Annotated in this window: 107 protein-coding genes, 8 tRNA genes and 6 pseudogenes (2 of these 121 only partly in view); 78 read left to right on the top strand and 43 right to left on the bottom strand. The window is 54.2% G+C overall.

Annotation, left to right across the window (positions count from 1 at the left end):
* Positions 1-1,091 carry the 5' portion of an exodeoxyribonuclease I gene (gene sbcB / locus SCU88_RS16710; RefSeq protein ID WP_138098221.1) on the bottom strand. It extends 337 nt beyond the left edge of the window, so the window shows 1,091 of its 1,428 coding nt (coding positions 1-1,091); it begins with the start codon at positions 1,089-1,091; its stop codon lies off the left edge, out of view.
* A 214-nt stretch (positions 1,092-1,305) separates the two neighbouring features.
* Here sbcB and SCU88_RS16705 point away from each other — a divergent pair, with 214 nt between their 5' ends.
* Positions 1,306-2,310 (top strand): acyltransferase family protein, encoded by a 1,005-nt coding sequence (locus SCU88_RS16705; protein WP_175341076.1) that lies wholly within the window; start codon positions 1,306-1,308, stop codon positions 2,308-2,310.
* 2 nt (positions 2,311-2,312) lie between these two features.
* Here SCU88_RS16705 and SCU88_RS16700 read toward each other — a convergent pair whose 3' ends face one another.
* Positions 2,313-2,588, bottom strand: a complete 276-nt coding sequence (locus SCU88_RS16700) for a hypothetical protein (protein ID WP_175341075.1) — start codon at positions 2,586-2,588, stop codon at positions 2,313-2,315.
* Positions 2,589-2,966: 378 nt separating this feature from the next.
* Here SCU88_RS16700 and dacD point away from each other — a divergent pair, with 378 nt between their 5' ends.
* Both dacD and sbmC read left to right on the top strand, forming a co-directional pair.
* Complete coding sequence (gene dacD, locus SCU88_RS16695) at positions 2,967-4,139, top strand: serine-type D-Ala-D-Ala carboxypeptidase DacD (RefSeq protein ID WP_175341074.1); 1,173 nt, start codon at positions 2,967-2,969, stop codon at positions 4,137-4,139.
* Positions 4,140-4,323: 184 nt separating this feature from the next.
* A complete protein-coding gene (gene sbmC / locus SCU88_RS16690) occupies positions 4,324-4,797 on the top strand; it encodes a DNA gyrase inhibitor SbmC (protein WP_175341073.1) in 474 nt (157 codons plus the stop codon).
* Positions 4,798-4,828: 31 nt separating this feature from the next.
* Here the strand turns inward: sbmC and SCU88_RS16685 are convergent, their stop codons facing one another.
* Genes SCU88_RS16685 through SCU88_RS16675 form a run of 3 tightly spaced genes read right to left on the bottom strand, consistent with a single transcriptional unit; the run spans position 4,829 to position 8,565 of the window.
* The gene (locus tag SCU88_RS16685) at positions 4,829-6,049 is read right to left on the bottom strand and encodes a c-type cytochrome (RefSeq protein WP_175341072.1); all 1,221 of its coding nucleotides are present in this window, start codon (positions 6,047-6,049) and stop codon (positions 4,829-4,831) included.
* Positions 6,046-7,806, bottom strand: a complete 1,761-nt coding sequence (locus SCU88_RS16680) for a GMC oxidoreductase (protein WP_175341071.1) — start codon at positions 7,804-7,806, stop codon at positions 6,046-6,048. Before SCU88_RS16680 ends, SCU88_RS16685 begins: the two co-directional genes overlap by 4 nt.
* A gap of 6 nt (positions 7,807-7,812) precedes the next feature.
* A complete protein-coding gene (locus tag SCU88_RS16675) occupies positions 7,813-8,565 on the bottom strand; it encodes a gluconate 2-dehydrogenase subunit 3 family protein (protein WP_175341070.1) in 753 nt (250 codons plus the stop codon).
* 268 nt (positions 8,566-8,833) lie between these two features.
* On the opposite strand from SCU88_RS16675, the gene SCU88_RS16670 reads away from it, so the two are divergent.
* On the top strand, positions 8,834-9,892 hold the full coding sequence (locus SCU88_RS16670; protein ID WP_138098207.1) for an FUSC family protein: 1,059 nt from the start codon (positions 8,834-8,836) through the stop codon (positions 9,890-9,892).
* A gap of 188 nt (positions 9,893-10,080) precedes the next feature.
* The gene (locus SCU88_RS16665) at positions 10,081-10,416 is read left to right on the top strand and encodes a DUF496 family protein (protein ID WP_138098205.1); all 336 of its coding nucleotides are present in this window, start codon (positions 10,081-10,083) and stop codon (positions 10,414-10,416) included.
* A 41-nt stretch (positions 10,417-10,457) separates the two neighbouring features.
* Here SCU88_RS16665 and SCU88_RS16660 read toward each other — a convergent pair whose 3' ends face one another.
* A complete protein-coding gene (locus SCU88_RS16660; protein WP_175341069.1) occupies positions 10,458-11,177 on the bottom strand; it encodes a 4'-phosphopantetheinyl transferase superfamily protein in 720 nt (239 codons plus the stop codon).
* Between the two features lie 63 nt (positions 11,178-11,240).
* Positions 11,241-11,690, bottom strand: coding sequence for a carboxypeptidase regulatory-like domain-containing protein (locus tag SCU88_RS16655; RefSeq protein ID WP_175341068.1), 450 nt, complete (start codon positions 11,688-11,690; stop codon positions 11,241-11,243).
* A 125-nt stretch (positions 11,691-11,815) separates the two neighbouring features.
* Here SCU88_RS16655 and SCU88_RS16650 point away from each other — a divergent pair.
* A pseudogene (locus SCU88_RS16650) lies at positions 11,816-12,117 on the top strand (transcriptional regulator).
* A 67-nt stretch (positions 12,118-12,184) separates the two neighbouring features.
* Here the strand turns inward: SCU88_RS16650 and SCU88_RS16645 are convergent.
* Positions 12,185-12,260 (bottom strand) — tRNA-Asn (locus SCU88_RS16645).
* Between the two features lie 191 nt (positions 12,261-12,451).
* Here SCU88_RS16645 and SCU88_RS16640 point away from each other — a divergent pair.
* On the top strand, positions 12,452-13,900 hold the full coding sequence (locus SCU88_RS16640) for an EmmdR/YeeO family multidrug/toxin efflux MATE transporter (RefSeq protein ID WP_138098199.1): 1,449 nt from the start codon (positions 12,452-12,454) through the stop codon (positions 13,898-13,900).
* Positions 13,901-13,904: 4 nt separating this feature from the next.
* Here the strand turns inward: SCU88_RS16640 and SCU88_RS16635 are convergent, their stop codons facing one another.
* The 4 genes from SCU88_RS16635 to shiA form a co-directional block, all read right to left on the bottom strand.
* Positions 13,905-14,840 carry an aliphatic sulfonate ABC transporter substrate-binding protein gene (locus SCU88_RS16635; protein ID WP_175341067.1) on the bottom strand — a complete coding sequence of 312 codons (936 nt, stop codon included), beginning with the start codon at positions 14,838-14,840 and terminating at the stop codon, positions 13,905-13,907.
* 150 nt (positions 14,841-14,990) lie between these two features.
* Positions 14,991-15,066 (bottom strand) — tRNA-Asn (locus SCU88_RS16630).
* Between the two features lie 125 nt (positions 15,067-15,191).
* Positions 15,192-16,649 carry an AMP nucleosidase gene (locus tag SCU88_RS16625; protein WP_175341066.1) on the bottom strand — a complete coding sequence of 486 codons (1,458 nt, stop codon included), beginning with the start codon at positions 16,647-16,649 and terminating at the stop codon, positions 15,192-15,194.
* A gap of 140 nt (positions 16,650-16,789) precedes the next feature.
* Positions 16,790-18,109 (bottom strand): shikimate transporter, encoded by a 1,320-nt coding sequence (gene shiA / locus SCU88_RS16620; protein WP_175341065.1) that lies wholly within the window; start codon positions 18,107-18,109, stop codon positions 16,790-16,792.
* A gap of 360 nt (positions 18,110-18,469) precedes the next feature.
* Here shiA and SCU88_RS16615 point away from each other — a divergent pair, with 360 nt between their 5' ends.
* From SCU88_RS16615 to SCU88_RS16600, 4 genes are all read left to right on the top strand, one after another.
* Positions 18,470-19,438, top strand: a complete 969-nt coding sequence (locus tag SCU88_RS16615; RefSeq protein WP_138098191.1) for a hypothetical protein — start codon at positions 18,470-18,472, stop codon at positions 19,436-19,438.
* Positions 19,439-20,264: 826 nt separating this feature from the next.
* Positions 20,265-21,380, top strand: a complete 1,116-nt coding sequence (locus tag SCU88_RS16610) for a glycosyltransferase (protein ID WP_138098189.1) — start codon at positions 20,265-20,267, stop codon at positions 21,378-21,380.
* Positions 21,381-21,412: 32 nt separating this feature from the next.
* On the top strand, positions 21,413-25,078 hold the full coding sequence (gene iroC / locus SCU88_RS16605; protein WP_175341064.1) for a salmochelin/enterobactin export ABC transporter IroC: 3,666 nt from the start codon (positions 21,413-21,415) through the stop codon (positions 25,076-25,078).
* Positions 25,079-25,149: 71 nt separating this feature from the next.
* Positions 25,150-26,391: an alpha/beta hydrolase-fold protein gene (locus SCU88_RS16600; protein WP_175341063.1), complete on the top strand. Its 1,242-nt coding sequence runs from the start codon at positions 25,150-25,152 to the stop codon at positions 26,389-26,391.
* A gap of 110 nt (positions 26,392-26,501) precedes the next feature.
* Here the strand turns inward: SCU88_RS16600 and tnpA are convergent, their stop codons facing one another.
* The gene (tnpA, locus tag SCU88_RS16595; RefSeq protein ID WP_175342350.1) at positions 26,502-26,960 is read right to left on the bottom strand and encodes an IS200/IS605 family transposase; all 459 of its coding nucleotides are present in this window, start codon (positions 26,958-26,960) and stop codon (positions 26,502-26,504) included.
* Between the two features lie 180 nt (positions 26,961-27,140).
* A complete protein-coding gene (locus tag SCU88_RS16590; protein WP_175342223.1) occupies positions 27,141-29,321 on the bottom strand; it encodes a FepA family TonB-dependent siderophore receptor in 2,181 nt (726 codons plus the stop codon).
* 483 nt (positions 29,322-29,804) lie between these two features.
* On the opposite strand from SCU88_RS16590, the pseudogene SCU88_RS16585 reads away from it, so the two are divergent.
* A pseudogene (locus SCU88_RS16585) lies at positions 29,805-30,152 on the top strand (type II toxin-antitoxin system RelE/ParE family toxin); the annotation flags it as partial.
* Between the two features lie 11 nt (positions 30,153-30,163).
* Complete coding sequence (locus SCU88_RS16580; protein WP_175342224.1) at positions 30,164-30,472, top strand: helix-turn-helix domain-containing protein; 309 nt, start codon at positions 30,164-30,166, stop codon at positions 30,470-30,472.
* Positions 30,473-30,539: 67 nt separating this feature from the next.
* Here SCU88_RS16580 and SCU88_RS16575 read toward each other — a convergent pair.
* Positions 30,540-30,615, bottom strand: a tRNA-Asn gene (locus SCU88_RS16575).
* Positions 30,616-30,917: 302 nt separating this feature from the next.
* On the opposite strand from SCU88_RS16575, the gene nac reads away from it, so the two are divergent.
* A complete protein-coding gene (nac, locus tag SCU88_RS16570) occupies positions 30,918-31,835 on the top strand; it encodes a nitrogen assimilation transcriptional regulator NAC (protein ID WP_138098182.1) in 918 nt (305 codons plus the stop codon).
* Between the two features lie 47 nt (positions 31,836-31,882).
* On the opposite strand, the gene inaA is transcribed toward nac, so the two are convergent.
* Entirely contained in the window at positions 31,883-32,533 is a 651-nt protein-coding gene (gene inaA, locus SCU88_RS16565) for a lipopolysaccharide kinase InaA (protein WP_175342225.1), read from the bottom strand.
* Positions 32,534-32,785: 252 nt separating this feature from the next.
* On the opposite strand from inaA, the gene cbl reads away from it, so the two are divergent.
* Together cbl and SCU88_RS16555 are read left to right on the top strand one after the other, a co-directional pair.
* The gene (cbl, locus tag SCU88_RS16560; protein ID WP_138098179.1) at positions 32,786-33,736 is read left to right on the top strand and encodes an HTH-type transcriptional regulator Cbl; all 951 of its coding nucleotides are present in this window, start codon (positions 32,786-32,788) and stop codon (positions 33,734-33,736) included.
* A gap of 134 nt (positions 33,737-33,870) precedes the next feature.
* Entirely contained in the window at positions 33,871-34,227 is a 357-nt protein-coding gene (locus SCU88_RS16555) for a hypothetical protein (protein ID WP_175342226.1), read from the top strand.
* A 48-nt stretch (positions 34,228-34,275) separates the two neighbouring features.
* Here SCU88_RS16555 and SCU88_RS16550 read toward each other — a convergent pair whose 3' ends face one another.
* The 12 genes from SCU88_RS16550 to SCU88_RS16495 form a co-directional block, all read right to left on the bottom strand.
* Positions 34,276-35,214, bottom strand: a complete 939-nt coding sequence (locus tag SCU88_RS16550) for a LysR family transcriptional regulator (protein ID WP_175342227.1) — start codon at positions 35,212-35,214, stop codon at positions 34,276-34,278.
* Between the two features lie 59 nt (positions 35,215-35,273).
* Positions 35,274-36,353, bottom strand: a complete 1,080-nt coding sequence (locus SCU88_RS16545) for a BatD family protein (RefSeq protein ID WP_175342228.1) — start codon at positions 36,351-36,353, stop codon at positions 35,274-35,276.
* Positions 36,350-37,873: a VWA domain-containing protein gene (locus SCU88_RS16540; RefSeq protein WP_175342229.1), complete on the bottom strand. Its 1,524-nt coding sequence runs from the start codon at positions 37,871-37,873 to the stop codon at positions 36,350-36,352. The genes SCU88_RS16545 and SCU88_RS16540 overlap by 4 nt, the downstream gene beginning before the upstream one ends.
* Positions 37,870-38,865, bottom strand: a complete 996-nt coding sequence (locus tag SCU88_RS16535; protein WP_175342230.1) for a VWA domain-containing protein — start codon at positions 38,863-38,865, stop codon at positions 37,870-37,872. Before SCU88_RS16535 ends, SCU88_RS16540 begins: the two co-directional genes overlap by 4 nt.
* On the bottom strand, positions 38,858-39,298 hold the full coding sequence (locus SCU88_RS16530) for a DUF4381 family protein (RefSeq protein WP_138098168.1): 441 nt from the start codon (positions 39,296-39,298) through the stop codon (positions 38,858-38,860). The genes SCU88_RS16535 and SCU88_RS16530 overlap by 8 nt, the downstream gene beginning before the upstream one ends.
* Positions 39,291-40,205 carry a DUF58 domain-containing protein gene (locus tag SCU88_RS16525; protein WP_175342231.1) on the bottom strand — a complete coding sequence of 305 codons (915 nt, stop codon included), beginning with the start codon at positions 40,203-40,205 and terminating at the stop codon, positions 39,291-39,293. Before SCU88_RS16525 ends, SCU88_RS16530 begins: the two co-directional genes overlap by 8 nt.
* Entirely contained in the window at positions 40,205-41,188 is a 984-nt protein-coding gene (locus SCU88_RS16520; protein WP_175342232.1) for an AAA family ATPase, read from the bottom strand. The genes SCU88_RS16525 and SCU88_RS16520 overlap by 1 nt, the downstream gene beginning before the upstream one ends.
* Positions 41,185-42,480, bottom strand: coding sequence for an anaerobic sulfatase maturase (locus SCU88_RS16515; protein WP_175342233.1), 1,296 nt, complete (start codon positions 42,478-42,480; stop codon positions 41,185-41,187). Before SCU88_RS16515 ends, SCU88_RS16520 begins: the two co-directional genes overlap by 4 nt.
* Positions 42,481-42,535: 55 nt before the next feature.
* Entirely contained in the window at positions 42,536-44,110 is a 1,575-nt protein-coding gene (locus SCU88_RS16510; protein ID WP_175342234.1) for a sulfatase-like hydrolase/transferase, read from the bottom strand.
* Between the two features lie 279 nt (positions 44,111-44,389).
* Entirely contained in the window at positions 44,390-45,157 is a 768-nt protein-coding gene (locus tag SCU88_RS16505) for a molybdopterin-dependent oxidoreductase (RefSeq protein ID WP_138098158.1), read from the bottom strand.
* Positions 45,147-45,755, bottom strand: coding sequence for a cytochrome b/b6 domain-containing protein (locus SCU88_RS16500; protein WP_175342235.1), 609 nt, complete (start codon positions 45,753-45,755; stop codon positions 45,147-45,149). The genes SCU88_RS16505 and SCU88_RS16500 overlap by 11 nt, the downstream gene beginning before the upstream one ends.
* Before the next feature lie 14 nt (positions 45,756-45,769).
* Positions 45,770-46,396, bottom strand: coding sequence for a hypothetical protein (locus tag SCU88_RS16495; protein WP_138098154.1), 627 nt, complete (start codon positions 46,394-46,396; stop codon positions 45,770-45,772).
* Positions 46,397-46,534: 138 nt separating this feature from the next.
* Between SCU88_RS16495 and SCU88_RS16490 the strand changes: the two genes are divergently transcribed.
* From SCU88_RS16490 to SCU88_RS16470, 5 genes and pseudogenes are all read left to right on the top strand, one after another.
* The gene (locus SCU88_RS16490; protein ID WP_138098152.1) at positions 46,535-47,206 is read left to right on the top strand and encodes a heavy metal response regulator transcription factor; all 672 of its coding nucleotides are present in this window, start codon (positions 46,535-46,537) and stop codon (positions 47,204-47,206) included.
* Positions 47,203-48,633: a heavy metal sensor histidine kinase gene (locus SCU88_RS16485; RefSeq protein WP_175342236.1), complete on the top strand. Its 1,431-nt coding sequence runs from the start codon at positions 47,203-47,205 to the stop codon at positions 48,631-48,633. The genes SCU88_RS16490 and SCU88_RS16485 overlap by 4 nt, the downstream gene beginning before the upstream one ends.
* 66 nt (positions 48,634-48,699) lie before the next feature.
* Positions 48,700-48,896: pseudogene (locus SCU88_RS16480) on the top strand (helix-turn-helix domain-containing protein).
* A 347-nt stretch (positions 48,897-49,243) separates the two neighbouring features.
* Positions 49,244-49,501 (top strand): AbrB/MazE/SpoVT family DNA-binding domain-containing protein, encoded by a 258-nt coding sequence (locus SCU88_RS16475; RefSeq protein WP_138098144.1) that lies wholly within the window; start codon positions 49,244-49,246, stop codon positions 49,499-49,501.
* Positions 49,502-49,834, top strand: a complete 333-nt coding sequence (locus SCU88_RS16470; protein ID WP_175342237.1) for a type II toxin-antitoxin system PemK/MazF family toxin — start codon at positions 49,502-49,504, stop codon at positions 49,832-49,834.
* A gap of 54 nt (positions 49,835-49,888) precedes the next feature.
* Here SCU88_RS16470 and SCU88_RS16465 read toward each other — a convergent pair.
* Together SCU88_RS16465 and mtfA are read right to left on the bottom strand one after the other, a co-directional pair.
* A tRNA-Asn gene (locus SCU88_RS16465) sits at positions 49,889-49,964 on the bottom strand.
* 100 nt (positions 49,965-50,064) lie between these two features.
* Positions 50,065-50,850, bottom strand: a complete 786-nt coding sequence (gene mtfA, locus SCU88_RS16460; RefSeq protein ID WP_138098140.1) for a DgsA anti-repressor MtfA — start codon at positions 50,848-50,850, stop codon at positions 50,065-50,067.
* Between the two features lie 91 nt (positions 50,851-50,941).
* On the opposite strand from mtfA, the gene SCU88_RS16455 reads away from it, so the two are divergent.
* The 11 genes from SCU88_RS16455 to dgcQ all read left to right on the top strand — a co-directional run bounded on the left by SCU88_RS16455 (position 50,942) and on the right by dgcQ (position 59,639).
* Positions 50,942-51,031: transfer RNA gene (locus SCU88_RS16455), tRNA-Ser, on the top strand.
* 474 nt (positions 51,032-51,505) lie between these two features.
* A complete protein-coding gene (gene yiaA / locus SCU88_RS16450; RefSeq protein WP_138098138.1) occupies positions 51,506-51,955 on the top strand; it encodes an inner membrane protein YiaA in 450 nt (149 codons plus the stop codon).
* Positions 51,956-52,017: 62 nt separating this feature from the next.
* On the top strand, positions 52,018-52,857 hold the full coding sequence (locus tag SCU88_RS16445) for a DUF817 family protein (protein ID WP_175342238.1): 840 nt from the start codon (positions 52,018-52,020) through the stop codon (positions 52,855-52,857).
* Positions 52,858-53,383: 526 nt separating this feature from the next.
* A complete protein-coding gene (locus tag SCU88_RS16440) occupies positions 53,384-53,572 on the top strand; it encodes a YdiH family protein (RefSeq protein WP_138098134.1) in 189 nt (62 codons plus the stop codon).
* Between the two features lie 299 nt (positions 53,573-53,871).
* Positions 53,872-54,045: a GhoT/OrtT family toxin gene (locus SCU88_RS16435; protein ID WP_175342239.1), complete on the top strand. Its 174-nt coding sequence runs from the start codon at positions 53,872-53,874 to the stop codon at positions 54,043-54,045.
* Positions 54,046-54,188: 143 nt separating this feature from the next.
* Complete coding sequence (gene drpB, locus SCU88_RS16430; protein ID WP_138098130.1) at positions 54,189-54,452, top strand: cell division protein DrpB; 264 nt, start codon at positions 54,189-54,191, stop codon at positions 54,450-54,452.
* Positions 54,453-54,556: 104 nt separating this feature from the next.
* Positions 54,557-55,996 (top strand): DNA cytosine methyltransferase, encoded by a 1,440-nt coding sequence (locus SCU88_RS16425; RefSeq protein ID WP_138099287.1) that lies wholly within the window; start codon positions 54,557-54,559, stop codon positions 55,994-55,996.
* A complete protein-coding gene (locus SCU88_RS16420) occupies positions 55,974-56,456 on the top strand; it encodes a very short patch repair endonuclease (protein ID WP_138098128.1) in 483 nt (160 codons plus the stop codon). Before SCU88_RS16425 ends, SCU88_RS16420 begins: the two co-directional genes overlap by 23 nt.
* Before the next feature lie 95 nt (positions 56,457-56,551).
* A complete protein-coding gene (locus tag SCU88_RS16415; protein WP_175342240.1) occupies positions 56,552-57,466 on the top strand; it encodes a DUF808 family protein in 915 nt (304 codons plus the stop codon).
* A gap of 89 nt (positions 57,467-57,555) precedes the next feature.
* Complete coding sequence (locus SCU88_RS16410) at positions 57,556-57,741, top strand: YodC family protein (RefSeq protein WP_138098124.1); 186 nt, start codon at positions 57,556-57,558, stop codon at positions 57,739-57,741.
* A gap of 233 nt (positions 57,742-57,974) precedes the next feature.
* Entirely contained in the window at positions 57,975-59,639 is a 1,665-nt protein-coding gene (gene dgcQ / locus SCU88_RS16405) for a cellulose biosynthesis regulator diguanylate cyclase DgcQ (protein ID WP_175342241.1), read from the top strand.
* Between the two features lie 406 nt (positions 59,640-60,045).
* Here dgcQ and SCU88_RS16400 read toward each other — a convergent pair whose 3' ends face one another.
* Positions 60,046-60,258 carry a DUF2525 domain-containing protein gene (locus tag SCU88_RS16400; protein ID WP_138098120.1) on the bottom strand — a complete coding sequence of 71 codons (213 nt, stop codon included), beginning with the start codon at positions 60,256-60,258 and terminating at the stop codon, positions 60,046-60,048.
* Positions 60,259-60,444: 186 nt separating this feature from the next.
* On the opposite strand from SCU88_RS16400, the gene dsrB reads away from it, so the two are divergent.
* Positions 60,445-60,633, top strand: a complete 189-nt coding sequence (gene dsrB, locus SCU88_RS16395) for a protein DsrB (protein WP_175342250.1) — start codon at positions 60,445-60,447, stop codon at positions 60,631-60,633.
* A gap of 176 nt (positions 60,634-60,809) precedes the next feature.
* Here dsrB and rcsA read toward each other — a convergent pair whose 3' ends face one another.
* Positions 60,810-61,433, bottom strand: coding sequence for a transcriptional regulator RcsA (gene rcsA / locus SCU88_RS16390; RefSeq protein ID WP_138098116.1), 624 nt, complete (start codon positions 61,431-61,433; stop codon positions 60,810-60,812).
* Between the two features lie 609 nt (positions 61,434-62,042).
* Here rcsA and SCU88_RS16385 point away from each other — a divergent pair.
* From SCU88_RS16385 to SCU88_RS16370, 4 genes are all read left to right on the top strand, one after another.
* The gene (locus SCU88_RS16385) at positions 62,043-62,912 is read left to right on the top strand and encodes a MurR/RpiR family transcriptional regulator (RefSeq protein ID WP_138099286.1); all 870 of its coding nucleotides are present in this window, start codon (positions 62,043-62,045) and stop codon (positions 62,910-62,912) included.
* A gap of 144 nt (positions 62,913-63,056) precedes the next feature.
* On the top strand, positions 63,057-64,397 hold the full coding sequence (locus SCU88_RS16380) for an aspartate aminotransferase family protein (RefSeq protein ID WP_175342242.1): 1,341 nt from the start codon (positions 63,057-63,059) through the stop codon (positions 64,395-64,397).
* The gene (locus tag SCU88_RS16375) at positions 64,394-64,966 is read left to right on the top strand and encodes a carboxymuconolactone decarboxylase family protein (protein ID WP_431810031.1); all 573 of its coding nucleotides are present in this window, start codon (positions 64,394-64,396) and stop codon (positions 64,964-64,966) included. Before SCU88_RS16380 ends, SCU88_RS16375 begins: the two co-directional genes overlap by 4 nt.
* Positions 64,963-66,003 (top strand): C45 family autoproteolytic acyltransferase/hydolase, encoded by a 1,041-nt coding sequence (locus tag SCU88_RS16370; RefSeq protein WP_175342243.1) that lies wholly within the window; start codon positions 64,963-64,965, stop codon positions 66,001-66,003. The genes SCU88_RS16375 and SCU88_RS16370 overlap by 4 nt, the downstream gene beginning before the upstream one ends.
* Here the strand turns inward: SCU88_RS16370 and yedF are convergent.
* Positions 66,000-66,200: a sulfurtransferase-like selenium metabolism protein YedF gene (gene yedF, locus SCU88_RS16365; protein ID WP_154776040.1), complete on the bottom strand. Its 201-nt coding sequence runs from the start codon at positions 66,198-66,200 to the stop codon at positions 66,000-66,002. The two genes, SCU88_RS16370 and yedF, sit on opposite strands and share 4 nt — an antisense overlap.
* 32 nt (positions 66,201-66,232) lie before the next feature.
* Positions 66,233-67,444, bottom strand: a complete 1,212-nt coding sequence (gene yedE, locus SCU88_RS16360; RefSeq protein WP_175342244.1) for a selenium metabolism membrane protein YedE/FdhT — start codon at positions 67,442-67,444, stop codon at positions 66,233-66,235.
* A gap of 184 nt (positions 67,445-67,628) precedes the next feature.
* Here yedE and yedD point away from each other — a divergent pair.
* The 5 genes and pseudogenes from yedD to tcyN all read left to right on the top strand — a co-directional run.
* A pseudogene (gene yedD / locus SCU88_RS16355) lies at positions 67,629-68,036 on the top strand (lipoprotein YedD); the annotation flags it as partial.
* Positions 68,037-68,293: 257 nt separating this feature from the next.
* The gene (gene tcyJ / locus SCU88_RS16350) at positions 68,294-69,094 is read left to right on the top strand and encodes a cystine ABC transporter substrate-binding protein (RefSeq protein WP_138098104.1); all 801 of its coding nucleotides are present in this window, start codon (positions 68,294-68,296) and stop codon (positions 69,092-69,094) included.
* 184 nt (positions 69,095-69,278) lie between these two features.
* Complete coding sequence (gene dcyD / locus SCU88_RS16345; protein ID WP_175342246.1) at positions 69,279-70,265, top strand: D-cysteine desulfhydrase; 987 nt, start codon at positions 69,279-69,281, stop codon at positions 70,263-70,265.
* Positions 70,266-70,286: 21 nt separating this feature from the next.
* Positions 70,287-70,955, top strand: coding sequence for a cystine ABC transporter permease (tcyL, locus tag SCU88_RS16340; RefSeq protein WP_138098102.1), 669 nt, complete (start codon positions 70,287-70,289; stop codon positions 70,953-70,955).
* Positions 70,952-71,704: an L-cystine ABC transporter ATP-binding protein TcyN gene (gene tcyN / locus SCU88_RS16335; protein ID WP_175342247.1), complete on the top strand. Its 753-nt coding sequence runs from the start codon at positions 70,952-70,954 to the stop codon at positions 71,702-71,704. The genes tcyL and tcyN overlap by 4 nt, the downstream gene beginning before the upstream one ends.
* A 167-nt stretch (positions 71,705-71,871) precedes the next feature.
* Here tcyN and SCU88_RS16330 read toward each other — a convergent pair whose 3' ends face one another.
* Positions 71,872-72,096 (bottom strand): DUF2594 family protein, encoded by a 225-nt coding sequence (locus SCU88_RS16330; RefSeq protein ID WP_138098100.1) that lies wholly within the window; start codon positions 72,094-72,096, stop codon positions 71,872-71,874.
* Between the two features lie 453 nt (positions 72,097-72,549).
* On the opposite strand from SCU88_RS16330, the gene uvrY reads away from it, so the two are divergent.
* From uvrY to SCU88_RS16285, 9 genes are all read left to right on the top strand, one after another.
* Positions 72,550-73,203, top strand: a complete 654-nt coding sequence (gene uvrY, locus SCU88_RS16325; protein ID WP_138098099.1) for a UvrY/SirA/GacA family response regulator transcription factor — start codon at positions 72,550-72,552, stop codon at positions 73,201-73,203.
* A gap of 1 nt (position 73,204) precedes the next feature.
* Positions 73,205-75,037: an excinuclease ABC subunit UvrC gene (gene uvrC, locus SCU88_RS16320; RefSeq protein ID WP_138098098.1), complete on the top strand. Its 1,833-nt coding sequence runs from the start codon at positions 73,205-73,207 to the stop codon at positions 75,035-75,037.
* Positions 75,038-75,095: 58 nt separating this feature from the next.
* Entirely contained in the window at positions 75,096-75,644 is a 549-nt protein-coding gene (gene pgsA, locus SCU88_RS16315; RefSeq protein ID WP_138098097.1) for a CDP-diacylglycerol--glycerol-3-phosphate 3-phosphatidyltransferase, read from the top strand.
* Positions 75,645-75,800: 156 nt separating this feature from the next.
* Positions 75,801-75,876, top strand: a tRNA-Gly gene (locus SCU88_RS16310).
* A gap of 40 nt (positions 75,877-75,916) precedes the next feature.
* A tRNA-Cys gene (locus SCU88_RS16305) sits at positions 75,917-75,990 on the top strand.
* Positions 75,991-76,002: 12 nt separating this feature from the next.
* Positions 76,003-76,088: transfer RNA gene (locus SCU88_RS16300), tRNA-Leu, on the top strand.
* Between the two features lie 118 nt (positions 76,089-76,206).
* On the top strand, positions 76,207-77,130 hold the full coding sequence (locus tag SCU88_RS16295) for a ParA family protein (RefSeq protein ID WP_431810030.1): 924 nt from the start codon (positions 76,207-76,209) through the stop codon (positions 77,128-77,130).
* On the top strand, positions 77,123-79,216 hold the full coding sequence (traD, locus tag SCU88_RS16290; protein ID WP_175342248.1) for a type IV conjugative transfer system coupling protein TraD: 2,094 nt from the start codon (positions 77,123-77,125) through the stop codon (positions 79,214-79,216). Before SCU88_RS16295 ends, traD begins: the two co-directional genes overlap by 8 nt.
* Positions 79,209-79,973, top strand: a complete 765-nt coding sequence (locus SCU88_RS16285) for a TIGR03747 family integrating conjugative element membrane protein (protein ID WP_175342249.1) — start codon at positions 79,209-79,211, stop codon at positions 79,971-79,973. The genes traD and SCU88_RS16285 overlap by 8 nt, the downstream gene beginning before the upstream one ends.
* 78 nt (positions 79,974-80,051) lie before the next feature.
* Here the strand turns inward: SCU88_RS16285 and SCU88_RS16280 are convergent, their stop codons facing one another.
* From SCU88_RS16280 to SCU88_RS16270, 3 genes are read right to left on the bottom strand one after another with little or no spacing between them, the layout of a single operon-like run.
* The gene (locus SCU88_RS16280; protein ID WP_431810029.1) at positions 80,052-80,360 is read right to left on the bottom strand and encodes a contact-dependent growth inhibition system immunity protein; all 309 of its coding nucleotides are present in this window, start codon (positions 80,358-80,360) and stop codon (positions 80,052-80,054) included.
* Positions 80,347-80,664, bottom strand: a complete 318-nt coding sequence (locus tag SCU88_RS16275) for a contact-dependent growth inhibition system immunity protein (protein ID WP_175342298.1) — start codon at positions 80,662-80,664, stop codon at positions 80,347-80,349. Before SCU88_RS16275 ends, SCU88_RS16280 begins: the two co-directional genes overlap by 14 nt.
* 3 nt (positions 80,665-80,667) lie before the next feature.
* Positions 80,668-81,501 carry an RNase A-like domain-containing protein gene (locus SCU88_RS16270; protein ID WP_175342297.1) on the bottom strand — a complete coding sequence of 278 codons (834 nt, stop codon included), beginning with the start codon at positions 81,499-81,501 and terminating at the stop codon, positions 80,668-80,670.
* A 153-nt stretch (positions 81,502-81,654) separates the two neighbouring features.
* Here SCU88_RS16270 and SCU88_RS16265 point away from each other — a divergent pair, with 153 nt between their 5' ends.
* The 16 genes and pseudogenes from SCU88_RS16265 to SCU88_RS16190 all read left to right on the top strand — a co-directional run bounded on the left by SCU88_RS16265 (position 81,655) and on the right by SCU88_RS16190 (position 94,826).
* A complete protein-coding gene (locus tag SCU88_RS16265) occupies positions 81,655-82,002 on the top strand; it encodes an RAQPRD family integrative conjugative element protein (protein WP_175342296.1) in 348 nt (115 codons plus the stop codon).
* The gene (locus SCU88_RS16260; protein WP_175342295.1) at positions 82,002-82,115 is read left to right on the top strand and encodes a DUF3262 family protein; all 114 of its coding nucleotides are present in this window, start codon (positions 82,002-82,004) and stop codon (positions 82,113-82,115) included. The genes SCU88_RS16265 and SCU88_RS16260 overlap by 1 nt, the downstream gene beginning before the upstream one ends.
* Positions 82,106-82,264: pseudogene (locus SCU88_RS16255) on the top strand (TIGR03745 family integrating conjugative element membrane protein); the annotation flags it as partial. The gene SCU88_RS16260 and the pseudogene SCU88_RS16255, both read left to right, overlap by 10 nt.
* Positions 82,265-82,273: 9 nt before the next feature.
* Positions 82,274-82,630: a TIGR03750 family conjugal transfer protein gene (locus SCU88_RS16250; protein ID WP_175342294.1), complete on the top strand. Its 357-nt coding sequence runs from the start codon at positions 82,274-82,276 to the stop codon at positions 82,628-82,630.
* On the top strand, positions 82,627-83,286 hold the full coding sequence (locus SCU88_RS16245) for a PFL_4703 family integrating conjugative element protein (RefSeq protein ID WP_175342293.1): 660 nt from the start codon (positions 82,627-82,629) through the stop codon (positions 83,284-83,286). Before SCU88_RS16250 ends, SCU88_RS16245 begins: the two co-directional genes overlap by 4 nt.
* Complete coding sequence (locus tag SCU88_RS16240; RefSeq protein WP_431810028.1) at positions 83,286-84,206, top strand: TIGR03749 family integrating conjugative element protein; 921 nt, start codon at positions 83,286-83,288, stop codon at positions 84,204-84,206. The genes SCU88_RS16245 and SCU88_RS16240 overlap by 1 nt, the downstream gene beginning before the upstream one ends.
* Positions 84,196-87,801, top strand: coding sequence for a conjugative transfer ATPase (locus SCU88_RS16235; RefSeq protein WP_431810027.1), 3,606 nt, complete (start codon positions 84,196-84,198; stop codon positions 87,799-87,801). The genes SCU88_RS16240 and SCU88_RS16235 overlap by 11 nt, the downstream gene beginning before the upstream one ends.
* Complete coding sequence (locus SCU88_RS16230) at positions 87,798-88,187, top strand: acetyltransferase (protein WP_175342292.1); 390 nt, start codon at positions 87,798-87,800, stop codon at positions 88,185-88,187. Before SCU88_RS16235 ends, SCU88_RS16230 begins: the two co-directional genes overlap by 4 nt.
* Before the next feature lie 205 nt (positions 88,188-88,392).
* Positions 88,393-88,896, top strand: coding sequence for a type VI secretion system tube protein TssD (gene tssD / locus SCU88_RS16225; RefSeq protein ID WP_175342291.1), 504 nt, complete (start codon positions 88,393-88,395; stop codon positions 88,894-88,896).
* Entirely contained in the window at positions 88,880-89,242 is a 363-nt protein-coding gene (locus tag SCU88_RS16220; protein WP_175342290.1) for a tlde1 domain-containing protein, read from the top strand. The genes tssD and SCU88_RS16220 overlap by 17 nt, the downstream gene beginning before the upstream one ends.
* Positions 89,239-89,823 carry a hypothetical protein gene (locus SCU88_RS16215; RefSeq protein WP_175342289.1) on the top strand — a complete coding sequence of 195 codons (585 nt, stop codon included), beginning with the start codon at positions 89,239-89,241 and terminating at the stop codon, positions 89,821-89,823. The genes SCU88_RS16220 and SCU88_RS16215 overlap by 4 nt, the downstream gene beginning before the upstream one ends.
* A 246-nt stretch (positions 89,824-90,069) precedes the next feature.
* A complete protein-coding gene (locus tag SCU88_RS16210) occupies positions 90,070-90,471 on the top strand; it encodes a TIGR03757 family integrating conjugative element protein (protein ID WP_175342288.1) in 402 nt (133 codons plus the stop codon).
* Between the two features lie 53 nt (positions 90,472-90,524).
* Positions 90,525-91,460, top strand: a complete 936-nt coding sequence (locus SCU88_RS16205) for a TIGR03756 family integrating conjugative element protein (protein ID WP_175342300.1) — start codon at positions 90,525-90,527, stop codon at positions 91,458-91,460.
* A 53-nt stretch (positions 91,461-91,513) separates the two neighbouring features.
* Positions 91,514-92,908 (top strand): integrating conjugative element protein, encoded by a 1,395-nt coding sequence (locus SCU88_RS16200; protein WP_431810173.1) that lies wholly within the window; start codon positions 91,514-91,516, stop codon positions 92,906-92,908.
* Between the two features lie 13 nt (positions 92,909-92,921).
* Positions 92,922-93,275: a hypothetical protein gene (locus SCU88_RS16195; RefSeq protein ID WP_175342286.1), complete on the top strand. Its 354-nt coding sequence runs from the start codon at positions 92,922-92,924 to the stop codon at positions 93,273-93,275.
* Positions 93,276-93,281: 6 nt separating this feature from the next.
* Positions 93,282-94,826 carry a conjugal transfer protein TraG N-terminal domain-containing protein gene (locus tag SCU88_RS16190; RefSeq protein ID WP_175342285.1) on the top strand — a complete coding sequence of 515 codons (1,545 nt, stop codon included), beginning with the start codon at positions 93,282-93,284 and terminating at the stop codon, positions 94,824-94,826.
* A gap of 36 nt (positions 94,827-94,862) precedes the next feature.
* Here SCU88_RS16190 and SCU88_RS16185 read toward each other — a convergent pair whose 3' ends face one another.
* Positions 94,863-95,051, bottom strand: coding sequence for a hypothetical protein (locus SCU88_RS16185; RefSeq protein WP_175342284.1), 189 nt, complete (start codon positions 95,049-95,051; stop codon positions 94,863-94,865).
* Positions 95,052-95,196: 145 nt separating this feature from the next.
* On the opposite strand from SCU88_RS16185, the gene SCU88_RS16180 reads away from it, so the two are divergent.
* From SCU88_RS16180 to SCU88_RS16170, 3 genes are all read left to right on the top strand, one after another.
* Positions 95,197-95,760 (top strand): hypothetical protein, encoded by a 564-nt coding sequence (locus tag SCU88_RS16180; protein ID WP_175342283.1) that lies wholly within the window; start codon positions 95,197-95,199, stop codon positions 95,758-95,760.
* A gap of 769 nt (positions 95,761-96,529) precedes the next feature.
* Positions 96,530-98,077, top strand: coding sequence for a phospholipase effector Tle1 domain-containing protein (locus tag SCU88_RS16175; RefSeq protein ID WP_175342282.1), 1,548 nt, complete (start codon positions 96,530-96,532; stop codon positions 98,075-98,077).
* A gap of 129 nt (positions 98,078-98,206) precedes the next feature.
* Positions 98,207-98,671 carry an NlpC/P60 family protein gene (locus SCU88_RS16170; RefSeq protein WP_431810026.1) on the top strand — a complete coding sequence of 155 codons (465 nt, stop codon included), beginning with the start codon at positions 98,207-98,209 and terminating at the stop codon, positions 98,669-98,671.
* Between the two features lie 62 nt (positions 98,672-98,733).
* On the opposite strand, the gene SCU88_RS16165 is transcribed toward SCU88_RS16170, so the two are convergent.
* Entirely contained in the window at positions 98,734-98,955 is a 222-nt protein-coding gene (locus tag SCU88_RS16165) for an ANR family transcriptional regulator (RefSeq protein ID WP_175342280.1), read from the bottom strand.
* Positions 98,956-100,551: 1,596 nt separating this feature from the next.
* Here SCU88_RS16165 and SCU88_RS16160 point away from each other — a divergent pair.
* The 3 genes from SCU88_RS16160 to SCU88_RS16150 all read left to right on the top strand — a co-directional run bounded on the left by SCU88_RS16160 (position 100,552) and on the right by SCU88_RS16150 (position 103,425).
* Positions 100,552-101,946, top strand: a complete 1,395-nt coding sequence (locus SCU88_RS16160) for an EAL domain-containing protein (protein ID WP_175342279.1) — start codon at positions 100,552-100,554, stop codon at positions 101,944-101,946.
* Between the two features lie 36 nt (positions 101,947-101,982).
* The gene (locus SCU88_RS16155; protein ID WP_175342278.1) at positions 101,983-102,885 is read left to right on the top strand and encodes a LysR substrate-binding domain-containing protein; all 903 of its coding nucleotides are present in this window, start codon (positions 101,983-101,985) and stop codon (positions 102,883-102,885) included.
* An 87-nt stretch (positions 102,886-102,972) separates the two neighbouring features.
* A complete protein-coding gene (locus SCU88_RS16150; RefSeq protein WP_175342277.1) occupies positions 102,973-103,425 on the top strand; it encodes a glycoside hydrolase family protein in 453 nt (150 codons plus the stop codon).
* Positions 103,426-103,834: 409 nt separating this feature from the next.
* Here SCU88_RS16150 and SCU88_RS16145 read toward each other — a convergent pair whose 3' ends face one another.
* Entirely contained in the window at positions 103,835-104,032 is a 198-nt protein-coding gene (locus tag SCU88_RS16145; RefSeq protein WP_175342276.1) for a hypothetical protein, read from the bottom strand.
* Between the two features lie 359 nt (positions 104,033-104,391).
* Here SCU88_RS16145 and SCU88_RS16140 point away from each other — a divergent pair, with 359 nt between their 5' ends.
* Positions 104,392-105,195, top strand: a complete 804-nt coding sequence (locus SCU88_RS16140) for a helix-turn-helix domain-containing protein (protein ID WP_175342275.1) — start codon at positions 104,392-104,394, stop codon at positions 105,193-105,195.
* Positions 105,196-105,222: 27 nt separating this feature from the next.
* Here SCU88_RS16140 and SCU88_RS16135 read toward each other — a convergent pair whose 3' ends face one another.
* Both SCU88_RS16135 and SCU88_RS16130 read right to left on the bottom strand, forming a co-directional pair.
* The gene (locus SCU88_RS16135) at positions 105,223-106,104 is read right to left on the bottom strand and encodes an EamA family transporter (protein WP_175342274.1); all 882 of its coding nucleotides are present in this window, start codon (positions 106,102-106,104) and stop codon (positions 105,223-105,225) included.
* A 511-nt stretch (positions 106,105-106,615) separates the two neighbouring features.
* Positions 106,616-107,287, bottom strand: a pseudogene (locus tag SCU88_RS16130) (hypothetical protein); the annotation flags it as partial.
* 662 nt (positions 107,288-107,949) lie between these two features.
* On the opposite strand from SCU88_RS16130, the gene SCU88_RS16125 reads away from it, so the two are divergent.
* The 4 genes from SCU88_RS16125 to SCU88_RS16110 all read left to right on the top strand — a co-directional run.
* Complete coding sequence (locus SCU88_RS16125; protein ID WP_175342272.1) at positions 107,950-108,270, top strand: putative holin; 321 nt, start codon at positions 107,950-107,952, stop codon at positions 108,268-108,270.
* A gap of 193 nt (positions 108,271-108,463) precedes the next feature.
* Positions 108,464-110,068, top strand: coding sequence for a hypothetical protein (locus SCU88_RS16120; RefSeq protein WP_175342271.1), 1,605 nt, complete (start codon positions 108,464-108,466; stop codon positions 110,066-110,068).
* A gap of 90 nt (positions 110,069-110,158) precedes the next feature.
* Positions 110,159-112,135, top strand: a complete 1,977-nt coding sequence (locus SCU88_RS16115) for a hypothetical protein (protein ID WP_175342270.1) — start codon at positions 110,159-110,161, stop codon at positions 112,133-112,135.
* Positions 112,136-112,299: 164 nt separating this feature from the next.
* Positions 112,300-113,691, top strand: partial view of a hypothetical protein gene (locus SCU88_RS16110; protein ID WP_175342269.1) — the 5' portion only. Its footprint extends 684 nt past the window's final position; the window shows 1,392 of its 2,076 coding nt (coding positions 1-1,392); the start codon lies at positions 112,300-112,302; its stop codon lies off the right edge, out of view.

Genomic DNA, 113,691 nt, shown 5'->3' with positions numbered 1-113,691 from the left:
GCATCCACATTGCTGTGGGGCGGAAAGGGCGGCGCTTCGGCAAACAGGGCCACCAGCTTTTCACGTACCTGCGGCGAGGCGCGCAGGGTCTTCAGGTTATCCAGACACTGCTGACGGTTAATGCCCAGACGCTCCGCATCTTCCGGACGCAGGGTGCTCCCCGGCGCCAGCACCGGGCACTTATTCAGATGTACCAGCTTCACCGGCACCGGTGAGTCATCGCCCAGTTCGGCCTTCGGGGTATAGAGGCGTTCGCGCAGGGTATCAGCGTCTAATTCCAGCAGTGGTGCGATATCACCCGCCAGATCCACCATAATCACCGCATTGCGATTGTCGGGGTGCCAGGCCAGCGGGGCTATCCAACTGGTATTACCGCGCCAGGCACCGAACATCCCGGAGACGTGAACCAGCGGCTTCATTTGGGGAATATCGATAAGGGTCGCCAGCTTGCGCTTATTGCGGTGGCTGTACAGGTAATCGAACAGCCGCGGCTGACGACTTTTCACCAGTTGCGCCATGGCGATGGTGGCATAGACATCCGCCATCGCATCGTGGGCGTTGGCATGTTCCACGCCGTTGGCGGCGGTCAGATGCTCAAGCCGGAAGCTCGGCAGCCCGTCATCGTTTTCCGGCCAGACGATACCATCCGGACGCAGGGCATAGCAGGCGCGCATCACATCCAGCAAATCCCAGCGCGAATTATTGTGCTGCCAGCTCCAGGCGTAGGGATCGAAAAAGTTGCGATAGAAGATATTGCGCGTGACCTCATCGTCGAAGCGCACGTTGTTATAGCCCAGCACGCAGGTATTGGGCACGGTAAACAGATCGTGGATGCGCTCAGCAAAGCGCGCTTCGTTATCGCCACGTGAGCGCGCCTGTTGGGGAGTAATACCGGTGATCAGCACCGCTTCCGGGGTCGGCAGATAGTCGTCTGCCGGTTTGCAGTAAAAAACCTCCGGCTCGCCGATAATATTGAACTGTGCATCGGTACGGATGGCGGCGAACTGCGCCGGGCGATCCAGCGCCGGATGGGTGCCGAAGGTTTCATAGTCATGAAAGAGGAAGGTCGGCTGCTCGGCTTTTTTATCCACGGTATCGCTGTGCTCCTGGGGTTGTGCGCGGCTGAAATCAGACAGGCTATGGTAAACCAGAACTCCCCCCGGCTGAAACTGCCACGGCGCTTATCGGTGTCAGAACCGCAGGGCAGACCAGGAATCGACGGATAATGCCCCTGTTACCGTGAAATTGTGAAATGGCTGTGCCAGGATAGGGGCTGTGTTAAATCGGGCCAGCGCGGGGAGCGTTATGCGGGATTACCGACTGGATAGCATTAAAGCGTCCCTTATTTTTTTAGTGGTTTTTGGTCATATTATCGAAGCCGCAGTTCCGGGGTCACCGATGCTGTCCCGCATTTATGATTTTCTGTATCTGTTCCATATGCCCGCCTTTATTTTCCTGAATGGCTATGTGGTTAAAGAGCGCTTTACGGTTAATTATCAGACGATTTTCTATAAGCTGATAATTCCGTTTGTGGCCCTCAGTCTGCTGTATGAACTGGCCGAATTGATTATTTACCGTGACCTGTCCAGCTATATTAAGAACGGGGCCCCTAACTGGATATTATGGTATCTGTATAGCCTTATTTTCTGGAAGCTGTTAACGCCTCTGTTTATGCGGCTGCGGTTCGCGCTGGGCATCTCCATTGCCGTGTCGGTGGCAGTCTCTTTTGTCGACTTTGACGGTTACGCCTTCGGCATTATGCGTACTTTGGTCTTCTTCCCGTTCTACATCGCCGGGGTTCAGGCCGCCTCTTCGAATCGCCTGCGACTGGAGAACGTCTTTAACCCCAAAGCCGCCTGCGTGGGGGCGGTGATATTGCTGCTGAGCTACCTGTTCGGCGACCAGTTTGGCACGGCGCTGCTGTACGGCAGTAGCACCTTCCCGGCGCTGGATGAAGGGCTTCGTGAAGCGGCGCTAATGCGTTTGGGGCACTACCTGCTGGCAGTGCTCTGCATCTACGCCTTCTGCGCCCTGACGTGGTGGTGGCGTGGCCTGGCGAAAATCGGTACCCGCACGCTGTTTATCTATGCCCTGCACGGGCTGGTGGTGAAATATCTGCTGTGGGATGCGTTGCAGAAACTTAATGCGCCATGGCAGGTTGCTGTGGCGGCACTGGCGGCGGCAACGGGGTTGACCTGGCTACTGTCACGCGATGGCGTAAAGCGGCTGATGGATGGCTGGATAGCGCTGGTTGGCCTGGTTCTGGCTCCGCGGGAAAACCGGCGCAGCCAGAAGCAAGCGAAAGGGTAGGATTATTTGCTCAGTTTGCTGGTGGGCGTAATTTCGGCGGTGGTATCGTTAATCAGAACCACCTGATAATCTTCGCGATCGAAGCTAAAGGTTTTCGGCTTACGATTTAAATAAGTCAGCACTTCCAGCTCATTTTTGGAATAAGATTTATCGGGATTCCCGAGCTTCGATATAATTTGCTGTTTTGACATTCCGGTATCAATGTCAGAAATTTTACCGGCAGAGGAACATGCACAAAGCACCAAAGCGCAGGCCGAAATGGCAATTTTTTTAATCATTGGTATTCCTGTCTTTATCGCTACTTCTAAAACGAACATCAATATACAGCAAACAACCGGTTATTTTGTGGCCGTTTGTGCAACATTGCGGCCGCTATTATGCCATTTTATGTAACACCCCGCTTGTTATTTTATGGCAGTAAACATTCTTAAAATAACAGTGATTGTAGGGTCTAATTAATGGCAGACGGCTAAGTAAGCCGTAATGGCGGGCTCCTGAGCGATCGCGTGGTTCAGACGTCTCTTCTTTGGCATCACCGGCGGATAAACGACAATCGGCGCATTTCTGTGTGGCTGTCATACTTTCTTGCAATTTGCCGCAGCACCGTAATAAGAAGTTCCGTAAAACAGGCGACGTTTTTTGTAGTCATTGAGGACATGCCGTTGAAATTCCGCTTTATTCTTGCTGTTTCTTTTCTTTCCTGCTGCGTTCAGTCCGCCACGGCAGCGGAGGCACCGGTACAGCCGTTGCCGCAGCCACCGCAAATCCAGGCCGGTTCATGGGTATTGATGGATTACACTACCGGCCAGGTACTGACTTCTGGTCATCCCCATCAACAGCGTAATCCCGCCAGCCTGACCAAACTGATGACCGGCTACGTGGTGGATCGCGCTATCGATAGCCAGCGTATTTCTCCCGACGACGTAGTGACCGTCGGTAAAGATGCCTGGGCTCAGGGGAATCCGGTGTTTAATGGCTCCTCTTTGATGTTTCTCAAGCCTGGCGACAAAGTAACGGTGCGCGACCTGAGCCGTGGCCTGATTGTAGATTCCGGCAACGACGCCTGCGTGGCGCTGGCCGACCATGTGGCGGGCGGTGAGCCGCAGTTTGTGCGGATGATGAACGACTATGTGCAGAAGTTGGGGCTGAACGATACCCACTTCGAAACCGTACACGGCCTGGATGCGCCGGGTCAGCACAGTTCGGCGTGGGATCTGGCACTGCTGTCGCGGGCCATTATCCACGGCGAGCCCGAGTTTTATCATATGTACAGCGAGAAGAGCCTGACCTGGAATGGCATCACGCAGTACAACCGTAACGGCCTGCTGTGGGATAAAACGCTGAATGTCGATGGGCTGAAAACCGGCCATACCTCTGGGGCGGGCTTTAATATTATCGCTTCCAGCGTGGATGGTCATCGCCGCCTGATTGCCGTTGTGATGGGGGCAGACAGTTCGAAAGGGCGTGAAGAGCAGGCTCGCAAACTGCTGCACTGGGGCCAGGATAATTTCGATACGGTTCGGGTTATGCACAGTGGTAAACAGGTGGGCCAGGAACGAGTCTGGTACGGCGATAAAGAGAAGATTAGTGTGGGCCCTGAACGCGACTTCTGGATGGCGCTGCCGAAGAGTCAGGTTTCTGGCATTAAGGCGAAGTACGTGCTGGATACGCCCAACCTGGAAGCTCCGCTCAAGGCTCACCAGCAAATTGGTGATATCGAGCTGTATAACGGTGACAAAGAAGTTGCCAGAATGCCACTGGTGACGCTGGAAGCCGTAAACAAAGGTGGTTTGTTCTCACGGATTAGCGACTGGTTCAGCAAACCCTGAGTTTGATCGACTACGCCGGGCGGGACTCTTTCCCGCCTTTTTTGTCTTCGCCTTTCTTTCTGCTCTTTTTTTCACCACCATTATGGAATCCGTATCACAGGATGGCGTTAGGGTATCTTGCAGGCTATTTCTGACTTTGATATTAAGCTGTATAAATATACAGTTATTGTCTCCGGAGGAGAATATGCACTATCAGATTCAACGGGTTGCAGAACGTACGCTGGCGGGGTTTCACCTTGTGGGGCCCTGGGAAAAAACGGTGCCGAAAGGGTTTGAGCAGCTTCAGGCCTGGGTCACCACCAAACAGCTGGTTCCCAGAGAGTGGATCGCCGTCTACTTTGGTAACCCGGAACTGACGCCGCCGGAGGCGCTACGCTGCGATACCATGATATCGGTCGATCCGGCGTTTGAGATACCGCCCAATAGTGAAGGGGTGACCAAAACCCGGCTGGCGGCAGGTCTGTTTGCCGTGGCCCGGGTACAGGTGGCGGATGGCGATTTCACCGCGCCCTGGCTTAGCTTCTTCACGGCCGTTTCTGGCGATGGGGCGCATCAGCTCAGGGAAGGGCCGGTATTTGAAATCTATCTTAGCGACGGGAGCAACGGCGTGTGGGATATCGAGATGTATATTCCGGTCGTGCTAAAGCAGGCTGAATAAAAACGGGGAGCCGAAGCTCCCCGGGTCACGATTACTCTTTGAGCTTTTCGCGCATCTTCTGAACGTCGCTGGCGCTGACGGCGGGTGCTGCGTTGCCCCAACTGTTGCGAACGTAAGTCAGCACGTCGGCAATTTGGCTGTCGGTCATGGTGGCTGCAAAAGCGGGCATAGCTGGTGCGGTCGGGCGCTCTGGCGTATCCACGCCGCGGCTGCCGGCCAGCACAACGCGCATCAAAGAGACCGGCTCTTTGGCGTTGAGAAGCGGGCTGTCCGCCAGTTGCGGGAAGATATGCTGCACGCCTTTACCGGAAGAGGTGTGGCAGGCGGAGCAGCGATCAAAATAGATCGCTTTACCGGTGACCATTTGTGCCTCTTCAGGCTTCAGCGGTGCTGGCGGCTGTTCGTTATCCTGTTTCAGGGATTTCAGATAGACCGCCACGGCCTGCAGATCGCCATCGTTCCAGTGCTGTGAGGAGTTTTTCACCTCTTCGGCCATCGGCCCGGAGGCGATGTCGTAGCGGTTCATCCCGGTACGCAGGTAGTCTTTAATATCCTGAACGCTCCAGCGGCCAATGCCGTCGTGGTTAGCGGCAGTGATATTAGGCGCCCACCAGTTTTCAACTTCGGCGCCCTGCAGGAACCGGTCGTTCTTGTCACCGCCCAGAATATTTTTGGGGGTATGGCAGGTGCCACAGTGGCCAAGACCCTGCACGATGTAAGCACCGCGATTCCATTCCGCGGACTTCGACATATCGGGTTGATATTGCCCTTTGTCGAAGTTCAGCCAGTTCCAGCCAATCAGACTGGTACGTACGCTGAACGGGAAGGGTAACTGGTTGGTTTCAACGTGCTGCTTCACCGGTGCCAGGGTCTGCAGATATGCCCAGATGGCGCGGTTGTCCTCATCCGAAACTTTGGTGTAGGCGGTAAAGGGCATGGCGCCATACAGTCGCTTGCCGCCGTGGCCGATGCCTTCCGACATGGTGCGGCGGAAGTCGTCATAGGTCCAGTTACCGAGGCCGGTCTCTTTATCCGGCGTAATATTGGCGCCGACCAGGCTACCGAATGGCGTTTTAAGCTCTACGCCGCCAGCGAACGGTTTGCTGGGTTCGGCCGTGTGGCAGGCGGCGCAGTCACCCAGGGTCGCCAGGTAGCGCCCTTTTTCTACCTGGTCGAATTCCGGCTGAGCCAGCGCCTGGGCGGAGGCCGCCAGGCAGGAGACGGCGAGCAACGACAGTGCTAAACGTTTCATACGTTAATCATCTCCCCCGGATTCTTCAGGTAGAAATTACGGATGGAGAACGCGGCCTTATAGGCCAGCGCCCCTACGGTGCCGGTTGGGTTATAGCCCGGGTTCTGCGGGAAGGCGGATGCCCCCACCACGAACAGGTTCGGCACGTCCCAGACCTGGAGATGCTTGTTAACGGAACTGATGGAAGGATCGGCACCCATAATGAATCCGCCCACAACGTGGGAAGACTGGTACGGCATGCTGTTCCAGTGGCCGGTCATCGGTTTAGAGACTATCTCGCGCGGGTTCATCGCTTTGGCGATCTCCGCCACTTTGTTGGTGCAGTACTGCGCCATCTTCAGATCGTTTTCCGGGAAGTCGAAGGTAATGCGCAGCAATGGTCGACCCAGGCGATCCTTATAGTTGGGATCGAGCGAGAGGTAGTTGGTACGAGTGGTGTAGCTACTTGCCTCACAGCCAATGGACATGGTGCTCTGGTAGTTATCCACCATCGCTTTCTTCCAGCCCTTGCCCCATTTCGGGGAGCCCGGCGGGGTGGGGTGGTAGCCGATAGGCGCACCGCCGATGGGGGTAACGCGAATACTGCCGCCGCCAAAGAAGCCCAGGCCGCTGTGGTCGAAGTTATCGTTGTTAAAGTCGTCGATGCCCATACCGACAGCGCCAGCCCCGATGAACGGGTTGAACTTCTTGTCGTCGAAGAACAGGGTCACGCCATTGGCGGTCTGGTAGGCATAGTTACGCCCGGTGGTGCCGCTGTTGGTGACAGGATCATAGGCTTTGCCAATGCCGGAAAGCAGCATCAGGCGCACGTTTTCAAAAGTAAAGGCGGCAACGATCACCAGTGACGCAGGCTGTTCCCACTCGTCGCCGGAAGAGTCGATATAGGTGACTCCGGTGGCGCGCTTGCCGCTGCTGTCGGTATTCACCTTCAGCACTTCGCAGAAGGTGCGGGCTTCGAAGTTGGGCTGGCGCATCAGGGCTGGCAGTACGGTGGTGATGGCGCTGGCCTTGGAATAGTTAGCACAGCCGTAGTTGGTGCAGAAGCCGCAGAAAGTACAGGGGCCCATGACCACGCCGTAGGGGTTGGTATAGCCTTCGGAAACCAGCGAGGACGGAACCGGGAAAGGGGAGTAGCCCTGATTCTTCGCGGCTTGTGCAAACAGCGTCGGGCCATAAGGCTGCTTCAGCGGCGGGGTGGGGTATTCGCCGGAGCGAGTGCCCTCGAAGGGGTTGCCGCCTTCCTGTTTTTCGCCATTGACGACGCCTGCTTTTCCGGATGTGCCCGCGACCCGTTCGAAGGCCATATAGTGCGGTTCCATCTCTTCCCAGGTAGTGCCCCAGTCCTGCAACACCAGTTCATCGGGAATGCTGCCATAGCGTTCCAGCAGGTGGCTTTTCAGGCGGAACTCTTCCGGCTGAAAACGGAAGGTGATGCCTGCCCAGTGGTTACCGGCACCGCCGGTGCCGTTACCCGGGTGGAAGGAGCCCCAGCTACGCATGGGAAGCGCGGTCTCGGATGGGTTGTTACGCATGGTGCAGGTGTTCTGTCGGGTGCGCAGCATCAGCTCCTGGCGCTGCACATAGCGCAGTTCGTCCGGTACCGTGGCTACGTTGAAATCGCGGGCGGTATCGCGCCACGGACCGCGTTCAATACCGACCACCCGCAGGCCTTCGTCGGCCAGCTCTTTGGCGATGATGGAGCCAGCCCAGCCCAGGCCGATCACCACCACGTCGGTTTCAGGAAGTTTTTTTGCCATGATTGATTATCCTTTCTTCATCCAGTCCGCGCTGCCGGTGATGCTGACGGGGGTAAATTTCAGCTCTTCGTTATGACGCTCGATGAAATCGCGGTAGTCATAGCGTGCGCCGGGGAACCCGATCATCTTCCAGGAGACCATATCGCGGTTACCGCCGTAGACGGGATCGGCAAAAAAGCCTTCGGTGGTGTTGCTCAGCACCTGCGCAAAGAAGTCCGCGCTCTTGATGCCTTCCAGGGCGATCTCACCCTTTTCCAGCGCAGTCAGGACATTATCCTGATCGTCGCCGCTCAGTTCGTGAAAACCTTTGTTGTGCTGATTCCGGCACCATTTATCCAGCGCTGCCAGCCCGATGCGGTAGCGCTGACGTGGAGTCAGCGGAGACTGATCGCCCTGCTCGGGCGTCCCCTCATGGAAAGGGCCTTCCATGTACAGGCGTTCAAAATTGCCGTAAAAGCCGTGGAGCTGTCGGTCGATAAAGACAGCGCAGCCTGCGGCTTTCCCGCCCACGCTGAGTTCATCTTCGGGAATCAGACGATCCACAATGGCTTCGAGGGTGGCGACTTCGGCGTCGTTGAAAAACAGCCAGCCTTTGCCGTCAAATGTTTCAGGGGGGTTATCGGCGAATGGCTCCCAGCCCGGAGCACCGGTTAACGTTGCCGCTTTCGCGGAACCAGTACCCAGGGCGAGTGCCGCGCCAGACCATGCAAGAACCTGCCGACGGGTGACCCCGGGCAGTGTTTTTTGTGGTTTGCGCATGTTGCTTCCTTAAAAATGCAGAAAATGCTGCGCTGAATGGATTACGCAGCGAATAGTGTGTGCTAAGGGTAGTTGCCTTTCTTTTGTAAAGATAAGGGTATTTAGTGCGATTTTGAAATGCAAATGTTAGAAAATATTAATGAATGTGATCTATTTTTAATCAAGAAATGTTACAAATCATCGAGCAAGCGGCGTTTTTACTGGTTTTTTGGGACAACTCCGGCGCCATGTTAAAATAATCTTTTATTACGTTACGCGGAGTGCAGGCGTGCGTCCTGACAAATCATTAACCTCCTTTGATATTCGCCTTTACCGCCACTACCGAATCGTTCACGGAGTGCGAATTGCGCTGGCGTTTGTACTGACCTTCCTGGTGGTGCGTCTGCTCGATGTGCCAGAAGGGAGCTGGCCGCTGATCACCATGGTGGTGGTCATGGGGCCGCTCTCGTTTCTGGGCAACGTCCTGCCGCGCGCGGTGGACCGTATCGGCGGCACCATTCTGGGGGCGGCGTTGGGGCTGGTAGCCCTTCAGCTCGAACTCTGGTCACTACCGCTGATGCTGCTGTGGTGCGCTGTCTCGATGTTCCTGTGCGGCTGGCTGACGCTGGGCAAGAAGCCCTATCAGGCGCTGCTGATTGGCATTACCCTGTCGGTGGTGGTTGGCGCGCCGACCGGCGAGATGGGCACGGCGCTGTGGCGGGCAGGGGATGTTATCTTCGGCTCTCTGCTGGCTATGCTGTTTACCATTATCCTGCCCCAGCGCGCGTTTCTGCTGTGGCGCATTCATATGGCAGACTTTTTCACCGGCTTCGATCGGTTGCAGCAGGCGGGGCTTTCCCCCAATCTGGTGGAGCGCCCGCGGCTCGACAAGCCGCTGCAGAAACTGCTGAACGACGTGGTGAAACTGCGGGCACTGATTGGCCCTTCCAGCAAGGAAACCCATATCAACAAGGGGATCCTGGAGGCGATTCAGACCGTCAGCCGCAATATCGTCTGCACTCTGGAGCTGCAGATTAATGCCTGGTGGGCGTCGCGCGAGAGCCATTTTGTCATGCTTAACGCGCATACGCTGCGGGAAACCCAGCAGATGACGCATAACACGCTTCAGGCGCTGAGCCGGGCGCTGTATGAAGGCAGTCCGGTACCGGTTAAGCGCAATAGCGAAGCGCTGGCGGAGATTGTCGATGAGCTGAGCGGGCTTCTGAAAGATCGCGAACCGGGTAATCGCTACGAGGCGCACATCTATGGCTACGTCTGGCTCAGTCTGGAGCTGGCGCGCCAGCTGGAGATGCTGTCGCAGCTTATCGCCCGGGCATTGCGCAAATAATCCGCGACCAGGGCGCCGAATGGCACGGGTTGTTTCGATTCAGCTGGTTTTAAGGGTATGATAGCCACACTATTTTCGGCCAGAATGAATGGCGAAAACCATTGTTATCAATGACCGCTATCATTAGTGTTGGGTCTGAAGCGGTTGTCTGAACGAATCCGAGTCTTACAATTAGCAGGGGTATAAAAATGGAAAATAGCAAGCCTTCTTTTCAGGATGTACTGGAGTTCGTCCGTCTGTTCCGTCGTAAGAACAAACTGAAGCGTGAAATTCAGGACGTTGAGAAAAAAATCCGTGACAACCAGAAGCGTGTACTGCTGCTGGACAACCTGAGCGAGTACATCAAGCCGGGCATGAGCGTGGAAGCCATTCAGGGCATTATCGCCAGCATGAAGAGCGATTATGAAGACCGTGTGGATGACTACATCATCAAGAATGCCGATCTTTCTAAAGAGCGCCGAGATATCTCCGACAAGTTGAAGACCATGGGTGAGCCGAAAGTGAACGGTGACCACAAAGCCTGATTCTGAGCTTTTTTCTCCCCGCTCTGGCGGGGAGATGCCGGTCACTTCGCGGGCTGACAAACCAGCGTGGTGATCCAGGGTGCTTCATAGCGCCATTCGCCGTAAAAACGCTGACCCGCCTTTAAATCCGCCGTCAGGCTCTCTCTGAGCTCCAGCACAAAGCTTCCCTCGTCGGCCGCGACCAGGGCCGCGGCATGAAAGCCAAAATAGCGCCGTACTTCCGGCCATAGCGCCTTATACAGGCTCTCTTTGGCGGAAAAGGCCAGCAGTATGCCCCATTCATCGCCGTAACCGGCCGCGCCCAGCCGCATCACCTCGGCATCGTTGATAATCTCCGGCCCGCAGTTGCGCATCACTTCGGCATCAAAGCGTTCCAGATCGACCCCCACCCGCCAGGGTATGGCGTCGGCCACCATCAGCGCCAGCGCCCGATCGCCGGAATGGCTGATGGCCCCCATGGCACCCGCAGGCCAGTGCGGCGCGCGATTCTCTGCCCGTAATACATGGCCGTGAATATCTGCCGCATCCAGTAGCTGCTGGCTGCACCAGCGCCCGGCCAGGTATTCGGCCCGCCGTTTCGTGACGGCGCCGGCCAGCGAATCAGGAAAGGGGACAGCCAGTTGCTGCCACAGCGTCTCCTGATACTGTTCACGATCGAAGGTCGCCTCACAGAAAAGCGCCTCAGGTTGGCTGGCCAACCGGCCGCAACGGGTTTGGGGCAGAAAGGGGGAGTGAAAGCGCTCTTTATCAATAATCAGCACGGCGTGGTTTCCAGAAAAAAAAGGCAGTCACTCCTGTTGCGCTCGCTGCTCCCGTCAGTGCGGCTAGCATAGGGGAACCTTCTCAGTCGGAGAGGCGTTATCGCTTTTCGGTGACAGCTCGCAAATTAAGCGAATACGGTCGCGTCCTGAATATCCGGAGAATACACCGCCGAAGCGGGACTCTGTATATCCGGTAAGCGTTTTCTGACCTTGCTCTATTATAACGGCCCACCGGGACAGCCTGTCCTGCGGGCCGATGGGAATCAACAGATGCCACTCTCCCGGTGGCGCCAGCGTAAAGCGCCCCAGGCTATCGGTAGTGGTGATGCGAACCTGTTTATCCACATTGGTTAATATCACTGGTACGTCGGCGACAGGCTGCCCCTGGTTGAGGATAACGCCTTCGATATGCGGGCTGTTATAGTCATGAAAGACGCATCCGGATAATGAAACCGTCAGAAGCAGGGCTGCTATGGTTGATAGCGCCCCGTTACGCAGGGCGGTGTGATGCATGGTCAGATCGCTCGACAGAGTGCGGGTGGCATTTATGTTAACACTATCACGCCATGCTGCGGGAGAGGATGTTGTCCTCTGGTCGTTACCAGCAAAAATCCCTGAATGCGTCTTCAGCTTTCGCGATGGGCAGAACGCTCGAACAGCTTATAGCGGATGAAAAACCGGAAGTCGTGGACGAAGCTCAGGTAATGGCCACTGATATTCTGCTTAACATCCACCCTGGCGGGCTGCGTGAGAAAGTACAGTAAACGCAGGTCAAAATGGCCCGGGCGCTGGGCATCCGGCAGCCTGGTGTGGCAGGAGTGGAAAAATCGGGCCGCGATCTGAAACTTCCCCCCTCAAACGTTACGTCGAGGCGGCAGGGGGCAAACTGCGCCTGGATGTTGAACGGGCGGATGGTTCTCACTACGAATTTGTACTGTAGAGGCTGTAGCCAGAGCGTAAAAAGCAAGAAGCCCGCTTAAGTTTCCTTAAGCGGGCTTCTTTAAATCTGGCTCCTCTGACTGGACTCGAACCAGTGACATACGGATTAACAGTCCGCCGTTCTACCGACTGAACTACAGAGGAATCGTGTGGAGGCTTATCATAGCGGCGAAAAAAAATTTGTCAAACCTCCGCAAGCTACCGCTGCATCGTTTGCTGAAAAGTTCGACATCCCGGCATAAAGCGTAACGATTTTTCATCAAAAAACCTTTGCAGGGCAGGGGATTGTGGCTCATGATTGAAATGTTGTTTCAACTTTCAGATGCAGGTCCACCTTGAGACTCTATGCTGCATTGCGCCAGGCGGTGGAGCGCACTCCCTGGTATTCCCGTCGTAAAAGCTACAAGACGCTGTTCTGGCGCGAGATTACTCCGCTGGCGGTGCCTATTTTTCTGGAAAACACCTGCGTTCTGCTGATGGGGGTGCTCAGCACCTTCCTGGTCAGTTGGATCGGCAAAGAGGCGATGGCAGGCGTCGGGCTTGCCGACAGCTTTAATATGGTGATTATGGCCTTCTTCGCCGCCGTGGATCTGGGTACCACGGTGGTGGTGGCCTTTAGTCTGGGTAAGCGCCAGGGGAAACGGGCCCGGGCGGCGACTCGCCAGTCGTTGGTATTGATGACGCTCATCGCCATCGGGCTGGCGCTGCTGATTCACGTGGTGGGCCAGCAGATTATCGACATTATCGCCGGTGCCGCCAGCGCGGAAGTAAAAGCCCTGGCACTGACCTATCTGGAGCTGACCGCCTGGAGCTATCCGGCGGCGGCTATTGCGCTTATCGGCAGCGGCGCGCTGCGTGGGGCGGGCAATACCCGTATTCCGCTGTTGGTGAACGGCGGCATGAATATCCTCAATATCATTATCAGTAGTGTGCTGATTTACGGTCTTTTTTCCTGGCCGGGGCTGGGCTTTATCGGTGCCGGACTGGGATTGACCATCTCGCGCTACATCGGTGCGCTGGGGATTCTCTGGGTGTTGATGAAGGGCTATAAATCGCTGCGGGTGTCGCTACGCAGTTACTTCCGGCCACTCAACGTGGGGATTTTATGGGAAGTCCTGGCGATTGGCCTGCCCGCCAGCGTGGAGTCAGTGTTGTTCAACGGCGGTAAGCTGTTGACTCAGATGTTTGTGGCTGGAATGGGCACCAGCGTGATTGCCGGTAATTTTATCGCCTTCTCCATTGCCGGGCTGATTAACCTGCCCGGTAACGCCCTGGGGTCGGCTTCGACCATCATCGTGGGGCGGCGGCTGGGTAAAGGACAGCGCGCCCAGGCCGAACGTCAGCTACGTCACGTGTTCTGGCTTGCCACCCTTGGGCTTACCGCCATCGCCTGGCTGAGCGCGCCTTTTGCCGGGGTGATGGCCGCATTCTATACCCGCGATCCCGAAGTGAAAGAGGTGGTGAAACATTTGATCTGGCTTAACGCGCTGTTTATGCCGATCTGGTCCGCCTCCTGGGTGCTGCCTGCGGGCATTAAGGGGGCTCGCGACGCCCGTTTTACCATGTGGGTGACGATGCTGGGTATGTGGGGCTGCCGGGTGATTGCTGGTTACATCCTGGGCATTGAGCTTGGTATGGGCGTGGTCGGGGTCTGGCTGGGGATGTTCCTGGACTGGGCGGTGCGCGCCGCCTTCTTCTACTGGCGTATGATAAGCGGCCGCTGGCTGTGGAAGTATCCGCGCCACCCCGAACGGACGCAGGAGGCGCGCAGGGAAGGCGGGTGAATGATTATGGCGACGCGGCCGACCAGGCTGCGTCGCGCACTTTTACGCTTACCGGCAACAGGCCGCTACGGGTAAAGCTGTCCGCCAGCGTCTGCTGCTGGTCAAAAATCTCCTCTGTCATGGGGGCCGCGCCGAAGGGCATGCGCGCCAGCGCTTTTTGCCAGATGGCTGGCGGCAGTCCGGTGGATGCCCCCAGAATATGTGCCGCCTCGGTCTGATGGGTATTGGCCCACTGACTTAACGCCTGTAATTCGGTCAGCACCCGTCTGGCAATCTGCGGCGAGCCTTCGGCAAAGCGGCGGCTGGCCAGATAGAAGGTGTAGTGGGGAACCAGCCCTTCGGCACTGGTTATCTGGCGGGCCTGGAGGCGCGTCTCTACTTCGGCCAGGTAAGGATCCCAGATGGCCCAGGCATCTACTGCACCGCGCTGGAAGGCGGCCCGGGCATCGGCCGGGGGGAGCCATACCGGCGTAATATCGCGAATGGTGAGCCCCGCTTTCTCCAGCGCGCGCAATAGCAGCCAGTTGACGTCGGAGCCTTTATTGAGCGCCACCCGCTTGCCTTTCAGATCCGCCACGCCCTGAATCGCTGAATCTGGCGGCACGACGATCGCTTCGGTCTGCGGGCTGGCTGGCGAGTGGCCCAGATAGACCAGATCGGCTCTGGCAGCCTGGGCGAACACCGGCGGTGCATCGCCGGTAGCGGCAAGATCGATACTGCCAACGTTTAATCCTTCCAACATCTGCGGCCCGGCCGGAAACTCCACCCAGCGAACCTGAACCCCGGATTTCTCCAGCGCCTGTTCAAGGCTACCGCGTGACTTCATCAGTGCGAAAATATTGGCCTTCTGATAGCCGATGGTGACCGTTTGCGCCTGGCTGTCGGGGGGGAACAGTACGCTTAGCGCAAGCGTTAGCAGGAGTGCGGTTATTCCTTTCATCTTATTATTCCGGATTGTACAGGTGGCGCCAGGATAGCAAACGCGCAACAGCGGGTTGAAATAACAAGATTGACGAAGGTATTGCGAAAATTGGGATAAGGCAGGAAAGAGAAACAAAAACCGCCCGGCAAGCGGGCGGTTTTCTAAATCTGGCTCCTCCGACTGGACTCGAACCAGTGACATACGGATTAACAGTCCGCCGTTCTACCGACTGAACTACGGAGGAATTGGGGTAACGGGGCGCATATTAGCGGCGGGTCATGGGCTTGTCAAAGCCTGTTTTCATGAAAAGCGCGCGTTTGCCGATAATTTCTGCAAACGCGCGAAATAAGGCCTTTTTTTGCGGTATTTCTAACGGAACGGCGGCTCGTTAAAGGTGCGTAACTTGCGGGAATGCAGGCGTTCGCCTTCGGCCCGCAGCAGGTCGATGGCGCGAATTCCGATCTGCAAATGTTCCGAGATAGCCCCCTCATAAAAGCGGTTCGCCTGACCCGGTAGCTTAATTTCGCCGTGCAACGGCTTGTCGGAAACGCACAGCAGCGTACCGTAAGGCACCCGGAAACGATAACCCTGGGCCGCGATAGTGGCGCTTTCCATATCGATAGCCACGGCGCGGCTCTGGTTAAAGCGCAGCGCCGAGGCTGAATAGCGCAGCTCCCAGTTGCGATCGTCGGTGGTCACCACGGTGCCGGTGCGTAGCCGCTGTTTCACCTCTTCGCCCGGCATGCCGCTAACCTGTTTGGTGGCGTCATACAGGGCGCGCTGTACCTCGGCGATGCTGGGAATGGGGATATCCGGCGGCAGCACCGCGTCCAGCACGTGGTCGTCGCGCAGATAGGCGTGGGCCAGCACGTAGTCGCCAATGGCCTGGCTTTCACGCAGGCCGCCGCAGTGGCCGATCATCAGCCAGGCGTCCGGGCGCAGCACTGCCAGGTGATCGCAGATGGTTTTAGCATTGGAAGGACCGACGCCGATATTGATCAATGTAATTCCCTGACCGTCGGCGGTGACCAGGTGCCAGGCGGGCATCTGATGCTTCTTCCAGGCCAGATCGGAGATCTCCTGCTCCGGCGTTTCGGTATCGGCGGTGATCCAGTTGCCGCCCGCGCAGGAGAGGGCGACATAAGGGCTGTTTGGATCGAGGATCTGCGCGCAGCCCCAGCTGATAAATTCATCCACGTAGCGGGTGTAGTTGGTAAACAGCACAAACGGCTGGAAGTGCTCCGGTGGCGTGCCGGTGTAGTGGCGCAGGCGCGCCAGCGAAAAGTCGACCCGTCGGGCGTCAAAGTGCGACAGCGGGTAATGTTCGGTGGGGTGCCAGAGACCGTCCGCCGTCTCATCGCCAATCAGCGCCAGTTCGGTATTGGGGAAGTGGCGCGCCAGGCCTGCGCTCATCGAACGATCCAGCCCCAGTTCGGCGCCGTCGATCACATAAGGCCAGGGAATCTCATGCTGCGAAGGGGCAATGCTAATCTGCGCGCCGTAGTCGTTATACAGCAGGGTAAGCTGCTCTTCCAGATAGCCGCGAAAAAGCTGAGGTTGGGTGATGGTGGTGGCATAGCTGCCGGGGTGGGTGAAGCGCCCCCAGGCCCGGCTGCGCGGGGCGCTGCGTGACTCGCCGTCCCAGCTTACCCGCAGTTCGGGATAGACAAAAAGTCCGGCGCGACGCGCCTGTTCGGACGGCAGCTCGCCGGTGTCGGTGTAGCGGGCGATGGCATCGCGCAAGGCCGCTACGGCGTTCTGGTACAGCTGTTCCAGTTTATCCAGCGCCTGGATGGGAGTCAGGCTGGCTGCGTTGTCCTGGGTCATGGTCTCTCCTTGCGGTAGTACAGGAAGCATTGCCGATAGTATGTCACAGCATCGCCAGAACAGAAGGCGTCGTCGGAATGAATTCGGTGCGCGAAAAGGGAAGGCGCGGGCGGAGATCCGGCCGTCTCCGCCGCTTATTGTTAGTGCTGCTCCGGCGCTTTCATCAGCAGCGCCGTTGCGCCGGAAAGCAGGCAGCCTGCCAGCAGATAAATCGCCACGCTGTGCCAGTCGCCGCCGGAAAAAGTGACCAGCGCCGCGGCGATAAAGGGCGTAAAGCCGCCGCCGACCACGCTCGCCACCTGATAGCCAACCCCGGCGCCGCTATAGCGGTAGCTGGCGCCGAACATCTCCGTAAACATTGGCTGCTGAACGCAGACCACCATATCGTGGGCGACATTCGCCAGCATGATCGAGAAGAAGACAATCCAGAATAGCGACTGCGCCTCCAGCGCCATAAAGAACGGAAAAGCGCAGACAGTGCCCACCAGCGCGCCAGAGATATAGACCCGGCGGCGACCAAAGCGGTCTGCCAGCCAGGCGAAGCAGGGGATGGTCAGGCAGCTCAGGCCGCCCACCAGCAGGCCGATATTCAGAAACAGTTCGCGCGGCAGCCCAAGATTCTGAGTCGAATAGTTCAATGCGAAGGCGGTGACGATATACATGGTCAGCAGTTCGCACAGCCGCAGCGCGATAATCTTCAGGAAGGCGCCGGGGTGGCGAATCAGCGCTTCGACAACCGGCAGACGCGGCTTAACGCGGGGAATCTGGTTCTGGCGCTGCTGTTCAAATTCGGCGGACTCTTCCATACCGTTACGCACCCACAGCGCTGCCAGCACCAGCACAATGCTGAACAGGAACGGAATACGCCAGCCCCAGTTCAGGAACTGCGCGTCGGTAGTCAGGTGGCTGATAAGCGAGACCAGACCGGTGGAAAGCAGCAGGCCGACGCCGTAGCCCACCTGCACGCCGCTGCTGTAGAAGGCTTTCTTTTTACTGGGGGCGCTCTCTACCGACAGCAGCGCCGCGCCGCCCCATTCTCCACCGACCGCGAAGCCCTGGATAGCCCGCAGGGTCACCAGCAGCACCGGCGCCCACCAGCCGATGGTGGCGAAAGAGGGCAGAATGCCGATAAGCGCAGTGGCGGCGCCCATCATCCAGACGGTCATCATCAGCATTCGTTTACGGCCCAGCCGGTCACCGAAGTGGCCGAAGATAACGCCGCCCAGCGGACGAAACAGAAAGCCGACCCCAAAGGTGGCGAAGGCCGCCAGGGTGCCCATGGCGGGATCAATCTGCGGGAAAAATTCGCTGTTAAAGACCAGTGCGGCGGTAATGCCATAGAGCAGAAAGTCATACCAGTCTACGACGGCGCCAGCGAAGCTACCCCAGGCGGCGCGACGGGCGCGGTGAATAGAAGGCGTCTCCTTATCAGAGGAAGCGGAGATGAGCGTGGAGTCCATAATTGTCCTGTCTGTTGATTTGGTTTTTTTTATTAGTATCGGGTGCGGGGCACTCACATTACAGCCGCCACCGTTGATGATGGCAGCAGTGAGACTACCGCGATGGACGGCGCGAGAAAACGATTTTATCAACCTCATTTGGGGGAAAGGTAAAAATAAGAGCAATGCGAGGGATAATCCGCCTTAAGCCCATCATTAATGTGTGGAAGCGTTCATTACTGGCAGAAAATCCTGGTGCGATGCACCTTATTTTTTAGTGGTTATAAAACAGGCAGAAACGGAATAATGAATTATGATTAGGTTTCACTGGGTAATTGATCTTCAGCCCTGAAGGCGACGATAAAATAATGGCGGATAAAGATGATGGGTAATCGTTCTCTGATATTATCGGGTATGCTGTTATGGGCAGGGAATGGGATAGCTGTGGCGGAGCCGCTGCCGATAGAGCTGGAGCCGATACGCAACTCGATGCGCGATAACGCAGGCGATCTGGCCAGACTCTACCAGGAGTTATCCATTATTAGCATTACGCCGGGCATCAGCGCGGCAAATTTTCGCGCCGATCATAACGCCAGCGATCCTCTGGATATTGATTCATGGAAATTAGCACCGAGTTACGCGTTCGATATCGGCGTTGATGGTTTCCGGCCCTATATTGAAGGCACCTTCGGTTATGTAAGAAGCGATCAGAACCTGGATTTAGGCGACAGTGATTATCTGAGGCTGGATACCAAAACGCTCTCTGCTTTGGGCGGCGTGGGGGCCGAGTTTGATATCGCCAGCAATACCATTTTACGCCCGATGGTGCTGGTTGGTTATTCGCACACTTCGAACGACGCTTCTTCCGCCGGATTTCTGGGAGATACCCTTTATAGTGCGGGGCGCGGCGTTATAGCCGATTTTAAAATGCGTAGCATGCTATACGGCGGTGCGCTGGAGCTGGAGCAGCGCCATCGCTGGGAAAATGATGTGAAGCTCACCGCTAACCTGCGCTATGACTACCTGGTGGATGATATCTACAGCGCCAGCGATTCGTCGCTGGAAGAGCGCAACGAATTTAATGTATTAACGGGGGCTACCGAGCTGAATGGCCCGACCGATCTCGCGCCGTTTGGCCTACCGTTGCGCTGGATTGGTTTTATTACCGGTACTTATATGCCTGACACCCGGGGAGATATTGGTTTTGACTACTTCGTGGAGATCGGCGGAGGTATTGAACTGGTGGATAACGGGGTAATTCCGGGGATCGAGGGTGTCAGCCTGCGCGGTTCCGGCATTGTCGGGGATGGGGTAGAAGGCTGGAGCGTTGGGCTGAGTGCGGAATTTTAACCGTCCAGACAGTGATATAATCGATTAGCTCTTTTAATGAGGATTCTCTGAATCCGTACACAAGGGAGATAAAAGAGAATAATTATTTAATTTGTTGATAATTAACTGATATTTATGTGATTCCTGGTAAAGCTCTCACGATAACCTCAATGATTTGGTGGATATGCGTGCATATGCATATTACAGCCTTATTTTCCTGAATGCTGTCGCTAACAGTCCTTATTCGCTCCGATCTAAGCAAAATTTCTCTCCACGATCTGATTAGCCTGTTAATCATCAGCAATATTGATGATTAACAACCAACTTGCAAACGCTAATGATATTGGTAATTATTATCATTAGCGTTTTGTGGGGTGTTCTGTAACGATAAATACGGAGACCCGGGGGGGAGAGATGGCAAGGTTTTCTCTGAAAAACGCTCCCTCCACAGGTTAATGGATGCCGTAGCAAAGGGCCTTATGCGCCCTTTCTTTAAGGAAGAACCGATAGAGCAAAATTCCGTTTATCGTGCAATTGCTGACCCACCAACGCCCGCAATACCAGGACGGAGCCTGGCAACATGGCAATGTCTCTGGCCGTTTATTCAGGAAATAACGCCTCATGCGTTATTGGCAGTCGGGAAAGGGATTTCCCTCTCCGATCAGGGCATTGCTGCGTGGGTAAAACATGATTTGTCTTGCCTGCAACTTCTTATTTGCAAGCCCCGGCGGAATTCCACATTGGCGCAGCGTAATGAGTCGAACGATATCGAAAGTCGGCTCAAAGCGCGTGGCGTGGTTGCGTTTATTTTCAGTTTTAAGTTCAAAGAGCAGAGAGGGATTTTGTTATGCGTATTCTGTTTGTGGGGCCACCCCTGTATGGCTTGCTGTATCCGGTATTATCGCTTGCCCAGGCGTTTCGCGTTAACGGGCATGAAGTGGTGGTCGCCAGCGCAGGGAAATTTGCGTATAAGGCCGCAGAGGCTGGCCTGGTGGTATTTGATGCGCTACCCGGATTCGATTCAGAAGCCGGTTATCGCCGCCAGGAAGCAATACGAAAGAGCAGCCATTTAGGCACCCGAATGGGCCGTTTCTCTTTCTTTAGTGAGGAGATGGCCGATTCGCTGATTGAATTTGCCGGGCACTGGCAACCTGACCTGATTATTTATCCGCCCCTGGGCGTGGTGGGGCCCTTAATTGCGGCGAAATACGGTATTCCCGCCGTGATGCAATCCGTGGGTTTTGGGCATACTCCCTGGCACATTCAGGGCGTGACGCGCGCGCTGGAAGAAGCCTACCGCCGACATGGTGTTGATGCGCCGCCGCGCGACATGGCGTGGATAGACGTCACGCCGCCGAGCATGAGCATTCTGGAAAATAACGGCGAGCCGGTGATCGCCATGCAGTATGTGCCCTACAACGGCGGGGATGTCTGGGAAAGCTGGTGGCAGAGGGAACCTGGCCGGAAACGTTTACTGGTCAGCCTTGGCACCGTAAAGCCGATGGTCGACGGTCTGGATCTTATCTCATGGGTCATGGATTCGGCCGACGATGTGGACGCCGAAATCATCCTGCAGCTATCCACCAATGCCCGCTCCGATTTGCGAAAACTTCCACCCAACGTACGGCTCGTCGACTGGATCCCAATGGGCCTGTTCCTGAATGGTGCCGACGGCTTTATTCACCACGGGGGAGCAGGCAATACCCTGACGGCGCTGCACGCCGGAATACCGCAAATCGTCTTTGGCCAGGGGGCAGATCGTCCCGTTAATGCCCGGGCGGTGGTGGAGCGGGGGTGCGGGATTGTGCCCGACGATGGTGGATTAACCAGCGAGATGATCAATACCTTCCTGGCGAATCCCGCCTTCCGTCACGCCTCTTTGCAGGTGGCCGCCGAAATGGCGGCCCAGGCCAGCCCGTCGGCGGTGGCTGAAAACCTTATCGCGATGCTGAAACACGGCTGACCCACTCATTTTTTATACATAAAGGAGGCTTAATGCCTGCCGCTCAATCTTCCACGCCAGCGCTGTCGTGGATTGTCCGCCTTGCTGGCGTGTGTTGGGAACGTAAGACGTTAAGCATGATTGTCATCGTGGCGTCGGTCTCGACCATTGTTCTGGCCGCTCTGGCGCCGTTATTGACCCGACAGGCGGTTAACGACGCGCTGGCGGGCGACGCCTCGCAGTTGCCGTGGCTCGCCAGCGGTCTGATTTTCATTGCGCTGTTCGATTTCATCGGTAACTACGTGCGTCGCGGCTATGCCGGTGAGCTTTCGCTGTGGGTTCAGCATACCCTGCGGAGCAGGGCGTTCGACAGCATTCAGAAACTGGATGGCGCAGGACAGGATGCCCTGCGCACCGGACAGGTGATTTCACGCACCAACAGCGACCTGCAGCAGATGCATACCCTGTTACAGATGTGCCCGGTGCCGCTGGCGGTGCTGACCTACTACGTGGCGGGTCTGGCCGTGATGCTATGGATGTCGCCATCGATGACGCTGATTGTGGTGGCGGTACTGTCCAGTTTAGCCGTCACGGCGCTGCGCGCCCGGCGTCGGGTGTTTGCCCAGACCGGACAGGCATCGGACAAACTGGCGCATATGACGGAGCATATGCGTGAGGTGCTGACGCAAATTGCCATCGTTAAATCGTGTGTCGCGGAGCTGCGCGAACTGAACTGGCTGGATAGCCAGTCGCGGCAGATGGTGCGGGCGCGTATTAGCGCGGCGATAGCTCAGGCGATGCCGGGGGCCACCATGCTGGCGCTACCGGTACTGGGGCAGATAGTCCTGTTGTGTTATGGCGGCTGGTCGGTGATGACCGGGCGCATCGATCTGGGTACCTTCGTGGCTTTCGCCAGTTTCCTGGCGATGCTAACGGGGCCGACCCGGGTGCTGGCGACCTTTCTGGTGATTGGCCAGCGGACCCGGGCTCCGGTGGAACGGGTGTTTTCACTGATCGATACCCGCCCGCAAATGCAGGATGGCACGCAGTCGGTTGCCGGTAAGGTGGTTGGGCTCCGGCTTGAACAGGTGGGATTTACCTACAGCAGCGGCACCCGGGTATTGCGTGATATCTCCTTTTCTCTGGAAGCTGGTGAGACCATGGCGGTGGTCGGCGCATCGGGATCGGGGAAGTCCACGCTGCTGATGCTGCTGGCGCGGTTTTACGATCCTTCTTCCGGCGCTCTGTGGCTTGAAACGGAGCGGGGCAGACAGAATATTCGCGATCTCAGGCTGGATGAACTGCGGCGCACGGTGGGCGTGGTCTTTGAAGACGCGCTGCTGTTTGCCGGAAGCGTGGCGGAAAATATTGCCTACGGTCACCCGCAAGCCTCGGAACAGGATATCCGGCGCGCGGCCGCGGCGGCCGGGGCGATGGACTTTATCCAGGCGTTACCCCAGGGGTTCGACACCCGGCTGAGTGAGCGGGGCACCAATCTTTCCGGCGGGCAGCGACAGCGCATTGCGCTGGCCCGGGCGCTGATTACCGCGCCCGGCCTGCTGGTGCTTGACGACACCACCTCGGCGGTGGATGCCGGTACTGAAGCCGGGATCAATGATGCACTGGCACGTTATGCCGACCAGGATCATATGCTGCTGGCGATCGCCCGTCGCCGTTCAACCCTGGCGCTGGCCAGCCGGATTGTAGTACTGGATGAAGGGCAGATTGTGGATATCGGCACTCAGGCTGAACTGGAAGCGCGCTGCCCGGCGTTTCGCGCGCTGATGTCGGGCACGGGCGATCGGCTGGAAAAAATACGGGCCGCAGACGCAGATCTATGGCCGGAGCCAGACGCCGCGCCGCAAGCCGTTGTGGATGAGGAGAGCGGCCACGGTTTCGCTGAACGCATGTGCCGCGTGCCGGAAAGCGCGATGCAGCGGGTTCAGGCAGGCAAGGAGCGGCGGCTGAGCTCGCTACTGGCGCCGGTGGCGTGGATGTTTGCGCTGGCGGCGTTGCTGATTGCGCTGGATTCGGCGTCAGGCGTTGGCGTACTGGTGCTGCTACAGCGCGGTATTGATGCAGGCGTGGCCCAGGGAAGTCTGCAAACCATCGGCATCTGTGCGCTACTGGCGCTGGGGCTGGTGATGGTCAGTTGGTGCTGCTATGCACTGCAGACCGTGGTTGCAGCGCGGGCGGCAGAAACTGTGCAGCACAGGGTGCGGCTGCGTAGCTTTGGCCATCTGCTGCGTCTGGGCCTGCCCTATCATGAACAGAACATGGATAGCCGACTGACCCGCATGACTGTGGATGTGGATGCGCTGGCGCGCTTTCTGCAAAACGGTCTGGCCGGGGCGGCGACCAGCCTGATCGCGATGCTGGCTATTGCGCTAACCATGTTCTGGCTCGATCCGGTGCTTGCCATGGTGGCGCTGGGCGCGGTTCCGGTAGTGATTTTGGCTACGTGGCTCTACCGCCGTCTGAGCTCCCCGGCTTATGCTCAGGCGCGTATTGAGATTGGCAAAGTGAACAGTAGGTTGCAGGAGAAAGTCTCGGGGCTTCGGGTGGTGCAGTCCCACGGCCAGCAGGACCAGGAAGCGTCAAAGCTGCGTGCGCTGTCGGACCGGTTCCGGGCCACCCGCGTGCGGGCGCAAAAATATCTGGCCGTTTACTTCCCGTTCCTGACCTTTTGCACCGAAGCCTCTTACGCCGCAGTGCTGCTGGTGGGGGCATCCCGGGTGGCCGGCGGGGAGATGTCGCCGGGGATTCTGGCGGCCTTTTTCCTGTTACTGGGGCAGTTTTACGGCCCGGTGCAGCAGCTTTCCGGCATTGTCGATTCCTGGCAACAGGCTTCGGCCAGCGGTAAGCATATTGATGAACTGTTAGCCACCGAAGGCGCGGAGGAGGTCACGGCGTCGGAACGCTCTGCGGTGACATCGGTAACGGGAGCGCTGGCGCTGGATGAGGTTACCTTCCGGTATCCTGGTAGCAGCAAAGCCGCGCTGGAGCGGCTTAACCTGACGATACCGCAGGGATCGGTGGTGGCCGTGGTCGGGCGCAGCGGGGCCGGGAAATCAACGCTGGTTAAGCTGATTGCCGGACTCTACTCGCCTGACGGTGGCCGGATCCGTATCGGCGAGCAGGACATTACCGCCATGTCGCTGGCCGATTATCGCACCCGGGTAGGGCTGGTGGATCAGGATGTGGCGCTGTTCAGCGGTGATATCGCAGAAAATATCCGCTATGCACGCCCCTGGAGCAGCCGTGCCGAAGTGGAAGAGGCGGCGCGTCAGGCGGGGCTGCTGGAGACCATTCGTGCACTGCCGCGCGGATTCCACACGCCGGTGAACAACGGCGGGGCGGATTTCTCCGCTGGTCAGCGCCAGTTGATCGCGCTGGCGCGAGCGCTGCTTGCCGGGGCCGATATACTGCTGCTGGACGAAGCCACCTCGCGGCTGGATCGCTATTCGGAAGAGGCGCTCATGACCTCGCTGGCGAACGTTGCCCGCAGCCAGGGACGGACGGCGCTGGTGGTCGCCCATCGGTTGACCACCGCCTGCCGCTGTGATGCCATTGCCGTGATGGATGGCGGGCGCCTCGTTGAGTATGGCTCCCATAAAGCGCTGCTGGCGGCGGATGGCCTCTACGCGCATTTATGGCGCGACAGCGTGGGCGACCACGCCGCTCAACCTGTGGCATCGCCGGAAGAGATCGCGGGATAACGATACCGCCATCGGCGCGCCGGTTCGGGGAATCGTCGCGCCGGTTTATCAGCTTTTATGGAAGGCCAATAATGAGACAGTCCACTCCCGCCGTTCCCGACACCATTACCGCTGCCGCCCGAATTCTTGAACAGTTGGCGGCGGGCGGCGTATCGGACAGCGCACAGTTCTGGCACGACGTTGAATCCGTCACTCTTCCCCTGGTGATCGGTGTTGCCGGTCAGCCCGACCAGCGCGACGTCACCTTTGTGTGGCGTTCGGCGGCGTCGCTTCAGGGCGTATACCTGCGCTTAAATCGCATCACGGATAAAGAGCGGGTCGGACAGGGGCTGATGAACCGCCTGCCATCCAGCGATATTTGGTGGCTGACTCTTCGTTTGCCGGCAAGCTACTGCGGATCCTACACCATGACCGAAATCCCTCCCGATACCGCGCCTGAAGCGTTATCGCAGTTGGGCACCCGGTTTACCCCCTTTACTGGTCAGCCCGACTCGCTAAATCGCCAGCCGGGGATCAGGGTGCGGGGAGGCGGGCGGGAGTCGGTGCTGGCGCTGGATCTGGCGCCTGCTCAGGAAGAATGGCGCGGTGATACGCAGTGTGGGCGCGGTGAACTCGTCACCTGGCACCCGGTTATTGCCGGTCAGACGCGCCGCGTGCGTCTCTATCTTCCCGACGTTCCTGACTCTGTGCCTTTGGGGCTACTGGTGCTGCCCGATGCCGAAACCTGGTTTGATTATCTCGGCGTTAGCGGCGCCATTGATGCCGCCATCGACAGCGGGCGTATCGCGCCGCTGGCGGTGCTTGGCATTGATAACGTTGATGAGACCGAACGTAGCGCTATTCTGGGTGGCCGCAGCGAACTGGTGCAGGATATTGCCGAACGCCTTATCCCTGGTGTTCGGGCAAAATATCCGGACAGGGCCTGGGCGGGGCGCGCCCATACCGTGCTGGCCGGGCAGAGTCTGGGGGGCGTAACGGCGCTGATGGCCGCCCGCCATGCGCCAGAAACCTTTGGTGCCGTGCTTTGTCATTCGCCTTCAATGTGGTGGACGCCGGACGGCAGCAGCCGACCCTCGCTGTTCAGCGAACGTGACGACTGCTGGGTAAGCGAGCATCTTCTCTCTTCACCGCCGGACAGCGTGCGGATTCGGCTGTGCGTGGGCTCACTGGAAGGCTCCACGGTTCCCCATGTACGGCAACTGCATCAGCGGCTCTGTGCCGCTGGCGTAGAGAGTCATTGCGTGGTCTATACCGGCGGCCACGATTATGCCTGGTGGCGCGGCGCGCTGATTGATGGCATTGCCTGGCTATAAGAATAAATATCCTCCGGCATAGCCGGAGGTTTTTCAGATGCGCCTATAAGGCTCTCTTACCTGCCGCGCCCTAACAGGCGCATACGATCTGACATTTGCATCAAACTTCGTTACTTACGGCCCGTAAACGGGCTACCTGGATACGGAATCGATAACTGTTCTCCCAGCTTGTCCTGCTCCAGTTGGTGCTTTATGTATTCCTGTATCCTTGCCGTGTTCTTGCCCACCGTGTCTACATAATACCCACGACACCAGAACTCCCTGTTCCTGTATTTGAACTTCAGATCTCCAAACTGCTCGTACAGCATCAGACTGCTTTTCCCTTTCAGATAACCCATGAAGCTCGACACGCTTATCTTCGGCGGGATCTCCACAAGCATATGGATATGATCTGCACAGCATTCCGCTTCCAGTATCTTCACACTTTTCCATTCACACAGCTTTCTTAAGATCTTACCTATCGCCCTGCGCTTCCCTCCATAGAACACCTGTCTCCGGTATTTCGGCGCAAAAACTATGTGATATTTACAGTTCCATCGGGTATGCGCTAAGCTCTTTTCGTCCCCCATTGGGACCCCCTTTTGATTTCTTGTTTAACCCTTGCAGTTGCCAGACCGCAAGGTGTTTTAACAAATCAAAAGGGGTTTATATAACTGATTTATAGCTGAAAGCTTCACGGAACCCCCAGCCTAGCTGGGGGTTTTCTGTATACAACAAAAAAGCCCGCGGAGTTCCGCGGGCATCTGAGGTCAGAACGAGGCAGTTACCCCGGCATAATAAGCCCGCCCCGGCTCGTTATAGGTATTTGCCCCTTCCGAAGAGCGATAAATCCGCTTATCGAGCAGGTTACTGATACCGACATTGAGCCGCAGATTTTTATTAATGTCATAATTCACACTGGTGCCGACCAGCGAGTAGGCGCCCAGCTCTTTTCCTGACAGCCCGTTAGTGGCTTCGCTATTGGTTTCTGCATGCGTTCTGGGCTTCTGCCTGCCATACAGCGTCCAGTTGATATTGGCCGATAGCGCATCGGTAATCGTCCAGTCCAGCGCGGTGTTCACGGTATATTTGGGGATAATCGACAGGGGATTACCGGTCTCTTTCTGTTCAGAGGTGAGCATCCAGGTGGCATTGGTATTCCAGTCCAGAGTCTCTTTCACTAATGGAATCGCCATACTGGCTTCGATACCGTCGATAAGCGCCTTGCCGCCATTTTCCCACTGCAGAATATAAGAGCCGGATGAAGTGCGGCCGAGAATTTCATCACCGGCCACTATCTTGTTTTTATAGTCGTTGCGGAAATAAGTGATGCTGGCGTGATAATCTTCCCAGGCAAATTCTAATCCGATCTCTTTATTCACGCTGATTTCCGGATCCAGATCCTTATTCCCCAGCAGGTAGCAGGAGCCTGATGTGATATCGGAAGGGCAGCCATTGCCTTTGGAGTAAAGCAGGTAGCCTTCGCTGGACTGATACAGATTAGGAGCCTTAAAAGTGCGGGCGATCCCGGCTTTCAGCTTAACGTAGTCGCCCAACTCCTGAGAGATATTCAGGCTGGGGCTCAGATTACCGCCACTTTCGTTCAGATAATCGAAGCGCAGGCCCGGAACAATCTGGGTACCGGGAACAGGTTCAATATTATCTTCAATATAGAGGGCGCTAATCACAGAATGGTTTTTGTCGCTGCGGCTGGCCGGATTACCCGGAATACCGGCGACATTATCGTCCGGCGCGCTGAGCCCGGTGGAGGAGGGGTCTTCCAGTTCATCCCGGCTCCACTCGGCCCCCAGGGTCAGTGTTTGATCGAACAGATAATTTACTGGAATATTCACCTCGCCGCTGGTGCGGTAAGAGGTAAGTCTGTTGGTGGTATACCGCTCATCCTGGGTGATGCGACCCTCACCGCCGCCGGAAAGCCCTTCACCCATTCGGGTATTATGGGTTTTCTCATAGTAAAAACCGAGTCGACTCTGCCCCCAGTCCCAGATGCCATTATGGGTGATACCGTAATTCTGGCGGTACATGCGGTTGGTTTCGGCACCCGATTTCGCCAGCGCCTCTGTTGTGGCGCTGGAAGAGCTGTTCTGCGTATCGCCGGTATAGATATTCCCCTGGCGGCTGTAGCCTGCCTCAAAATCGACAATCTGCGTCGGGGTGATTTTCCAGGAGAGCACGCCGTTAATATCCTTATTGCGAACCCCTTCGCGTCCGGCGGCATTTTTCGCGCCGCCCGTGGAGGAGTTAATATTCCAGCTATCGGCATCGGTCTTATTCAGATTGCCGTAAAGGCGCATCGTCAGTGCGTCTCCGGCCAGTGGCCCGCTCAGGCTGAAATTGGCGCGTTTGGTGTCGCCCTCTTTACTGTTTTCTGGCTGATTGGTGAATAAAGAGAGTGAGCCATGCCAGTCGTTGGTAGGACGTTTGGTAATAATATTCACCACGCCACCGGCGGCGCCTGAACCGTAGCGCGCCGCGGCTGGCCCGCGGATCACTTCGATACGCTCCACCTGCTCTGGCGGAACCCAGTTGCTGTCGCCTCGGGTATCACGCTCCCCCCGCCAGCTATAGCGCACCGAATTTCTGGAGGTCACCGGAACGCCATCGATAAGTATTAAGGTGTTTTCCGGCCCCATTCCGCGAATATCAATTTGTCGGTTATTTCCCCGGGTGCCGGAGGCGCTGTTGCCGGTCAGATTAACCCCGGGCATTTTGCGTATAATTTCCGAAAGATCATTGACCGGAGGGTTCTTCTGAATATCTTCCCGGGTAATAATCGACACGCCGGGCTGCTGTTTTAATACCTGTTCGGCGGTGGCTTCCACCACCATGGTATCGCCGTTACTGGTGGCGGGGTCTGTAGCCGCTGACCCATGGCAGTGGAGGCCAGTTATCAGAAGAGTGACTGGCCACAGCGTAATGTGATTCTTCATAGCTATCCCTAAAAAATGTCTGCTTAACTAAAAAGTGATTTGTTGTTAAGCCCACATTCCCGCCAGGTATTTTTGAAAGAGACGCACAGATCGTTATTATTTTTATGCAAACGATAATGGTTATTAATATCATTCACATAAATGTAAGGCAATGTTTATTCTGAAAATTTCCAGAAATATTCATTTATTATGAGCATGTATGATTTAAATTGTTGTTATTGCTTGATTTTTATTTAGAGAGGAGGCCCGGCACCTGGTGAATCGGTCAATTGAGGTCACTTTTCACACAGCGTCAACACCCTGAACGGGTTTTCCGGTACAGGTTGTAAAACGGTGAATGTCTTGCATGTTATTCACTGAAATCTCCGAATGCGTCTTCAGCTTTGCAATAACGACGAATGAATCCTTCATTCCATCGCTTCATAATTATTTTTATAGCTTTACACCTATATAGTATTTAGCCTATATTTCACAGGGGGTCCCGTGTGGGCGATTAAAACAACGGATACGTTTGATGGCTGGTTTACCTCGCTCAACGATACCGATAGGGCCTGCGTGCTGGCAGCGCTGCTGGTCCTGCGGGAAAAGGGGCCGGGGTTGTCCAGACCTTATGCCGATACGCTCAAAGGCTCCCGCTATAGCAACATGAAAGAGCTGCGTATTCAGAGTCGGGGCGATCCGATACGGGTATTTTTCGCTTTTGACCCGCTCCGTACCGGCATCGTGCTTTGTGCCGGAAACAAGGTCGGCAATGAAAAACGTTTTTACGATGAGATGCTTCCGGTTGCTGACCGGGAATTCACGAACTGGTTGAACACATTAAAAAGAGAAGGAGTAACGCGATGGGCAGAACGCTGGAACAGCTTATTGCGGATGAAAAGCCGGAAGTTGTGGCTGAAGCTCAGGCGATGGCGATGGCGACGGACATCCTGCTCAACATTCACCTTGCTGAACTGCGCGAAAAAGTACAGAAAACGCAGGTCGAAATGGCCCAGGCGCTGGGAGTCAGGCAACCTACCGTTGCAGGAATGGAAAAGCCAGGCCGCGATCTGAAACTTTCCACGCTTAAACGCTACGTCGAGGCAGCAGGCGGCAAACTACACCTTGATGTTGAACTGCCGGATGGTTCTCATTACGGGTTTGTACTGTAGGTGCTGGTGTCAGAGCGTAAAAAGCAAGAAGCCCGCTTAAGTTTCCTTAAGCGGGCTTCTTTAAATATGGCTCCTCTGACTGGACTCGAACCAGTGACATACGGATTAACAGTCCGCCGTTCTACCGACTGAACTACAGAGGAATCGTGTGAACGGGGCGCATAGTAACGGCGTGCCGACGGCTTGTCAAAGGTGGAATCGCGGCAAAAGGTTCGTTTGGCGCTAAAATCGCCAGCCGTTGCGCCAGCGTAGTGCACATCACCCCGTTATGGGGCAGGGGGGATTGACATACTGCGGCGATTTTAAGAGAGCCGGATAATCAGATTTGCTTATTATCCATAAGGTTAGCCTGAATTTCTGGCGATGGCTGTAATCTGGCAACCTTCTTGCAATGCCTTGTACAGAGCCAGACCCTTTCGCACTGGTATCCCGTTCAGGAGGCAAAATGAATCTCAGACGACTGAAGTACTTTGTAAAAATCGTCGATATCGGTAGCCTGACCCAGGCCGCCGAGGTGCTGCACATTGCCCAGCCAGCGCTGAGCCAGCAGGTCGCTACGCTTGAAGGCGAAATGGATCAGCAACTCCTGATCCGTACCCGGCGCGGCGTAACCCCTACCGAGGCGGGAAAGCTGCTCTATGCTCATGCCCGCACCATTCTGCGGATGTGCGACCAGGCGCAGCTGGCCGTCAATAATGTGGGGCAGTCGCTGAGCGGCCCGGTATCTATTGGTCTGGCGCCAGGCACTGCCTCCTCCTCTGTGACCATGCCGCTGTTGCAGACGGTGCGGGCGGAGCTGCCAGATGTGCAAATCTATCTGCACGAAAACAGCGGCGGACAGCTGAATGACAAACTGCTGAACGGCCAGCTTGATATGGCCGTGTTGTACGACAGAGCGCCCACGGCCGGTATTATCAGCCAGCCGCTGCGCAAGGAGTCGCTGTTTGTGGTGGGCACCCAGGGCAACCCTGGCCCGAGCGTGGATCTGACCCAGGTGGCGCAGATGAATCTGCTGCTGCCGCGCGACTACAGTGCGGTCAGGCGCCGGGTGGATGAAGCCTTCTCTCTGCGCCGTCTGACGGCGAAGATTGCGGGCGAGATCGAGTCCATTTCGACCCTGACGGCCGCCATTGCCAGCGGTATGGGCGTGACGGTATTGCCGGAATCGGCGGCGCGTCTGCTGATGGGCGCCGCCGGTGGCTGGATGTCGCGTATTACTTCACCGACGCTGACGCTGCCGCTATCGCTGAATCTTTCAGCGCGGTTGCCGCTGTCGCCTCAGGCCCAGGCGGTGAAGGAGATCCTGATGTCGCGAGTCACCCGGCCGCCGCTGGAAAGTCGCGAGCTGATGCTGGTGGGCTAAGGGAAAGTGCGCGACCGTCGCGCAGGACCGACGGTCGCGCCAGCTCGTTACAGCGCGTAATAAAATGCTTTAACCTGCTGCCAGTCTTGCACTGGAATGGGAGACAGGTATTTTTCCAACTGCCGGAAGTCGTGATTCACGGCCTTACTGCGCACCCAGCGGCGGCGGCTTTTTTCCAGATCCAGAAATCCTGCCTCTATCTGTCCGCTGGTTTTCACAAATATGTGCCGCACATAGCAGCAGCCGTGCTGACGGTTGATGCTGTGCATACCGCGGAACGCCAGCGCAATCTGGCGCAGCATCTCCTGGCGGGTTTCGTCTTCGAAAGGCAGACTGGCATGCTGGCTGTACCACCGATCGATGCTGCAAAAACCTGCCATCTCTTCCGTGACCAGTAGCGCCCGCCACTCACCGTTGCGCTTTAGCGCTTTGCCATAAATGATTTTGGGGACGTTAACACCAGCGCGCGCCAGTTCGTTAAGTACCTGAATCTCGCGCACGATAGTGGGGCGGCCAAACGGGTAGCGCAGTGAGTGGAACAGATGCCGCGTCATACGCTTAACGTACAGTGCCTTACCGTCGCGCTCGATGCGCTGCACGCCGCTCATGCCGTTACGGCGCTGATTTGGTTCTTCCACCCACTCTCCTTCGGTGGCCCACCAGGCATCGAATTCCTGGATTTCTTGCTGTGATAACATAATCAACTCAAATTTAACCAATTTATTAGGATTTACTTATTCGTACAGTTTATCCCACCATTGGGTTGTGATTTTTTGGCGAAAAATGTCGTGATTTAAGTTCTTAATTATAATTATTTGCTAAATTATTGATGATTATAAGAATTACCTTATTTGTTATTTCTTTATGGTATAAATATTGTTTTTTTATTATTTGTTGTTTGGTTAACGGCGCTAAACAATAGCTGAAAACGCGGTTATGGGGGAAAGAGCGTGAATTTTCAGCAGTTAAAGATTATTCGGGAAGCGGCGCGGCGGGACTACAATCTGACCGAGGTTGCCGGTAACCTCTATACCTCACAATCCGGGGTCAGCCGCCATATACGCGAGCTGGAAGAAGAGCTGGGAGTGGAGCTGTTTGTCCGCCGCGGCAAGCGGCTGTTAGGGATGACCGAGCCGGGGCGGGCGCTACTGGCGAGCGCTGAACGCATCCTTAATGAGGCCAGCAACGTAAGGCGGCTGGCCGAACTGTTCAGCAATGACGACAGCGGGGTGCTGACCATCGCCACCACCCACACTCAGGCGCGTTATAGTCTGCCTGCGGTCATCAAACAGTTTCGCGAGTTTTATCCCGGTGTGCGGCTGGCGCTGATCCAAGGAGCGCCAGAGGAGATAGAAGGGCTGCTGCACAGCGGCGCGGCGGATATCGGCATTGCCAGCGAGCGTCTCAATCGCGACCCGGATCTGACGGCATTTCCCTGGCTGCGCTGGCACCATAGCCTGCTGCTGCCACGGGAACATCCGCTGAGCCATGAGATGCCGCTTACCCTGGAGTCCATCGCTCGCTGGCCGCTGATTACCTACCGTCAGGGGGTGACCGGTCGTTCGCGGATTGACGAAGCTTTTGCTCGCCAGGGGCTGACTCCGGACGTGGTGCTGAGCGCTCAGGATTCTGATGTTATTCACACCTATGTCGCGCTGGGGCTTGGCGTTGGTCTGGTGGCGGAGCTGGCCGACAGCGACGATGTCGGGGAACAGCTGGTACGGCGGGATATCCGCCATCTGTTCGGCGCCAATACGGTATGGCTGGGGGTACGCCGCGGTCAGCTACAGCGTAACTATATCTGGCGCTTTATTGGTCTGTGTAATCCCACGCTGTCGCTGGATGATATTAAAGCGCGGGCGTTGAATGTAGACGACTACGCGCCGGATTATCAGATTTAACTTTAGCCAGACTAAAGTTGCTATTCAGTTGAGCGGCCAGCGTGCCGCCATCATAATTCTCTGCGATATCCTTGTTGTCCGTTTTTCAATATCTCTGGTCTGTTTCTTTCCCAATAAATATCGGCAGGTGAGTTATGAAAGCCTCCTCACGCTATGTGTCCGTACGGGCTTTGGTTACGTTTTCTTTTATTTCCGTCATTCTGTTATTGCCCGTGGTGTATGCCCGGGCGACCACTGACACCGTTTCGGTGGTGAAGGCGGTCGAGAGCTGTCCCCTTTATGTTGTGAGCGTAGGACACCACTATTCTGTGCTGCGCTCCATTAATTATCCGCTACAGCAAAATGACCGCCTGATGTTGCGCGATCGCGGTCTGAGCTATCAGAACATCTATATTAAAGATGGCGATAAAAATGCCGGTTTTATGGGCATTTTTGAAATGAGTGATGTGGGTCTTCAACTGGCGGAAAACTTCCAGAATACCCATTGCTAATTGAGTATTATCTCGTGAAAAGCGACGCCATTACGGCGCCTTTTTTGTTTATACCGGCGTCAGGGAAAGCGTGTTGGCCGTTGCCATAAAGCTTTCGCGCAGCTTTTTAATCACCGTATCGTTGCGTCGTGATTTGAGATAAACGCAGTAGGCATGCACCGGGCGAATATCCTGGTCGCTAAAGGGGTGAATCTGAATCGGAATATGGTTTGAGAACTGACGGGCAATCACCTCCGGGCTCAGCATCACCAGATCGGTCTGCGACACCAGAGTCAGGCGATTGGTAATGGACTGAAGGGTAAAGTCGATAGTGATCTTTTCATGTCCCCAGGGGGTCGCCAGATAGTGGGCATATTTAAGCGGTGAACTCATACCGGCCCGCTCGACAAATGACATTTCCTGAATCTGATCCAGTGAGGTGAAGTGTTCTATTCCGGGATGATTTTTACGGCTGACGACCACCAGTGGCGTACTAAATATACGTTCGGTCACAAAGGAGCTTTCGGTGGCAGGCTCCAGTGTCAGTAGTACATCGGCCGCCCGGTTGCGCAGGTTAAGCAGGTTCGCTTCGCTATCGGTCAGTTCCGGCTGCATCATCAGCCGTGACCCGGATGCGGGTAACTGTGTGGCGAAAGGCAGCACCATCAGATATTCCAGAAGTTCGCTGCTGATAATCTTGTAGGTATAGGCGGTTTCCGGCGCCGGGCTACCGGGGGGGCCGATCAGGATATTGCCCAGTTCGGTCATCAGCGGTCGGAACTGCTCGTCCAGCTGTAGCGCCAGCGCCGTTGGTTTCAGGCGCTGGCCGCTGCGATAAAACAGCGGATCTTCCAGCACGGTTTTCAGGCGGGTCATATTCTGGCTAACGGCGCTGGATGAAACACCGAGCAGCTTCGCCGCGCCGGCCACGGTGCCGGTGCTGATAATGGCGTGCAGCGCCTTAAGATGATTAAAGTCGAACTTAAATTCGGAAACGGGAGCGGACATAGTTTCGTTTTCTCGTCGGGTAGCAGAATCTGTTAAGTCTATAGTAGCGGTTATTTATCTCAGCCGGCGCGCTGTCGTGCAGGCGGGGGCGAGAAGAGCCTCTTTGGAGGGCGAGCAGCATGCTCACTGGCGGTGCCGGTTGGCGCCAGCCCGGGAAGGGGGAGGATTTGCCAGAAACCTTGCCAGCGACGCCTTATTCCGGTGAGCCTGGTGCTCAGAGGATGACGCAGCAGGTACAGTCCCAACAGCAGCGCCAGCGCGCCAACAAGCCAGCCGCTCAGGGCAGGCCAGAATGTGTGATTTCCTGCCTGTAGCACCCGTTCCTTTCCGGTCGCCGGGGCAGGGGCGATAGTCAGAGTTTTTCCCGGTAGCGTGTCAACCCGCCAGCGCTGATGGGCGCTGTCCCACCAGCGTAGGGTTAACGGCGGAATCACGACGCTGCCGGGCCGTGAAGGCAGGTAGCGCAGGGTCTCAACGCGTCGGGCGCCAGTGAAATCACCGCGCGGCGTTTGCAGTCGCTGATTATTCCGGGGCAGTAACTGCGTTTCGTTGCCCGGAATGGCGTACAGCAGTTGGGGAATAGCGGCGGGCAGCACCCCCGCACCTTCCAGCGTCACCCGACGATCGATAGCATCGCCGACCCGCAGGGTGTTATCGCCCGGGCGGGTCGCGTGCGGGATGATCTGCTGAGTCAGCTTCAGGTCAGCGGCAGGCAGGAAGCGATCCGGCTGTCGGGTTCCCTTCGGCCAGTGAACTGGACGATTTAGCGGCGCCAGTGCGACGGTATGTGGTGCCTGGCCTGCAGAGGTTAATGTGACTTCGGCAGCAGGCAGATGCAACTGGCCGCTGTCCCATGTGGCGATCAGGCGCTCCATGCGAATCCCGCTCCAGCTTTTTCCGCCCTCGCGGCGACTGACCAGTTGGGTGGCGATGGGCAGACTAAGCACTTCGCCGCCAGAGACGGGTAGCTCCGGCCAGGTGGGCGCCGGATTAAACCAGCTGTCGGTCCAGAATGTGTAGGCCACCCGTACCGGCTGTCCCGGTACCAGGGTATCGGGCGCCACCAGTTCGCGGGTCAGTTGCATATCGGCCCGGGCGGGAAGCGTCAACAGCAGCAACAGGGCAATTAACATTCTCATGGCGTCTCCGGGGTGTCGTTACGATAAAGCGTTGATAACAGGTCAGCGGGGGAGAGCGCCAGGCTGTCGTACCACTGTTCCAACTGGGGCGTGCTGCTGGCGCTCTGGCGCCACACTTTCTGCCGCACGCCCTGCTGGTGGTGCAAATCCTTACGAATGCCATCAGGATCATAATCCATGGTTTTCCCCTGAGCCTGTTGGCGCTCGCGCTCTTTCTGGCGCAGCGCTATCAGGATCCATGCCACCCGTTCCCGATTACTCCAGGCCGGGCGATATTCCGGATCCAGGCTTAGCGCCCGATCGTATTCCGTTAGCGCCTTTTGCCACGCCTTCTGCTTCGCGTAGCTGTTGGCAAGCCAGGTCAGCGACTGCGGGCTGGCGGGGGCCCGGGCGAAGGAGGCCGCGGCCCGGGGATAGTCGCCCGCATAGTAACTGGCGATACCCTGCCACAGCGGATCCTGGTACCGGCGGGCGGCCTGGCGATAACTGCCGTTGTTAAAGGCCATCTCGCCCTGTTGATCCGCCGTTAGCCACCAGTCCATCCATCTGGCGCTGGCGGGGGCGCTATGCAGGGTCAGAGGCAGGGCGACAAGGGCCACCACCAACAGCTGATGGCGGAAAATCAGCACCATGGCCAGCAGCGGAATAATCAGCAGATAGCCGCTATCCTTCCAGCGCAGCCCCTGGCGGGAATGTTGCTGAGTAACCGCCGAGCTGTGAATTTGGTCGCCAATAGCGTGAATATCGTCGTTACCGCTATCGGCCAGGGTAACGCTGATGGACGCGTCGCGCAGCGCCAGAAAGGGCGCTACCTTCAGGCGGGTATCGATCCCGCGACTGTTCCAGGGGGCGGGAAGGTCGCCGCCGCGCTCGCTCCCCACGGCCCAGACCTGGAGCGGCGTGTGACGCTGGCTGAGCCAGTCGGCCTCCTGCTGGCTCAGATCATCGGTAATCACAATGATATTGCGCGCCGCTCCCTGGGGTGGAAAGCTATGTTCCGCCAGGGTAACCGCCTGCCTGAGAGCCGAACCGCTGTGATTCGGCATAATGGCGGGCGACTGGGCCTGTAAATAGAGCGCAAAGAAGTCAGGATCCCGGGTCAGCGGCACCGTCAGATGGGCGCTCCCGCTCCAGGTGACCAGACCAAAGCGGCTGGCGGGCTGCGAGCGCATCAACGCCATGATCTTCTGCTGCATCCGCTGGTTGCGATCCGGCGCCAGATCCCGGGCATACATGGCGGGGCGCTGATCCAGCACGATCATCACGTCACTGTGTAACGCCAGAGCGGGCGGGACATCGCGCTGCCAGCTGGGCCCGGCCTGGCCGATGACGGCGCAGGCGCAGATAATCGGGGCTACCCGCAGTAAATGACGCGCTTTACCGGTGAGCAGACCGGCGGCCAGCGGTTTATCCATCAGGCGGTGCCAGCCGCTCAGGCGCGGGTTTGGCAGAAACCAGAGCACCACGCACAGCAGCAGGCCGAGCAGGCGCCAGGGGTAGAGGAAATGGAAATCGCTCATTGCGGTATCCTCTGTAACAGCGTACGGGAAAGTCGGGTGCACAGCAGTACCAGCAGTCCGGCGGCCATCGGCCAGTGAAACAGCGGCCGGTGCCAGGACCATCCCTGTTTACGTACCAGCGTTGGCGTGGCGCGATCGATATCGCGCCATACCGCTTCCAACGCCGGGCCAGATGCCGCAGCCGCATGAAACTGACCGCCGGTGGCCTGGGCAATACGCTTGAGTAGCGCGCTATCCGGGCGATCGTCGCCACTCTGATTCAGATCGCCGAAGGCGATGGTATGAATCTGGATGCCGTGACGGGCCGCCAGCGTGACGGCCATATCGGGCGGGATCTGCGATGCGCTATCCCGGCCGTCGGTGAGTAGAATGGCCATTTTCTGATGGCTGGCGTTATCGGCCTGGGACAACAGTCGGGTGGTCACGCCGATAGCATCGCCGATGGCGGTCTGCTGACCAGCCATCCCCGGTTTCAGGGTGTTCAGCCGCGCCAGTAGCGCCTGGCGGTCTTCGCTAAGGGGGGCCCACGGCCAGGCGCGGGCGGAGAAGATGACCAGCCCCAGCCGATCGTGGCGGCGTTGGTGAATAAAGGCCGCGCTACTGCTCTGTACTGCCTGAAGGCGCGAGATAAGCTGGTGTCGGGCATCGGTGACGTCCCGCTGGGCCATGGATCCGGAAACATCCAGAATCAGCACCACATCGCGCATCGGCTGGGTGATGTATTCTGGTGGTTCAATATATTCCGGTCGGGCCAGAGCGCAGACCAGCAGCGTCCAGACCACCCAGAACAGCAATTGCGAGGTGCGATCCTGCGTTTCGCTATGGGCGTCGAGCGCCAGCCGGTCCTGAAGCATCGGCAGGTGCGGCATCCTTACGCTCTGGTCGTTTTGCGGCCTGCGGGAAGGCAGGAAGCGCCATACCAGCGGCAGCGCCAGTAATCCCCAGGCCAGCGGCCAGGCAAAAGTCAGATGCGTCAGCCAGTCGCTAAACATAAGGCAACTCCCGCAGCCAGCGACCGATCTGAACCTGTAGCCGCTGATTATGGCTGGCCGTCAGCCGGTTATCGCGCTGGCAGTATTTGTGGCATAGCAGCGCACGCAGCTCATCGTCGACGGGCAGCGGGGCCAGCAGCACTTCCGGCTCCAGTCGCAGCCGTTGGGCGTCGCGCGGCGTGTGGACCAGCAGGATACGTTTAATCAACGCAATCCAGCCGTCGGCGGTTTGCTGCTTTACCAGCAGCGCGCACGCTTCACGGCGCCAGCGATCCCGGCGCCGGTGAGCCAACTGGCGAAGCACGATGATCAGCCCCAGCCCCAGCAGTAACAGCGCCAGCAAGAGCCAGCCTGGCGTTTGCGGAGTCCATCCCACCCTGGGGGGCAGGGCAGGTTCCAGCAACACCGGCACCTGAAAGCCTTTCTCAAGCATCGCCCCCTCCCTGCTGTAGCTGATCAAGCAGATCCCGGCGGGTAACCAGCGGACGAACGCGGATGCCGAGACGCTCCAGCCCCTGACGCAGTTCGGCATGATGATCGATCAGCGCCTGGCGAATTTGCTGGCGCAGGTGAGGATTCAGCGCGATTCGGGTGCGGCGCCCCTGGTAGTGAACCGGAAACAGTCCCCGGTCCGGCAGGCGCAGGTGAACATCGTCGGTCATAATAAAGGCGCTGATGGCGCAGCGTCTTTTCAGTCGGGCGAGCAGCGAACGCCCCTGGGCATCCAGATCGTGAAAGTCGCTGATCAGCGCCAGCCATGCTCCGCGCGGCACCAGGCCCAGCGCCCGCTCCAGCACCCGGTTCAGGCTGATATCTTCATCGGGATCCTGCGGGGCCTGCTGAGCCAGGCGCTGGTTGTAGCTACAGATATCGTTAAATACCGGGCCGAGGTTGCGGGTCGGCGCCTGACTGGCGCGCACCGCTATCTGCGAATCGTTAAAGGTGATGCAGCCCAGGCGATCCTTATCATGCCAGGCGCGCCAGGCATAGAGCCCCGCGGTTATGGCGGCGGCGACCGATTTAGTCTGGCGACGGGTGGAAAAAAACATATCGCTGCGCTGATCGAGAATCAGAAATACCGGGCGTTCGCACTCTTCGGCGTAGCTGCGTATCCAGGGCTGACGCAGACGCGCGGTGGCGCCCCAGTCGATAAGGCGAACGTCATCGCCGGGCTGGTAGCGGCGCAGGCTTTCAAAGTTCAGGCCGCGCCCCTGACGGCGGCTGGTTTTTTCGCCGCCTGGGGTGCCGGGCGCCAGCCAGTCCGGCGGCGATGGCAGGCGATGGGCTTCGGTTTCCAGCGACATCAGATCCCGCAGGGTGACGGTCAGTGCGTTATTCATCAGGGCACCACGACGCTCAGAAGCGTGGCGATAACATCGTCGGCGCTGTAGTTATCGGCGCTGGCCTGGTAGCTCAGCAGAATACGGTGGCGCAGCACGGCGGGGGCCACGGCCTGAATATCCTCTGGCTGTACGGCGTCTTTGTCGTTCAGCCAGGCGTGGGCCCGGGCGGCGCGATCCAATGCCAGGGTGCCGCGGGGGCTGACGCCCAGGGCGATATAGCTGGCCAGGATATCGCTGACGCTGCGCGGATCGCGGGTCACGCAGACCAGGTTAATAATGTACTCTTCCATGGCCGGAGCGACGTAGACATCGGCGATGGCCTGCCGACACTGGTGCAGTCTTTCTGCCGTCAGTTGCAGTTCAGGAGCGCTGGATTCCACGCTTTCATTCGCCTTTTGTTGCTCTGCACGCACCAGCGCCATCACCTGGCGTTCGTGCTCCGCTGAGGGATAATCCACCAGCACCTTCATCAGAAAGCGGTCCAGTTGGGCTTCCGGCAGCGGCCAGGTGCCCTCCTGGTCAACGGGGTTCTGGGTCGCCAGCACCATAAATGGCGAAGGCAGCGGCCAACTGTTGCCAGCTACGGTGACATGGCGCTCTTCCATGGCTTCCAGCAGGGCGGACTGTACCCGGGCCGAGGCGCGGTTGATCTCATCGGCCAGCACCAGGTTGCCGAAGACCGGGCCGGGGCGGAAGCTGAACTGCTCGTCGGCCGACGTGGCGTGCTGCTGATAGATTTCGCTGCCGGTGATGTCGGCGGGCAGCAGGTCCGGCGTAAACTGAATGCGGCGGAATTCGCCGTCGAGATGGCGCGCCAGTTCGCGAACGGCGCGGGTTTTGGCAAGGCCGGGCAGCCCTTCCAGCAGAATATGGCCGTCGCACAGCAGGGCGATAATCAGCATACGAACCAGCGACGGCTGACCGAGTACCTGCTGGTTTATCTGTTGCTCCAGCTGTAGAAGAGTATGTTGAAGCTTCATTGCATTTCACCTGTGGTTTGACGTTTGAGTAGCGTGGCAATGCCCGCCAGGATAGGGGAGGCGTAGTCGAAAAAGGCGCGAATGCCGGGGCACAGATAGTTAAGGCCGGTTTCGCCCTGCGGGCTGCGCACCAGGCGGTTTTTCGGGCATTCGCCCCAGCATAGTTTCAGATGCGGGCACTGCCGACAGTACTGCGGCAGCGTATCGCGCTTACCAAAGCCGAAGGCCTGCTGGCGTTCGGAGATAGCCATACGGGCCAGGCTGTTATCGTGAATATTGCCCAGCTGATATTCGGGGTAGACGTAGTGGTCGCAGGAAAAAATATCGCCGTTCTGCTCAATCGCCAGCCCTTTGCCGCAAAATTCGGCGCTGGTGCAGATCTGGGAAGGCATCCCCAGGGTCTGGGCGACGGCGGTTTCGAACAGGTTGACCTGAACCCGGCCCAGATCGTGGTTCACCCACTCTTCGAAGGTGGCGATCAGGAATTTGCCCCAGTCCTCGGGATCCACAGACCAGTCGGTCACGATGGAATCCAGGTCGCCCGGTCTGGCACGGCGACTGCCGATGATCGGGATGCTGTCATCACGCCAGAACTGCGGGGCGGTATGGTCAAAAGTGACCGGCTCCACGCACGGATTGAACTGAATATAGGTTGCGCCCAGCTCCTGGGTTAAAAAGCGATATACCTCAAGGGGAAAGCGGGCGTTGGTCCGGTTGACGGTCACCAGGGCGTTAAAGGGAACCTGGTGTTTTTTCAGGGCATCCACCCCTGCCATCACGCGGTCAAACGTGGGACCGCCGCTACGGGTCAGGCGATAGCGATCGTGCAGTTCACGCGGGCCGTCGATAGACAGCCCCACCAGGAAGCGGTGCTGCTTTAAAAAGGCCGCCCACCGATCGTTAATCAGAATGCCGTTGGTCTGGAGATCGTTTTCGATCCGCTGTCCCGGTTTCTGATACTTATTCTGGTAGCGTACGACCTTGTGAAAGAAGTCCAGTCCCATCAGCGTAGGCTCGCCGCCCTGCCACGAGAAGACCACCTGTTCGCTATCCTGACCTTCGATGTACTGGCGAATAAAGCGCTCCAGCGTTTCGTCGCTCATACCCCGGTTCCGTTCCTGCTTCAGTAGCTGCGATTTGTGCAGATAAAAGCAGTAGCTACAGTCGATATTGCAGCGGGAGCCTGTGGGTTTGGCCATCACGTGAAAGCGTCTTTTCCATCCAGTCCCTTTGCCGCTGTAGGCTTCGGCTTCGGGGAGAGCCCGTACGGGTAGCGTGGTGCTGTGCTTCATAATCAACCTCGGGAGGGGGATGAATCGGGCGCGGCAGCGCCCGAGGGGGTGAGACTTACTTGCTTACCGCACTGCCCTGAGCCAGCATGCTGCGGACATCAGAGACGGTAAAGGAGCCCGGCTTCTGGCGCGGCGGGAAGGCTTTAAAGCTCTTCAGCATATCGCCGACCTCTTTCTGAGCGCCGCCCAGCAGGAACAGACGGTCATAGAACCAGGTGTTGTAACCCATGCCCTGGTCGCCTTTTTCCAGCGGATCCACTTCCAGATCGAAGATCAGCGGCACGCGCAGCTTAACGAACGGATACTTCCACAGATCCAGACCGGTATGCTGCTGAATCATAAAGTGGGCTTTCCAGTGGCCGTAGCGCATGGCCAGCAGATCGCCGTCATCGCTCCAGTAGAAGAATTCGTTACGCTGGTCTTTAGCCTTGCCCTGCAGGAAGCCGAGCTGGTTGTAGCCGTCCAGGTGTACCTTGTAGGTGATGGCCGGAGTTTTATAGCCTTTCAGCAGCTTGCCTTTGATATCCGGCTCGCCGGCTGCCGCCACCAGGGTCGGGAACCAGTCATAGCTGGCGAACATATCGTTGATCACCGTACCGGCCTGGATATGGCCTGGCCATTTGACCATGGCCGGAACCCGGAAGCCGCCTTCCCAGCCGGTGTTCTTCTCGCCGCGGAACGGCGTGATACCGGCATCCGGCCAGGTGGCGGTCATCGGGCCGTTATCGGTGGTGTAGATAACGATGGTGTTATCTTCAATACCGAGATCTTTAATTTTCTTCAGCACCTCGCCCACCATTTTGTCATGCTCCACCATGCCGTCGGCATAGTCGCCCAGGCCGGTCACGCCCTGGCTGTCATCCTTCAGGTGGGTTTTGTTATGCATACGGGTGGTGTTGAACCAGGTGAAGAACGGCTTACCGGCTTTAACCTGACGCTCCATAAAGTCGTTATTGGCCGCCAGGGTCTCTTCGTCCACGGTACCCATACGCTTCACGGTCAGCGGCCCGGTATCTTCGATTTTGCCGTCGGCCGTGCTCTTAATCACGCCGCGCGGACCGAACTGCTTACGGAAGGCGGGATCTTTCGGGTAGTCCGGATTTTCCGGCTCTTCTTCGGCATTCAGGTGATACAGGTTGCCCAGAAACTCATCGAAACCGTGAGCGGTAGGCAGGAATTCATCGCGATCGCCCAGGTGGTTTTTACCAAACTGGCCGGTGGCGTAGCCCAGCTGCTTAAGAATGCTGGCGATGGTGGGATCTTCTTTCTGCAGCCCCTGGGGCGCGCCGGGCATGCCGACTTTACTCAGCCCGGTGCGAAACGGCATCTGGCCGGTAATAAAGGCGGAACGACCGGCGGTGGAGCTCTGCTCGGCGTAGTAAGAGGTGAATTTTGCCCCGGCGCTGGCGATGCTGTCGATATTCGGCGTTTTGTAGCCCATCATTCCCTGGTTATAGGTGCTGAGGTTCCAGTAACCGATATCATCACCGAAAATCACCACGATATTCGGTTTAGCCGCGTTCTGTTCCGGTGCGGTTTTAGGGGCCGCCGCGTGAGCGGAAAACGAGCCGCATGCCACTGACAGCAGGGTGGCGATCATCGTTTTGCCAAAAGCAGATTTTTTCAACATGAGCATTAGCTCCATTTATTGGTGTGGCTCAGGACGCACCCGGCCGCGCCCTGGGCTGCGTAAAATGCGGCCTGGCGGTTCGGGGGTCTGTATACGTCATCGGAGAGTGTTGGAATATTGTATGACCGGGCTCAGCAGTGCTGGCGGTGGGTCGGGGCTAAGCATACGAGGGGGAAGAAAAGGCGGCAACTTAATAGGTGGTTAAGCGCCGCTAAATATAGAGAGGGTAAAAGGCCGGTTATTTAACGGTTGGTTAATATTAAAAGGGCCTGGAAGCGGTTAAATACCGCTAAACCAGTTGTAGCCCTGATCTTCCCAGTAACCGCCGGGATTGGTATCGCTGACGAAAATGGCGGCGATATGCTTGGCGTTTTTGAAGCCCAGTTTGGTCGGCACCCGCAGTCGCAAGGGATAACCGTACTCTTCCGGTAATGCTTTACCGGCAAAATCCAGCGCCAGAATGGTTTGCGGATGCAGCGCGGTAGCCATATCGATGCTGGAGTAGTAGCGATCCGCACATTTAAAGCCAACGTAGCGGGCGTTGAGATCGGCGCCGATATGCTGGAGGAAGAGCTTCAGCGGCACGCCTCCCCACTGGCCGATGGCGCTCCAGCCTTCAATGCAGATAAGCCGGGTGATCTGGCTTTGCTGCGGCAGACGCTGTAACTGTTCCAGCGTCCAGGGCGCTTTTTTCTCGACCTTGCCGGAGACTTCCAGCCGGTAGTCGGCGAGATCCACTATCGGGGTGTTGTATTCCGGATAAAAGGCATTAAACGGAAAGGGATCGGTTATCTGGTCCGGGCGATAAGTCTGAGCCAGGCGCTGGCCGCTGAACAGCCAGGACTGAACCCTGTCGTTCCAGCGTGACATGGCCCACAGCACTTTGTCGACCCGATCGCCATCCTGCATATCGCATCCAGTCAGCATCGCCACGCCCCCCAGCGTCAGGCCGGAGCGCAGCAGTAACCGGCGCTGTAGATTCACCAGCTGCTTTTTCTGATCCGGCTCCAGCGCGGGTGCGCGGCGGGATGGGTTTTTATCCTTCACGTTTGCCTCCTGACAGCATGGCCCACAGCGTGGACGGAACAACGATCACCATCAGCACGTGGATGATGACAAACAACCCGATACCCGCCATGGCCAAAAAGTGGACATAACGTGCGATATCAAAACCGCCGAATATCGCCACCAGCCAGTACAATTGTACCGGCTTCCAGATAGCCAGCCCGGAAAGTACCAGCAGCAGACCGAGCACCAGTACACCGAGATACATCAGCTTTTGAATCGCGTTGTAATGGCCGTGGCGGTGGCGCAGCCGCAGCGTTAACGTCAGCCAGATATCCTGTCGCAGTGCGGCCAGGCGCAGCGGCAGCAGGTCGCGGCGCAGGTGGCCGCTAAACAGGCTCCACAGCAGATAGCACAGGGCGTTGAATACCAGCAGCCACATCACCGCCAGATGCCAGCCAATCGCGCCGCCCAGCCAGCCCCCCAGCGTCACCGTCGGGGGAAAGCGGAAGTCGAACAGCGGCGAAGCGTTGTAGATTTCCCAACCGCTCATGAACATGCAGACCATGGCGAACAGATTCACCCAGTGGGTAAGCCTGACTGGCCAGCGATGCACTGGCCGCGACGCGTTGGTTTTCATGCAGGCCTCCCGGATTACATCGGCGGTACGGTACCGTCTTTGCCAGCGGAAATACGGGTAGCGACGCGCTCGCCTTTATCGTCAGTGGCGGAGAACAGTACAATATGGGTACCGGGTTTAAGCAGGCTGCGATCGCCGGGATCGATGGTCACAACTGGCGTATCGTCCGGAACGCTGACATTCTTTTGCTGATCGCCGTACTTAACGGTCAGCGTGCGGCCATTGGCATTCACCAGCTTGCCGATGGTGCCGTTGGTCATGGTATTGGTTTTGCCGTCGGCGGATTCCCAGGGGGAGTGACCTTCACCCGTTCCACGCAGGCTGGCGGCAAAGACGTGCACTTCAAGCGCTTTCAGGCTGCCGTCGGCCTGGGGGACCGCTGCGGTGCCGATAAAGCTGTCCGGCTTGATATCGTCGGTCGATCCTTTAGAAACGCTATATACCTGGGTTTTGTCGTTAAGTTTGACCTCGACCTTTTCACCTTTGCGGTCGGTCAGTTGCAGTTGGGCATCAGAGACCTTGTCGATGGTGCCGCGCAGCGGCGCGATGGCTTTGCCTGGTGCCTGCGCGGCGGTGGCGATACCGCTGCACAGCATCAGGGTGGACAGCAGTAAACCGGCGAGACGTTGTCGTGTATGCATAAATCCTCCTGTAGTCGTTTGTGGGTTAAGCATGGCCTGGCGATCGGGACAGCACCATGTCCGTTTGATGACATTAATGTCATCAAGCAGTGACGCGGAAACTGTTAATCTGTTTGCGAACGTAATGAGGTGGTGAGCATGCGCATATTAGTAGTGGAAGATGATACCGGGACCGGTAATTACCTGAAGAAGGGGCTGACAGAGGCGGGATACGGCGTTGATCTGGCGTGTGACGGTACCGATGGTCTGTTCCGGGCCCTGGAGTACAGTTACGATGCCATTGTGCTGGACGTGATGCTGCCGGGGCTTGATGGCTGGCAGATCATTGACGTTCTGCGCAAGAAAAGCGATGTGCCGATTCTGTTTCTTACCGCCCGCGACGAGGTGCAGGATCGCATCCACGGCCTTGAACTGGGGGCCGACGATTACCTGGTGAAACCCTTTTCGTTTACCGAGCTGGTGCTGCGGCTGCGCACTCTGCTGCGCCGCGGAACGGTACGGGAATCCGATCGCTACACCCTGGCCGATCTGCATATTGATGTGCTGCGGCGTAAAGTAACCCGCCAGGACTGCGTTATTCCGCTGACCAATAAAGAGTTTATGTTGCTGCATCTGCTGGTAAGGCGTGAGGGAGAGGTGCTGTCGCGCACCATGATCGCCTCCCAGGTATGGGATATGAATTTCGACAGCGATACCAACGTGGTGGATGTGGCGATCAAGCGGCTGCGCGCCAAAATTGACCGGCCGTTTGATATCAAACTTATTCATACCGTGCGTGGGATCGGTTACGTCTGTGAGGTGCGTCCATGAGTTTACTGGCCCGGCGCTGGCAGGCGACATCGCTGACGCTGCGTAGCGCCATCCTCTTTGCTCTGGTGGCCGCGCTGGTAGTGAGCGCGGCAGGCGGTTACCTGTATAACGCCATGCGCCAGGAGATGATTTACCGTAGCGATCTGCAGGTGACAGGGCGAATCGAATACTACCGGAATGTGCTGAGCAAACGCTTTCCGCTGGACCGGTTGGTGGCCAATACCGGGATGTTTGAAAATATGCTGGGCAACGAACAGGACGTTTTAATTTTTCGGATCCAGGGGCAGGAGCCGTTAATTAGTGTGAATCCTGGTAGGATTCAACTGCCGTCGGTGACGCCGACGCCGAGCGACCACCCGCAGCTGCTGAGCGCGGTGCGTACCGGAGAAACCCGGCAAGGGGTGCCGTTGCGGGTGGCGTCGGGTCTGGTGAAGCTGGAAGACGGCAGGGTACTGCAAATATCCGTCGCACATGTCATGGTCAACGAACAGAAAATGCTGGCGCGTTACTTGTGGCGTGTGGTGGCGGCGGTGGCGGCGGCTTTCCTGGTGATTGCCCTGTTGGGCTACTGGGTGATGCGTCGCGAACTGCGACCGTTAAGGCGCATGGCCGCAGAGGCGGCGGCCATCACCCCCAGTACCCTGGCAACCCGGTTAAGCGAGCAGGATGCGCCGCAGGAGCTGCAACAGCTGATAGTTTCGTTCAATGCCATGCTTAGCCGACTCAACGAAGGCTATCAGCGTCTGACGCAGTTTTCCGCCGATCTGGCCCATGAGATACGCACGCCGGTAGGGGCATTAATGGGCCAGTGTCAGGTGGCCCTGTATCAGTCGCGCAGCGTTGAAGAGTACGAAACTCTGCTCTCCAGTAATATGGAGGAGCTGGAGCGCATCTCGCGGATGGTGGAAAATATTTTATTCCTGGCGCGGGCCAGCAATGCGCAGTCGGCGCTGAACTACCGCAGCCTGGATATGGCGCAGGAGTTGCAGCGCGTCGCCGACTATTTCGAAGGGCTGGCGGAAGAGCGGGGTATTCGCCTGATCTGCGAAGGGGAAGGGCAGTTATGGGCCGACCCCATGCTGTTTCAGCGGGCTCTAAGCAATCTGGTTGCCAACGCGGTGCGCTATGCCGATGAAGAGAGCCACATTATCCTGCGGGTCGGCACAGAGCAAGGCCGACAGGTGGTAGAGGTGATAAACCAGGGACCCGCGATTGCCGAAGTACATCTGAAAAAACTGTTCGAGCGCTTTTATCGCGTCGATGCCGCGCGCAGCAGCCATGCCAGCGGCCTGGGACTGGCGATCGTACGCGCCATTATGACCCTGCACGGTGGTGAAGTGCACGCCCGATGCCACCCGCAGTCGCCTGCCGCTCAAATTGTTTTTAGTCTGATCTTTCCGGCGAGAGAGGAAAAAAACGCCGCGTGACGGAAAGCAAAAAGCCCGCTAATAAGCGGGCTTCTTTAAATCTGGCGCCACTGACGGGGTGGTGGCATGACGCAACAGGCCGCTGACATCATCGCGGCGCTGAAAAAACAGGGAACGTCGCTGCGGCGGTTTCCCGTAACGCCGGACTGGTGTCCACCACGCTGGCCAACGCTCTTAACCGCCGCTGGCCCAAAGGCGAAAGGCTGATAGCGGAAGCGTTGGGCGTCGCGCCAGAAAAAATCTGGCCTTCGCGTTATCGTTGATGTCCTTCCGGCGCAGCCCGGATACGGAAGCTGCACCGCATTTTGTTTATCTGAATTGTCATAATCCTTTGAACCGCAAAAACAGTTTTCTATTATCGACCTTCTTACCACGAACTAAGCTCCCGCCTGCACGAAATGCTTCATGACCCGAAAGAAGCGCCTGATGTATCAGGATGGCCGCCGTTTTACCGGCAATGCCGCCTTTGAAAACTGCCGGATCTGTCCTCCGATGGATTAAGGATTTCTTCACGCTTTATTATGCTAAGGAAATCACAATGAATCTGATGAATAATTGTGCATCGCCTGCCGTGGATGTTATATTAAAATATAATATTTGGAGGTGCTCTATGTATACCACTCGTCTGAAAAAGGTTGGCGGATCCATCATGCTGGCGGTTCCTCCCGCCGTGCTGAAAACGCTGGGGCTGTCGACGGACAGCGAAGTGGGCATGACCATTGATAATGGCTGCCTGATTATTGAACCCCAGAAGCGGCCCCGTTATTCGCTTGAGGAGCTGCTGGCGCAGTGCGATCCGCATGCCGAAATGAGCGAAGAGGATCGGGAATGGATTGATGCGCCTGCGGTGGGCAAGGAGATCCTGTAAATGGACAGAGGGGAAATCTGGCTTGTTTCACTGGATCCGATTGCCGGTCACGAGCAAAGCGGAAAACGTCCGGTGCTTATCGTATCGAAGGCATCGTTTAACAAGCTGACGCGGCTACCCGTTGTTGTTCCCGTCACCAGCGGTGGAAACTTCGCCCGCGCAGCCGGTTTTACCGTCTCACTGGACGGTGCGGGAACAAAAACAACGGGCGTTATTCGCTGCGACCAGCTCAGAACTATTGATATGGGCACCTGGAGCGGTAAGCGACTGGAACGTATACCTGACGTTGTTGTGAATGAAGTGCTGGCCAGGCTGGAGGCTATTCTGAATTGATGTGTGAGATGCACAAAAGCAAAAAGCCCGCTAACAAGCGGGCTTCTTTAAATCTGGCTCCTCTGACTGGACTCGAACCAGTGACATACGGATTAACAGTCCGCCGTTCTACCGACTGAACTACAGAGGAATCGTGTGAACGGGGCGTAGAGTAATGGGGCTGCCGCTGGCTGTCAACATTAAATCCAGGTATATGATTTAATTGTTGAATTAAGAATCAGTTTGCCGGTTTAATGGACATAGCCATCGTTGGATTCCTGTTCATGCAGGCGGGTGAGGGGCTCCTGGCCGTAAAAGCGGCAGAAACGCTGCCACAGCGAAGGAAAGCGCGGGGCGAACAATTCTGGCGCGCTGAAGAAATATTCCGAGAGCACGGCGAAGCATTCGGCCGGGTCGCTGGCGGCATAGGCGTCGATACTGGCGGCGGCTTCGCCCACCAGATCGATCTCGTCCTGAATATTATCCATGGCCGCATGCAGGTCGTGTTCCCAGCCAGCCACCTCGCGTAGTGGAATGGAGGGAATGCCGCTGGGTCGGTCGCCATTGCGCATATCGAGCTTATGGGCCACTTCGTGCACGATCAGGTTAAAGCCGGAGGCGTCGAAAGAGTCCTGAATATCCAGCCAGTTCAGCACGACAGGCCCCTGCTGCCAGCTCTGCCCGGATTGCACCATGCGCTGATTATGAACCAGCCCCATATCGTCTTCCCATTCGTCGTCCACCACAAAGGGGGCGGGGTAGATCAGGACTTCGTGGAAGCCGTCCAGCCATTCCAGCCCCAGCGACATCACCGGCAGGCAGAACAGTAGGGCGATACGGGCGCGTTTCAGGGGATCCAGCTCAAAACCCTGAAGCGGCACCAGCCGCTTTTGTTGTAGAAAACGTTCGCCCAGCTCAACCAGCGTTTGACACTCCTGGGCAGAGAGAGAGGCTAACAGAGGAACTGAGAGCGCCTCTTCCCAGGGCAATTCCGGGAGAGATGCGTCATGATTTATCTTCCAGGGCCACTTTATCATCGTAACCTGCTCGCAAAGTCGTCACTTAAACAAAAAGGATGGGGGCAGGGCTGTTAAAATGCCAAATTACCTGGCATTATTGCAACCCAACGGAGAGATGCCGGAGCGGCTGAACGGACCGGTCTCGAAAACCGGAGTGGGGGCAACTCCACCGGGGGTTCAAATCCCCCTCTCTCCGCCACTTTCTTTTAATACCCTTCTGAATCATCAATGCGTTTCTGGCTCCTCTCGATTCTGGTATGCCATCAGGTATGGCCGCTCAGGGTTTCACGGGTAAAGCAAAACGTAAAATATCACTGTGCCTGGCTCCCGGGGTAGCATTTTGCGACTATCTCACTGATTTTGTGAGCCCGATCCTGCCCTTTAATCAGCCACCAGGTCAGTTTCTTTACGCAGGCTAAATGCGCGATTTGCACTTCGAGTGTTAAGCAACCAATGGTTCAGGCAGGAAGTATTGTGAATATATCCGGCCCCATACTGAAGTATCCGATTAGCGTAGGTAAAAAGAAACAAGGATGACAATATGGGCATATTGTCATCGACATCACTCTGCTTCATTATTGTCTTTCAGGAAGGATGTGTTGGTGTACTTGCACCAACGATTAGCTAAGTTCGGGATCCACCGGCTTTGAATTAACAAGGATTGAGGTTATACATGAAAGCAGTTTCAACAACGATTTCCCCGGCATTTAATATGATGTCATGGCTGGCTCTGGTCGGCGGTGTTGTGGTCTATCTGATTGGCCTGTGGCGCTCAGATATGGAACTGAACGAAAAAGGTTATTATTTTGCGGTGATGCTGCTTGGGTTGTTTGCATCGGTGTCGTTACAGAAAACCGTACGGGATCGTATGGAAGATATTCCGACCAGCCATATGTATTACATTTCCTGTGTGGCAGCTTTTGCCATCTCTGTTATTCTGCTGGCGATTGGTCTGTGGAATGCTGAGCTGTTACCCAGCGAAAAAGGGTTCTATGCCATCGCTTTTTTCCTGTGCCTGTTTGGTGCGATTTCGGTTCAGAAGAATGTAAGGGACAATCAGGCGGCTTCGGAAAATATTATTCAGAAAAGCGTTACCGAACACCCCATTGTCGATGAAGAGTAATATTAGGGCGTGCAGCTGTTGCTGCACGCCGTGTGTATTGACCCGATGGCTATGGAGTTATTGTGCTTAATCGCCTCGATCGATTGTTAATTGATCCTCCGGTGTTGAACATAACCGGCATTGCCCGTTTTGGCGTGGAGTTTTTCTGGTTTGGTATTAAGGAGCTTCGTGCCTGTCTGTTCGCTGGTCTGTTTTTTATCACTATTTTTTGCGTCCCCCATGGAGGAATGTTTGGCATCTCGCGTTACGACCTGCTGCTGTTTATTGCTCTGACGATCCAGTTCGCGATGGTAGTAGCAAAGCTGGAAACCTGGGATGAAATTAAAGCCATTACGCTGTTCCACCTTCTGGGATTCGGGCTGGAGTTGTTTAAAACCTCGTCGGCAATTGGTTCATGGCACTACCCGGAAAACGGCTGGAGTAAAATAGGCGGCGTGCCGCTATTTAGCGGATTTATGTATGCGGCAGTAGGCAGCTATATTATTCAGTGCTGGCGGCTGTTTGATTTGAAAATTCGCCATCATCCACCGCTGCCTCTGGCTGCGCTTCTTGCGCTGGCATTGTATGCCAATTTCTTCACTCATCACTATATCAATGACTATCGCTGGTATATTGCCGCCGTTGCGCTTGGTATGTATGCCCGTTGTACGGTGATATTCACGCCTTACGATCGCAGTTATCGGATGCCGCTGCTGGTGGCATTTATTCTGATTGGGTTCTTTATCTGGTTGGCTGAGAATCTGGGGACTTTTTTCGGGGTCTGGCGGTATCCGAATCAACTGGGCGCCTGGGCAACAGTGCACGTTGGTAAATGGGGCGCCTGGTCGCTACTGGTAATGATGACCTTTACTATTACGCTATTTCTGAAAGATATTAAGAAGCGCATTCATATTGCGCAGTGAGTTCGGGGTGTCGTTTTCAGTCGTATAACCTGTTGGCTAACGGCATGAATTTTTTAAGGGAGTGAAAATTATGACAATAATAAAAACTATCGGTTTAACTATGGTTTTTTATTATATTCTGGTATCTGCCAGAGCCTGACGAATGATCGCAAGCATCTGAAAAGCGGCAGCGATCCGCGCCAGTTTGCTCAAGTGCTGCCTGGCGCTGTTTAAGTATGACGACGTGGATCCGTAAACGGTGCGTGGCACACCATGTCGCGGGATTAGCGAGATTAAATCAAGGCCTGGTCCGATGAGGATTGTAACGCCATGACCGCAGCCACACTGTCCTGTTCAGCTATTTCAGTAGCACAAAATCAATGTGTATTATCTTAATTTCGGTTTATGTTACTGCCTTGTTGTCTTTTTGGTGGTTTCTTTAATGACGCAATGCGCCTTCACTAGCTTTTTATTCCGTTTTGGTCGTTTTTTGTCCGTCTGTGCTATGGTAAACTAGTGTCTCCCAACCAACCTGACAGAGGATTTTATGGATAACGCCCTTACACCCGCCACCCTGGCTTTCGAATATTTACGTCGCGAGGCGGAAACCTTAACCCCGGCCCAGTACCTGACCCGCGTCAGAAAGCTGCAACTGGAATTCGCCGATCTGATGGAACTGACGTCTACTGAACTGCTCGAAGAGATCTCTTTCGCTACCCGTCTGGGTATCCACTAAGCGCTGGTCGCTCCCCCCTGATATTTTCTGATTTCTGATGCGGCGGCATTGCAGGCTGTCGGCCATTAATAAGGTGCCGCCCGAAATCATCCTGTGTTTGCCCCCGACGGTATTCCCCCTGCGTTCTCTTGCTTTTGTTTTTTACTTTTAATTAACTTAATAATTCATTTTTATTAACCGTGTCTGCGAAACGGAACGCGCCGGAAAATAAACGGGACACTACTCCATGCGAGTAGTTTGATCTGCGTCATAAAAAGGAGCATAGTACGCACGCTTTGTAACCTTTCCTCACATCTATTATGACTGCTTACCAACATATGCTGGTTTTTTATGGGGCGATGGCGCTGCTGTCAGCCATCATTACGTTTTTTCTGGCGAAGGATCGCATAAGTATGAAATTATTGAGTGCCTTGCTGGTTGGCGCTACCTGGCCCATGAGCTTTCCGGTGGCCCTGTTGTTTTCTTTGTTCTGAGTATTAGTTTCGCGCGCGCTACCATAATGTGTGGTTCTTTGATAGAGACACAACCTGAAAAATGTGATAAAAATCACATCGCTCGGGGGGTGCCCGTGCGCGTTAAAACAGTGAAGAAAATAATTGTAGGTAACGTCAGAGCAATGGAAGAAAAACCTGTTCGTGGTCTGGGAGGCCGGATTGCCCTGTGGGCATTTTATGCATTTTGCTTTTATTTTGTCTGGGCCATGTTGCGCTATTTTTGGATCGTCAGCGGCGTGGAATCTCCACCGGGAGATGGTGTGGCGGGGGATATGGGGACTCTGGGTGGTAAATTACTCGGCGCCTTGCTGGGTTTTATGGTGTTGGGGGCCGTTGGCTCGCTACTGGGCGCTATTGCCTGGTATACCCGCCCGCGAGTCCGGTAATATCGCCTTTTCGTTGCGCCAGCGCGGTTGTGGCGTTCTATCGCAGCCGGAAGGGTGATAAAGTCACGGCATCTCTATATGCGTGGACTTTTTTCCCTCTTATGATGGACCAACCCGATTTAATGGCGAGCAGGGCCGCGGAGCAGCCCCAATCGCATGGCGAACGGCAGCAGGAAGAGCGGGCGCTGGCGGCCCGACTGCTGGATATCTACGATAAAAAAACGCTTGTCGCTAAGCTGAACGAACTGGGCGGTAACTGGCGTCCTGAATCTCTGGTGCGCTGGCTGCGCGATACCAGCGTGCGGCGCATGCTAACGGAGCAGGAAGTCCAGTGTCTGCGCGGCTTATTGCCGTCGCCACCCGCCCATTATGCGCGTCCCGCCTTTCGCTTTATCGATCTCTTTGCCGGTATCGGCGGCATCCGTAGCGGCTTTGAAGCCATTGGCGGCGCCTGCGTTTTTACCAGCGAATGGAATAAGCATGCGGTGCGCACCTATAAGGCCAACTGGTACTGCGATCCGCAGGAGCATCACTTCAATGAAGATATCCGCGACGTCACTCTGAGTCATCGCCCTGAAGTCAGCGATAAACAGGCTAGCGAACATATTCGTGACCTGGTGCCGCAGCATGACGTGTTATTGGCGGGCTTTCCCTGCCAGCCTTTCTCTCTGGCGGGAGTCTCGAAAAAGAATGCCCTGGGGCGCGCTCACGGCTTTGCCTGTGAAACCCAGGGGACGCTGTTTTTCGATGTCGCACGCATTATCGCTGCCCGGCGTCCGGCCATTTTTGTGCTCGAGAACGTGAAAAATCTGAAGAGCCACGATAAAGGTAAAACCTTCCGCATTATTATGCAGACCCTGGACGAGCTGGGCTATGAGGTGGCGGATGCGAATGCCAGCAGCCCTGACGATCCTAAAATTATTGATGGCAAACATTTTCTGCCCCAGCACCGCGAACGCATTGTGCTGGTAGGCTTTCGGCGCGATACCGGGTTACACCAGGGTTTTAGTCTGCGCTCCCTGGAGCAATATTATCCGCAGCGGCGTCCCACCTTTGGTGAGCTGCTGGAGCCGCAGGTAGCGGAAAAATATATCCTGACGCCAACCCTGTGGCGCTACCTTTATCAGTATGCCCGCAAGCATAAGGAAAAGGGCAATGGCTTTGGGTACGGTCTGGTAGATCCGCTTAATCCCCACAGCGTGGCGCGCACGCTTTCCGCTCGGTACTATAAAGACGGCGCCGAAATCCTGGTGGACCGCGGCTGGGATCGCCCGCTGGGCGAGAAGGATTTTGGCGATAAGCAGAATCAGCAACGGCGCCCGCGCCGTCTGACGCCCCGTGAATGCGCTCGTCTGATGGGTTTTGAGGCGCCAGGCGCATCACAGTTCGCGATCCCGGTTTCCGATACCCAGGCTTACCGACAGTTCGGCAATTCGGTGGTGGTCCCGGCGTTCGCCGCGGTGGCCCGGCTGCTGGAAAGCCGCATCCTGCAGGCGTCGCGCATGCGCCAGGAGGAAATGGATGGCGGACGTACACGACAGTAAAACGCGCAGTAAAAACATGCGGGCTATCGCCACGCGCGATACCGCCATTGAACAGCGTCTGGCGCGGTTACTGACCTCGCTGGGCGTTGAATTCCGTACTCAGGACGCCGCGCTTGCCGGGCGTCCTGACTTTGTCGTCGATCACTACCGCTGCATTCTCTTCACGCATGGTTGCTTCTGGCACCACCATGACTGCCATCTGTTTAAGGTACCGGCCACCCGTACCGAGTTCTGGATGACCAAGATAGGCAGTAACGTTGCCCGGGACAGGCGCGATATCTCGCGCCTGTTGGGCGAAGGGTGGCGTGTTATGGTGGTCTGGGAGTGTGCCTTGCGTGGCCGACATCGGCTGGACGATCCTGCCCTGGAGACCCGGCTGGAAGAGTGGCTGTGCGAAGGGGGAAACTATGCAGAGATAGACACCCGCGGTATTCACGCCCCACAGCCGCCCGTAGCCTGACCCTTTTACGCTGAATCTCACCGTTTTCATTTCCGCGATGGACGTTTTGCTCCATAATTATTAGCAATTTAACAACATCAGAAAGGTAGGTAATTTTGGCCGGGGGTAGTCTGTTAACGTTACTGGATGATATCGCCACGCTGTTGGATGATATCTCCGTTATGGGGAAAGTCGCCGCGAAGAAAACCGCTGGGGTGCTGGGCGACGATCTGTCGCTGAACGCCCAGCAGGTCACAGGAGTACGCGCCAATCGCGAACTACCGGTGGTGTGGGGCGTCGCTAAAGGCTCGTTTCTGAACAAGCTAATTCTGGTGCCGCTGGCGCTTATTATTAGCGCCTTTGCCCCCTGGGCTATTACGCCATTATTGATGCTGGGTGGGGCGTTTCTCTGTTTTGAGGGGGCTGAGAAAGTCATTCATAGCTTTGCCCACCGTGGAGACAGCAAGTCGGCCGAAGCGCGTCAGCAGCGGCTGGAGACGGTTGCTGCTGGCGATCCGCGCGCTTTTGAACGTGACAAAGTTAAGGGCGCCATTCGCACCGATTTTATTCTGTCGGCGGAAATTGTCGCCATCACCCTGGGCATTGTGGCCGAAGCGCCGCTGCTGAATCAGGTCCTGATACTGGCGGGTGTCGCCATTCTGGTCACCGTTGGGGTGTATGGTCTGGTGGGGCTTATCGTGAAGCTGGACGATATGGGTTACTGGCTGGTGGAGCGACAACCGGCACCGGCGCGGCTGCTGGGGAAAGGGTTACTGGCCCTGGCACCTCTGCTGATGAAGGTGCTGACCATTGTGGGTACTCTGGCGATGTTTCTGGTGGGGGGCGGTATCGTGGTTCACGGCATTCCCGTGCTGCACCACCTGATCGAGCAGTGGAGCGCGATGGGCGGTGCCGTGGTGGCCGCTGTGCTGCCACAACTGATGAATCTGGTTATCGGTTTTATTCTGGGCGCGGTACTGCTGTTACTGATTTCGTTGTTCAACCGGATGCGCGGCAAGTCCGACCACTGAGCAATCAGAAAAAAATAGGGAATTTTCCCTAAGCAAAAGCCGCTTTTCCTGGCTATACCTGAATAACTTTTTTCAGACAGGAGACGGCAATGCTGTTTATGATCGGAGATGAGGTCAGACATAAAAGCGGCGGCCAGAGGATGATTGTCACCGGCATCTCCAGCGGAATGGTGGAATGCCGCTGGTATGATGGCCGCAGCGTCAGGCGTGAAGCCTTCCATGAGAATGAACTGCAGCCAGAACACCTGGATGCGCGGGTGGAAGTGCGCGCCTGAGTTTTACCCCATTATCATGTTGTCAGCGCGCTGTGGGATTTGGGGCAGCGCGCTGAAGCCTGTGCGTTATACCGGGCTCTACAAAACTTTGCATTTTTAGCGCTTTTTCATAAGAAGTTTCTTGCCGTTAGTGCGCTAAGTTTCTGACATAATAGACTCCCCACGTTTTCGATGCGTTTAACAATGCTTGATACAGCGCGTTTGGGAGCCCACTCAAATCAGGGAGTGCTGTCGTGTTAGCGGATCGCAGTCAGCGAAAATCGTTTTTCAAAAATCCGCGCCGGGTTGTTAACATTTGCTTCACTTTCGTGTTTATCTGCTCGACGCTTCTCACATGGCGTGAAATGGCGGTACTGGAAGATGCCTGGATCTCAAACCAGCGTAATAGCCTTGATAATGTCGCCACCGCACTCGACAGGCAGCTTCAGCACAGCGTAGACAACTTGTTGTTTTATCGAAATATTATGAGTTATGCGCTACGCTATCCCATCTCTACCGATAAAAGTCGTCAGGCTATGGCCGATTTTGAGCGCCAGCGTACCCACGAACACTGGCAGATTAAGCTGGATGTGAACCGCAGTATGCCCCTTAACGGCGTTTCCGATGAATTTGTCGGCACCAGTGGGCTGCTATTGCGCGATGCCGACTACCTTCACGGAGAATTGAGCGGGGCGCTGGAGTTTAGCTATATCCTGCAACTGTCCGACAACAGCCGCGATCTTCAGCATCGTACCTATTATGTCTCCCGGGCCGGGTTTTATATCTCCAGCCGTCCGCCACGCAACGATGAACAGTTGGTATCCCGCTACTATCGCCAGGTGGCGCGGCCGTATTTCGCGCAGCATTCAGAGCGCTACAACAAGGGTAGGGGGCTTATCTGGGATCACACCTGGGATCCGACCCGTGGCGGCGATCAGGTGATCACCGCCAGCGTGCCGCTCGATTATGAACATCGCTGGTACGGCGTGCTGGCGATGGACTTTACCATTGACTCTATGCACCAGTTTCTGCAGCGTGCGCTACAGGACGGGAATGAGGGTGTGGTACTGCTTTACGATCGCAAATTTAATGCGATTGCCACCAGTGCCGATGCGATGCCGGAAGGCAAAATGTTTACCCCTACCCAGTTGGCCCAGTTGGCCAGAGCGATGGAGAGCAAGAACGAAGGGGAGATACGCATGGCCCACAGTGTCGTCACCTGGGATAAACTCAACAATTTCGACGGCGTGCTGGTGAAGATTCACTCACTGGACGAAGGGATACGCGGCGAATTCGGGCGTATCAGCGTCGTACTGGGCCTGTTGTGGGTGCTGTTCAGCGCGATGTTGGGCGGCTCCTGGCTGCTGATTCATCGGTTGGTTAAAAATATGATGAATCTGCAAAGTACCCTGAGCTGGCGCGCCAACTACGATACCCTGACCCGGCTCTATAATCGCGGCGCTTTCTTCGATCAGGCGCAGTACCTGGCGGACTACTGTCGCCAGAGTGGACAATCCTTTGCGGTGATTCAGCTCGATCTTGACCACTTTAAGAGCATTAATGACCGCTTTGGCCATGATTCCGGGGATCGGGTTCTGGCCAGTGCTGGCGCTATTCTTAGCGCCTCACTGCGCGGTGATGATATTGCCGGTCGTATTGGCGGTGAGGAGTTCTGCGTTGTCTTACCGGGCTCTTCCCTGAACCAGGCCAGCGCGGTCGCCGAACGGATACGTGAGCGTATTAACGGCAAGGAGATTCTGGTGCGTAGCGGGCAGACGCTGCACATTAGCGCTTCATTCGGCGTGAGCTGCTCACAGGAGCACGGCGACTATGATTTTGAACATCTGCAGTCTATTGCGGACGGGCGCCTGTACAAGGCTAAAGAGGGCGGTCGCAACCGCGTTTGCGATAGCGATTAACGGAGCAGGCTAACAGGCATCGGTTTCAGCGGGCAAATGAGCTTTAGGTGCGATTTCTGCGCCTTATGCCCCTTACCGGGTATTAGCTGAATCCTTTCATGTCTGATGCTGGCGCCACAGGCAGATGTGCACAACATTAAACCTGAGAATATTCTTAAACCAGGGTAAATCTTATTAGGATAAAAAACTGGTTAAAACGGTGTAAGCCTGCATGAAACTTGGGGATTAGACGTATTTGCCCGATAATGTGAAAAGGTAAGCCGTTTTTTTGTGGAAACTTATCCTTGTCTTACAAAAAATTTGCAGATATGTTTGACGCACATCAGATTTCCTGGTGTGACGAATTTTCAAGTGCTTTCTTGCATAACTGCAAGTTTCATCCCGGCCCCGGCCGGGATGTTTTTCTTCAGCTGTTAATCTCTGTGACGCTGAAATCCTTAATATCCAGCTCAAAGGCTTCCGCCAGTTCACCCCAGGTATGTGACATTCTGCCATCCACGCTAACGCGTTGCGGATCGTCGGCGCTACCGGCAAAGCGCACCTCGCTTTCGCTGATTTCGTTGATCGCCGCCAGCAGTGCATCAACATCGACGTCAGAATCGGTTTTCGCGCTCTTCATACCTTGCTCCTGATTTGCCGGTTTACCCAATTAACAGTATAGCTGACAGGGATATGGCCGCGCGTTTGATAGCCTGAACTTTGACGTCGATCGGCGTGGCGGGCACCTGTGCAAACTGGGGCATGCGGGTTAAAATCGTATCTGGACAGGTGAGTAACGTATTGGCAACTCAGGAGGATGAAGTCTATGCAGGTTAACGATCGGGTAACGGTTAAAACCGATGGCGGTCCGCGCCGACCAGGGCGGGTTCTGGCCATTGAAGAGTTTAGTGAAGGCACCATGTTTCTGGTGTCGCTGGAGGATTACCCGATGGGCATCTGGTTCTTTAATGATAAAGGACACCCGGACGGTATTTTTGTTGAAAAGGCGGAGTAACTCCGCCTGAAGTTCCGAAACGAGCCAGCCAGCTTGCCGTTCGGAAATCGTACCAGGCCGCTGCTGATACTGGCTTAATCTCTCACGGCCATAAGCAATAAGCCAGGGTTCGGTATCAGTCCACGGGCATCGCAATAGGATCCGGGCTGAGGTTCGAGCCAGGGCAGTGGTTGTCTTTAGCGCATATTAACGAAGATCCCATTGGTTACGTTGTCCGCAAGGCGCACGACGTGATAGATAACCTGTTTATTATGGGTCTTGATTTTCCGTTTGATATTGCCTTTATGTGACGAGACTGTCTTTGCTTTAATATTCATCTGATCTGATATCTGAATAGTATCCTGACCCGACATCCACATACGTAACATGCTGGATTCGGTTCGGCTTAAAGACAGGGTAGGCAAATTGATATTCCGGATACACTGCTCATCTTTTGTTAAATAATTGCCAAGAATTTCATCAAGTGATTCAGGTTTAATCGATTTAGAGCTAATTAGTAGATTTTTGCGCACCAGCAGATATTCATCAAAATGAATATTGGCAATCGCCATGAAGACAATGAAAAGGGTCTCCGGATGCTGATTAATGATCTGCTTAATGTGCTGGCTACTTTCTGAATCGTGGATGAAACAGTCCTCATTAATAAACACCACGTGAGGATGTCGTGATGCACAGGTTTCTTCCAACTCGCTCGCCGTTTCCACGTCGACTATCTGCCGTTTTCTCACCCCGCGACTGACCAGGTAACCGGTGAGCCCCAGTCGGGTGTAGCTGCATAAGTCCATAATAATCGTTGACATAGCAAACCCTCACTAAACGCGTTATCCGTTAAAGCACAACGATACCGGGATAATGTTTCATCTAATCCGCATACCTGAGATCCTCAGACACCGGCAAAAACCAGGAATGATGAACGGGGCCGCTAAATATGGATCCAAACACCAGCACAGAGAGCCGTAGCGCACGGTGCTGAAGCATTTCAGGCGCCAACACTATCCCGTAAAGTTACGTATAATTTGCCAGGAAAGTTCTCAAAGTAAAGTAAATGTTGCGTTATGTGAAGAGTCTTAAATCATTTAATCCCCGTCAGATATATCCTGGGGAGTATTATTAAAAATCAACTTTAGGATTTTCCTTACTTTAGATGATTAAGACCATACAAAACCGGTGGGTTAGTGTTGTGATTTAATTGCTATCGATATCTGAAAAATAAGCTAAGCTGATGACTCTTCTTTTTATTACAGCCAGCCATTGTCGGAGGATTCTCTTTGTTGGCCGACATTCAGCCGCATTTCGCGGCAGAATCATCAGCATAGCGGGAATTTAGGCTTAATTCCCGGCGTGAAATCCGTTAGATTGGGGAGATGAGTCGGGAAGTGGGTTCCCGGCGACAGTCACTGAGAGCGCGCATGGATCCCCGGCAGACCATTATCGAAAACTATCCGCAACTGACGCCCGAACTGCAGCGCGCTGCTGCTTTTACTCTGGAGCACGTCAATGAGCTGGTGGTGCTTTCGATGCGCGCCTTTGCCGCCCAGGCGGGGGTGAGGCCGGCCACGCTGCTGCGGCTGGCCCAGCGTTTGGGATTTGACGGCTGGGTGGAGTTGAAGCACAGCTTTATCGCCGATCTGGGGCTGGGGGGAGAAACCTACGGCGCCAGGGCCCAGAAACTGGTGCGCGACGGTACCCACAGCCTGCGTGAACAGATGTTCGGTGCTCAGGCGCAAAACCTGGCGCTGGGGCGCGAACAGAATCGTGACGCCATGGAGCAGGCGGTATCACTGATGGAATCGGCCCAACAGGTCTATGTTTGTGGCTTTCGCGCCAGCTTTCCTATTGCCTGGTCACTGTATTATGTCTGGCGCCTGTTTCATCGCCGGGTCTCATTGATTGATGGCTTCGCCAATAATGATGAGATGTTCACCCGGGATTTTGGCCCTGAAGATACCCTGGTGATTATCGGTTTTGCCCCCTATTCGCGAGAAACGCTGCAGGTGCTGGATGCGGCAAAGCGTGCTGGCGCGAAAGTGGTGGCTCTGAGCGACTCGCCTCTGTCTCCGCTGGCGCAGCAGGCAGATTCCCGGCTCTACTTCTCAACCGAGAGCCCGTCTTTTTTTCCATCGGTGGTCTCCGGCATCAGTATTGCCGAATGCCTGCTGGCGATGCTGGTAGCGCGCCATGGCAGTGAGGCGGTAGAGCGCATCGAAGAGACCGAGCGCTGGCTATTTGAGTCGGGCGCCTACGTCACGGCGGGGAAAAAAACTGATGAGCGGGGGTGATTCGGGGGAGAGGCCGCTGTCGTCAGATAGCGGCTTTTTTTGTTTATCGGCGTGATTCATATGGATCAAAAATAAATTGACGAGAGTCATATGGATCTTACAGGATAGAAAGTGAACCCATCATCTGTCTCAACGGATATCACTATGTCTCACATCATCCATCGCAGTCTTGCGGGTACACCTCCGGTAGCGGCGGCCGCTCAGGGTATCTGGATCACCGACGCTAACGGTAAACGCTATCTGGACGCTTGCGGCGGTGCCGCCGTCTCCTGCCTGGGCCACGGGCATCCCGATGTACTGGCGGCGTTGCACGCGCAGATAGACAAGCTGGCGTACGCCCATACCGGCTTTTTTACCAGCGATGCCGCAGAAGGGCTGGCGGAACACCTGGCGGCCCATGCGCCGGGCGACCTGACGCACTGCTATTTTGTTTCCGGCGGTTCTGAGGCCATCGAAACGGCGCTTAAGCTGGCGCGTCAGTATTTTGTGGAGCTCGGCGAGCCTGAACGTACCACCTTTATCGCCCGGCGACAGAGCTATCACGGCAATACTCTGGGTGCGCTGGCGGTGGGCGGCAATGAGTGGCGTCGCCGCCAGTTTGCCCCGCTGCTGATGGACGTGGTACGGGTTTCCGCCTGTAATGAGTATCGGGACCGGGCTGCGGACGAAAGCCAGGAGCAATATACTGCGCGTCTGCTGAATGAACTGGAGCAGGCGATTCTCGATGCCGGGCCGCAGACCATTATTGGCTTTGTGGCCGAAACGGTCGTGGGGGCCACCAGCGGCGCGATACCGCCAACGCCGGGCTATCTGGCTGGCGTTCGTCGGCTGTGCGATAAATACGGCATTCTCTATATCGCCGATGAGGTGATGTGCGGCATGGGACGTACCGGCACGCTATACGCCTTTGAACAGGATGGCGTGGTGCCGGATATCGTGGCGATGGCTAAAGGGCTGGGAGGCGGCTATCAGCCTATAGGCGCGGTGATCGCCAGCGACAAAGTACTGGCACCGTTACGTACCGGCAGCGGCCTGTTCCAGCATGGCCATACTTATATCTGCCACCCCACGGCGGCAGCGGCGGCCCTGGCCGTTCAGCAGGTGATTCAGCGCGATAATCTGCTGGTTCAGGTGCAGGAGCGCGGCGCTCAACTGGCTGCACTGCTGCGTGAAGCACTGGGCGACAACCCCTTTGTCGGCGATATTCGCGGCCGCGGACTCTTTATGGGCGTGGAACTGGTGCGCGATCGCGAAACTAAAACGCCTTTCGACCCAGCACTGAAGCTGCATGTCGCCATAAAGCGCCACTGTCTGGCCCGCGGGCTGATGGTCTATCCGATGGGCGGTACTCTGGATGGCAGACAGGGTGACCACGTACTGCTGGCGCCGCCCTTTATTATTTCGCCGCAGCAGACGGAACAGGTGGTTACGCACCTGACGGCGGCGATCCGTGAAGAGACAGAGAAAGCAGCAGGAGTGCAATGATGACGACCAACCGCATGCCGCCGCTGGCGGAGGACGCGTGGAGCGACGAACAGCGCGCGCTGGCGCAGGAGATGATTAACGGCCCGCGCGGCGCGCTGCTACCGCCGTTTGAACCGCTGCTGCGCAGCCCGGAGCTGATGGCTCACGCTCAGCGGATGGGGGAGTATCTGCGCTACCGTAGCGCTATCGGTCAGCGCCTGTCGGAGCTGGCGATCCTGGTCACCGCCCGTCACTGGTCCCAGCCGGTGGAATGGGCGATTCACGCCCCGATTGCCGAAGCGCAGGGTATCGACCTTCGGGACATCAGGGCGATTAATGCCGGAGATGAACCACAGACGCTGAAAGCGGACGAACGGCTGGTGTGGCGCTTTTGTCAGGAGCTGCACAGCGAGCGGCGGGTTAGCGATGAAACCTGGCTGCAGGCGGTGGCGCAGTTTGATGAAAAAGGGGTGATGGATTTAGTGGGTCTGTGTGGCTACTATGCGTTTTTGTCGATGGTGATGAACGCCGCCCGTACGCCCGCTCCCGCCAGTACGGCAGAGCCGCTAATGGTCAGGGAGGCTGAATGAAGCAGCTACGGATACAGGGGACGGCATGGCAGATCGGACGCCAGCTTGGCGAATTCGGGCGCGACGCCTGGCATCAGAAGATCGTTGTCACCGGGTTGTGGCAGCGAATCGTTCCCCTTATCGGCTCGCCCCAGGCCATGGAACTGGCGGCGGCCACCCGTGCTCGTTTCCCGGAGGTGATGGCGGAGCTGGAAGGTATGGCAGAAGGGCTACAGGCTGACCCGCTGGCAGTTTTTGCCTGGAACTGCCGCGGTGATTTGTTGCCTTCGACTTCCGACGGTTGCACCACGCTGTTCGGACGCGATGCACAAGGGCGGATTATTATCGCGCATAACGAAGATGGCCTGCCGCCGCTGCGCGATGGCTGCGCGCTGGTCAGGGTGGAACCGACCGAAGGGCCAGGCTTTACCAGTTTTGCTTATCCGGGATCGCTATGCGGTCACACTTTTGCCGTGAATGATGCAGGCCTGGTGAATACCGTCAATAACATTCGCGCCAGCCATCGCCCCAGGGGGTTGCCGCGTCAGATCCTGGGGCGGGCATCGCTGAATGCCCGGGATCTGAACGGCGCGCTGGCGATCCTGACCGGCGAAGCGCGAGCTGGCGCTTTCCATCACACGCTGGCCCAGGCCGGTTCGCCGTTGCTCTACAGCGTGGAAGCCTGCGGCGATAGCTGCTCGGTGGAAGAGGTGGTGAATGTGGGCGGTCATGCCAATCATCTGGTGCATGGCGCCCAGGGGCGGGTGGCGCAGCGTATTACCGACAGCTCCGCCGCGCGTCAGCGTAGGGTGAATGACTGGCTGGCCGAGAGTCCGGAAAAGACGCTCAGCGAGCAGTTGGCGCTGGCGCTGTTAAGCGATACTTCGAATCCGACCTTGCCTGTCTGGCGTCAGGCGCCTGACGATCCCGATGAGGAAAATACCCTGGCGACGGCCATTTTCTGTCTGAGTGAGGAAGGGGTGAGCTGGAATATCTGGGAAAGCGATCGCGCCATCCCGTCGCTAAGCGGCAGGATGGCGCTTGTTGAACACAACTAGCGCTGAATCAGATAGCGGATTGTCGGACCATCCTGCTGGATGTCCAGCACGGTGTAGCCGTGATTCCGGGCATCCTGCGGGATGTTATTGATCGATTGCGGACAGTCGCTGATGACTTCAAGAACCTCGCCTTTTTTCAACTGCGGCATTGCCTCAAGGGTGGCGACAGCAGGATAAGGGCAGGGTTCGCCCACCATATCCAGACGGTAGTCGGGAACGATTGACTGACTCACAGGCTCTCCTTAACCGGACGGGCACCGGCGTTGTGACGGCGGAAAAAGCGTTTTTCCCAGCCGATAATTAACATCAGGGCGGCAAACAGCAGCAGCCAGGTCATCATCAGGCCGCCCTGGGGACCGAAAACGGTCAGCAGGTTAACTTTGTCCCACGAAGTGGCAAGCGCGGGGGAGATCTCGTCCCAGACCAGCGCCAGTAGGGTGGAGCCCAGCACGTTGCCGATACCGACCCACCAGAAGTGCACCTGGCCTTCCACGGCCCGGTACATCCAGCCGGTTTCGCAGCCTCCCGCCAGTACGATGCCAAAGCCAAACAGCAAACCGCCCAGTACGGCATTAGGGCCGGCCCACATAATTTTCGGCGCTACGCCGAGCTGCACATAGCTGTAGATGCCAATGGCGCTGACGGCCATCCCCAGGATAATAGCCTTTGCCATCTGGGTGCGGCCGGTGATCCACAGATCGCGAAAAGCGGAAGTAAAGCAGATCTGCGCCCGTTCAATCAGCAGGCCGAACCCGACGCCAAACAGCATCGCCAGCCCGAGCTTCGGTTGATTCATGGCGGTGAGAGCGGCCCAGTCCAGCATACCGATAAATACCAGCATTCCAATACGGAAACGGCGTCGCGCCTGATCCGGCCGTTGGGTCAGGGGAGAAGCTGCGCTGACTTTTTGCAGCTTTACCGGCACGCGGAACATCGGCAGCAGCGTAAAGCGCGCTCCGGCCCAGGAGCCAATGGCGGTCGCCACCGCAAAAAACCAGGCGTGAAGCGAAAACTGCGGAATACCGGTAAAGAAGGCCGCCAGGTTACAGCCCATGGCCAGCCGGGCGCCGAAACCGGCGATAATACCGCCCAGCAGCGCCTGGAGAATTCGAACCCGGTGCTGGGGCAGGCGCAGTTTAATATTATTGGCCCACAGTGCGGCGGCGAAACAGCCGCCGAACATACCGATAATCATCACGCCGTCAATGCGGGTCAGGGGAGAGCCTTCCAGGCCAATTAACTGAAAGTAACCCCAGTTTTCGGTATGGACGCCGAACAGCTGTAGCAGTTCACCGCCCCAGCGGGTAAATTCGCCAGTGACGGCCCAGAAGGTGCCGGTAATACCGAAATACCAGGTAGAGAGAACGCCGGCGGCAATCACGGCGGGGAGGGGGGACCAGAATTTGATCAGATAATGTTGTCGGAATTCATTCCATGACATAGGCAATAACCTCTGAACTCAGAAGGATGTTGTAAAAACAAGGAATCATACGCCGGTGGCGCGGTGGAAATAGCAAAAAATGTAAAAAAGACGCGTACGATCAATTTTTCCTGCGGCGCGGTTGGGGCTGGCGGGGCTAACGCTTTAATGCCAAAATAAAATTTTGCCGCATTCGGGATGAATCATGAAAAAGTTACTTCTACCGCTGGCGCTGGTGGCGCTGAGTGGCTGTGTGCAGGTGGACAACTATAACGAGGTGATCAAACACCCTGCGCCGGCAGGGCTGGCGGGTTACTGGCAGTCTCAAGGCCCGCAGAGCGAAATGGTGAGCCCCGAAGCGATTGCCAGTCTGGTAGTCACGCCGGAAGGGGATACTCTGGAGTGCCGCCAGTGGCAGCGTCTGATTGCGCTACCAGGCAAGCTGATGCAGCGTTCAGACTCGCTCTATAATGTGACCATTAAACGCGAGGTTTACGACGTTGAGCGCCAGGGGGATACCCTGGAATATGCCGGTATGACGCTACGTCGGGTCGATCGTCTGACCGACGAGTGCGCTGACTACCTGGAAAAACATCCGCTGGGACAGCCGATTGACGAGCAGGATGCCAAAGCGGCTATCGAGGCCACTAAACCGGCCGCGACTCAGTCCGGCGGCACTCTGGGCCTGGGCGGAGGCAGCAATAGCGCCACTACACTCAGCCAGTCAGAAGGAGAAGAAGAGAGTAATGCGGCAACCGTCGGTCCTTGAGTCTCTTAGTCTGTAATGGAATAAGATATAACCCGCGGTGATTTTGATTTCCGCGCGTTACCTTCGACAATGTAACGCATTCTACTTTTTCAGGGGTGAATATGAAATTTGCACACTTTGGCCGCCAGGCGCTGATGAGCGTGATGGCGGTGGCCCTGGTCGCCGGTATTAATACCCAGACTTTCGCGGCTGAAAATCTACTTAATAAAGTGAAAGAGCGCGGTAGCCTGACCGTGGGGCTGGAAGGTACCTATCCTCCTTTCAGCTTCCAGGGTAATGACGGCAAACTGACCGGTTTCGAAGTGGAGTTTGCCGAGGATCTGGCGAAACACCTGGGCGTTAAAGCATCGCTGAAGCCCACCAAATGGGACGGCATGCTGGCCTCGCTGGACTCGAAGCGTATCGACGTGGCGATTAACCAGGTGACGATCTCGCCGGAACGCCAGAAAAAGTATGATTTCTCCACCCCTTATACCGTTTCCGGTATCCAGGCGTTGGTGAAGAAGGGCAATGAAGGCAGCATCACCAAACCCGAAGATCTGAAGGGCAAAAAGGTCGGTGTGGGTCTGGGTACCAACTATGAAGCCTGGCTGCGTGAAAATGTACCGGGCGTGGATGTACGTACCTACGATGACGATCCCACCAAGTATCAGGATCTGCGCGTGGGGCGTATTAACGTGATTCTGGTGGACCGCCTGGCGGCGTTGGATCTGGTGAAGAAAACCAACAACACCCTGGCGGTTGCCGGGCAGCCGTTCTCGCATCTGGAATCTGGTGTGGCGCTGCGTAAGGGCAATCCGGAACTGCTGGCCGCCATCAATAAGGCCATCGAAGAGATGAAACAGGACGGTAGCCTGGCGAAAATCTCCGAGAAGTGGTTTGGCGCCGACGTTACCAAATAATCGCCGCTCAGAACAAAAGGCGCTGCTACAGCGCCTTTTTTGTGGTCGCATGTGACGCACGCTAATTTTTCATCTGGCTGAGACTGGGTTACAGTAGCGCGCGTTTTTTACCTTATTTCGCAAGTTATACAGGCCAACGAACCCGGCAGCCAGCCGTTTATCGCCGCCTGCCTGCGGAGGAAATATGTCCCTCGATCAACTCGCCCGTTTCCCGCGTCTGGAACTGGTTGGCGCGCCAACGCCGCTGGAATTTCTGCCGCGTCTTTCCGACCATCTGGGTCGGGAGATCTATATTAAACGTGATGATGTCACCCCGATGGCGATGGGTGGCAATAAGCTGCGCAAGCTGGAATTTCTGGCAGCCCAGGCGCTGCGCGAAGGGGCTGATACTCTGGTGACCGCCGGGGCGATTCAGTCCAACCACGTGCGCCAGACGGCGGCGGTGGCGGCAAAACTGGGGCTGCACTGCGTGGCGCTGCTGGAAAATCCCATCGCCACCCGGCAGGAGAACTACCTGACCAACGGTAACCGCCTGCTGCTGGATCTGTTTCAGGTGCAGGTGGAGATGTGCGACGCGTTGGATGACCCGGCGGCTCAACTGGAGGCGCTGGCCACCCGCATCGAGGCCCAGGGATTCCGCCCTTGCGTGGTGCCGGTGGGAGGCTCCAGTGCGTTGGGCTCTTTGGGCTATGTGGCCTGCGCCCAGGAGATTGCCGACCAGTGCGAAGGGGCGGTGGCGCTTTCGTCAGTGGTGGTGGCATCGGGAAGCGCCGGAACTCAGGCGGGGCTGGCGGTGGGGCTGGAGCAACTGATGCCGGAAACCCGGCTAATTGGCGTTACCGTTTCGCGCAGCGTTGAACAACAACTGCCAAAAGTGGTGCGGCTCCAGCACGATATCGGCGCCAGCCTGGATCTGGTACCGCGTGCGCCGATTCACCTGTGGGATGACTATTTCGCCCCGGGTTACGGATTCCCGAACGATGCCGGTCAGGAGGCGATCAAACTGCTGGCCGCCCTGGAGGGGATCGTGCTGGATCCGGTCTATACCGCCAAGGCGATGGCGGGCCTGATTGATGGTATCACCGAGGGCCGCTTTCCGAATGACGGGCCGATCCTGTTCATTCATACCGGTGGGGCGCCCGCGCTGTTCGCCTATCACCCCCATATTTAAAACTCAGGAAGTCACATCACAATGCAAGAAAGTTTTCATCTGGTCATTGAATCGCTGCCGTTCCTGCTCAGGGGTGCCGTCTTTACGCTGCAACTGAGCCTTGGCGGCATGTTCTTTGGGCTACTTCTGGGGTTCTTGCTGGCGCTGATGCGGCTGTCCAGCTTCTGGCCGCTGTCGTGGCTTTCACGCTTCTATGTCTCGATCTTCCGCGGTACGCCGCTGATCGCGCAGCTGTTTATGATCTACTACGGCTTACCGCAGTTCGGCATTGAGCTGGATCCGATGCCGGCGGCGATGATTGGCCTGTCGCTGAATACCGCGGCTTATACCTCGGAAACGCTGCGCGCCGCCATCGCCTCTATTGAAAAAGGGCAGTGGGAAGCGGCGGCCAGTCTGGGGATGACCCGCTGGCAGACCATGCGCCGGGCGATTCTGCCACAGGCCGGGCGGGTGGCGCTGCCGCCGCTCAGCAACAGCTTTATCGGTCTGGTGAAGGATACGTCGCTGGCGGCCACCATTCAGGTGCCGGAGCTGTTCCGTCAGGCGCAACTGATTACCTCGCGTACTCTGGAGGTGTTCACCATGTATCTGGCGGCCTCGCTTATCTACTGGGTCATGGCGACGGCGCTTTCCGCGCTGCAGAACTACTTTGAAAATCAGCTTAACCGTCAGGAGCGTGAACCGAAATGAGTGCGATAGAGGTGAAAGCGCTGGTTAAATCCTTCCACGGCCAGCGGGTGCTGCACGACATCGATCTGGAGGTAGAGAGCGGCGAAGTGGTGGCGATTATCGGCCCCAGCGGCTCGGGTAAAACTACGCTGCTGCGCAGCATCAATCTGCTGGAACAGCCGGACAGTGGCAGCATCCGGGTGGGGGATATCGCCATCGATGCTGGTCGTTCCCTCGGCAAGCAGCGCGAGCAGGTACGCCTGCTGCGACAGCATGTCGGTTTCGTGTTCCAGAACTTCAATTTATTCCCACACCGTACCGTGCTGGAGAACATTATTGAAGGACCGGTCATCGTTAAGGGGGAATCAAAGCAGGAGGCCAGTACCCGGGCCCGCGAACTGCTGGCGAAGGTTGGCCTGAGCGGAAAAGAAGAGAGTTATCCTCGACGGCTGTCCGGCGGCCAGCAGCAGCGCGTCGCCATTGCCCGCGCGTTGGCTATGCGCCCGGAGGTGATTCTGTTTGATGAACCGACATCGGCGCTCGATCCCGAGCTGGTGGGGGAGGTGCTGAGCACCATGCGTCAACTGGCCGAAGAGAAGCGTACGATGGTTATCGTGACGCATGAGATGAGCTTTGCCAGAGATGTGGCGGATCGCGCTATTTTCATGGATCAGGGACGTATTATCGAACAGGGACCCGCGAAACAGCTGTTTTCCAATCCACAGCAGCCGCGTACTCAGCAGTTCCTGGAAAAATTTCTGATGCAATAAATAACGATAGAGCCACCTTCCGGTGGCTCCGCTTGCACGGAGGCGAAACAAAGTTGGCGAAAAAAATAACGGCTTTTTATTTTACTTTATTAGGAAATAAATTGTTCTTTATTTGTAACTAACCGTAAAAGGCTGAAGGCGAAACCGCCTTCAGCGCAGCGCCAGGGTTACTGACGGTATGCCTGCTTTATCTGGTTAACCGTATTGGTGAACACTTCGGCGTGCGCTTTATCTTCCATCTGCGCAATCTCTTTTTCCATTTTGATAATGACTTTTCCGGCGTCTGCCTGACCCATGGCTTTCAGCATCTGGGTAAACAGCGCTTTCAGGCAACTTACTTCAAGGGCCAGCTGCTGGGCGTTATCCGCAGTAGAAAAATCCGGCGTGCTCATCTTTATTCCTCTTTCTTTCGATTGATACTGCGCTCAAACGGCGCCGACGCAAGCATCCGAGTATATCACAAACTCATAAGAAACCATGCGTAGCCGCGCCGTACGTGGCGAGCCGAATCGGCCATGGGAGACAGCGACCGCACTTTACGCCTTGCTCATGGCAGAAATAATTGTTTCAATTTGGTTTTTATATGGTTAATTAAAGGTAAGGGGAAGAGTCTTCAGTGAGTAAAAATGTCTTTTTCTGACTGATGTAATGTATTTATTGCATAACTATTTTCTTTTGATATCGGATAGATCTACCCCGGGAACGTTTGCGTTACTTTTATTTTATGGATAGCCGATACTGTGTGGCGCTCAGCATTTTTACGTTTTAAAAGTGACTTAAAAACCGTTAATATATGTGGTGAATAAACTATCAGCGGCGTTATCCCTTTTCTGGAGAATTATTCTTTGATCAACGTCCTTCTTGTTGATGACCATGAACTGGTGCGCGCAGGGATACGCCGCATTCTGGAAGATATCAAGGGCATTAAAGTGATCGGCGAAGCCTGTTGTGGCGAAGATGCCGTGAAACTGTGCCGCAGTACTCCCGTGGATGTGGTTCTGATGGATATGAACATGCCGGGAATGGGAGGCCTTGAGGCCACACGTAAGATTGCCCGCGCCTGTAGCGATACCCGGGTCATTATGTTGACCGTGCACACCGAAAACCCGCTACCGGCGAAGGTGATGCAGGCGGGGGCTGCGGGTTACCTGAGTAAAGGTGCCGCGCCACAGGAAGTGGTGAGCGCTATCCGTTCGGTAAATGCCGGGCAGCGCTATATTGCGTCTGACATTGCACAGCAAATGGCACTCAGCCAGATCGAGCCGGCTAATACGGGTTCCCCGTTTGCCAGTTTGTCTGAGCGCGAGTTGCAGATTATGCTGATGATTACCCGCGGACAGAAGGTCAATGAAATTTCTGAACAGTTGAACCTGAGTCCGAAAACGGTAAACAGCTATCGCTATCGTATGTTTAGCAAACTCAATATTAGCGGTGATGTCGAATTAACCCATCTGGCGATACGCCACGGGTTGTGCAGCGCGGAGCCTTTGACCAGTTAACGTGAATGATGTATTTGACGCAAAAGCCTTTCTGAAGACCGTCACCAGTAAGCCTGGTGTGTATCGTATGTATGATGACCAGGGCACGGTCATCTATGTCGGTAAGGCTAAGGATCTGAAGAAACGGCTGGCGAGCTATTTTCGTTCGAACCTCGCCAGCCGCAAAACCGAAGCTCTGGTGGCGCAGATCCGTCAGATAGACGTTACGGTGACTCATACCGAAACCGAAGCGCTACTGCTGGAGCATAATTATATTAAGCTCTATCAGCCGCGCTATAACGTGCTATTGCGTGACGATAAATCTTATCCTTTTATCTTCCTGAGCGGGGACACTCACCCACGACTGGCGACCCACCGTGGCGCGAAGCATGCCAAAGGGGAGTACTTTGGGCCTTTCCCTAATGGTTATGCGGTTCGCGAAACCCTGGCGTTGCTGCAGAAAATCTTCCCGATTCGTCAGTGTGAGAACAGCGTCTACCGAAATCGCTCCCGCCCCTGCCTTCAGTACCAGATCGGCCGCTGCCTTGGCCCCTGCGTCGAAGGGCTGGTGAGCGAAGAGGAGTACGCTCGCCAGGTGGAATATGTGCGACTGTTCCTGTCCGGTAAAGACGACCAGGTATTGAACCGGTTGGTGGAGCGGATGGAGCAGGCCAGTCAGAGGCTGGAATTTGAAGAGGCGGCGCGACTACGCGACCAAATCCAGGCGGTACGCCGGGTCACGGAGAAACAGTTCGTCTCTAACAGCGGCGACGATCTGGATGTGATCGGCGTGGCTTTCGATGCCGGTATGGCCTGCGTGCACGTGCTGTTTATTCGCCAGGGCAAGGTATTGGGCAGCCGTAGCTATTTCCCGAAAGTGCCGGGCGGTACCGATCTGTCTGAAGTGGTCGAAACCTTCGTCGGCCAGTTCTACCTGCAGGGTAGCCAGATGCGAACGCTACCGGGCGAGATCCTGCTTGACTTCGCGCTCCAGGATAAGAGCCTGCTGGAAAGCTCCCTGAGCGAGCTGGCGGGGCGCCATATCCATCTGCAAACCCGGCCGCGCGGCGCCCGGGCTCGTTACCTGAAGCTGGCGCGCACCAATGCCGCCACTGCGCTGGTTAGCCGCCTGGCCCAGCATTCCACTATTACCCAGCGTCTGACGGCGCTGGCGCAGGTACTAAAACTACCGAAAATCACCCGTATGGAGTGCTTCGATATTAGCCACACCATGGGCGAGCAGACCGTGGCTTCCTGCGTGGTGTTTGACCCTAACGGCCCGCTGCGTTCCGAATACCGACGCTATAACATTGCCGGTATTACGCCGGGGGATGACTACGCCGCCATGAATCAGGTGCTTCGTCGCCGCTATGGCAAGGCTATCGAGCAGAGCAAAATTCCGGATGTGATTTTGATTGACGGCGGTAAAGGGCAACTGGCGCAGGCCAAAGAGGTCTTTGCCAGCCTGGATGTCGAGTGGGATAAAGAGCGACCGTTGCTGCTGGGCGTTGCCAAGGGGAGCGATCGTAAAGCGGGGTTGGAGACGCTGTTTCTGGAGCCGGAAGGGGAGGGATTCGCGTTGCCGCCCGACTCGCCGGCGCTGCATGTCATCCAGCATATTCGCGATGAATCCCATAATCATGCTATCTCCGGACACCGTAAAAAACGGGCTAAGGTAAAGAATACCAGCTCGCTGGAGTCCATCGAAGGAATCGGTCCGAAGCGGCGTCAGATGTTGCTTAAGTATATGGGCGGATTGCAACCCCTTAAGAACGCCAGCATTGAAGAAATCGCAAAAGTGCCGGGGATCTCGCAGGGGCTGGCAGAAAAGATCTACTACTCGTTGAAACATTAAGGGCTATGTAGCAACATAGAGTCAATTTCTCCCTGACGACAGATAGTTACCCGGCATTATGCAATTTAATATACCAACCCTGCTTACGCTGTTTCGTGTTGTCCTTATTCCGTTCTTTGTGCTGGCATTTTATCTGCCATTCCACTGGGCGCCGTTCCTGTGTGCGTTTATCTTCTGCCTGGCGGCGGTCACCGACTGGTTCGATGGCTTCCTGGCGCGACGCTGGAACCAGAGCACCCGCTTCGGCGCCTTCCTTGACCCGGTTGCCGATAAAGTGCTGGTGGCGATAGCCCTGGTGCTGGTGGCGGAGCACTACCACAGCTGGTGGGTCACGTTACCGGCGGCTACCATGATCGCCCGTGAGATTATTATCTCTGCGTTGCGTGAATGGATGGCGGAGATCGGCAAACGTAGCAGCGTCGCCGTTTCCTGGATCGGCAAGTTCAAGACCACGGCGCAAATGTTGGCGCTGATCGGTATGCTGTGGCGGCCAAACATCTGGATAGAGTACGCGGGCATCACGCTGTTTTTCGTCGCGGCGCTGCTGACATTCTGGTCAATGTTCCAGTATTTAAACGCTGCGCGCGGCGATTTGCTTGAAGGGTGATCTATCCGCTGTAAAAATCAGCAAACGAGTCAGCGGGAGGGAAAATTTCGTTGACTCATCGCGTGAGGTAAGTAGAATGCAACGCATCGAACGGCGGCAGGGTTCGCCAGACGATAGCAAAATCAAGTAATTAACCAACGTTGATTGCCTGATAATGCGGGAATAGCTCAGTTGGTAGAGCACAACCTTGCCAAGGTTGGGGTCGCGAGTTCGAGTCTCGTTTCCCGCTCCAGTTTTCAGTATCAGCCACTCAGGCGGGTACAGCAGTATTTGGCGCGTTAACAAAGCGGTTATGTAGCGGATTGCAAATCCGCCTAGTCCGGTTCGACTCCGGAACGCGCCTCCACTTTTTCCCCGAGCCCGGATGGTGGAATCGGTAGACACAAGGGATTTAAAATCCCTCGGCCTTTGGCTGTGCGGGTTCAAGTCCCGCTCCGGGTACCAGCGGGAAACACGAATAAAATCAATGAAAAGCAGTGTCGTGCATACCACCTTCGGGTGGTTTTCCTGCATTATCTATCATCAATAGTTAGCTCTATGCACACTTTTATGAGTGTGCAGAATGAAAATACTCCCCGTTATATCTCCGAAAGGTGGTGAAGGTAAGTCAACCTTTGCTGCTTACCTGGCCGGTTTCTGTGCAGATGCAGGCCTGAAAACCCTCCTGATTGATGCAGACTGGTCCCAGCCTACGGCCAGCAGTATCTTCTCTTTGAGCGAAGAGGCACCGTTTGGCCTTTATGAATTGCTGATGCAGATGGTCCCGGACCCGCTGCAGGCGATTTCACGAGCGTCAATCAATAACCTTGATATTGTCTACTCCAACGATCCCGATGAACTGTTGCCCACCGCAATGTTACATGCTGCTGATGGGCGCCTGCGGCTGAGAAATATTCTTCAGAATCCTTCATTTTCCCGCTACGACCTCATTATTGTGGACTCCAAAGGGGCAACAGGCGTCATGACCGAACTGTCGGTATTGTCGTCAACCGGCAATGTGATGGGAATAGTGAAGCCTATTCTTCCCGACGTTCGCGAGTTTATTCGTGGCTCCCTCCATATGTTCACCCGCCTGAAAACCTATGAAATCTACGGTATTCATCTGCCGGATATCTCGATTCTTATTAACTGCATTGAAAATACGCTTCTCGATCGTGAAGCGATGGAAAGTCTTTCCAACATTATCAGCCAGAAAAAATATGACAGTTCGGCACTGAATACACGGGCAGAATGGCAACATCTGACTGACCTGGAACGCGGTTGTGTCCGGACTGTTGAGCCCTTTGAATCCGTGGCTCAGGAGGATATCCGGGATATCCGTGTGCTGCTGAGGATTCTTCTGCCCTTGGGGCTTTTTGCTGAGCTGGTCCGGTTCGGCGTAGCACGAGCCGTTGCCCGTCCCCGGATCGGAGAAGGGCGGGGCGGCAGGGCCATCATACGCTGGCCGGAGGATTCGCAGGGCGGAAAGGAGGAGCCTCATGAGTAACCGGTATGTGATTGAGGCGCTGTTGCGCCCGGCCGTCGAGCTGAATACCACAGCGGTCGCCGGTGTCGCCGCGTTTGTCTGCATCAGGGCGCCGTGGGCCGTGGCGCTGGCGCCGTCCGTCAGCTATGTCACCGCAGCCGGATTTGGTGTGCTGGCCGCGGTCCGGCTCCGTCAGGGCACGCAAATCATCCGCTATCGTCGTAACCTGACTCGTCTGCCCCGTTATGTCATGAGGACGAAACAGATCCCGGTCAGCCAGCACCGTCTGTTTCTGGGGAGGGGATTTCGCTGGACCCAGAAGCATACCCAGCGGTTGCAGGACACACTGCGTCCTGAAGTGGCGAAGTACCTGCAGCCCGGGCGGCTTTACCGTGCTGCCCGGTGGCTGGAGCTGAAAACGGAGCAGACGGCGCCCGGAGTACGGAAGCTACTCAGCCAGGATTCTCCCCTGAACCCCGTCCGGCCACTGCCACCGGTAGGAGGCAACCCGGCACTGCATGGTGTGGAGCCTGATGAAGTGGATGTCAGCCTGGCGCTGGGCGAGCGTGTTGGCCATACCATCGTGTATGGCACCACCCGCGTGGGGAAAACCCGCCTGGCGGAGCTGCTGATCACCCAGGATATCCGCCGCGGGGAGGTGACCATCATATTCGATCCCAAAGGCGATGCCGATTTGATGAAGCGGGTCTGGGCAGAGGCGCACCGTGCTGGTCGCGGTGATGAGCTGTATATTTTCCATCTGGGCTGGCCGGAGATTTCCGCCCGCTATAACGCCGTTGGCCGTTTTGGCCGGGTGTCGGAAGTGGCATCGCGCGTGGCCGGCCAGCTGTCGGGGGAGGGGAACAGCGCCGCGTTTCGGGAGTTTGCCTGGCGTTTTGTCAATATCATCGCCCGGGCCCTGGTGGCGCTGGGCGAACGTCCGGATTACACGCTAATCATGCGTTATGTGAACAACATCGCCGATCTGTATATCCGCTATGCCGAAAAGATTATCCGTGAGCAACTGCCATCCCTGCGGGCTCAGATTCAAAATAATGAGCAGGTTCTGGGAGAGGACGATGTCCCGCGCAATATGCAGGGACAGCCGGATGCCGTACGTATCTGGTCCATCGAGGTGGCGCTGAGTTCGGAGGAGGGGAAGCAACTGTATGACCCGATTCTGGACGGCCTGAGAAGTGCCGTGCGTTATGACCGGACCTATTTCGACAAAATTGTGGCATCGTTGCTGCCATTGCTGGAGAAACTCACCACCGGTAAAACGGCGGAGCTGCTGGCGCCGGACTACCTGGACATGAGTGACTCCCGACCGATTTTTGACTGGGAGCAGGTGATCCGTAAAAAAGCCGTGGTGTATATCGGTCTCGATGCACTCAGTGACAGTGAGGTGGCCAGTGCGGTGGGCAACTCCATGTTCGCCGATCTGGTGAGTGTGGCCGGTAACATCTACAAACACGGGATCACCTCTGGCCTCCCGGGCGCCCGGGAGGAGAAAACGCCGGTAAACCTGCACTGCGACGAGTTCAATGAGTTGATGGGGGATGAGTTTATTCCGCTTATCAACAAGGGGGGCGGCGCCGGAATGCAGGTTACAGCCTACACCCAGACCTCATCGGATATTGAGGCCCGCATTGGCAATGCGGCCAAAACGGCGCAGGTCCAGGGTAACTTCAATAACCTGATTATGCTGCGCGTCAGGGAAAACCGGACTGCCGAACTGCTGACCACGCAGCTGCCGCAGGTGGAGATTTACACCAAAACCCTGGTGTCCGGTCACCAGGACACCGCCGATGTCAGTGCCGGACAGGACTTTACATCGAACACTCAGGACCGTGTCGGCACGGTGAAAGTTCCTCTGCTGGAGCCGGCCAATATTGTGACGCTGCCGAAAGGGCAGGCCTTTGCTCTTCTGGAAGGGGGGCAACTGTGGAAAATCCGGATGCCGCTGCCGGCCGGTGATGCCGATGATGTGCTGATGCCGGAGAGCATTGAGAAAATCGCGGAGGCGATGCGGCGCAACTATCACAGTGGTGAAGGGTGGTGGAATGATGCACCGGTAGCTGGACTGAATGGAGGCGATCATGGCTGAGCCACAACGGGATACCCGGACGCCGGCCCGGCAGGAGAGAGAGAATGCGCATGGCCTGCTGTATAACCTGCTCTGGGGCTGGCCGTGGGCGCTGTTCGGTATGCTGCTGGGGTCTCTGATGCTGAGCCTGCTGATGGAGTATATCGGGATCGCCTTTTTCTGGCCGGAAGCCGGCGCGGCGCACAGTGAAGCGGTGATGAATACTGAGCTGGGCTGGTTGTCCACGGAGTTCACCCGCAGCCTGCTGTTGTCAGCCCCCTCGGTGACGGTCGTCAACTGGATGACGACAGCATATCAGTGGCTGTTTGTGAACAGCGGTGTCACGGACTGGATACAGCAGCAGTATGCACTGCAGATGGGCAGTGATACTGAACTGACCCGCCAGTTGAGTGGCTGGAGCGGATGGCTCGCCGGGTATCTGCATGAATATCTGATGGCCACGGTGTGGGTCACGATAATCACCCTGATCCGGGTGATGATTCTGGCGCTGTCACTGCCGCTGTTTGTGATGGTGGTGCTGGTTGCGCTGGTCGAGGGGCTGGGGCGGCGCGATCTGCGTCGCTATGGTGCCGGTTATGAGAGTTCGTTTGTTTATCACCATGCCAAAAAAATGGTGAAGCCAGCAGTGGTGGTGCCGGTGATGCTGTACCTCTCCTGGCCAACGGCAGTGTATCCCAACCTGCTATTGCTGCCGGCTGCGATTTTGCTGGGAACGGCGATTACGGTGACCACAGCGGCATTTAAAAAGTACCTGTAAGCTGGACGGGGGCGAACAAAACTTGCTTTTGTGCGCTCCCGTCAGCAGACAAGCCCCGTAACAACGGTTACTGGCGCGTCAGTCGCTTTCATATTCCTTCAGAGACGAACTCACCTTTTCTCTTACGCGTTGCAGGAAACTGAGGGCATCAGTACCCCATAAGTCAGGATCAAACTCCAGATCGTAGCGCTTCCTGAACGTTTCTTCCGGATCGTCAACTTCCTCCAGGAAAAGGTCAATATCAGCGATTAACCCATAGCGCATAGCAAAATGGCTATCGGCGATAAATGCGTCAATTTTGGGTTCGATTTCATCACTGTCATCGATAAGATCGTAATCCTGCCCGAAGTAAACAGTGATAAAGCAGTCAAGCTCATTGAGGATCATTATTCAAATCCTGTCGGACCTTTTCCCTTGCGAATTTCAGGAAGTCATGGGGGGTTGTGCCCCAAAGTTCTGGCACAAAATACTCGCCGTAAACGTCATGGAACGTCCTGTCCAGGGCTTCACCTAAAGCCAGAAATTCATCAATATCATCAAGAAGCGCCAGCTGCATTGGTCGTCCGGAGTGTTGATTATAGGCATCGATCTTTGGCTGAATCTCTTCACTGTCGTCAATAAGGTCATAATCATGACCGAAGTAATTACAGATAAAATTATCCAGCTCTCGTGCCTTATCTTTAACAAACATAACTTACTCCATTGGCATTGAGGTTACGATGAAATAAGGCTTTCCGTTATATTCGGTAAGCTCCAGCCAGAGCTCAACGCGGTAACATTTCCGAACTTCAGAACTTCCCCTCTTTATGACAATGCCAGTTGGTTGAGCAAAGGTAGTGGAAAATTTTTTTCGCCAGGGGGTACCTTTGGGTTGGTGACGCACGAACATTTCAATGGCATTTTTATGTTCTCGCAACACCTTTGTTGTCAGCCTTTCTGCTTCATCCAGATTTCTGAAAGAGCTGGCTGCGGGTAACCCGGGGCGTCTTTCGAGCCTTGCCAGTAGTTCTTCTGGCGTTTTACCTACGTGGCATTCCAGCGTATGCCCTCCAGGGTGCTTTCCGGTTGCTGACTCATGTATCGCCAGTTTTATCCTTCCGTTGCGAACGGCTGCGATACGGACGGCGCTGACGGCCAGTGCAAATCCCATCGGGATAGCGAGATCAACTGTCATTCCAACGTGAGCAGCGGTCTGGCGATTTGCTCCCAGCCCTTCAGCCAGGGACACGGCCGTATTGTAAGTATCAGTATTGATTTGCCTGCCGGTCCACATCTGTCGTGCGGAAGCCTGTATGGCATCCAGGCTGTGGGTGCCTACGATGACACAACCCGCTTTAGTGAGCATAGTGGGATCGGGCGCAACACACATGACGCCCGCCCCAAACATTTCTGCCACGCCACCTGCCAGCCCCAGACCTCCCCACAGACGGTTACTGAGGGTTTCTCCCTCACTGACGGATTTATCGGTCAGAACAGCGGCAAGCTGAACCGGGGAGAGGGCCATTCTGACCCCACTATCGTCTGTCATATCCGGGGGACTCCCTGTTGTGCTTAAAAGGCTGGCACCATCATAACAGCCACAACCATTAATTTTCATAATCGCAAAAAGAGTTTATCGCTGACCGTCTCTCCTGTCCTGCGCATTCTGTACACACCTTTTTAACTCCCTTTGGAGGTGTGTATGAACCCATCCCGTCCGGCCCGGCATTTGAGCGCCCGTATTCCGGGCATGACTGGCCTGCTGTTACTGACCGCTTTATCCGTATCAACGTCAACCCGGGCTGCCGAGAAAGACGAACTGGCCTCTGTCCTGCGTCAACTGGACCAGGTGCAGGCCTCACTGGAGCGAGCCCGCGTGGCCGCCACTCAGGCCGATCCGGCAGAGCATGGGCGCTTCTTCTTTGACTATCGCCAGGCAACGTCCGACCTGAACACGATTCGGGGCGGAGTCGGGCGCTATCTGGAGCCCTCCCGGGCACAGCCCCGGTCATCGCATATCGGCGGTCATTACCGCCGGGAGCGTCCCTGATGGGACTGAGTGCTGCACAGTCCACGGCCTTTAAAGCCGGCTCAGGAAACATTGAAGTCAGCATTCTGCACCTGGTCTGTATCGGTGCGCTGCTGGCGTTTCTGCTCCTCTGAAGGTGGCCGAAGCGGGGCTGACGACGTTCTCGGAAGTCCGCGATCAGAAAGCCTCATGGGGCAAGTTTGGCGCCATCGTAGTGGTGGGGGTGATATTGCTGGTCACCGTTATCTGGCTGCTGACCAAATCGGCCTCAATCATTCTGTGAGTCCCCATTATGCAGACCATTCGCTTTTTACCCGACCGTCTCAACAGTGAACCCGTGGTGTTCCGCGGGTTTACCACCCCGGAGTTGGGGCTGGCTGCGCTGGCCGGTCTGGGGGCGGGTCTGCTCCTGTCGTTACCGTTCATTCCGCTTGCCGGCTGGGTCATTGTGCCCACCGGCATGCTGGTGATGCCGCTGTTGCTTATCTGGTCCGGAGGCCGGTGGCTCAGTCGCGTCAAACGGGGCAAGCCAGAAAATTATATCTGGCAGCGACTGGAGGAGTTCAAACGCCGTCATGCCCTGGGTAATCCGACGCTTATCGTTGATGCCCGGGGCTGGTCCCTGAAACGTACCGGGAGAGAAAAATGAGCCGTTTTCGTCATGCGGTGAAAAATCGCGATCAGCACATCCTGACGCTGCGTATTGCCTGTGGCGTACTGGTCGTTTTCCTGCTGATCGCCTGTGCCGGCTGGATGCTGGCGCCCAGTAAACTGACCATTCACAACCCGCCGGATCTGCGTACCGGCAGTACCCGCCCCTGGTGGGAGGTGCCGACACCGTCGGTTTATTCCTTTGCCTTCTATATCTTCCAGCAACTGAATGCCTGGCCGAAGAACGGCGATGTGGACTACCCGGCGAAAATTAACGCGCTGTCGGCGTATCTGACGCCTTCATGCCAGAACTTCCTGAATTCCGATGCCCGGCGGCGCGGAGACAGCGGTGAACTGCTGGACCGCGTTCGCGTGGTGTATGAAATCCCCGGCCGCGGCTACCAGTCAAAGAGCGTACGTGTGGTTGATCAGGATCACTGGGTGGTACGCCTCGACCTGGTGGCCGATGAGTATTTTCATGCTGAGCCGGTGAAGCGTGCGCTGGTTCGCTATCCGGTGAAGGTGGTGCGCTGGGAGGGGGATGCCGAGCGTAATCCATTTGGTCTGGCGCTCGACTGCTATGACGGCGTTCCGCAGCGTCTGGAAGCGGCACCGCCAGCTCCGGCCCCGAAAAAATCAGGAGTATTCCAGTGATGATGACCCGAAATGATGCCCGCGCCGGGCTGATGGCGCTGTCCCTGTCACTGATGCCAGTGGCCGCGCTGGTCTCACCGGCTCAGGCCGATGAACTGATGAAATGGGAGCGTATTCCGCTGCAGATCCCGCTGAAGGTGGGGCAGGAGCGGGTGGTGTTCGTGGATAAAAATGTCCGCGTCGGATTTCCACCAGCGCTGAACGGAAAATTGCGGGTGCAGAGCACCGGCGGCGCCGTGTATCTGAAGGCCGACAGCGACTTTCCGCAGACCCGGGTTCAGTTGCAGGATGTGGAGGGTGGCGGGGTGATTCTGCTCGATATCACCGCCGGTGAAAAGGGGCCGGCCGAGCCTGTCCGTCTGGTTTACAGCGGTGATGTGACGACGCTCAACAGCGCCACAGACGTGGTCGGTCAGGGGCAGCCGAAGCATACCGCACCCGGCAGTGACGATGGCAGTCAGGCGAAGCGTCAGAAAGTGAAGTACAGCGCCCCCATTCCGGTACTGCTGACCCGCTATGCGGCGCAGAGTCTGTATGCGCCGCTGCGTACCGTCGAAGCTGTGCCCGGTATTCGTCCGGTCAACCCGCATCTGCCGGCACGTATCACCACCCTGTATCCCTCTGAGCCGGTCCGGGCAACGCCGCTGTCTGCCTGGGGAGTGGCAAACCGGGCTGTGGTGGCCATCCGCCTGCAGAACACCGCCAGCCGCAAAATCATTCTCGATCCCCGGGCCCTGCAGGGGCAGTTTACCGCGGCGACCTTCCAGCATCGCTGGCTGGGGCCCGCCGGTACGCCGGAGGACACCACCACGGTTTATCTCGTTACGGGGCCGCGCCCGGAGCAGGCGTTTATCGCGGAGCCGTCTGCCGTTCGCAAGGCTGTCCGTAGAGTTAAGAAGGAGACGGGCCATGCAGATTAAGTCTAATACCGTGGTGAAGTTCATTGTGCCGGCGGTGATGGTCGCTGGCCTGGCGGTGGGCCTGAAAAGCTGTAAGGACGAACAGCCGAAGGAGGGCGTGCCGGCCGATGTAACCACCGCGCTGAAAAACCTGTCGCCGGATGAACTGAAGGCGCTCGGCGTGGAAGGGGACACGCCGGAAGATACGCTGCGTACGCTGATTGGCCGTCTGAATGATGTCCGGGATCGTCAGAAAACGCTGGACAGGCAGAATACGGCGCTGCTGAAAGAAAATGAGCAATTGCGTAAGCAAAAAACTGACGTAAACGGCCAGGTTAATGAGGCGGTTGAAGGATGGCGCAGGGAGTATGACAAACGCCAGCAGCAGCTGCAGTCCGAACAGACGACCCTGCTGAGAAAGGTCCAGGAGCTGACCGGGCAACTGAAAGAGGCCGGCAGTAAAAAGCCCCCGGCAGGCAGTGACAGCGATATCCCGCTGGGACTGGGGCTGGACGGGCTCGGAGGGACCCCCGGCAGCAGCGCCGCCCGGGGCAATGACGGTCTGATGTGGGTCACGCCGACCGACCAGAAAGAGCCCGATCCGCGTGACGCGGCACGGGGTCAGGCCCCGACGTTTCCGACATCATTCCTGGACGACAATCCCCTGACCCGGCAGAAAGCCGCGTATGAGCAGCAGGTGAAGGGACGTACCAGTGAGAAGGGCGCGGAGGCATCCGCTGAACCGGTCTACACCCTGCCGGAGAACTCGACCCTGGTGGGCAGCCGGGCGATGACCGCGTTGCTGGGCCGGGTACCGATCAACGGCACGGTGACTGACCCATATCCGTTCAAGGTGCTCATCGGTAAGGACAACCTGACGGCGAACGGCATCGAGCTGCCGGATGTGGAAGGCGCGGTGGTGTCCGGCACGGCCAGCGGTGACTGGACGCTGTCCTGCGTCCGCGGTCAGGTCAACTCCATTACGTTTGTGTTTGCCGACGGCACTGTCCGTACGCTGGCGAAGACGGCCACCGGGAATAACGCGAACAACCAGAATAATGCGCAGACCGCGAACAATGCCAGCGGTGGTATTGGCTGGATTTCTGATGAAGCCGGTATCCCGTGTATCGGCGGGGAGCGTAAATCCAATGCATCCACGTACCTGCCGACCCTGTTCGGTTTGTCCGCAGCCAGTGCGGCCGGCGATGCCCTGAGCGAGGGGCAGTACACCACACAAAATAACGTTAACGGTATTTCCTCCACGCTGACCGGCAACGCAGGCCAGGCTGCGCTGGGCAAAGCCCTGTCCGGTGGTATGGGGGAGACCGCTGACTGGGTGAAACAGCGCTACGGACAGACGTTTGATGCCATCTACGTTCCGCCGGGCATGGACCCGATGCCACCGGTGGCCATGCTCAACCAGGCCTGTGAGCGGGTGGTGAGTGCGCTGGGCGGTACCGGCATCCGCTGTACCCGTCAGAACGGCCTACAGGTGCACAGTTGGCTACTGCGCCTGTTTAATCCGGCGCCGGACTGGGTGGACAAAACTACCCTGTATCGCCAGGCAGCCTGGGCGTCCCCCGGGGATACGCCAGACGGGGAAATGCCAGTCAGCAATGATTTTGCGGAAACGCTGTGGTTCACGCCACCGGTGTCTGACCCGGAGAATGGAGTGTGGTGGATCGATAACAAACCCCACTGCGCACTGTCTGTCGAACGACTGCGTACGCCACCGTCCCCGGGAACGATGACCGGGGAAAAGCCGCGGGGGGAGAAAAAAATCAATGCCCTGATGGATATGTTTCCGGAGGGGACGATGATGTGCATGACCGTGGTGGTTCAGCCTCAGGACCGCCTGGAGGAGCAGTTTAACCGGCTGGCCAAAAACGCGGTGGGGGAGAATACCGAATCCGGCCGCGTCCGCCAGGACGTGAATACGGTGAAAGAGTATCTGGGGAATCGTCACAAGCTGTACCGTGCCGGCATCACGTTTCTGCTGCGCGGTGAGGATATGGAGAGCCTGAAGCGTAAGCGGCTCGATTTGACCACCGTGCTGCTGGGCGCCGGCCTGCAGCCGGTTCGCCCGGAGTTTGATGTAGGACCGCTCAACACCTGGATTCGGGCGCTACCAATGTGCTTTAACCCGGATACCGATAAAAAACACTGGTACACCCGCCTGACCTGGGTGCAGCACATTGCCGGCCTGTTGCCGGTAACCGGCCGTGAAACCGGCACCGGCAACCCGGGACTGAGCTTCTTTAACCGCGGCGGAGATGTGCTGACCTTTGACCCGCTCAACCGACTGGATCGTACCCAGAACGCGCACCTGCTGTTGTTTGGCCCGACCGGCGCCGGCAAGTCAGCCACGCTGTGCACCATGTTTTCGCAGGTCATGGCGGTTCACCGCCCGCGCCTGTTTATTGCTGAAGCCGGCAATTCGTTCGGCCTGCAGGCCGATTACTTTGAAAGTCTGGGCCTGACGGTCAATAAAATCAGCATTAAGCCCGGAAGCGGCGTCAGCCTGCCGCCGTTCGCGGATGCACACCGGCTGGTCGAAGAGGGGATTGCGGTACAGGCCGTGGATGAAGCGGATCTGCCGGACATCGATGCCGATACCGATGAAGAGGATGAAGACAAGCGGGATATCCTGGGGGAGATGGAAATCTCGGCCCGCATGATGATTACCGGTGGTGACCCGAAAGAAGAGGCTGACCTGAAACGCGCCGATCGCGCAATGATTCGTGAAGCGCTGTTGATGGGGGCGCACAAATCGTACGCTGAAAACCGGCAGATGCTGCCTTCCGATTTGCAGGCTGCACTGAACGCCATTGCGGCCGGTGAGGGAGAGGAGAGCGGCACTGTCCGTAACGCGCAGCGCCGGGCGAAAGCGGCGGAGATGGCGGAAGCGCTGGGCATGTTCACCCAGCCTGGCAGCTTTGAAGCGGAGCTGTTTAACCGTGAAGGTGAACTGTGGCCGGAAGCGGATGTGACGCTGATTGACCTGGGACATCTGGCCCGTGAGGGTTATGAAGCGCAGATGGCGCTGACTATGGTCTCGATGACCAACATGATTAACAACATCGCGGAGCGCGATCAGTATCTCGGCCGCGATATCGTGTTTGCCGTGGATGAGGCGCACATCGTGACGGTCAACCCGCTGCTGTCGCCGTACATGACCAAAGTGGTCAAGATGTGGCGTAAGCTGGGTGCCTGGCTGTGGCTGGCCACCCAGAACCTGAAGGACTACCCGGATATTGCTGAGAAGATGCTGAACATGGCTGAGTGGTGGATTTGTCTCACCATGCCGCCGGAGGAGGTGAAGGATATCAGCCGGTTCCGGGCGCTGACACCGGAGCAGGAAGCGGTGTTGCTGTCGGCCCGTAAGCTGTCTGGCTGCTATACGGAAGGGGTGGTACTGGCCAAACGCATCGAGGCGCTGTTCCGGGCGGTACCGCCGAGTCTGTATCTGGCACTGGGCATGACGGAGAAGGATGAGAAGGCAGAGCGCCGGGCGCTGATGCGCGAGCATCACTGCAGCGAGCTGGAAGCGGCTGTCCGGGTGGCCCGCAAGCTGGATAAGCTGCGCGGTTTGTGTGATGAACAGGAGGCCGCATGATGACGCTGAAGTATCCGGTGCCTCAGGCAGACCCCGAACCGGTCATGCCTGACGGTAACGTATTCACTCTGCCGCCGCAGGGTGAGCCCCGGGTGTCGGCTTTCACCCGGGAGAATCTGCAGCGACTGAACGCACAGATTCGCCGGCGCCTGCCGGGTGCTACAACCATCATTTGCCATCCCCATCGTGTCGGGTTAAGCAGCTGCGTGGCCGTGACGGTGGAAGGACGATTGCGCAGAGCGGTGAATATTCTGATCACGGTCAGCGGGCAGGAAAGCTGGCCGGATGAAGAGGAGTACGAACTTCCGCGCTGGTACATCACGGTGACGGATACGGCCGATATGCTCTATCTGGTGCTGTGGATGAATGGTGTGGTGGGGCACTGAGTTTAATGAATAGCCGGGGTGCCTGCCATCCCTGTCGTTATCGATTGATAATTGATGCATAACTATACGTCAGGCTGAAAGCCTCGTCTGTGCTTCCGGTGGGCTTTCGGCTTGATTTATATCAATAAAATTTTAAATGATGTTTCTCTGTAAAGGAATGGAGGGAGATAATTGTCCTCTTTGTTACGAAAAAGGAGTTTGTTCAATGGCTATTCCGGTTTATTTATGGCTTGAAGATGATGGCGGGGCGCCCATAAAAGGCAGTGTTGAAGTGAGTGGTAGAGAGGGGAGCATCGAAGTTAGTGAACTGATGCACTCCGTAGAACAGCCTGTCGATCCTCTGACAGGTAAAGCTACAGCAAAGCGCTTACATAGCTCATATTCATTTATGAAAAGCATTGATGATTCATCTTCCTATTTATACAAAGCTTTGTCTACGGGGCAGACACTTAAAAAAGCTGTGTTTAAGTTCTATCGAATCAACTACAACGGACAGGAAGAAGAATATTTCAGAACTACCCTGGATAACGTGAAAATCACAGAGATTGAGCCATTTATGATGGATATTAAAAAGTCTCAATGGGAAAGGCATGAGCATCTTGAATATGTTGATTTAGCCTACGAAAAAATCACATGGCATTATCTGGATGGTAATGTTATTCATTCTGATTCATGGAAGGACGGGTGGCATAATGGCATGGGAATATGATGTGGCGACACACACTTTTACCCGTAATGGTGAAACATATACTGCGGATTATGCGGGTGCATCGGGTTATAAGAATGATAGTTCTAAAGAATGTGTAAAAAATAAAGGTCCACTCCCCAGAGGAACCTATACAATCGGTGCTCCTCATAACTCAGCTCATACGGGAAAATATACTCTCGATCTTACTCCCTACCTGAGCAATAACATGTGTGGGCGAGATGCTTTCCGAATTCATGGCGCAAGCAGGAGGCGTCCACTGGACTCATCTGAAGGCTGTATTATCGCTCCTCTCAGCGTCAGAAAGAGCATCTGGGCAAGTGGTGACAGGGAGTTGAAAGTAAAATGAAGCGTCTCTTGTTTTTTGTGCTTGCTGCTGCGGTCTCTCCTGTTGTGATGGCTATGCAGATGGAGGGTTTTGGAGCCAGTTATTATCACGATGATTCATCTATTATTAGCCACGATGCCAATAAAAATTTAGTGCCCGATGTAATTGTTGGCAGTGACATCTTTGTAATGGAATTTAGCCACCTTGCAGATATTGCAAAAGTCACAGGCGTAGTGATTAACCAGGACGACAGGGCGTCATGGCTTTGCCTTGCATCTAAAAGCGTTAACTACTGGTTTATCTCTGATAATGAGATGGGGCAAGGAGATTTAACCTCTATAGCGATTGCCAGAGATGGGCGGCAAAAAGGTTGCTCTCCTTATAGCAATGATTTAAGCGTCAGGGTTAAGGGGGTTCCTTTACTGGGGGTATCATCAGAAAATTTCGCATCGGTGCTTAAAGGTAAACCGGGTGATAATATTATTCAATACTGCAATGACACTCAAAAATATGGTGATTTTATTCAGATGAATTGTCTTCAGTATTATCTGGAAAACAAAGTCGTTGAAGGTGTTCTTATTAGTCAGGTCACATCTAACTAAATGTCACTACCGAAGCTACCGGATGAGTGGCTTTTTTCTGCGGAATTAACTCCATCGCATCGGCCTGCTCACCGATGATGGCCGATACCCTCCTGATTGAGTGGGCATCGGGAACCGGGAACGGGGCGATATCAACTGCGACAGCCTTACTGAATTAATTTTTAACCACGGATTTTTAGTTTATTGCAGCTTTCCTGAAAGCCGGGGAGCACGCTGTCAGGCGATTTAGTCTGACGGAGTCTCCCAATGAAATTACGTAATTTGATCCTCCTGCCGGCGCTTCTGCCGGTGACGGTGCTGGCGGGCACGGTGCTTTATACCGACAGTCAGCATATCCCTGAGAATCTTCCCCCGGATATTGCGGTTGTGTTGCTGGATGAGCCTGACCGGCTGCAGGCGGATATGTTTGGTCAGTTGTCGCCTGACCCGGAGCAGGCAGCGGCACAGGCCAGGCAGGTGATGGCATCCCCACAGTGGCAGCAGCGACAGCAGCAACTGGTTACTTCTTATCGTCAGGTGGTCCGTGCCTGGGAACTGGGTGTCAGAAAGGTCCCGGCTGTAGTGTTCGACGATCGGGATGTGGTCTACGGCACTACCGATGTGGTACGGGCTACGGCACTGCGCCAGCAGGCAGGAGGTGGCCAGTGAACCCGCCAGTTTCACGTCTCAGGGCTACATTCCGCGCTGCGGCCGTTGCATCGATGCTGGGAACCGCCTCGATGCCGGCGGCGGTGGCTGCACTGAATACGGCACAGATTATGACCAGCGCCATTTCTCAGAGCTGTATCAGCTGGCGGGTGAGTGGTATTTGCTACTGGCTGTTCTGCACAACATTTGGCTGTAGCGTTAAGACGTCTGTGAAAGTCACCCACTATATTCCTGAAGTGGTGGTATCCACCTACGTGGCTCCTGGCGGCAACCCCTGGACTGAAATGGCATTTGTCAGCCAGACGTCCGGGGGACTGGAGAATACCATCATCAGCGGTCTGTCCGGTGTCTCTGCCGGCGGCGCGAATCCGGCGGATATGAAGAACCCGGGCCACCGTCATTCCAGTATTCGTTTCAAGTACGCGGATGCCATTGGCCATCCCTCCACCTCCGTTATCGGCGGCAGCATTTCCGGCTACTCCTGCGATACCGCCGCCACTCCCCTGATGCCGTATTTCCTCAGCACGCTGGATTCCATTGCGTGGCGTACTGGTGTGCCTGAGTCACTGTATCCAGAGGCGTTGATTCCCGGTCAGCGGGAAATCGGCAGTCAACTATCCGGGAATATGTGGGGAAACATCTATCCGCGATCGGGATTTGTCAGTCAGACCGATGATGACAAGGCTTCGGCGCTGGTCGCCCAGAGGGTGGCCGACATTATCACCCGGGTCGGCCAGCCCCACGTCTATCAGGTGCTGCAGGGGCATAAACAGCCAGGTTACTGGCCGCCGGACCCGGTAACAGAGAACACCGGTACGAAGAATCATAAGTGGCAGCGGCTGGCGCCGCAACTGAGCCAGAGCTGTGCGGTATTCCCGGATGGTAGCCACACAGCGGCCAGCGATAACAATGCGGCCTTTGCGCTTTGGCAGCCGTACAGCTGCTGCAAGCGCCGGGGCCAGAAATTACTGAGCAGTACTGATATCTGATGAGGAGCAATATAAGCATGAACGTCATTTATTCATTGAAATCGGTGACCGGCATGGTGGTGATGCTGGCAGGTATGGCGACAATCCCGTTCGCTCAGGCAGAGCTTTCCCTTCCGCAGGTGAACGACAGCGCTATTGGTTACGGTAAATCTGTGGACGGGGCGGTTTCGGACAAGCTGTTTTATACCCTGGGGGGCGGTTCGGTGATTTCACAGCCGGCGACCCGCAGCAACATGAAAAAGCTGGGGCTGGATATTGGCTGGAGCAGCGATCTGATGTGCGGAAACTTCGACCTGAAGACGACGGTTGGCAACCAGTTGAACGGTGTGACAGCAGGGTTTAAAAACCTGATGGGGGAGGTTATCCAGGGCGCGACCGGCGCGGTGGCCAGTCTGCCGGCGATGCTGATTCAGCGGGCCAACCCAGGGTTATATGACATGCTGACCAACGGTGTGCTGCAGGCGAATGTCTCATTCGATAAGGCGCAACTGAACTGTCAGAACATGGCGAAGAAAATGATGGATTTCACGGACAGTAGTACGTGGACACAACAGGCCATGCTGGAAGAGTACAAATCCATCGTCAACAGCGGTGATGGTGATGCCGTTCGCCTGGATAATGCAGGTCGTAAAGTCACTGGTAATAAAGGAAGTAGCTGGATTGGGGGCCGAAAGAGAGGGGGGGGTGGGCAACCTGCTATCCGGCCCACTCATGATTTGGCTGCAGCAGGCTTTAACATGATGAACAGCCTGCCGGTGACCAGTACTTCCGCTGTCAGCTCCGGCAGTTGTAATGGTGGTCTCTGCCGTAAGTTTAGTAGTGCGGAAGCAGCGGCCGAAATGGTAGTGAAAGTGCTGGGTGATAAATCTATGCGCACCTGTAGTGATGCATCGAAATGTACCAGTGGAGATGAAGACGATCAACCTGGTGCCGTTGCTGGTACGGGTTTTTCGCCTCTGCTGGAAGAAGCAACAAAGGTTAATACGGAACAGTTGGTGAAACTGGTGAACGGTGCGGTAAAACCCACGGCCACAGAGCTGGCAAAACTGAGAACCGGCGGATTGCCGGTGACGGCCAATGTTATCAGGGCGCTGCAACGCGATCCGGATAATGCTGCGCTGACGGCCCGTCTGGCCGGTGAGTTGGCGATGTCGGATACGGTTGAGACCGCGCTGTTGATGCGCCGGATGCTGGTAACGGGAATGTCAGAACCCAATGCAGCAGCCCAACCTAAGATTATTAATATGGTTGAGTTGCGTGTTGATGCTCTCGATCGGGAAATTACAGCGCTGAAAAATGAAATGGAGCTTAAACGCGAACTGGCCCGTAATTCCGTGCTGACCATTATTGAACGGGATAATGCGCGGGTGGGCAGTAACCCGATGATTCAGCAGACGGATAATGCTGACAGCCGCTTCCAGAAACTCGAAACCCCTGATGCGAAATAAGGAAGGTGATGGCATGAATAATCATCATCGCAGCCTGTTGCGCAAAACGGGCAGGGGACTGAAAGTCGGAGGGCTTTTTCTTCTGGCCCTGCTGATGGTTCTGGGGGGCGGTCTCTGGCTGGCCGATTTGGGAATGCTTCATCCTGAAGGTGTGGCCTCGTTTAAAAACTGGATGCATGAGACACGCTACGGCTGGCTGGCGTGGCGTCTGGTGCTTTACTGTGCTGTCGGATGGGGGGGATGGAAAATCTGGCATGCCCCCGGATTCAGACCGGAGTACCGGCGCCCGGCGTTACGTATGGCTGGTGCGAGTATCCTGTTTGTACTGGTTTGTGAATACTCCATTTTTTCAGGCGTGGGAGGCTGATTTTGTATGACGACGAACAGCTATCTGGAGTATTTCCTGACCCTGCTGGGCTGGCTTATCAATAACGGGCTCTGGAATGTACTTATCAGCACCGGCCTCTTTGCACTGCCGCTGGCTATTAAAGTGGTGGGTATCTGGCTGAAGGTTCGTGAGGAAGGGGAGGATGAAGGTAACAAGGGCATGCTGTCGTTGCCTCGCATCGAGAATGCGCTTTATGGTGCGTTCTTCGTGATGATCGCCTGCTGTGTTCCGCTGGTCCAGGTCAGTCTTTCCACCCTGGAGTTCGATAAGACCCGGGCCAGAACGTGCGGGACCTGGACACCGAAGGCGCCTGATGAAAGTGGTTATAGCGGTATTATTTCCAGTATGGATGGTGAATCGGCCGCCGCGCCAGTCTGGTGGGTTCTGATCCATAAACTCTCAAAAGGCGTGACTCAGGCGGCCGTGGCCAGTATCCCCTGCAGGCCGGATTTACGACAGCTGCGCTTTGAGGTTCAGCGGGCGTTTATTGAAAACCGGGCGCTGGCCGACGAGCTGCAGGACTTCACCAACGACTGCTATTCACTGGCGCTCTATCAGTGGAAGCGGCGCGATCAGGGGCAGACGACGGATAAGGCTGTGCTGTCGGATATCGGCTGGATCGGCAGTAGCACGTTCCTGAAAGGAGATTATACAACCCTGCAGTCTAAAATGCCGCGGGCGGCATTTCCCTGGAATGAGGCAAGGGACAGTGGTCGGCCAAATACCGGGCAGGGAGGATACCCGACCTGCAGTGAATGGTGGACGGCGGCTGATACCGGTCTGAAGGCCAGGGTGATGAAGCATGTGGATGACAGCTACTGGTTGCGCCTGTCGGCGGCAATGAAAATGATTGGTGCCGGCAACCAGGCAGAGTATCAGGAAGTCGTGATTCGGCGACTGGTCAGCCCTGCGAACCTGACGGTATCACATGGTGGTGAAGTCTATAATGGCTATGGCGGAAATGCAGACATGACAGCAATGAATGCGGGTTCCCGTATTGCCGGCACTGCGGGGGCTGCGGTGGCTTCACTGGGGGCGTTCCCGGCACTGGATGCGATGCGTCAGGCGTTACCTATGGTTCAGGCCGTGTTGCTGATGGCGCTTTATATCATGGTACCGCTGATTCTGGCTTTTGCGGCCTATGAGTTTAAAACGGTGGTTACTCTGACGTTTGTGATTTTTGCCACCAATTTCCTGACGTTCTGGTGGGAGCTGGCCCGCTGGCTCGATAGTTGGCTGCTGACTGCGTTGTACAGCTCCAGCACACACTCCAGTTTCAATATGATGGGCTTTCAGAACACCTCGGATGATCTGATTATGAATCTGGTGATGGGTTCGATGTTTATGGTGCTACCTGCGGTATGGGTTGGAGCACTGTCTTGGGCAGGGGTTAACGTAGGGCTGGCAATTACAGGTTCGTTTAAAGATGGAACGGGGCGTCCTGGTGATGCAGCACAGAATGGTGGAGAAATGGTGAAAGGAGGGATTGGGAGTTTTTCGAAAGGAATTGACCGAGGACTGAATAAATAATGTGAAAAACAACAGTGTCCAGGTGGACACTGTTGTTCATTCGTTATCAGTGTGCCAGTGCCAATTTTCGGAGCTATATAAGGCATAAGGGCTTTTGTCGTTAGATTTTGATTGGGCAGAAGAAGTATTTAGAGAGAAATCATCTAATTCATTCTGACCAATTTGTTTTGGTGGTTGAGGGTCCGGCAACACTGCATTTAGTAGCCTTTTCATGAATATATTCATATCCATCTCCATTATAAATAAGAGTGCTTTTTTTTTGAGCTATCTTGGCGTTATCATACGGTTTGCTCAAGGGATGTGCAAGATGCTTGACTTTTTTGTTGCTAAGTAAGTTGAGTTATATACAAAATTTAACACGGAGACGTGAATGTTTAAGAGTAAATTTCTGGGTATTGTTACCGTGTCGTTACTGACGACAGCTTGTACTATGGAAGAAATATCGGCAACCAATCAAAAAGTAAGTGATGGTGCTTCAAGTATCATGAACACCCTACGTGGTGGTAGTTCTTCGGCTGATAATGGTATGCCGCATTTGTCGCGTGTACAGCCTTCAGCAAAAGAATCTGCATCGAAATCGTATGAAGTGCCTGTGGATGTGGATACAGCTGCAGCAAGGCTGAAACGCTATTATAAGTTTGTTTCTGATAATGAACTGAGTGCAGTAAGAAAAAATCATGCAGATGGAGATTTGGTTGCCAATGCAATGGTTGAAGAAGGTCAAGAGTGGGAATCCATGCCCGGTAGTTATTATAAGATGGGGTCGGGCTGGGGAGATCAGGACGATCATTTGACGATTGAGCTTGAAAAAAATGGAGTCGGTAGTCGATTATGTATTACATATAAGTCCGCATCTCAGAAGCGTTTGGCAAGTGACAGTCTTCAGCAGTTGATGAAAAATATCAGAGGAGTAGCAGAAGGTACTCTTCGATAAATAAACCAATGATTGAATTATATTATTTAGCATTGTTTATTATAAAAGGATATGATCATGGATTATAAAGGCGAGTTTAATAAGGCAATGCCATGTAAATGCCGGGAGCAGATTGGAATATTGCCTGAAACCGTCCCGAAGAAGTGAGGCCCAGCTATCACAGTCAACAAAGAGGTCGTTCGAAGTCTGAAGGATATATTATATGCGCATCCCGGAAGAGCCGCTATAAAAAAGACCGCCAGGGGGCTGGCGGTTAAATTTGGAAAAAAAAGCAAACATCCTAACTTAGCCAGTTCATTCTACTGCCATCTGTGCTATTGACAATGGTTATTGCTGAAATTAGATGTTTTAATAATGGTATATAAAATAACAGACTATGGTCGTGAGTGAATGCTGTTACGGCAGAAGGGTTGTTTTTCAAATAAGGAGGATCGTGAGGAATTTACCGGGAGAGCAAAAAAAGCCCGCCAGACTATGGCGGGGGAAATATAAAATTAAACACCTAACAAATTTACTATAACATATGATAATGTTTTCTTAACCCATAATAATGAAATTACAGAATTCCATAATGGAAGCCTTTCTGCCAAAGGGAGGTGGTGAGCTAAATACAGTTATTAATAAAATAGGGAGAGAGGTTTTACGAAACACACAAACAAATATGAGATAATCACTCTCATTTTTTAGTGCTTAAAACTGTAGATAGTTGGTACGATTATATAATATCCTTTAGTAAACAGCCTGACATAAACATCTGAAGGGCTTTAGCATGAGAAAGCGGCGAGATTATTACATAAGACGCGTACTGAGAATGAAAGAAAAACGAGTGGTTACGCTAACTATCGGTCTGTTCTTTGATGGCACCGGAAATAACGCAGGTAACCTGGAACAAGCAATAAAGGCTGCGTGTGGAAAATCATTTAACATATCCAGCCCGAATGCAGGTATGATTTTAGAGAATGTTACACGAAATACTTTCAAATATTCATCATTAGAATCAACTAGTTACTCGGGTTACTATACTAATATTTACTGGCTTTATTGCTGGTATCAGGTCATCACGGAGGGAGCCAGTAACTGTCTGCAATATGGTCTTTACATTGGTGGGCCGGGTACCCGGTCTGGTGAGCCAGATTGTCTTGAGGGGTTGGCTCTGGGATGTGGTAGTACCGGGATTATTGCTAAAACTGACGAGGCCGTTTCTGCGGTGGTGGATGCCATAAGCCTTCTCAGGCTAAGACTTGCACCAGATGCCATTGTCAAGCTGCAGTTCGATCTGTTTGGGTTTAGTCGTGGGGCGGCGGCGGCGCGACATTTTGCTAATCGTGTATTTGGTCGGGAGCCGCATCTGATATCGGCGGTTGGTCATGCACTGGAAGGAGTCCATTGTACTGGAGAAGCGGTGGGGAAAGTGCGTTTTATTGGCCTGTTTGATACCGTTGCTGCCGTTGGCTCGATGTCCGGAGGCATGGATCCCCATAGTGCGGATAGTGGTGATGTTAACCTTGTGCTGCGCCCGGGAGTGGCCGAGCGTGTCTTCCATCTGACGGCTCAGCACGAATGTCGGTATAACTTTGCGCTGAATAGTGTTAACCCGGGCTGGCCTGAAATGGCGTTGCCCGGTGTCCATGCCGATATTGGCGGGGGCTATTGGCCAACTGAGTCAGAAGAGATCTTTTTAAGTCGTCCGGTGAGTGAGACCGTGCTGGTGAATGATTCCGATGATCAGACTCGTGCATATCGTAAGGCGCAGGACCAACTTGATGCTCTGAATCATGCTCCTGACATGGCTTCACTGCTGCAATCTCATCCGGCAACGATAACCGTCTGGTCTGATGCCCGGCTGGCACCCGATCGTTATGGTCAGCCACGCAAGCGTAGTTTTGCCGCTATTACATTGAATGGTCGTATAGTTCACAATGACTGGTCCGGCGTAGCGCTGCGGGTGATGAAAGAAGCTGCCAGAGAGGCTGGCGTATGCTTTGCTCCTGAACACAGTATTGGTTTACCCACCTTGCCTGATGAATTGGCTCCATTGCTACAAAAAGCGTTAGAAGCTGCCCTGGCGACAAGGTGTGGGCATAGCGTTGTGCCATTTAGTCAACAGGAAACGGCTCTGATTGCGCAGCGTTATATCCACTGTTCGGCCAACTGGAACGCTATCAATCGTGATAATAATGGCCGGATTGTGGGTAGCATGCATTCGCTTGAGGTAACAGGTTTTCCCAACCGACCTGACCATGACTGGTGTAGAACAATTTATTCAATGGACGGAAAAGTATTATCATATCCTCAATTGTCAGAGTGTATAGTTTAACTGCTATCACACCTCTTGAAATATCCACTCTGGACTGAATTTACTGCACAAAATACTAATTATAGATGGCAAAATTAACCTTGCTGATTTTTATCACAAGGTGTTATTTTATTATATAAGGGTTGAGTAATGCATTTGTTGTTTTTACGTAACTTAAATAATCTACTTATCATTTTATTTATCCTGATTACCGGAGGGACCTGGCCGATAAATGGATACTCTGCTACGCGCCAGGATAGCAGTATGGTCGAGTCCAACTTTCGACATCATTTGGGATCCACAGATGCTTATTGCCAGCAGATAATCTGTTCTCGTCAAGGGAAGATTCTAAGAAGTTGCCACTGTGAAAACAGAGCGTTCTGTGCTGCAATGAAGCAAGAAACCGCACAAATGAAACCATACCGTAACCGTATACTGGGACCAGGGGAAGTTATTTTTTTTCAGACCATCGATGGTGCACATAATGTGGGAATATACATAGGAAATGGTGAATTTATGAATGTTCGATTTCACCACAGAGTGCCGCTATCTGGCCGAAAAAATGCCGGGAGTTGGAGTCGTTTTTATGGATCACCATACTATCGAATCTCATAAGTTGTTAATAATCTTTGCTGGTCCGGTTATAAGGATCAGGATTTTCTTGATACTCCTCTAGATTATTTTGTTTGTTTGCTTTTAAACAAACAAAATTCAGCTCGCAAGGTTGCCCATCGGTTATTGTCCTTCCTTTTGGCTCGCTGTGCTGCTAGCTTCCAAAGCCGGGCGGCCTCACACCAGTCATTACGGTGTTCAGATAAGACAGCTAGATTAGAGTATAACGTATAAGAAAGCTTTTTAGTAAGCTGACTGGTTTCTTTTGTCTGATTTGAATTAAACATGAAATGACCTGGCGTTGAGTTGAAAATATTATTGTAAACCAATGCTCTATATATTTGGTGATTTTGCTTTATACCTTTTTTACATTAATGTCAGACGCTCTGGATTTATCTATTTTGAATTAAATAATAAAATAACGATGCATGGTGGTTGTTTTCTCAGGCATGTCTGGATGATGGAGCTACATGTCTGTCGTGTTAAACGTAGACTTATTATATATTTTCCAATAGTTGACACAACACCCAAAGTGCAATAATAAATATTAAAAATAACTTGTCACTCACGATAACGAGATTGTTTTAACTTACTTATGGTTCATCGACGCCAGAGGTATTGTCGTAAAGTGGCGCTAACGGCGCTAACGGCGCTAACGGCGCTAACGGCGCTAATGCTGATTTCATTATTGATATTATGAGTATCAATAAAATAATTTGCAGTTTTATTACGTTATCAAAAATAAGTGCAAAAACAAATTTTATCTTATAAAACAACTTATTATGATGTGCGTCTGCAGTTCTTTTTCGGGCTAAAAATTTAAGCTTTGCTATCCATTCTCTTGTAAAGGGCAAAGATAGGTAATGACTTCTTGCATATCTGCGACGACCTGGTGTTTAATCTACAAAGCTTGATAAGCGTATATTCAGCTCCAGAGAAGATGAAGGTCTATAATAGATGGCTGAAGAAAAACTGGAGTGAACGCGTGCAGTCAAGGTATCCTGTAGTTTAAATATGACGGGTACAGACAGAAATTAGGATAACCTAATATTTCTTCAGGAATGCATATGAAACTATCATCCTGGCAACGAAATAGTACATAAAATTAATATGCTGGCCGATTATAATATTTTGACCTCATGTCGTGCGATGCTCAGTCATGTCGGTGGACTTTCGGGCATTGATGGTAGAGCGAGAATGTCAAAATCATTAGGAAATACATTGACATTTTCGGCAACAGAGCAGCAGATTAGTCAGGCTGCCAACGATACCGACCCGGATCACCTTGTGATAAGCGATCCTGGTAAGGTTGAAGGTAACATTGTGTTCATGGCTGCATGCCTTTCACCCCGGTCGCGACGCCGTAGAGCTAATGAAGTTTACCTGTGTGGCGGGCTTGGTGATATGACCTGCAAACGCGAATTGGAGCAGTATTACGCACCATCCATTCCCGACGAGCCACTCTACTGTAGGATAAAGACTATTTAATGGATATCTTGCATGAAGGAACTAAACTGGCTCGTGTGGTAACGGAAAAAACAGTAGAAAAGCTGAAGGGCGGCCTGGGATTACTTTTTTATAGCCAATAAAAAATTGTGTTAATCACATGCCCTTTTTCCCTTTGAGCCGTGGGAGGGCGTTAAGAGTACAATATCTGTTTGAAGAATATGGCTTTCTTGACTAACTTTGTTGGAGTACGCATCACTGCATTATGAGGCTTAACAAAGTGAATGGGTTAAGTGTGACGATTCATATCCTGGGATTCTGATTCTATGCTTAAGGTTTCTCACTCGCGCCGCCGCCGATTTTCGTTCGCCGTCGCTATCGCGCTACTGTCTGCTGTAATTTTGAGCGGGCTTTTCTATTTACAGTCCAGGAGCTGGTTGTTTACACAGCAAAACGAACGCCTTCATATAGCTGTTCGGCAGCTTGATACCATCATAGTCAATATTGAGCGGGCTGCTCGTTCTGCGTCTCCCCTGATGGACAGAGAATGTTCACCGGAAATACAGCATGAACTGCGCCGCCTGTTGGCCTTAGCGCCAAATGTAGACAGTCTTGAACTCTCCTCCCATGATGTCATTTATTGTTCCTCTCTGACAGGCAGAGAGAACCAAAAAATGACTGATAAAAACAAGCTTTATTTAACTGAATTTATTGAAGAAGTTCCCGGCCACCCCTATTTGGTATTACGTTTTGGACATGGGGATTCAGTGGTATTCGCTAGTGCTGATGGTTATTATCTGCGCACTATACTGGAGTCTGCATCAATATCGTTACCGGTGACTTTCATTACGCCCGAGGGGTGGATGACGCAAAACGGAAAGGTTCAGGTAGGACGGGCATCTGGCCCGTTTAATATGGAAGTGAAGTCTGTGCAATGGCCCTATCGCCTGGCTTCTCGTCTTAATAGTGCTGCTGTCTTTAAGATTATTATTAGTGACGGTAAATCTATTCTTGCCGCAATCCTTATCGCTTCACTTTTTGCCGGGCTGGGGAGTTATTTATGGCTTGGCCGACGTCGCCCTCTGGCACAGCAGCTGCAAGCAGCAATACGTAATAACGAAATTGTGCCTTTTATTCAACCGATTGTCAGAAGTAGCGATTTTAAACCCATTGGTGGTGAGGTTCTGGCACGCTGGGTGAATCAGGAAAGCGAAATTCCACCCGAGCATTTTATTCCCGTGGCGGAACAGAGTCATTTACTGTCTCAGCTAACGCGTAGCTTGATTGCTCAAATCGCAGATGGCCTGTTGGATGATTTTTGCCCGGATAAACCTTTTTATTTGAGTTTTAATGTTGGCGCCAGCCATTTTGCATCCCAGGAGTTAACGAAAGACTTTTCTCGTTTACTTCAGGCGGCGGGACAGAACATTAAGCTAATGCTCGAAATCACCGAGCGTGAGGCTTTAATCTATGATGATAATGTCTTTGCTAATGTTTCCAGGCTGAAAGAAATGGGCGTGCATCTGGTGCTTGACGATTTTGGTACCGGCTATTCCTCACTGGAGTATTTTCAGCGTATTAGCATCGATTCGATCAAGATCGATAAGATGTTTGTCCAGCATCTTGGAGAGGATCCGGTATGTAATCATATTGTGGCTAATGTGACCGATCTGTCCAGTCGACTCGGACTGGAAGTCATCGCCGAGGGTGTAGAAACCGAATCGCAGGCTGAGTATTTACGGGAAACTGGCGTAGCTTCCTTGCAGGGATACCTTTTCTCCCGTCCGTTATCGCTAGTAGGGTTTAAAAAGTATATCCGTAATTATGTTTGATAACTCTGCTATTGCTGATATAAGTGGTGAACAATAATGTCGAATAACCAGGTGCTTAATGATGTAAGGATTTTTATTTACATTGTCAAACAGGGCAGTCTTATCGCAGCTGCAGATGCGCTGGCTATACCATTGCCGACCATCAGTCGCCGGCTTGTCGCATTAGAGACAAATCTGGGGAAGAAGTTAATGTTTCGTGATAACCGAACAATAACATTGACTCCTTATGGTGAGGCATTCTACATGGCTTGCGCTGAGTTGGTTTTTAGTCTCGATTCAGAAATAGATAAGTTACGAGAATTGGGGGCAGGAATGAGCGGCGTGATGAAAATTAGTGCCCCCCAGGAACTCTTTTATCACTATGTTCATGAACAGCTGGCTGAATTCCAGGACGAAAACCCAGATGTGACTTTTGATATCGCATTACCATCTAAAATTTCTTCCCAGAAGTTTGGGCAAAGTGACATAATTATTACAAAGGATATCCATGAGTTTAATGAGTTAACCGGTAAGCCGTTTTGTGAAACGCGTTTTGTGATGTGTGCAGCACCTGATTATCCTGTTGGTACACTAAGCCATCCTGCGGAACTGGCTGACTCGGGGATCAAAATCATCACGGTTAAAACTTATGAGAAGTGGGGATTCGTTGATAACTCAGAACTGAAAGAAAAGGTTGTTGTTGAGCCAACCCCCTATATACGAACTGATGAGTTCAAGCTCGCAAGATATTTTGCTATGGGTGGAAAGGGAGTTGCGTTGTTCCCTTATCATTTTGTGATGAATGACATTTCTGATGGCAGACTATCTGTTATTAATATTGATGGCTGGGTGCCTGAAAAAACCACCCATTATTTATTATATGCACATTTCCGCGACATTCCACTGAAGACTCGTGAGCTAATATTGTTTTTGACCCGGGGTGGGGTAATTAAATTCTAACATCTTGTATTCGAATATTTTGTTTTCCAAAGTCTGGTAAGGCATGATTGTTGACATGTCTTTAGGCTTGTGTATTCAGGAGTTGATATGAAAATTAGTGATGCAGGTATTGCGTTAATTAAAAGATTTGAAGGGTGTCATCTTAATTCATATCCGGATCCCGGGACGGGAGATAAGCCATGGAGTATTGGATATGGCTGGACAGGAACTGTTGACGGAATAACCATATGTCCGGGTATGGCGATATCTCAACAGCAGGCCGAACGCCTATTATATTGTGGAGTTCTGCGTTATGAACAGTGTATCAATCAGCTAGTGAGGGTGAATCTAACTCAGAATCAGTTTGATGCATTGGTCTGCTTTGTATACAACATTGGAACATATGCATTCTCTACATCAACACTGTTACAAAAGCTTAATGCTGGTGATTATCAGGGAGCTGCAGATCAATTTCTCCGTTGGGTGGCCCCAGATAAACCGAAAGTCACTGCAGGTCTACAGCGAAGGAGAATTGCTGAGCGGACTTTATTTCTTGAATAATGATCGGTAACTGATCCGTGTCGTGAGTGGATGATTTTCTGCTGTGATATATTTGGCGGTGTGGTTACACGGTTGGCAGCTGGTTAAAGTAATTGGCAAATAGATAATCTATTCTCAGGCCACGAACGGCGCTGAAGCTTTGTCTCGTCGTTTCTCTGTCCAGCGCCCCAGAGATATTCAGTCCGTGAGGGGGGACAGGCCTTCCCGAGAAAATGCTCCGTTCAGGCGGGCTGTCTCAAGTATAAAAGTGATGCTTTTCAGTGGAACCTGGTTGGTAAATTCGACGGCTTCCTGAACAGAAAATTTCTCAAGGGCGCTACTATCGGCTTCGGCATCTATTTGTGGCTGGTTGAACTGTGTAGGCTGGTAATCCAAATATAACTCAACGATGCGGGTGTGCTTTTATGAATCACTGCGCTACAGCGATGGTCGGTCTGGTTACCGTCAGATCGATATGAATAAAATCTGCGGTGTTAAGGGGAGTGATGTTTATCGTACCCTGATTCACCATTTCCTGTGCCTGGTTGATCTGGGCTGCGGTCAGGCTTCGTAGGGGCTCCAGCCTATACTCCGGATGCCCTCCATACACGCTGACAGCGGCTGCCATATATTAATACCGGAACAGCAAGTACCCGGAATGGTAACGCCCACAGCGTTTTTGTACAAATTTTCAGATACTGGGCTCTGTCAGGTGCTGGCAGCGGTAAACGCGACAGTTACCGGTTCGGTACATCCTGACGCCGGAGTGACTTCCTTTTTAACCATTGAATAAACAGTGCATGATTTATTTTTGATATCTCATAATTTACTTGTGTTATAATTTGCACGATTAGCCAGGTGGTTATTTCATAAGTGAGAGCTATAATGGTATTTATATGATGATATCATACCAGAAATCTCAGATACTGAAGAGTAAGAGACTCCTGGTTTTTCTCATTATGATTGGCTTATGACCAGAGAACAGCGATGACTCTCAGCACAAGTACCTTTATTGATAATGAACTATCTGAATTTACTGGGGATATACATTTTCGCCATTTTGATCTTGCTCCATCAGAATGGACTGAACACTCTCATCCATGGGGACAACTCAATTATGTGTCACAAGGTGTGATGCAACTCAATATTGAAGGGGAGAATTTTTTATCTCCACCGCACTATGCCATCTGGATCCCTCCCGGATTCCGCCACCAGGCCGTTAGTCGCAATATTTCGGTTTATCGGAGTATTTATCTTTCACAAAATTTCTCGGCCCGGCTGCCTGTGGGCCCCTGCGCTATCTCTGTCAGCGAACTATTAAAAGCGATTCTCAATGAATTCGCCAGGTTGAAAGTCTGTACGCCATCTACATCGCAGCAACTCACTATGGCCCAGGTTGCCCTTGACCAGATAGAGGCGTCCACCCAGATCAACGCCTATCTTCCCTGTGCCACTACTGAGACGATGCAGAGACTCCTGGCGGAGGTAAAAGAAAATCTACGCAATAAAATGTCTACTGAAGAAGTCGCTAGTAAATTTCATATGTCGCCCCGGACGCTGGAGCGGAAATGCATTGCCGAGCTTGGCATTAGCTTTGGTGAATGGCAAAAAAGAGCACGTTATATGAAGGCTTTTGAGGGTTTAACTGAAGGGCTGACTATTCAGCAAATCGCATGGGAGCTGGGGTATTCTTCACCCTCGGTTTTTATCAATATGTTTAAAAAACTGACTGGCATTACACCCGAGCGGTACAGGAAAAATGGACCGCTGATTTCAGGTGAGCGGTCCTGATAGTATTCACAAAGGGTGGATCCCCGGTTACTCAGTGACGGGGAGCGCCCGCTTGCGAGAAGCTTCAACGATAACTACGCCACTCAATGCCATAATGCCTCCGGCGATAAGTGGCCAGCTGAGTTTTTCCTGCAAGAAAATCACCGCCATGACAGCAGTAAAAACCGGTATCAGGTTAAAAAACAAAGATACGCGTGACGGGCCAAGTAATTTCGAACCCACCATCCAGCTCAGTGGCGCTAAAATAGAAGCCCCCACAGCAGCGTAAATCACCATGCTTCCTGATACTACGGTCAGCGTGGATTTCCCACCTGCCAGATAAAAAGGTAACAGTACCACTGCGGCAGTAAAAGCCTGGACATACAGTGATAAAATTAATGGAATATGCATATGCCAGCGTTTTAAGAGAATGTTATAAATTGCCATAGCGAATGCGGCTACCAGCATCATTCCATCTCCGGTATTTATTCCCTGCGCCATAAGTCTGGAGAGATCTCCGCCAGAAATAACCAGAACAACACCGGCTAGTGAAACCAGAGCGCCTGCCACCGTACCGCTACCGGGCATGTCACGAAATACAATACTGGCAAGGATGATAGCCATTAACGGCATCATCGCCTGGATGATCCCCATATGCATTGCCGAGGTATAAGCGGCCGCATTGTAGGCCAGCCCCTGAAAAATAACGCTGCTCAATAACCCCAGCGTTATCAGCTTTAACAGGTTCTGACGTACCTCTTTCCCGTGCTGGTACAGCGGTTTGATGACTATTGGGGTTAAAATAATGACGGCAATTAGCCAGCGCAGAAAACTAATTTCGCTGGGTAAAATAACGCCGGCTGCCATTTTCGTTACAATAGTATTCGCCCCCCAGAGAAGTGCGGCCAGAAGCGGGAAAAAATAGCTCATATCATCACCTTTGCTACGAATATTGCAGGGCATTACTATACCAGCCACCTGGCCTGATACATCCGTCTTGTACGGCACCTGATACAGATAATCTGACAATATAGTGACACTCACCGGCTACAGCAGGACAAGAGAGAGGCCAGTTGCCAGACGGGCTCGTGTAAGCATAGCGCCTGCTATGCTATTGTGCTTCCGGAATTGATTGATTTCTGAGCGCAACTGCAGCAGTACTCTTCCTCCTGTCCCCTGCGGCACGGGAGACCGCTGGCGGTATGATGGTCTTTTCGGATATTTCAGATGGCACATTATCAGGATTCATGATTGCATTTATATGAAATTACCAGGAATGAACTTAGTGCTAATATCTGTCAGCGAGCTGTTAGGTTACTGACCTTATTTTTGTATTTTACCGCCGGTTGCCGGCGGTTTTTTTTACTATTATGGATTTGCCCCTATATATCCAGATACCTTTTCTCTCTTACGGGTGCGATAACTTCCTGCGTATAAATTCCTATGGTGATCGATATCCCGGCGCGCTGTGTGGATGATGTTCGTTGTAATGACTGAACGCCACCGCCAGATTCATCGCCGCCGTCCGGCGGTAACTTTTCGTCGTTGTCACCGCGGTACACAAAACCATCTGAGCATCAGCGCCGGTTGCTCTCAGCTATCGCCACCCGCCCTTTATGTACCCGCTTTGCGTTAACCACTGGCAGACTATCCCGCTCTGACTCCCGTCGCAGCAAGGCCCACACACGGTGATAACCATACGTCGGCAGGTCAGCCACCACTGTGCTTATTTGGGATAACACAGCGCTGTTGTCAGAATGGGATTGTCGTCTGCGATTCTGCAGTCAGATGGCCGGTGAACCCTGATACTCAGTTGCGTACGCGACATACCGATACTCCGGCAGGTATTGGTGTGTCGTCGTCCCCGGCCAACAAGGGCGCATGTGCAATCCATCTTTTTGCCCGGCGAACTCCGTCGCTTCTTTGAGTATTTCTGCTTCCATCGTCTTTTTACCCAGAAGGTGCTGAAGTTCGCGGATTTGCTTATTGGTAGCTGCAAGTTCAGATGGGGGGTGATTTCTTCACCTGAAGCCACAGCGGTCAGAGAACCTTCTTCATACTGTTTTCGCCATTGGAAGACCTGACTGGTATTGATGCCAAATCCCCGGACTATCTCTTATTTTAAGAGAGGCGAAATGTCTGGTGAACTTTGGGGCCAGTCTAGACAGGGCATTGACCTGGGTTAAAGACGCGATAGTGAGCTGACGCTTATGTTGCTTCAATAAGGTACTACTCTAGATAAATTCCCGTGCATTAAAGTCCATTCATGTTTTTTATATTGAGAAATTTAGCATTATAAAAGCAGTCCTGGTGCCAATAAGAATAATCTCTTTTCTGTGTTCGTAATAAATAATTAAAATAAACCGGGCATAGATCACCTTTTTCCCTTTCAATATTGAATGATCATCGTTCATTATTGGAGTGTTCTGTGATTGTTAATATTTGGCCTCACGCTGTTGCGGCGCCAGAATAATATTTACCATTAAAAACAATACAGTATGATGAGTATGTAAACAGACTGATCGATGAAGATGATGGGTTATCATTGATTAATCGGTTTTGGCTATCAATTATTGGCTTCATCAATTGCAAATCCGTTTTTATTTAGTGAATAGAGAGGTGTATAAAATAATTCATGAACTGAGTTGGTAATAACAAGGTGGATATTCACCGAATTCACTATCCTTGTTTTTGCCTGCTAACTATCGTGAATAGCCATTCTGAAAGTAGAAAGAGTGCCCATCCATGTTGTCTGTAGTGCAGGAGGTATTTGTAATGGCAAGATTATTTATTCTTCATCATCTAATAACGATTGGATCTCTGTGTGGCTCGCTGTTTTATGGTGTCACTTCAGCCGAACCATCAAAAATAAGAAAAGTCGCCTTCCTGATCATTTCGTTTGTGACAGGCGTGATCGCATCAGACTTTATGGCCGAGATCCTATCGGAATTTACGCCACAGAGCATAAATGTTGAGCAGCCTTTAGGAGCATTAGTCGCTTCAGCTTCAGCTATCAGACTGTTGTCATTGCTACGAAAAATGGTAGAGAGATTTTTAAACAAAGGCGAACCACAGAAATCGACAAATGATAATTAGCAACCAAACAGAAAATCTTGCAAATATAATGAATTATTTAATAATCCATGCTATAGAGCACAATATTTTCATGAAATAGAAGCTTTACGCATATTTATTTGATTGATTGAATAGTAGCAACTTATGGAATTAAAACACATTACCAACCAGATGTAACTTAAAGAGATATTAATAATCCATATGGAGAATGAAAATGCATAGTATTTATAATGTAAACTCAAATGAACAAGATGATTTTAATGACGATTTCCCTGTTCCTTTTATTGATGTATTGGATCGGGTTAAACCGGGTACACCTCTGACGACTGACATCGCCCTGAAAGATGGGAAAAGTATTACACACGCAATTCTTCCAGCTGATCATACTCATATTTTTTCCGGCGACTCAATTGAAATGATATGGGTTTACGGTGAAACTCTGGAAGAGAGTGTGTCAATGGGTAAGAAGGTTGTGGAATCTCCGCATAGTGAGATGCCCTTTGAGGTCACACTGGAAATGCTTACAGCAGCGACAGCAAACGGTCATCAAGCTTCGCTTTATTATTATTATACTCCAAATGGTGGCCCTGCTCAGAAGATTCATGGGGAAACTGCTGACATTGATCAGAGGAAGTTTACAGTGGAAGTTGAAACAACCCCTTCCTATGATATTTATGTAACAGGCGCCTGTGACCATTGGCAGTTAGCAAAGAAAGAACAAATTCATACTCTGACTAACCTGGATAATAGAGATCATAAATGGAGAAGTGTCACTCGCGGTGGCTGTTCTCACCTGGCAATCAGTGACAAGGGCCAACTTTGGGGGTTTGGGTATAATGGAACTGGTGCGTTAGGTACGGGAGATTATGTCGATCCAGAGGCTCCAACACTTTGTTCTTTTGGTGAGAATGGGTCACATCCAACAAATATTGTCCAGGCAACAACCGCTTTTTACTATTCGGCTGCTCTTGATTCAGATGGTTATTTATATGTTACCGGTAATCATTCCTATGGTTGCTTGGGTGATAATCAAGGTGATGTGAATACGTGTAATTTTGCGAAATTAGGAGAGCGTAAATATAAATATATTTCTGCCAGCAACATGTATCAAGAGGGCTATCGTGGTTACACATTGTTCGCTATTGGTAAAGATGATGACGACGAGGGCTGCCTTTACCGCTGCGGCTGGTCAGATGCAAATTGTAATGTTCACCTCTCAGATGAAGCAAATGCACCAGCTATTACCACTATGAAAAAAGTTGATGATGGTACATTGAGTGAACATAAGTGGTTATCGGTTGCTCAAACAAAATTTATGGGCGCAGCAATTAATGAAGATCATGAAGTTTACGTTTGGGGTAACGCCTGGGAAGGATGCCTTGGAAATAGAGATAATAGTGGAAAGCATTACGACCCCTTCAAACTAAGCTTTAATGGAGAAACTCCCAAGATCAAAAAAGTTGTGTTGGGTGGACAACATGCACTTGCCCTGGATATGGATGGAAACGTTTGGGGCTGGGGCTGGAACGAGTCACATACTCTGGCTCAGTCAGACACCGGCGCAATTTTTGAGCCATTTATTATCTCGATCGCGAATAATGAACCATGCCAGGATATTGCTGCAGACCTTTATCAGAGTGCAGCAGTAACTACCGATGGCAAGCTGTATGTCTGGGGACAAAGCGCATATGGAAATATTGGCCTCCCTGATGGATCAATTATGCTCCCAACCTACGTTCCTTTCGAGGAGAAAATTGGTGCCATTCAAATGGGCTACTGGAGTACCCTGGCGCTGTCAACAGGAGAACCAGTAGCCTGACGCTAAATTACATTACTCATTCCTGATATCTTTATTTTAAATACAGAGGCAAAGGTTATTCTTTGCCTCTACAAATTGGGACTCGTCATAATGACAACTAAAAATATCATTGATGATGGACTTTTGATCTTTGAGTATGCTGATTTTAATAACCCCGACACTCCTTTGGATCAGAAAGAGAGAACGTATATCTTCGATCAAAATAACACAGGAAATAGCTGGGACATCAGTACCTCAGGTATGCAAGAGACAATCTGTGGCTATAAGAGTAGGGGGGCACGAGATGATAAAGACTGGCAGAACACTTTGCCACATTCTAATGCGATTCGCTTAAGTGCTTCTTTTGACAATGGTCCGGGCATGATTAAACAGAATGTGGTCTTTACCCGCCCGGGTAAAGCAACTTTATTTTTATTCTCCCGGTCAGATTTTTATACGCCTGACCTGAATGTGCGTGAATGTACGATGGTCGTTAAGCTCGGTGAAACGAGCCCTAACCATGAGATAACGTGTGGCCAAAATTGGGAAAAACAAAGCATCGGGTTTGATGGGGTTGATATTCCACAGGGCTCCCCTTTTAAGACAGTGCCATTACAATTCAGCTGCGGCATAAATGTTATCGATGAAAATGCTCCAACACTGCGTAATATAGACATGTTTTTTGACCATGCTCCAGTGGCGCAGCTGATGCCTGCGACTAAAAAAGCTATTAACTACAGGCCAAAACAGCAGATTGCTGCTCAGAAATTTGAGGTAACCGATGATGAGGGCGACTTACTTCCCGGTGCATGGGTCGAGTTCACCTTGTCCCCGGACATAAACGGTGTTCAATTTACCAATGGTACTGACTCTGCCTCGTTTCAGTGTAACGAGCAAGCTGTGGTTACCTTGCCGGCAGGTACTCTGGAGGCTGATGATAATGTGACAGGTGAGTTGAAATTATCCGTAGCAGGAGATGAAGCATTAAGTATCGGCTTTACCAAACAAGAGCAGACCCGCATAATTATAACTCCGGAGCCTTCAACAAATGATCTGAAAGCCCCTGTTGAGGGTTTCTTTAACCCCAATACTGGTTTTGAGGCACAACTCCAGGTATTAGTAGGTAACGACTGGCGACCTAAAGCTGATGGTAGTATTCAGGCCACGATACTGAATGGAGACCAGGGGACGCCACATTTTTGTGACGCAGATCATCCCTATGATTTTGCCGAACAGATGGCGGGTACTGACCCTGTCGCTCTGCCTTTGGTACAGGCTGGGGTGCATCCGGGAAAATTTAGTCTGAATATATCGGATGCCGATAATCCTGATGTTTGTAAAACCCTGGCGCTTGAAGTTGTCCGTATTGACTCATTCGAGGACCTGGAGCCCATTGGCAATCATGACAGCGTATCCCGGAACTGGGTTACAGAAAACGGCCGCTGGCGAGCACGGGCACTGCTTAGTGATAATACTCCAGCAGCATCTCAACCGGTATCATTCAGTCTTGATGATTCTGATGCTCCTGGCGTGGCATTTTCAGAAGCAGGCGGTACATATCAGAGTGGTACAACAGATGACTATGGATATGCACATATTCCGGCTATTTCTGTTCCGGATATAGCAGGTCACTTTACGGTCTATATAGAAGCTGGTGATGATTCTGTTCATCTTTCTCCCGCTCAATGCCATATGGACGTTTCTATTTGTGAAGCTCCCTACGTTGCTACAGTAGAAAGAGCAGGCTGGAAAGATAAAGACACGATAGATATTAATAGCCCCAGAGCTTTTAGCGTTCAGCTTAAAGACAGCAATAACAAATTCATTACCAGTGGTAAATATGTGGAGTTTAAGATTCTGAATAATACCGCAGGGGCAAGATTTTCTGAACCAACAAATATAATAACAGGTCATGTCGATAAAGATACCGATACTGTTCCAGCCTGTCTGGGAGTTATCGGAACTGGCCTGGTAACCTGCAGAACTATTGAGTGTGATACTTATGACGGTGCGTTTACACTCAGGGTGGGCATTAAAGGCGATAGTACACCATATACTCAGGGTGTCATTACCGTTTCGAGCGACTAGCTATTTCACGAAAACACTATGAATTTATGCCTGAAGAAGGAGAGGGGATGATAACAATGGAGGGATTAGTAATTATTTATAAGTTTTATTGCTGTCATTAATTTAAACTTAGCGTAGTTTCTTAAAAAATTTCATTAGCGTATTTTTGTAAAAAGAGGAATGCAATGGATAAACTTAAAGCAAAACAGGATGACCTGTTTGTTGAAGATATTACCTTGCCAACGGCGGGAATCGTAATGGAACCTGGTGGTGATAAGTTCTGGACGTGTAGTGCGAACCAAATAGAAACGATTTCAGTTTATCAGGTGGATATTAATAGTGGCACAGCATCTGCCCCGGTGACACTGACAAATGACAAATCAGAAACTATGGCAGGTGTGTATATCGCCCTGCAAACAGATAATGATACAGTAAATAATGTCTGGGTCACCACCTATGGCTCAGAAGCAGGTCAAAACCTGTTTTATTTTGACCCGTCCACCCCTGGCACTGTTAACAAAGTAAACATTTCTGATGACCTAAGTAACCTTAGGGATATTCTTTGGGACGAAAACAGTCAGCTTCTATGGGTCTGTGATGATCTCAAGGGTATTTTTACCATTGATCCTAAGACTTCTGCTATTGCGAATGGACCCGATAAATCAAATGATGTTCGCAGACTGGCGTTGACAAGCGTGAACAGTGAAAGCCGGATATGGTTCACTTTTGCCAGTGAAGAAGAGCGATACAAAGTTGGTTATTATGATAAGGACTTCAAACGGTATGAGCTGGAAGAGACCGTTAACAATATTCCTTATAGCCTGGCCGCAGACCACGAAGGGAAAAACCTCTGGATGGTACTGGAAAACGGTGAAGTATGGCATATCAGCGATGCTGATGCTGATACTCCCGCGAAGATGAAGCTAGAAAGCATCACTTCTTTTGCTCGACCTGCCCAGCAGATTCTGTGTGATATTCATGGTTATTTGTGGGTCACTCTCAATGGAGATCCAGATTCATCCGTCAAGCCCGGGCTGGCAGAATGTATGCCTAATGGTCGGGTAAAAGGCTACTATGAACTGCAGAATGCCAATGATGCGTATGATATCGCCTATGATAAAAATTCGGACACTTTCTACCTGACGGATCAATATGATACACAGTCAGCAAAGAAAAGCATCACAGCATTCCAGCCTGCTGACTGGTATAATCCAACTGGACCAAAATATACACTCACTGCTCCTGAACAGATCGAAACGCCATCCACAGAGCAATATCCAAATTGGACGGTAACAGTAACGAAAGATACCCCCCCTTTACAATTAAATGATCAGCCACCGACAGAAGATGTCTGGGTTGACTTTATGATTTACGAGCCGAGCGTGGGGACGTTTAAAGATGGAAATGGAAAGCATGTAACGGGCATACCGATTAAGGCTACTGCAAACGACGGGAATATTACCGTTGATTCACTCTATGCGCTGGGGGAGAACGGCACTACGTTTAATGTTTATGCCAATATCCGCGGTCAGACAGACGGGAAGGTTGTCACGGCAAGAATTTTTGCGCCGGTTACA

Origin of the sequence: Jejuibacter sp. L23 (assembly GCF_050815825.1) — a bacterium.
In the GTDB taxonomy this organism is placed as follows: domain Bacteria; phylum Pseudomonadota; class Gammaproteobacteria; order Enterobacterales; family Enterobacteriaceae; genus Jejubacter; species Jejubacter calystegiae.
Note: the sequence above shows the minus strand (reverse complement) of the source record. Positions and strands in the feature narration are given on the sequence as shown.

Bases quoted from the DNA above. Each gene is read 5' to 3' on its own strand.
- SCU88_RS16705 (WP_175341076.1), top strand. From the start codon at position 1,306: ATGCGGGATTACCGACTGGATAGCATTAAAGCGTCCCTTATTTTTTTA.
- SCU88_RS16700 (WP_175341075.1), bottom strand. From the start codon at position 2,588: ATGATTAAAAAAATTGCCATTTCGGCCTGCGCTTTGGTGCTTTGTGCA.
- dacD (WP_175341074.1), top strand. From the start codon at position 2,967: ATGCCGTTGAAATTCCGCTTTATTCTTGCTGTTTCTTTTCTTTCCTGC.
- sbmC (WP_175341073.1), top strand. From the start codon at position 4,324: ATGCACTATCAGATTCAACGGGTTGCAGAACGTACGCTGGCGGGGTTT.
- SCU88_RS16685 (WP_175341072.1), bottom strand. From the start codon at position 6,049: ATGAAACGTTTAGCACTGTCGTTGCTCGCCGTCTCCTGCCTGGCGGCC.
- SCU88_RS16680 (WP_175341071.1), bottom strand. From the start codon at position 7,806: ATGGCAAAAAAACTTCCTGAAACCGACGTGGTGGTGATCGGCCTGGGC.
- SCU88_RS16675 (WP_175341070.1), bottom strand. From the start codon at position 8,565: ATGCGCAAACCACAAAAAACACTGCCCGGGGTCACCCGTCGGCAGGTT.
- SCU88_RS16665 (WP_138098205.1), top strand. From the start codon at position 10,081: ATGGAAAATAGCAAGCCTTCTTTTCAGGATGTACTGGAGTTCGTCCGT.
- SCU88_RS16655 (WP_175341068.1), bottom strand. From the start codon at position 11,690: ATGCATCACACCGCCCTGCGTAACGGGGCGCTATCAACCATAGCAGCC.
- SCU88_RS16635 (WP_175341067.1), bottom strand. From the start codon at position 14,840: ATGAAAGGAATAACCGCACTCCTGCTAACGCTTGCGCTAAGCGTACTG.
- SCU88_RS16625 (WP_175341066.1), bottom strand. From the start codon at position 16,649: ATGACCCAGGACAACGCAGCCAGCCTGACTCCCATCCAGGCGCTGGAT.
- shiA (WP_175341065.1), bottom strand. From the start codon at position 18,109: ATGGACTCCACGCTCATCTCCGCTTCCTCTGATAAGGAGACGCCTTCT.
- SCU88_RS16615 (WP_138098191.1), top strand. From the start codon at position 18,470: ATGATGGGTAATCGTTCTCTGATATTATCGGGTATGCTGTTATGGGCA.
- SCU88_RS16610 (WP_138098189.1), top strand. From the start codon at position 20,265: ATGCGTATTCTGTTTGTGGGGCCACCCCTGTATGGCTTGCTGTATCCG.
- iroC (WP_175341064.1), top strand. From the start codon at position 21,413: ATGCCTGCCGCTCAATCTTCCACGCCAGCGCTGTCGTGGATTGTCCGC.
- SCU88_RS16600 (WP_175341063.1), top strand. From the start codon at position 25,150: ATGAGACAGTCCACTCCCGCCGTTCCCGACACCATTACCGCTGCCGCC.
- tnpA (WP_175342350.1), bottom strand. From the start codon at position 26,960: ATGGGGGACGAAAAGAGCTTAGCGCATACCCGATGGAACTGTAAATAT.
- SCU88_RS16590 (WP_175342223.1), bottom strand. From the start codon at position 29,321: ATGAAGAATCACATTACGCTGTGGCCAGTCACTCTTCTGATAACTGGC.
- SCU88_RS16580 (WP_175342224.1), top strand. From the start codon at position 30,164: ATGGGCAGAACGCTGGAACAGCTTATTGCGGATGAAAAGCCGGAAGTT.
- nac (WP_138098182.1), top strand. From the start codon at position 30,918: ATGAATCTCAGACGACTGAAGTACTTTGTAAAAATCGTCGATATCGGT.
- inaA (WP_175342225.1), bottom strand. From the start codon at position 32,533: ATGTTATCACAGCAAGAAATCCAGGAATTCGATGCCTGGTGGGCCACC.
- SCU88_RS16555 (WP_175342226.1), top strand. From the start codon at position 33,871: ATGAAAGCCTCCTCACGCTATGTGTCCGTACGGGCTTTGGTTACGTTT.
- SCU88_RS16550 (WP_175342227.1), bottom strand. From the start codon at position 35,214: ATGTCCGCTCCCGTTTCCGAATTTAAGTTCGACTTTAATCATCTTAAG.
- SCU88_RS16545 (WP_175342228.1), bottom strand. From the start codon at position 36,353: ATGAGAATGTTAATTGCCCTGTTGCTGCTGTTGACGCTTCCCGCCCGG.
- SCU88_RS16540 (WP_175342229.1), bottom strand. From the start codon at position 37,873: ATGAGCGATTTCCATTTCCTCTACCCCTGGCGCCTGCTCGGCCTGCTG.
- SCU88_RS16535 (WP_175342230.1), bottom strand. From the start codon at position 38,865: ATGTTTAGCGACTGGCTGACGCATCTGACTTTTGCCTGGCCGCTGGCC.
- SCU88_RS16530 (WP_138098168.1), bottom strand. From the start codon at position 39,298: ATGCTTGAGAAAGGCTTTCAGGTGCCGGTGTTGCTGGAACCTGCCCTG.
- SCU88_RS16525 (WP_175342231.1), bottom strand. From the start codon at position 40,205: ATGAATAACGCACTGACCGTCACCCTGCGGGATCTGATGTCGCTGGAA.
- SCU88_RS16520 (WP_175342232.1), bottom strand. From the start codon at position 41,188: ATGAAGCTTCAACATACTCTTCTACAGCTGGAGCAACAGATAAACCAG.
- SCU88_RS16515 (WP_175342233.1), bottom strand. From the start codon at position 42,480: ATGAAGCACAGCACCACGCTACCCGTACGGGCTCTCCCCGAAGCCGAA.
- SCU88_RS16510 (WP_175342234.1), bottom strand. From the start codon at position 44,110: ATGTTGAAAAAATCTGCTTTTGGCAAAACGATGATCGCCACCCTGCTG.
- SCU88_RS16500 (WP_175342235.1), bottom strand. From the start codon at position 45,755: ATGAAAACCAACGCGTCGCGGCCAGTGCATCGCTGGCCAGTCAGGCTT.
- SCU88_RS16495 (WP_138098154.1), bottom strand. From the start codon at position 46,396: ATGCATACACGACAACGTCTCGCCGGTTTACTGCTGTCCACCCTGATG.
- SCU88_RS16490 (WP_138098152.1), top strand. From the start codon at position 46,535: ATGCGCATATTAGTAGTGGAAGATGATACCGGGACCGGTAATTACCTG.
- SCU88_RS16485 (WP_175342236.1), top strand. From the start codon at position 47,203: ATGAGTTTACTGGCCCGGCGCTGGCAGGCGACATCGCTGACGCTGCGT.
- SCU88_RS16475 (WP_138098144.1), top strand. From the start codon at position 49,244: ATGTATACCACTCGTCTGAAAAAGGTTGGCGGATCCATCATGCTGGCG.
- SCU88_RS16470 (WP_175342237.1), top strand. From the start codon at position 49,502: ATGGACAGAGGGGAAATCTGGCTTGTTTCACTGGATCCGATTGCCGGT.
- mtfA (WP_138098140.1), bottom strand. From the start codon at position 50,850: ATGATAAAGTGGCCCTGGAAGATAAATCATGACGCATCTCTCCCGGAA.
- yiaA (WP_138098138.1), top strand. From the start codon at position 51,506: ATGAAAGCAGTTTCAACAACGATTTCCCCGGCATTTAATATGATGTCA.
- SCU88_RS16440 (WP_138098134.1), top strand. From the start codon at position 53,384: ATGGATAACGCCCTTACACCCGCCACCCTGGCTTTCGAATATTTACGT.
- SCU88_RS16435 (WP_175342239.1), top strand. From the start codon at position 53,872: ATGACTGCTTACCAACATATGCTGGTTTTTTATGGGGCGATGGCGCTG.
- drpB (WP_138098130.1), top strand. From the start codon at position 54,189: ATGGAAGAAAAACCTGTTCGTGGTCTGGGAGGCCGGATTGCCCTGTGG.
- SCU88_RS16425 (WP_138099287.1), top strand. From the start codon at position 54,557: ATGGACCAACCCGATTTAATGGCGAGCAGGGCCGCGGAGCAGCCCCAA.
- SCU88_RS16420 (WP_138098128.1), top strand. From the start codon at position 55,974: ATGGCGGACGTACACGACAGTAAAACGCGCAGTAAAAACATGCGGGCT.
- SCU88_RS16410 (WP_138098124.1), top strand. From the start codon at position 57,556: ATGCTGTTTATGATCGGAGATGAGGTCAGACATAAAAGCGGCGGCCAG.
- SCU88_RS16400 (WP_138098120.1), bottom strand. From the start codon at position 60,258: ATGAAGAGCGCGAAAACCGATTCTGACGTCGATGTTGATGCACTGCTG.
- dsrB (WP_175342250.1), top strand. From the start codon at position 60,445: ATGCAGGTTAACGATCGGGTAACGGTTAAAACCGATGGCGGTCCGCGC.
- rcsA (WP_138098116.1), bottom strand. From the start codon at position 61,433: ATGTCAACGATTATTATGGACTTATGCAGCTACACCCGACTGGGGCTC.
- SCU88_RS16385 (WP_138099286.1), top strand. From the start codon at position 62,043: ATGGATCCCCGGCAGACCATTATCGAAAACTATCCGCAACTGACGCCC.
- SCU88_RS16380 (WP_175342242.1), top strand. From the start codon at position 63,057: ATGTCTCACATCATCCATCGCAGTCTTGCGGGTACACCTCCGGTAGCG.
- SCU88_RS16375 (WP_431810031.1), top strand. From the start codon at position 64,394: ATGATGACGACCAACCGCATGCCGCCGCTGGCGGAGGACGCGTGGAGC.
- SCU88_RS16370 (WP_175342243.1), top strand. From the start codon at position 64,963: ATGAAGCAGCTACGGATACAGGGGACGGCATGGCAGATCGGACGCCAG.
- yedF (WP_154776040.1), bottom strand. From the start codon at position 66,200: ATGGTGGGCGAACCCTGCCCTTATCCTGCTGTCGCCACCCTTGAGGCA.
- yedE (WP_175342244.1), bottom strand. From the start codon at position 67,444: ATGTCATGGAATGAATTCCGACAACATTATCTGATCAAATTCTGGTCC.
- tcyJ (WP_138098104.1), top strand. From the start codon at position 68,294: ATGAAATTTGCACACTTTGGCCGCCAGGCGCTGATGAGCGTGATGGCG.
- dcyD (WP_175342246.1), top strand. From the start codon at position 69,279: ATGTCCCTCGATCAACTCGCCCGTTTCCCGCGTCTGGAACTGGTTGGC.
- tcyL (WP_138098102.1), top strand. From the start codon at position 70,287: ATGCAAGAAAGTTTTCATCTGGTCATTGAATCGCTGCCGTTCCTGCTC.
- tcyN (WP_175342247.1), top strand. From the start codon at position 70,952: ATGAGTGCGATAGAGGTGAAAGCGCTGGTTAAATCCTTCCACGGCCAG.
- SCU88_RS16330 (WP_138098100.1), bottom strand. From the start codon at position 72,096: ATGAGCACGCCGGATTTTTCTACTGCGGATAACGCCCAGCAGCTGGCC.
- pgsA (WP_138098097.1), top strand. From the start codon at position 75,096: ATGCAATTTAATATACCAACCCTGCTTACGCTGTTTCGTGTTGTCCTT.
- SCU88_RS16295 (WP_431810030.1), top strand. From the start codon at position 76,207: ATGAAAATACTCCCCGTTATATCTCCGAAAGGTGGTGAAGGTAAGTCA.
- traD (WP_175342248.1), top strand. From the start codon at position 77,123: ATGAGTAACCGGTATGTGATTGAGGCGCTGTTGCGCCCGGCCGTCGAG.
- SCU88_RS16285 (WP_175342249.1), top strand. From the start codon at position 79,209: ATGGCTGAGCCACAACGGGATACCCGGACGCCGGCCCGGCAGGAGAGA.
- SCU88_RS16280 (WP_431810029.1), bottom strand. From the start codon at position 80,360: ATGATCCTCAATGAGCTTGACTGCTTTATCACTGTTTACTTCGGGCAG.
- SCU88_RS16275 (WP_175342298.1), bottom strand. From the start codon at position 80,664: ATGTTTGTTAAAGATAAGGCACGAGAGCTGGATAATTTTATCTGTAAT.
- SCU88_RS16270 (WP_175342297.1), bottom strand. From the start codon at position 81,501: ATGACAGACGATAGTGGGGTCAGAATGGCCCTCTCCCCGGTTCAGCTT.
- SCU88_RS16265 (WP_175342296.1), top strand. From the start codon at position 81,655: ATGAACCCATCCCGTCCGGCCCGGCATTTGAGCGCCCGTATTCCGGGC.
- SCU88_RS16260 (WP_175342295.1), top strand. From the start codon at position 82,002: ATGGGACTGAGTGCTGCACAGTCCACGGCCTTTAAAGCCGGCTCAGGA.
- SCU88_RS16250 (WP_175342294.1), top strand. From the start codon at position 82,274: ATGCAGACCATTCGCTTTTTACCCGACCGTCTCAACAGTGAACCCGTG.
- SCU88_RS16245 (WP_175342293.1), top strand. From the start codon at position 82,627: ATGAGCCGTTTTCGTCATGCGGTGAAAAATCGCGATCAGCACATCCTG.
- SCU88_RS16240 (WP_431810028.1), top strand. From the start codon at position 83,286: ATGATGACCCGAAATGATGCCCGCGCCGGGCTGATGGCGCTGTCCCTG.
- SCU88_RS16235 (WP_431810027.1), top strand. From the start codon at position 84,196: ATGCAGATTAAGTCTAATACCGTGGTGAAGTTCATTGTGCCGGCGGTG.
- SCU88_RS16230 (WP_175342292.1), top strand. From the start codon at position 87,798: ATGATGACGCTGAAGTATCCGGTGCCTCAGGCAGACCCCGAACCGGTC.
- tssD (WP_175342291.1), top strand. From the start codon at position 88,393: ATGGCTATTCCGGTTTATTTATGGCTTGAAGATGATGGCGGGGCGCCC.
- SCU88_RS16220 (WP_175342290.1), top strand. From the start codon at position 88,880: ATGGCATGGGAATATGATGTGGCGACACACACTTTTACCCGTAATGGT.
- SCU88_RS16215 (WP_175342289.1), top strand. From the start codon at position 89,239: ATGAAGCGTCTCTTGTTTTTTGTGCTTGCTGCTGCGGTCTCTCCTGTT.
- SCU88_RS16210 (WP_175342288.1), top strand. From the start codon at position 90,070: ATGAAATTACGTAATTTGATCCTCCTGCCGGCGCTTCTGCCGGTGACG.
- SCU88_RS16205 (WP_175342300.1), top strand. From the start codon at position 90,525: ATGCTGGGAACCGCCTCGATGCCGGCGGCGGTGGCTGCACTGAATACG.
- SCU88_RS16200 (WP_431810173.1), top strand. From the start codon at position 91,514: ATGGTGGTGATGCTGGCAGGTATGGCGACAATCCCGTTCGCTCAGGCA.
- SCU88_RS16195 (WP_175342286.1), top strand. From the start codon at position 92,922: ATGAATAATCATCATCGCAGCCTGTTGCGCAAAACGGGCAGGGGACTG.
- SCU88_RS16190 (WP_175342285.1), top strand. From the start codon at position 93,282: ATGACGACGAACAGCTATCTGGAGTATTTCCTGACCCTGCTGGGCTGG.
- SCU88_RS16185 (WP_175342284.1), bottom strand. From the start codon at position 95,051: ATGAATATATTCATGAAAAGGCTACTAAATGCAGTGTTGCCGGACCCT.
- SCU88_RS16180 (WP_175342283.1), top strand. From the start codon at position 95,197: ATGTTTAAGAGTAAATTTCTGGGTATTGTTACCGTGTCGTTACTGACG.
- SCU88_RS16175 (WP_175342282.1), top strand. From the start codon at position 96,530: ATGAGAAAGCGGCGAGATTATTACATAAGACGCGTACTGAGAATGAAA.
- SCU88_RS16170 (WP_431810026.1), top strand. From the start codon at position 98,207: ATGCATTTGTTGTTTTTACGTAACTTAAATAATCTACTTATCATTTTA.
- SCU88_RS16165 (WP_175342280.1), bottom strand. From the start codon at position 98,955: ATGTTTAATTCAAATCAGACAAAAGAAACCAGTCAGCTTACTAAAAAG.
- SCU88_RS16155 (WP_175342278.1), top strand. From the start codon at position 101,983: ATGTCGAATAACCAGGTGCTTAATGATGTAAGGATTTTTATTTACATT.
- SCU88_RS16150 (WP_175342277.1), top strand. From the start codon at position 102,973: ATGAAAATTAGTGATGCAGGTATTGCGTTAATTAAAAGATTTGAAGGG.
- SCU88_RS16145 (WP_175342276.1), bottom strand. From the start codon at position 104,032: ATGGCAGCCGCTGTCAGCGTGTATGGAGGGCATCCGGAGTATAGGCTG.
- SCU88_RS16140 (WP_175342275.1), top strand. From the start codon at position 104,392: ATGACTCTCAGCACAAGTACCTTTATTGATAATGAACTATCTGAATTT.
- SCU88_RS16135 (WP_175342274.1), bottom strand. From the start codon at position 106,104: ATGAGCTATTTTTTCCCGCTTCTGGCCGCACTTCTCTGGGGGGCGAAT.
- SCU88_RS16125 (WP_175342272.1), top strand. From the start codon at position 107,950: ATGGCAAGATTATTTATTCTTCATCATCTAATAACGATTGGATCTCTG.
- SCU88_RS16120 (WP_175342271.1), top strand. From the start codon at position 108,464: ATGCATAGTATTTATAATGTAAACTCAAATGAACAAGATGATTTTAAT.
- SCU88_RS16115 (WP_175342270.1), top strand. From the start codon at position 110,159: ATGACAACTAAAAATATCATTGATGATGGACTTTTGATCTTTGAGTAT.